This is a genomic window from Aestuariirhabdus haliotis, assembly GCF_023509475.1.
GTDB classification, from domain to species: domain Bacteria; phylum Pseudomonadota; class Gammaproteobacteria; order Pseudomonadales; family Aestuariirhabdaceae; genus Aestuariirhabdus; species Aestuariirhabdus haliotis.
In genome coordinates this window covers 56,513-168,391 of the sequence record NZ_JAKSDZ010000001.1, presented here as the reverse complement: position 1 = coordinate 168,391, position 111,879 = coordinate 56,513, and the positions used below count along the sequence as shown (strand labels likewise).

At 54.6% G+C, this 111,879-nt stretch carries 116 protein-coding genes and 1 tRNA gene (2 of these 117 only partly in view); 68 read left to right on the top strand and 49 right to left on the bottom strand.

Annotated features, from left to right (window positions below; genetic code table 11):
• From MIB40_RS00880 to MIB40_RS00855, 6 genes are all read left to right on the top strand, one after another.
• On the top strand, positions 1-670 hold the 3' portion of the coding sequence (locus MIB40_RS00880; protein ID WP_249689743.1) for an ABC transporter permease subunit. Its footprint begins 230 nt before the window's first position; only the last 670 of its 900 coding nucleotides appear in the window; its start codon lies off the left edge, out of view; it ends in the stop codon at positions 668-670.
• A gap of 59 nt (positions 671-729) precedes the next feature.
• Positions 730-1,494 (top strand): ABC transporter permease subunit, encoded by a 765-nt coding sequence (locus MIB40_RS00875; RefSeq protein WP_264759845.1) that lies wholly within the window; start codon positions 730-732, stop codon positions 1,492-1,494.
• Between the two features lie 166 nt (positions 1,495-1,660).
• On the top strand, positions 1,661-2,392 hold the full coding sequence (locus MIB40_RS00870; RefSeq protein WP_249689742.1) for an RluA family pseudouridine synthase: 732 nt from the start codon (positions 1,661-1,663) through the stop codon (positions 2,390-2,392).
• A 97-nt stretch (positions 2,393-2,489) separates the two neighbouring features.
• The gene (locus MIB40_RS00865; protein ID WP_249689740.1) at positions 2,490-3,005 is read left to right on the top strand and encodes a hypothetical protein; all 516 of its coding nucleotides are present in this window, start codon (positions 2,490-2,492) and stop codon (positions 3,003-3,005) included.
• A gap of 84 nt (positions 3,006-3,089) precedes the next feature.
• Positions 3,090-3,566, top strand: coding sequence for an NYN domain-containing protein (locus tag MIB40_RS00860; RefSeq protein WP_249689738.1), 477 nt, complete (start codon positions 3,090-3,092; stop codon positions 3,564-3,566).
• A gap of 46 nt (positions 3,567-3,612) precedes the next feature.
• Positions 3,613-3,993 carry a DUF7668 domain-containing protein gene (locus tag MIB40_RS00855; protein WP_249689736.1) on the top strand — a complete coding sequence of 127 codons (381 nt, stop codon included), beginning with the start codon at positions 3,613-3,615 and terminating at the stop codon, positions 3,991-3,993.
• Positions 3,994-4,074: 81 nt separating this feature from the next.
• On the opposite strand, the gene MIB40_RS00850 is transcribed toward MIB40_RS00855, so the two are convergent.
• Complete coding sequence (locus MIB40_RS00850; RefSeq protein ID WP_249689734.1) at positions 4,075-5,871, bottom strand: DEAD/DEAH box helicase; 1,797 nt, start codon at positions 5,869-5,871, stop codon at positions 4,075-4,077.
• A 277-nt stretch (positions 5,872-6,148) separates the two neighbouring features.
• Here MIB40_RS00850 and MIB40_RS00845 point away from each other — a divergent pair, with 277 nt between their 5' ends.
• The 5 genes from MIB40_RS00845 to MIB40_RS00825 all read left to right on the top strand — a co-directional run bounded on the left by MIB40_RS00845 (position 6,149) and on the right by MIB40_RS00825 (position 9,754).
• Complete coding sequence (locus MIB40_RS00845) at positions 6,149-6,397, top strand: Kazal-type serine protease inhibitor family protein (RefSeq protein ID WP_249689732.1); 249 nt, start codon at positions 6,149-6,151, stop codon at positions 6,395-6,397.
• 140 nt (positions 6,398-6,537) lie between these two features.
• The gene (locus MIB40_RS00840; RefSeq protein ID WP_249689730.1) at positions 6,538-7,791 is read left to right on the top strand and encodes an acyl-CoA dehydrogenase family protein; all 1,254 of its coding nucleotides are present in this window, start codon (positions 6,538-6,540) and stop codon (positions 7,789-7,791) included.
• 69 nt (positions 7,792-7,860) lie between these two features.
• A complete protein-coding gene (gene mutM / locus MIB40_RS00835) occupies positions 7,861-8,676 on the top strand; it encodes a bifunctional DNA-formamidopyrimidine glycosylase/DNA-(apurinic or apyrimidinic site) lyase (RefSeq protein ID WP_249689728.1) in 816 nt (271 codons plus the stop codon).
• Positions 8,677-8,735: 59 nt separating this feature from the next.
• A complete protein-coding gene (locus MIB40_RS00830; protein ID WP_249689726.1) occupies positions 8,736-9,341 on the top strand; it encodes a 1-acyl-sn-glycerol-3-phosphate acyltransferase in 606 nt (201 codons plus the stop codon).
• Positions 9,342-9,439: 98 nt separating this feature from the next.
• Complete coding sequence (locus MIB40_RS00825) at positions 9,440-9,754, top strand: hypothetical protein (RefSeq protein WP_249689723.1); 315 nt, start codon at positions 9,440-9,442, stop codon at positions 9,752-9,754.
• Positions 9,755-9,863: 109 nt separating this feature from the next.
• On the opposite strand, the gene MIB40_RS00820 is transcribed toward MIB40_RS00825, so the two are convergent.
• From MIB40_RS00820 to MIB40_RS00800, 5 genes are all read right to left on the bottom strand, one after another.
• A complete protein-coding gene (locus MIB40_RS00820) occupies positions 9,864-10,112 on the bottom strand; it encodes a YfhL family 4Fe-4S dicluster ferredoxin (RefSeq protein WP_249689721.1) in 249 nt (82 codons plus the stop codon).
• 49 nt (positions 10,113-10,161) lie between these two features.
• Positions 10,162-10,650, bottom strand: coding sequence for a pantetheine-phosphate adenylyltransferase (coaD, locus tag MIB40_RS00815; RefSeq protein ID WP_249689718.1), 489 nt, complete (start codon positions 10,648-10,650; stop codon positions 10,162-10,164).
• Positions 10,651-10,762: 112 nt separating this feature from the next.
• Positions 10,763-12,367, bottom strand: a complete 1,605-nt coding sequence (locus MIB40_RS00810) for a GMC family oxidoreductase (protein ID WP_249689716.1) — start codon at positions 12,365-12,367, stop codon at positions 10,763-10,765.
• Positions 12,368-12,382: 15 nt separating this feature from the next.
• Positions 12,383-13,003 carry a hypothetical protein gene (locus tag MIB40_RS00805; protein ID WP_249689715.1) on the bottom strand — a complete coding sequence of 207 codons (621 nt, stop codon included), beginning with the start codon at positions 13,001-13,003 and terminating at the stop codon, positions 12,383-12,385.
• Positions 13,004-13,016: 13 nt separating this feature from the next.
• A complete protein-coding gene (locus tag MIB40_RS00800) occupies positions 13,017-14,453 on the bottom strand; it encodes a coniferyl aldehyde dehydrogenase (protein WP_249689713.1) in 1,437 nt (478 codons plus the stop codon).
• A 147-nt stretch (positions 14,454-14,600) separates the two neighbouring features.
• On the opposite strand from MIB40_RS00800, the gene MIB40_RS00795 reads away from it, so the two are divergent.
• Positions 14,601-15,305 carry a TetR/AcrR family transcriptional regulator gene (locus MIB40_RS00795; protein WP_249689710.1) on the top strand — a complete coding sequence of 235 codons (705 nt, stop codon included), beginning with the start codon at positions 14,601-14,603 and terminating at the stop codon, positions 15,303-15,305.
• Here the strand turns inward: MIB40_RS00795 and rsmD are convergent.
• Genes rsmD through MIB40_RS00780 form a run of 3 tightly spaced genes read right to left on the bottom strand, consistent with a single transcriptional unit; the run spans position 15,302 to position 18,771 of the window.
• Positions 15,302-15,904, bottom strand: coding sequence for a 16S rRNA (guanine(966)-N(2))-methyltransferase RsmD (gene rsmD / locus MIB40_RS00790; RefSeq protein WP_249689709.1), 603 nt, complete (start codon positions 15,902-15,904; stop codon positions 15,302-15,304). The genes MIB40_RS00795 and rsmD overlap by 4 nt on opposite strands.
• Entirely contained in the window at positions 15,904-17,388 is a 1,485-nt protein-coding gene (locus MIB40_RS00785; protein WP_249689707.1) for a M16 family metallopeptidase, read from the bottom strand. Before MIB40_RS00785 ends, rsmD begins: the two co-directional genes overlap by 1 nt.
• 15 nt (positions 17,389-17,403) lie before the next feature.
• The gene (locus tag MIB40_RS00780; protein ID WP_249689704.1) at positions 17,404-18,771 is read right to left on the bottom strand and encodes a M16 family metallopeptidase; all 1,368 of its coding nucleotides are present in this window, start codon (positions 18,769-18,771) and stop codon (positions 17,404-17,406) included.
• Positions 18,772-18,952: 181 nt separating this feature from the next.
• Here MIB40_RS00780 and ftsY point away from each other — a divergent pair, with 181 nt between their 5' ends.
• From ftsY to rpoH, 4 genes are all read left to right on the top strand, one after another.
• The gene (gene ftsY / locus MIB40_RS00775; RefSeq protein ID WP_249689702.1) at positions 18,953-20,050 is read left to right on the top strand and encodes a signal recognition particle-docking protein FtsY; all 1,098 of its coding nucleotides are present in this window, start codon (positions 18,953-18,955) and stop codon (positions 20,048-20,050) included.
• A gap of 41 nt (positions 20,051-20,091) precedes the next feature.
• Positions 20,092-20,751 carry a cell division ATP-binding protein FtsE gene (gene ftsE / locus MIB40_RS00770; RefSeq protein WP_249689700.1) on the top strand — a complete coding sequence of 220 codons (660 nt, stop codon included), beginning with the start codon at positions 20,092-20,094 and terminating at the stop codon, positions 20,749-20,751.
• Positions 20,744-21,799, top strand: a complete 1,056-nt coding sequence (ftsX, locus tag MIB40_RS00765; RefSeq protein WP_249689699.1) for a permease-like cell division protein FtsX — start codon at positions 20,744-20,746, stop codon at positions 21,797-21,799. The genes ftsE and ftsX overlap by 8 nt, the downstream gene beginning before the upstream one ends.
• 162 nt (positions 21,800-21,961) lie before the next feature.
• Positions 21,962-22,816, top strand: a complete 855-nt coding sequence (gene rpoH, locus MIB40_RS00760) for an RNA polymerase sigma factor RpoH (RefSeq protein ID WP_249689697.1) — start codon at positions 21,962-21,964, stop codon at positions 22,814-22,816.
• A gap of 73 nt (positions 22,817-22,889) precedes the next feature.
• Here rpoH and fdhF read toward each other — a convergent pair whose 3' ends face one another.
• Complete coding sequence (gene fdhF / locus MIB40_RS00755; protein WP_249689694.1) at positions 22,890-25,625, bottom strand: formate dehydrogenase subunit alpha; 2,736 nt, start codon at positions 25,623-25,625, stop codon at positions 22,890-22,892.
• Entirely contained in the window at positions 25,622-27,322 is a 1,701-nt protein-coding gene (locus tag MIB40_RS00750) for an NAD(P)H-dependent oxidoreductase subunit E (protein ID WP_249689692.1), read from the bottom strand. The genes fdhF and MIB40_RS00750 overlap by 4 nt, the downstream gene beginning before the upstream one ends.
• Positions 27,323-27,457: 135 nt before the next feature.
• Between MIB40_RS00750 and MIB40_RS00745 the strand changes: the two genes are divergently transcribed.
• The 4 genes from MIB40_RS00745 to trmB all read left to right on the top strand — a co-directional run bounded on the left by MIB40_RS00745 (position 27,458) and on the right by trmB (position 29,586).
• Positions 27,458-27,856, top strand: coding sequence for a DUF423 domain-containing protein (locus MIB40_RS00745; protein ID WP_249689690.1), 399 nt, complete (start codon positions 27,458-27,460; stop codon positions 27,854-27,856).
• A complete protein-coding gene (thiS, locus tag MIB40_RS00740) occupies positions 27,841-28,038 on the top strand; it encodes a sulfur carrier protein ThiS (protein ID WP_249689688.1) in 198 nt (65 codons plus the stop codon). Before MIB40_RS00745 ends, thiS begins: the two co-directional genes overlap by 16 nt.
• Before the next feature lie 61 nt (positions 28,039-28,099).
• A complete protein-coding gene (locus MIB40_RS00735; RefSeq protein ID WP_249689685.1) occupies positions 28,100-28,885 on the top strand; it encodes a thiazole synthase in 786 nt (261 codons plus the stop codon).
• Complete coding sequence (gene trmB, locus MIB40_RS00730) at positions 28,885-29,586, top strand: tRNA (guanosine(46)-N7)-methyltransferase TrmB (RefSeq protein ID WP_249689683.1); 702 nt, start codon at positions 28,885-28,887, stop codon at positions 29,584-29,586. The genes MIB40_RS00735 and trmB overlap by 1 nt, the downstream gene beginning before the upstream one ends.
• Before the next feature lie 8 nt (positions 29,587-29,594).
• On the opposite strand, the gene MIB40_RS00725 is transcribed toward trmB, so the two are convergent.
• Positions 29,595-30,503 carry a LysR family transcriptional regulator gene (locus MIB40_RS00725; protein ID WP_249689681.1) on the bottom strand — a complete coding sequence of 303 codons (909 nt, stop codon included), beginning with the start codon at positions 30,501-30,503 and terminating at the stop codon, positions 29,595-29,597.
• A 122-nt stretch (positions 30,504-30,625) separates the two neighbouring features.
• On the opposite strand from MIB40_RS00725, the gene MIB40_RS00720 reads away from it, so the two are divergent.
• From MIB40_RS00720 to MIB40_RS00705, 4 genes are all read left to right on the top strand, one after another.
• Positions 30,626-31,348 carry an SDR family oxidoreductase gene (locus tag MIB40_RS00720; protein ID WP_249689679.1) on the top strand — a complete coding sequence of 241 codons (723 nt, stop codon included), beginning with the start codon at positions 30,626-30,628 and terminating at the stop codon, positions 31,346-31,348.
• Positions 31,349-31,486: 138 nt separating this feature from the next.
• On the top strand, positions 31,487-32,302 hold the full coding sequence (gene modA, locus MIB40_RS00715; protein WP_249689677.1) for a molybdate ABC transporter substrate-binding protein: 816 nt from the start codon (positions 31,487-31,489) through the stop codon (positions 32,300-32,302).
• Positions 32,303-32,315: 13 nt separating this feature from the next.
• The gene (gene modB, locus MIB40_RS00710; RefSeq protein WP_249689675.1) at positions 32,316-32,984 is read left to right on the top strand and encodes a molybdate ABC transporter permease subunit; all 669 of its coding nucleotides are present in this window, start codon (positions 32,316-32,318) and stop codon (positions 32,982-32,984) included.
• Positions 32,971-34,146 carry an ABC transporter ATP-binding protein gene (locus MIB40_RS00705; protein WP_249689673.1) on the top strand — a complete coding sequence of 392 codons (1,176 nt, stop codon included), beginning with the start codon at positions 32,971-32,973 and terminating at the stop codon, positions 34,144-34,146. Before modB ends, MIB40_RS00705 begins: the two co-directional genes overlap by 14 nt.
• Before the next feature lie 23 nt (positions 34,147-34,169).
• Here MIB40_RS00705 and MIB40_RS00700 read toward each other — a convergent pair whose 3' ends face one another.
• Positions 34,170-34,781, bottom strand: a complete 612-nt coding sequence (locus MIB40_RS00700; protein ID WP_249689671.1) for a DNA-3-methyladenine glycosylase family protein — start codon at positions 34,779-34,781, stop codon at positions 34,170-34,172.
• 370 nt (positions 34,782-35,151) lie between these two features.
• Here MIB40_RS00700 and MIB40_RS00695 point away from each other — a divergent pair, with 370 nt between their 5' ends.
• Positions 35,152-36,498: a DUF1329 domain-containing protein gene (locus MIB40_RS00695; protein WP_249689669.1), complete on the top strand. Its 1,347-nt coding sequence runs from the start codon at positions 35,152-35,154 to the stop codon at positions 36,496-36,498.
• A 106-nt stretch (positions 36,499-36,604) separates the two neighbouring features.
• Here the strand turns inward: MIB40_RS00695 and MIB40_RS00690 are convergent, their stop codons facing one another.
• The 10 genes from MIB40_RS00690 to MIB40_RS00645 form a co-directional block, all read right to left on the bottom strand.
• Positions 36,605-36,931, bottom strand: coding sequence for a DUF3392 domain-containing protein (locus MIB40_RS00690; RefSeq protein ID WP_249689667.1), 327 nt, complete (start codon positions 36,929-36,931; stop codon positions 36,605-36,607).
• A 5-nt stretch (positions 36,932-36,936) separates the two neighbouring features.
• A complete protein-coding gene (gene hemW, locus MIB40_RS00685) occupies positions 36,937-38,070 on the bottom strand; it encodes a radical SAM family heme chaperone HemW (protein ID WP_249689665.1) in 1,134 nt (377 codons plus the stop codon).
• A 6-nt stretch (positions 38,071-38,076) separates the two neighbouring features.
• On the bottom strand, positions 38,077-38,682 hold the full coding sequence (gene rdgB / locus MIB40_RS00680) for an RdgB/HAM1 family non-canonical purine NTP pyrophosphatase (protein WP_249689664.1): 606 nt from the start codon (positions 38,680-38,682) through the stop codon (positions 38,077-38,079).
• Between the two features lie 8 nt (positions 38,683-38,690).
• Entirely contained in the window at positions 38,691-39,137 is a 447-nt protein-coding gene (locus tag MIB40_RS00675; protein WP_249689662.1) for a DUF4426 domain-containing protein, read from the bottom strand.
• Between the two features lie 33 nt (positions 39,138-39,170).
• On the bottom strand, positions 39,171-39,761 hold the full coding sequence (gene metW, locus MIB40_RS00670) for a methionine biosynthesis protein MetW (protein ID WP_249689660.1): 591 nt from the start codon (positions 39,759-39,761) through the stop codon (positions 39,171-39,173).
• Entirely contained in the window at positions 39,761-40,909 is a 1,149-nt protein-coding gene (gene metX / locus MIB40_RS00665) for a homoserine O-succinyltransferase MetX (protein ID WP_249689658.1), read from the bottom strand. Before metX ends, metW begins: the two co-directional genes overlap by 1 nt.
• Before the next feature lie 114 nt (positions 40,910-41,023).
• Positions 41,024-42,994 carry a dynamin family protein gene (locus MIB40_RS00660; RefSeq protein ID WP_249689655.1) on the bottom strand — a complete coding sequence of 657 codons (1,971 nt, stop codon included), beginning with the start codon at positions 42,992-42,994 and terminating at the stop codon, positions 41,024-41,026.
• A gap of 213 nt (positions 42,995-43,207) precedes the next feature.
• Complete coding sequence (locus MIB40_RS00655) at positions 43,208-43,771, bottom strand: YggT family protein (RefSeq protein ID WP_249689653.1); 564 nt, start codon at positions 43,769-43,771, stop codon at positions 43,208-43,210.
• Between the two features lie 85 nt (positions 43,772-43,856).
• On the bottom strand, positions 43,857-44,681 hold the full coding sequence (gene proC / locus MIB40_RS00650) for a pyrroline-5-carboxylate reductase (protein ID WP_249689651.1): 825 nt from the start codon (positions 44,679-44,681) through the stop codon (positions 43,857-43,859).
• Between the two features lies 1 nt (position 44,682).
• Positions 44,683-45,387: a YggS family pyridoxal phosphate-dependent enzyme gene (locus MIB40_RS00645; RefSeq protein WP_249689649.1), complete on the bottom strand. Its 705-nt coding sequence runs from the start codon at positions 45,385-45,387 to the stop codon at positions 44,683-44,685.
• Between the two features lie 144 nt (positions 45,388-45,531).
• On the opposite strand from MIB40_RS00645, the gene MIB40_RS00640 reads away from it, so the two are divergent.
• Both MIB40_RS00640 and MIB40_RS00635 read left to right on the top strand, forming a co-directional pair.
• Positions 45,532-46,566, top strand: a complete 1,035-nt coding sequence (locus MIB40_RS00640) for a type IV pilus twitching motility protein PilT (RefSeq protein WP_249689647.1) — start codon at positions 45,532-45,534, stop codon at positions 46,564-46,566.
• A gap of 132 nt (positions 46,567-46,698) precedes the next feature.
• Positions 46,699-47,844, top strand: a complete 1,146-nt coding sequence (locus MIB40_RS00635; protein WP_249689644.1) for a PilT/PilU family type 4a pilus ATPase — start codon at positions 46,699-46,701, stop codon at positions 47,842-47,844.
• 30 nt (positions 47,845-47,874) lie between these two features.
• Here the strand turns inward: MIB40_RS00635 and ruvX are convergent, their stop codons facing one another.
• The 4 genes from ruvX to gshB form a co-directional block, all read right to left on the bottom strand.
• Entirely contained in the window at positions 47,875-48,315 is a 441-nt protein-coding gene (ruvX, locus tag MIB40_RS00630; protein WP_249689642.1) for a Holliday junction resolvase RuvX, read from the bottom strand.
• 1 nt (position 48,316) lies between these two features.
• Positions 48,317-48,889 (bottom strand): YqgE/AlgH family protein, encoded by a 573-nt coding sequence (locus tag MIB40_RS00625; protein WP_249689640.1) that lies wholly within the window; start codon positions 48,887-48,889, stop codon positions 48,317-48,319.
• Between the two features lie 40 nt (positions 48,890-48,929).
• Entirely contained in the window at positions 48,930-49,808 is an 879-nt protein-coding gene (locus tag MIB40_RS00620; protein ID WP_249689638.1) for an energy transducer TonB, read from the bottom strand.
• Positions 49,809-49,896: 88 nt separating this feature from the next.
• Positions 49,897-50,859, bottom strand: a complete 963-nt coding sequence (gene gshB / locus MIB40_RS00615; protein ID WP_249689636.1) for a glutathione synthase — start codon at positions 50,857-50,859, stop codon at positions 49,897-49,899.
• Between the two features lie 308 nt (positions 50,860-51,167).
• Here gshB and pilG point away from each other — a divergent pair, with 308 nt between their 5' ends.
• From pilG to MIB40_RS00575, 8 genes are all read left to right on the top strand, one after another.
• Positions 51,168-51,554 carry a twitching motility response regulator PilG gene (gene pilG / locus MIB40_RS00610; protein WP_249689634.1) on the top strand — a complete coding sequence of 129 codons (387 nt, stop codon included), beginning with the start codon at positions 51,168-51,170 and terminating at the stop codon, positions 51,552-51,554.
• A gap of 67 nt (positions 51,555-51,621) precedes the next feature.
• Positions 51,622-51,984: a twitching motility response regulator PilH gene (gene pilH, locus MIB40_RS00605; RefSeq protein WP_249689632.1), complete on the top strand. Its 363-nt coding sequence runs from the start codon at positions 51,622-51,624 to the stop codon at positions 51,982-51,984.
• 17 nt (positions 51,985-52,001) lie between these two features.
• On the top strand, positions 52,002-52,553 hold the full coding sequence (locus MIB40_RS00600) for a chemotaxis protein CheW (protein WP_249689630.1): 552 nt from the start codon (positions 52,002-52,004) through the stop codon (positions 52,551-52,553).
• Positions 52,554-52,614: 61 nt separating this feature from the next.
• Positions 52,615-54,735, top strand: a complete 2,121-nt coding sequence (locus MIB40_RS00595) for a methyl-accepting chemotaxis protein (protein WP_264758387.1) — start codon at positions 52,615-52,617, stop codon at positions 54,733-54,735.
• 72 nt (positions 54,736-54,807) lie between these two features.
• Positions 54,808-55,638, top strand: coding sequence for a CheR family methyltransferase (locus MIB40_RS00590; protein WP_319941601.1), 831 nt, complete (start codon positions 54,808-54,810; stop codon positions 55,636-55,638).
• Between the two features lie 22 nt (positions 55,639-55,660).
• A complete protein-coding gene (locus MIB40_RS00585) occupies positions 55,661-62,512 on the top strand; it encodes an Hpt domain-containing protein (RefSeq protein ID WP_249689626.1) in 6,852 nt (2,283 codons plus the stop codon).
• Positions 62,493-63,533 (top strand): chemotaxis protein CheB, encoded by a 1,041-nt coding sequence (locus tag MIB40_RS00580; protein ID WP_249689624.1) that lies wholly within the window; start codon positions 62,493-62,495, stop codon positions 63,531-63,533. Before MIB40_RS00585 ends, MIB40_RS00580 begins: the two co-directional genes overlap by 20 nt.
• Positions 63,534-63,556: 23 nt before the next feature.
• Positions 63,557-64,012 (top strand): chemotaxis protein CheW, encoded by a 456-nt coding sequence (locus MIB40_RS00575; RefSeq protein ID WP_249689622.1) that lies wholly within the window; start codon positions 63,557-63,559, stop codon positions 64,010-64,012.
• A gap of 70 nt (positions 64,013-64,082) precedes the next feature.
• Here the strand turns inward: MIB40_RS00575 and MIB40_RS00570 are convergent, their stop codons facing one another.
• The 7 genes from MIB40_RS00570 to MIB40_RS00540 all read right to left on the bottom strand — a co-directional run bounded on the left by MIB40_RS00570 (position 64,083) and on the right by MIB40_RS00540 (position 70,805).
• Positions 64,083-64,841 carry a 16S rRNA (uracil(1498)-N(3))-methyltransferase gene (locus MIB40_RS00570; RefSeq protein WP_249689620.1) on the bottom strand — a complete coding sequence of 253 codons (759 nt, stop codon included), beginning with the start codon at positions 64,839-64,841 and terminating at the stop codon, positions 64,083-64,085.
• 25 nt (positions 64,842-64,866) lie between these two features.
• Positions 64,867-65,538: a cytochrome b/b6 domain-containing protein gene (locus MIB40_RS00565; protein WP_249689619.1), complete on the bottom strand. Its 672-nt coding sequence runs from the start codon at positions 65,536-65,538 to the stop codon at positions 64,867-64,869.
• Between the two features lie 66 nt (positions 65,539-65,604).
• A complete protein-coding gene (locus MIB40_RS00560) occupies positions 65,605-66,051 on the bottom strand; it encodes a c-type cytochrome (RefSeq protein ID WP_249689617.1) in 447 nt (148 codons plus the stop codon).
• 167 nt (positions 66,052-66,218) lie between these two features.
• Complete coding sequence (metF, locus tag MIB40_RS00555; RefSeq protein WP_249689615.1) at positions 66,219-67,082, bottom strand: methylenetetrahydrofolate reductase [NAD(P)H]; 864 nt, start codon at positions 67,080-67,082, stop codon at positions 66,219-66,221.
• 69 nt (positions 67,083-67,151) lie between these two features.
• Positions 67,152-68,525 (bottom strand): adenosylhomocysteinase, encoded by a 1,374-nt coding sequence (ahcY, locus tag MIB40_RS00550; RefSeq protein ID WP_249689612.1) that lies wholly within the window; start codon positions 68,523-68,525, stop codon positions 67,152-67,154.
• Positions 68,526-68,585: 60 nt separating this feature from the next.
• Entirely contained in the window at positions 68,586-69,740 is a 1,155-nt protein-coding gene (gene metK, locus MIB40_RS00545; RefSeq protein WP_249689610.1) for a methionine adenosyltransferase, read from the bottom strand.
• Between the two features lie 15 nt (positions 69,741-69,755).
• Positions 69,756-70,805: an ArsR/SmtB family transcription factor gene (locus MIB40_RS00540; RefSeq protein WP_249689608.1), complete on the bottom strand. Its 1,050-nt coding sequence runs from the start codon at positions 70,803-70,805 to the stop codon at positions 69,756-69,758.
• A 186-nt stretch (positions 70,806-70,991) separates the two neighbouring features.
• Here MIB40_RS00540 and tkt point away from each other — a divergent pair, with 186 nt between their 5' ends.
• The 5 genes from tkt to MIB40_RS00515 all read left to right on the top strand — a co-directional run bounded on the left by tkt (position 70,992) and on the right by MIB40_RS00515 (position 77,291).
• Complete coding sequence (gene tkt / locus MIB40_RS00535) at positions 70,992-72,995, top strand: transketolase (protein ID WP_249689607.1); 2,004 nt, start codon at positions 70,992-70,994, stop codon at positions 72,993-72,995.
• Positions 72,995-74,035, top strand: coding sequence for a type I glyceraldehyde-3-phosphate dehydrogenase (locus tag MIB40_RS00530; protein WP_249689605.1), 1,041 nt, complete (start codon positions 72,995-72,997; stop codon positions 74,033-74,035). The genes tkt and MIB40_RS00530 overlap by 1 nt, the downstream gene beginning before the upstream one ends.
• 25 nt (positions 74,036-74,060) lie before the next feature.
• Positions 74,061-75,224, top strand: a complete 1,164-nt coding sequence (locus MIB40_RS00525) for a phosphoglycerate kinase (protein WP_249689603.1) — start codon at positions 74,061-74,063, stop codon at positions 75,222-75,224.
• A gap of 75 nt (positions 75,225-75,299) precedes the next feature.
• A complete protein-coding gene (gene fba, locus MIB40_RS00520) occupies positions 75,300-76,364 on the top strand; it encodes a class II fructose-bisphosphate aldolase (protein WP_249689600.1) in 1,065 nt (354 codons plus the stop codon).
• 183 nt (positions 76,365-76,547) lie between these two features.
• On the top strand, positions 76,548-77,291 hold the full coding sequence (locus MIB40_RS00515; RefSeq protein WP_249689599.1) for a substrate-binding periplasmic protein: 744 nt from the start codon (positions 76,548-76,550) through the stop codon (positions 77,289-77,291).
• 34 nt (positions 77,292-77,325) lie between these two features.
• Here MIB40_RS00515 and MIB40_RS00510 read toward each other — a convergent pair whose 3' ends face one another.
• From MIB40_RS00510 to zntR, 3 genes are read right to left on the bottom strand one after another with little or no spacing between them, the layout of a single operon-like run.
• Entirely contained in the window at positions 77,326-78,363 is a 1,038-nt protein-coding gene (locus MIB40_RS00510; RefSeq protein WP_249689597.1) for a substrate-binding domain-containing protein, read from the bottom strand.
• Between the two features lie 40 nt (positions 78,364-78,403).
• The gene (locus MIB40_RS00505) at positions 78,404-79,447 is read right to left on the bottom strand and encodes an SO_0444 family Cu/Zn efflux transporter (protein ID WP_249689595.1); all 1,044 of its coding nucleotides are present in this window, start codon (positions 79,445-79,447) and stop codon (positions 78,404-78,406) included.
• Positions 79,444-79,905 carry a Zn(2+)-responsive transcriptional regulator gene (gene zntR, locus MIB40_RS00500; protein WP_249689593.1) on the bottom strand — a complete coding sequence of 154 codons (462 nt, stop codon included), beginning with the start codon at positions 79,903-79,905 and terminating at the stop codon, positions 79,444-79,446. Before zntR ends, MIB40_RS00505 begins: the two co-directional genes overlap by 4 nt.
• 186 nt (positions 79,906-80,091) lie before the next feature.
• Between zntR and MIB40_RS00495 the strand changes: the two genes are divergently transcribed.
• On the top strand, positions 80,092-82,068 hold the full coding sequence (locus MIB40_RS00495) for an alkyl/aryl-sulfatase (protein WP_249689592.1): 1,977 nt from the start codon (positions 80,092-80,094) through the stop codon (positions 82,066-82,068).
• 24 nt (positions 82,069-82,092) lie between these two features.
• Here the strand turns inward: MIB40_RS00495 and MIB40_RS00490 are convergent, their stop codons facing one another.
• Positions 82,093-83,364 (bottom strand): NADH:flavin oxidoreductase/NADH oxidase family protein, encoded by a 1,272-nt coding sequence (locus MIB40_RS00490; RefSeq protein WP_249689590.1) that lies wholly within the window; start codon positions 83,362-83,364, stop codon positions 82,093-82,095.
• A 192-nt stretch (positions 83,365-83,556) separates the two neighbouring features.
• Between MIB40_RS00490 and MIB40_RS00485 the strand changes: the two genes are divergently transcribed.
• Together MIB40_RS00485 and MIB40_RS00480 are read left to right on the top strand one after the other, a co-directional pair.
• Positions 83,557-84,027, top strand: a complete 471-nt coding sequence (locus tag MIB40_RS00485; RefSeq protein WP_406566421.1) for a MaoC family dehydratase — start codon at positions 83,557-83,559, stop codon at positions 84,025-84,027.
• 16 nt (positions 84,028-84,043) lie between these two features.
• Positions 84,044-84,967 (top strand): SDR family NAD(P)-dependent oxidoreductase, encoded by a 924-nt coding sequence (locus MIB40_RS00480; RefSeq protein ID WP_249689589.1) that lies wholly within the window; start codon positions 84,044-84,046, stop codon positions 84,965-84,967.
• A gap of 70 nt (positions 84,968-85,037) precedes the next feature.
• Here the strand turns inward: MIB40_RS00480 and MIB40_RS00475 are convergent, their stop codons facing one another.
• On the bottom strand, positions 85,038-85,328 hold the full coding sequence (locus tag MIB40_RS00475; protein ID WP_249689588.1) for a DUF1244 domain-containing protein: 291 nt from the start codon (positions 85,326-85,328) through the stop codon (positions 85,038-85,040).
• A 136-nt stretch (positions 85,329-85,464) separates the two neighbouring features.
• Between MIB40_RS00475 and MIB40_RS00470 the strand changes: the two genes are divergently transcribed.
• The 4 genes from MIB40_RS00470 (at position 85,465) to MIB40_RS00455 (ending at position 88,403) form a co-directional block, all read left to right on the top strand.
• Positions 85,465-85,908, top strand: a complete 444-nt coding sequence (locus MIB40_RS00470; RefSeq protein WP_249689587.1) for an acyl-CoA thioesterase — start codon at positions 85,465-85,467, stop codon at positions 85,906-85,908.
• A 94-nt stretch (positions 85,909-86,002) separates the two neighbouring features.
• Positions 86,003-86,353 carry a pentapeptide repeat-containing protein gene (locus MIB40_RS00465; protein WP_249689586.1) on the top strand — a complete coding sequence of 117 codons (351 nt, stop codon included), beginning with the start codon at positions 86,003-86,005 and terminating at the stop codon, positions 86,351-86,353.
• Between the two features lie 105 nt (positions 86,354-86,458).
• The gene (locus MIB40_RS00460) at positions 86,459-87,508 is read left to right on the top strand and encodes an alpha/beta hydrolase (RefSeq protein WP_249689584.1); all 1,050 of its coding nucleotides are present in this window, start codon (positions 86,459-86,461) and stop codon (positions 87,506-87,508) included.
• Positions 87,498-88,403 (top strand): chemotaxis protein, encoded by a 906-nt coding sequence (locus tag MIB40_RS00455; RefSeq protein WP_249689583.1) that lies wholly within the window; start codon positions 87,498-87,500, stop codon positions 88,401-88,403. The genes MIB40_RS00460 and MIB40_RS00455 overlap by 11 nt, the downstream gene beginning before the upstream one ends.
• 73 nt (positions 88,404-88,476) lie before the next feature.
• Here the strand turns inward: MIB40_RS00455 and serA are convergent, their stop codons facing one another.
• The gene (gene serA, locus MIB40_RS00450; protein WP_249689582.1) at positions 88,477-89,706 is read right to left on the bottom strand and encodes a phosphoglycerate dehydrogenase; all 1,230 of its coding nucleotides are present in this window, start codon (positions 89,704-89,706) and stop codon (positions 88,477-88,479) included.
• 325 nt (positions 89,707-90,031) lie between these two features.
• On the opposite strand from serA, the gene MIB40_RS00445 reads away from it, so the two are divergent.
• From MIB40_RS00445 to MIB40_RS00425, 5 genes are all read left to right on the top strand, one after another.
• Positions 90,032-90,107, top strand: a tRNA-Thr gene (locus MIB40_RS00445).
• A 140-nt stretch (positions 90,108-90,247) separates the two neighbouring features.
• On the top strand, positions 90,248-90,535 hold the full coding sequence (locus tag MIB40_RS00440; RefSeq protein WP_249689581.1) for a sodium-dependent bicarbonate transport family permease: 288 nt from the start codon (positions 90,248-90,250) through the stop codon (positions 90,533-90,535).
• Entirely contained in the window at positions 90,532-91,014 is a 483-nt protein-coding gene (purE, locus tag MIB40_RS00435) for a 5-(carboxyamino)imidazole ribonucleotide mutase (RefSeq protein WP_249689580.1), read from the top strand. The genes MIB40_RS00440 and purE overlap by 4 nt, the downstream gene beginning before the upstream one ends.
• Positions 91,011-92,141, top strand: coding sequence for a 5-(carboxyamino)imidazole ribonucleotide synthase (locus MIB40_RS00430; protein ID WP_249689579.1), 1,131 nt, complete (start codon positions 91,011-91,013; stop codon positions 92,139-92,141). The genes purE and MIB40_RS00430 overlap by 4 nt, the downstream gene beginning before the upstream one ends.
• Positions 92,142-92,174: 33 nt before the next feature.
• Positions 92,175-92,786 carry a GDSL-type esterase/lipase family protein gene (locus MIB40_RS00425; protein ID WP_249690176.1) on the top strand — a complete coding sequence of 204 codons (612 nt, stop codon included), beginning with the start codon at positions 92,175-92,177 and terminating at the stop codon, positions 92,784-92,786.
• Positions 92,787-92,793: 7 nt separating this feature from the next.
• Here the strand turns inward: MIB40_RS00425 and phrB are convergent, their stop codons facing one another.
• Genes phrB through hemH form a run of 4 tightly spaced genes read right to left on the bottom strand, consistent with a single transcriptional unit; the run spans position 92,794 to position 97,257 of the window.
• Positions 92,794-94,203 (bottom strand): deoxyribodipyrimidine photo-lyase, encoded by a 1,410-nt coding sequence (phrB, locus tag MIB40_RS00420; RefSeq protein WP_249689577.1) that lies wholly within the window; start codon positions 94,201-94,203, stop codon positions 92,794-92,796.
• On the bottom strand, positions 94,200-95,174 hold the full coding sequence (locus MIB40_RS00415; RefSeq protein ID WP_249689576.1) for a YbgA family protein: 975 nt from the start codon (positions 95,172-95,174) through the stop codon (positions 94,200-94,202). Before MIB40_RS00415 ends, phrB begins: the two co-directional genes overlap by 4 nt.
• 20 nt (positions 95,175-95,194) lie before the next feature.
• Positions 95,195-96,199, bottom strand: a complete 1,005-nt coding sequence (locus tag MIB40_RS00410) for an NAD(P)/FAD-dependent oxidoreductase (RefSeq protein WP_249689575.1) — start codon at positions 96,197-96,199, stop codon at positions 95,195-95,197.
• Positions 96,196-97,257, bottom strand: coding sequence for a ferrochelatase (hemH, locus tag MIB40_RS00405; protein ID WP_249689573.1), 1,062 nt, complete (start codon positions 97,255-97,257; stop codon positions 96,196-96,198). Before hemH ends, MIB40_RS00410 begins: the two co-directional genes overlap by 4 nt.
• A 137-nt stretch (positions 97,258-97,394) precedes the next feature.
• Between hemH and MIB40_RS00400 the strand changes: the two genes are divergently transcribed.
• The 7 genes from MIB40_RS00400 (at position 97,395) to MIB40_RS00370 (ending at position 102,848) form a co-directional block, all read left to right on the top strand.
• Complete coding sequence (locus MIB40_RS00400) at positions 97,395-98,402, top strand: GGDEF domain-containing protein (protein ID WP_249689572.1); 1,008 nt, start codon at positions 97,395-97,397, stop codon at positions 98,400-98,402.
• 120 nt (positions 98,403-98,522) lie between these two features.
• The gene (locus tag MIB40_RS00395) at positions 98,523-98,909 is read left to right on the top strand and encodes a nuclear transport factor 2 family protein (RefSeq protein ID WP_249689570.1); all 387 of its coding nucleotides are present in this window, start codon (positions 98,523-98,525) and stop codon (positions 98,907-98,909) included.
• A gap of 122 nt (positions 98,910-99,031) precedes the next feature.
• Positions 99,032-99,409 carry a DUF2237 family protein gene (locus MIB40_RS00390; RefSeq protein ID WP_319941598.1) on the top strand — a complete coding sequence of 126 codons (378 nt, stop codon included), beginning with the start codon at positions 99,032-99,034 and terminating at the stop codon, positions 99,407-99,409.
• A gap of 171 nt (positions 99,410-99,580) precedes the next feature.
• Complete coding sequence (locus tag MIB40_RS00385; RefSeq protein ID WP_249689568.1) at positions 99,581-100,771, top strand: amino acid aminotransferase; 1,191 nt, start codon at positions 99,581-99,583, stop codon at positions 100,769-100,771.
• Positions 100,772-100,952: 181 nt separating this feature from the next.
• Positions 100,953-101,276, top strand: a complete 324-nt coding sequence (locus tag MIB40_RS00380) for a hypothetical protein (protein ID WP_249689566.1) — start codon at positions 100,953-100,955, stop codon at positions 101,274-101,276.
• A 150-nt stretch (positions 101,277-101,426) separates the two neighbouring features.
• The gene (locus MIB40_RS00375; protein ID WP_249689564.1) at positions 101,427-102,575 is read left to right on the top strand and encodes a GNAT family N-acetyltransferase; all 1,149 of its coding nucleotides are present in this window, start codon (positions 101,427-101,429) and stop codon (positions 102,573-102,575) included.
• A gap of 102 nt (positions 102,576-102,677) precedes the next feature.
• Positions 102,678-102,848 (top strand): hypothetical protein, encoded by a 171-nt coding sequence (locus tag MIB40_RS00370; protein ID WP_249689562.1) that lies wholly within the window; start codon positions 102,678-102,680, stop codon positions 102,846-102,848.
• Positions 102,849-102,880: 32 nt separating this feature from the next.
• On the opposite strand, the gene MIB40_RS00365 is transcribed toward MIB40_RS00370, so the two are convergent.
• On the bottom strand, positions 102,881-103,408 hold the full coding sequence (locus MIB40_RS00365) for a BLUF domain-containing protein (RefSeq protein ID WP_249689560.1): 528 nt from the start codon (positions 103,406-103,408) through the stop codon (positions 102,881-102,883).
• A gap of 177 nt (positions 103,409-103,585) precedes the next feature.
• On the opposite strand from MIB40_RS00365, the gene MIB40_RS00360 reads away from it, so the two are divergent.
• Together MIB40_RS00360 and MIB40_RS00355 are read left to right on the top strand one after the other, a co-directional pair.
• The gene (locus MIB40_RS00360) at positions 103,586-104,317 is read left to right on the top strand and encodes a sulfite exporter TauE/SafE family protein (protein ID WP_249689559.1); all 732 of its coding nucleotides are present in this window, start codon (positions 103,586-103,588) and stop codon (positions 104,315-104,317) included.
• A gap of 70 nt (positions 104,318-104,387) precedes the next feature.
• Complete coding sequence (locus MIB40_RS00355; protein ID WP_249689557.1) at positions 104,388-104,858, top strand: GFA family protein; 471 nt, start codon at positions 104,388-104,390, stop codon at positions 104,856-104,858.
• A 20-nt stretch (positions 104,859-104,878) separates the two neighbouring features.
• Here the strand turns inward: MIB40_RS00355 and MIB40_RS00350 are convergent, their stop codons facing one another.
• On the bottom strand, positions 104,879-105,598 hold the full coding sequence (locus MIB40_RS00350) for a YebC/PmpR family DNA-binding transcriptional regulator (RefSeq protein WP_249689555.1): 720 nt from the start codon (positions 105,596-105,598) through the stop codon (positions 104,879-104,881).
• On the opposite strand from MIB40_RS00350, the gene MIB40_RS00345 reads away from it, so the two are divergent.
• Positions 105,598-106,173 carry an immunity 22 family protein gene (locus MIB40_RS00345; protein WP_249689553.1) on the top strand — a complete coding sequence of 192 codons (576 nt, stop codon included), beginning with the start codon at positions 105,598-105,600 and terminating at the stop codon, positions 106,171-106,173. The two genes, MIB40_RS00350 and MIB40_RS00345, sit on opposite strands and share 1 nt — an antisense overlap.
• A 12-nt stretch (positions 106,174-106,185) precedes the next feature.
• The gene (locus tag MIB40_RS00340; RefSeq protein ID WP_319941597.1) at positions 106,186-106,551 is read left to right on the top strand and encodes a YajD family HNH nuclease; all 366 of its coding nucleotides are present in this window, start codon (positions 106,186-106,188) and stop codon (positions 106,549-106,551) included.
• Positions 106,552-106,594: 43 nt separating this feature from the next.
• Here the strand turns inward: MIB40_RS00340 and MIB40_RS00335 are convergent, their stop codons facing one another.
• Entirely contained in the window at positions 106,595-107,110 is a 516-nt protein-coding gene (locus MIB40_RS00335; RefSeq protein ID WP_249689551.1) for a lactoylglutathione lyase family protein, read from the bottom strand.
• Between the two features lie 283 nt (positions 107,111-107,393).
• On the opposite strand from MIB40_RS00335, the gene MIB40_RS00330 reads away from it, so the two are divergent.
• On the top strand, positions 107,394-108,266 hold the full coding sequence (locus MIB40_RS00330) for a LysR family transcriptional regulator (RefSeq protein ID WP_249689549.1): 873 nt from the start codon (positions 107,394-107,396) through the stop codon (positions 108,264-108,266).
• Between the two features lie 122 nt (positions 108,267-108,388).
• Here the strand turns inward: MIB40_RS00330 and MIB40_RS00325 are convergent, their stop codons facing one another.
• Positions 108,389-108,760 (bottom strand): acyl-CoA thioesterase, encoded by a 372-nt coding sequence (locus MIB40_RS00325; protein ID WP_249689547.1) that lies wholly within the window; start codon positions 108,758-108,760, stop codon positions 108,389-108,391.
• A 283-nt stretch (positions 108,761-109,043) separates the two neighbouring features.
• Here MIB40_RS00325 and MIB40_RS00320 point away from each other — a divergent pair, with 283 nt between their 5' ends.
• The 4 genes from MIB40_RS00320 to MIB40_RS00305 all read left to right on the top strand — a co-directional run bounded on the left by MIB40_RS00320 (position 109,044) and on the right by MIB40_RS00305 (position 111,824).
• A complete protein-coding gene (locus tag MIB40_RS00320) occupies positions 109,044-109,889 on the top strand; it encodes a PDDEXK family nuclease (protein WP_249689545.1) in 846 nt (281 codons plus the stop codon).
• 102 nt (positions 109,890-109,991) lie between these two features.
• Positions 109,992-110,363: a hypothetical protein gene (locus MIB40_RS00315; protein WP_249689543.1), complete on the top strand. Its 372-nt coding sequence runs from the start codon at positions 109,992-109,994 to the stop codon at positions 110,361-110,363.
• 164 nt (positions 110,364-110,527) lie between these two features.
• On the top strand, positions 110,528-111,145 hold the full coding sequence (locus tag MIB40_RS00310; RefSeq protein ID WP_249689542.1) for a DNA-J related domain-containing protein: 618 nt from the start codon (positions 110,528-110,530) through the stop codon (positions 111,143-111,145).
• The gene (locus MIB40_RS00305) at positions 111,132-111,824 is read left to right on the top strand and encodes a hypothetical protein (RefSeq protein WP_249689540.1); all 693 of its coding nucleotides are present in this window, start codon (positions 111,132-111,134) and stop codon (positions 111,822-111,824) included. Before MIB40_RS00310 ends, MIB40_RS00305 begins: the two co-directional genes overlap by 14 nt.
• A 15-nt stretch (positions 111,825-111,839) precedes the next feature.
• On the opposite strand, the gene MIB40_RS00300 is transcribed toward MIB40_RS00305, so the two are convergent.
• Positions 111,840-111,879, bottom strand: partial view of a type II toxin-antitoxin system RelB/DinJ family antitoxin gene (locus MIB40_RS00300; protein WP_249689538.1) — the end only. The gene runs 155 nt beyond the window's last position; 40 of the gene's 195 nt are visible here — the last part of the coding sequence; the start codon falls outside the window, past its right edge; the stop codon is at positions 111,840-111,842.

Here is a 111,879-nt window from a genome sequence, read left to right as displayed (position 1 = left end):
TGTCGCTGCCTATTGGGGATCGATCAAGATCGCTTTCTTTTCGACCCTGTTTTGTTTGTTGTTGGGTTATCCCATGGCATACGCCATGGCGCGGGCCGATGACAAAATGAAAACCGTACTGCTACTGCTGGTGCTACTGCCATCATGGACCAGCTTTCTGATTCGTATCTATGCCTGGATAGGTATTCTGAAAAATAACGGGCTGATCAATAATTTGCTGATGTTTGTCGGGGTAATTGATGATCCGATCATCATGCTCAATACCAATTTTGCCGTCTATGTCGGTATTGTTTACGCGTATCTACCCTTTATGGTGCTACCGCTGTACGCCAATTTGGTGAAACTTGATGGCAGTCTGCTAGAGGCGTCTTCAGATTTGGGTGCACCGCCCTGGAAAACCTTTTTAACCATCACGTTACCATTGTCAAAGGCCGGTATTATTGCTGGCTCCATGTTGGTATTTATTCCGGTGGTTGGTGAGTTTGTGATCCCAGAATTGTTGGGCGGACCCGAGACATTAATGATCGGTAAGGTGTTATGGCAAGAGTTCTTTAATAACCGTGACTGGCCGATTGCCGCCGCGCTGGCTATTGTGATGCTGGTGTTATTGAGTGTGCCTATTGCCTGGTTCCATCATTACCAGGCCAAAGAGATGGAGGCAGAATCGTGAAAAAACTTTCTTTCTCCAACTGTGTGTTATGGGGCGGACTGGTATTCCTGTATCTGCCCATGTTGATACTGGTGATCTACTCCTTTAATGAGTCGCGCCTGGTTACCGTATGGGCCGGGTTCAGTACCAAATGGTATGGCGAACTGTTTCGTGATGAGCAATTGATGTCGGCAGTGTGGATGAGTCTGCGTATTGCCTTCACGACTTCTTGCATGGCCGTAATATTGGGTACACTGGCAGCCTTTATTATGGTGAGATTTCGTCGCTTTAGAGGAAAGACTGCGTTTTCGAGCATGATGACCGCACCGCTGGTTATGCCCGATGTGATCACAGGTTTGTCTTTGTTATTGTTGTTTGTGGCCATGGCACAGGTGGTCGGATGGCCCGCCGACCGGGGTTTCCTTACCATCTGGATTGCTCATACCACTTTCTGCATGGCCTATGTCGCAGTGGTGGTTTCCTCGCGATTACGAGAGATGGATATTTCTATCGAGGAAGCGGCCATGGACCTGGGCGCAACGCCGATGAAAACCTTTTTTCTGATCACGATTCCGGTGATTGCTCCGGCCTTGGTAGCCGGATGGCTGCTATCGTTTACGCTGTCTCTGGATGATCTGGTGATCGCCAGTTTCGTCTCCGGTCCGGGCTCCACGACCCTGCCCATGGTGGTATTCTCATCCGTCAGATTGGGGGTGACACCCAAGATCAATGCCTTGGCAACATTGATCATCCTCGCTGTTTCCCTGGCCGCATTTTTTGCCTGGTATATTGCTCACCGCAACGAAAAGCGCCAACGACAAAACGCCAGTAATTACTCTGAATAAAGCAATTCAAAGAATAGATAACGGATCAGTCATAAGCTGTTTATACAACGCCGTTGTTTGTGAATTGTATGGTCAGTGATGAGATAGGCAGTGACAGGTGTTGATGGAATTGAACCTGTTCATCACTGTCGCAGTAGATCCAGAGTACAGTATAGGAAACGCTTTAATGCCCGACACCGGCCTATCACCTCAAGCGGTAACGGATACTTTTTTGGCACCGCCATGTGATGAACCGGTAAAAATCTTGTATCAAGATGATCATATTTTATTGATTAATAAACCCAGTGGCTTGCTCAGCCTGTCGGGTAAAAATCCTCTAAACTGGGATTCGGTGCATCACCGATTGGTATACGGTCAGGAAGGCATAACACCGGCCTTCCCGACAGCAAAAATTCCCCATCGACTGGATTTTGGCACATCAGGCCTTATGGTTGTGGGATTAAGTGCAGGGTCTGCGCAACATCTCAATAGACAGTTTCAAGGGCGAACGATTCGAAAGCGTTATGTGGCCATGCTGGAAGGTTGGGTTGCCGACGAGCGGGGGCAGATCACCGAAGCGATTTCGAAGGACAAAAACCACTTCCCCCGGGTAAAAATTTGCCAGACCACTGGCAAAACAGCCATCAGTGAATACCAGGTATTGCAACGGCTGGATCACCCACGCAGAAGCCTGGTGCAGTTCACTCCCCGGACGGGGCGCACACACCAGTTACGAATTCACAGCCTGGCATTGGGTCACCCTATTTTAGGGTGTGATCTGTATAAAAGCGCTTGTAGTGAGGAAATGTCTGAGCGCTTGTTGTTACACGCAAGCGAACTGTGCTTTGAGCATCCGGGTAGTGGGCAGCCGATCCATGGGCGCTGTCCTGCACCATTTCTTGTGAATCCGAATGATTAAGGGCAGCACAAGTGGCATAACTAGCTATCCTAATATGTTCTAAGGTTTAACAGCTGTTTCTCTTAGAACGATTACTCAAAAGAGTTAGGTATCCCCAATGAAATTGATGTTTAGCTTACTGCTGTTTGCGGTTTCTATTTCGGTCTCGGCGAAAGAGATCAATATCTCTGACACGAATATTTCATTCGTTGCACCGGATGAATTTCAACCATTATCGCAAGAGATGATCGATATTAAATGGCCACAAAAAAATGCGCCTGAGTGGGTTGTAGGCAATAGCACTGCCTCGACAACTATCGCCTATGGTCTGAAAAATAATGATAATTCAGATGCCGACTTATCGGAGCTGATGACCTATTTCAAAACTACCTTTGATCGAATGGTTCCGGGAATTGAGTGGATAAAACGGGATATTATTCAACTGTCGGGTAAACGATGGTTGTATCTTGAGATGACGTCAAATGCTGTGAATGCCGATATTCATAATATTATGCTGTTGACGAGTTATGGCGAAGAAATGTTGATTTTTAACTTTAATTCAACCAAAGACGATTTCCCAAAATATGAAACAAGGTTAAGGGAAAGTATTCAGACGATACAGCTTCCAAACTAGAATCGATCCGATATACAACGTACTGATCTTTAATCATGATTTGCGCAAATTAGCCTGATACATTTTCAGCAAGGATGCCCTGTAATGAACAAAGTAATAATCCTGGTGGATGTGCAAAACATCTATTACACGGCGAGACAAACCTATCAGAAAAATTTTGATTATAATCGTTTCTGGTTGAAAGCTACCGAAGGAAGAGAGGTAGTTAAGGCCATTGCCTACGCCATCGATCGAGGTGACCAGAAGCAACGGGAATTTCAAAATATATTGCGAGCGATTGGCTTCGAGGTAAAGCTTAAGCCCTTTATACAACGCACCGATGGATCGGCAAAGGGTGACTGGGATGTGGGTATCACCATCGACGCGATGGAATATTCACAGGGTGCCGATGTCGTGGTGTTGGCTTCTGGAGATGGTGACTTTGACCTGCTGGTCAACAAGCTTCGCCAGGATAAAGGGAAAAGAGTTGAGGTTTATGGTGTGGCTAAGCTGACCGCCGCCTCATTGATGAATGCCGCCAGCGAATTCATCGCAATTGATCGAGAGCTTCTGTTGAAGTAGGTCGGCTCTCAGGCAAAGAGTAGAACAGTTAGCGTTTGAAAGTCCTATGACAATCATTGAAATAGACAAAGATGAAGTTCAGCAACGCCCTGTCCCGTCAGTTTGGCGTGATATTTTTATCAAGGTTGTGCGTTCTTTTGTGGTGGGTGATTACCAGTTAAACGCTGGAATCAAAACAGTGCTCCCGGTATCGAAGGAAACCGCGGCGCAGATTAGTGATTATATAGAAGACTATGGCGAGCAGTTGATCGAGTTACCGGAGGAAACCTGGAACACATCAGTATGCCTCTGGATGGGAGATCATTGGGATGTTCTGGTTGATCTATGGACCGAAGCCGAGGGGCGCAGTGATTTGGTGTTGAGTGCACAGGTCATGGAATCGGACCAAGGCTATCGGGTTCAAATCTATATGGTGTATGTGCCCTAGGGCATGTCACAGTTTTTCAGTTTTACCCTGACTTTTTCCGAAAAAAAGGGGCCAATGGCCCCTTTCCATTACTCATCTATATCAGGACTTGGGTTTGCGCTCACGCTTTTTCTTGGGCCCTTTAGGACCGCTGGGGCGTTTGCGTGCCGGCTTTTCAGTCGTTTCCTCGTTCTCATTCCCGGCAAAGCGACGAATATTCAGCTTTTGCTGGCACACCCAGGTGCGACGAAGCGCATCGAAGGTTTCTTTGGGCATACCTTCGGGCAGGTCTACGGTGCTGAAATCGTCATGGATTTCGATCTGGCCAATGTATTGGCTATCGATCTCGGCTTCATTGGCGATCGCACCCACCAAATTACCCGGTTTGACGCCATGCTCGTAGCCGACGTCTACCTTGAAGCGCTCCATGACCACTTCGGGGTGATCCTTGAGAGATGAGGGGCGGCTAGAAGCCGGTTTGGCCTTGCGTCGGGGCTCGCGCTTGTCTCTGCGATCGCCTTTTTCATCGCCATCGACCACACGAACGGATGCTTTCGGTTTACGCGGTGCGGGTTCGTTTTCATTCAGCAGAAAGGGTTTGCCCTTCTGCGCGAGGCTGGCCAGTGCGGCAGCAATGGTCAGCGGGTCCAGTTCCTGGTCTTCGCTCAGTTCTCCGACCATGCGGTGGAAGATGTCGATATTGCGGTTCTCGATGGTATCGATTATCTGCTCTTTAAAGCGGCTGATGCGGTGCTGGTTGATATCGACTGCGGAGGGCATATCCATGGGTTCGATGGGCTGGCGTGTCACCCGTTCGATGGTTTTTAGCATGCGACGTTCACGGGGTGCGACAAATAGCAATGCATCACCGGTGCGCCCGGCCCGGCCAGTACGACCGATGCGGTGCACATAGGATTCAACGTCGTAAGGGATATCGAAATTGACCACGTGGCTGATGCGCTCAACGTCCAGTCCGCGAGCCACGACATCGGTAGCGATCAGGATATCGAGTTTGCCTTTCTTAAGACGGTCGACCGTTCGCTCGCGCTGATTTTGCGGAATGTCTCCATTCAGGGCTTCACAGGCATAGCCGCGAGCCGAGAGCTTTTCCGCCAGATCGACGGTGGAGGTCTTGGTCCGCACGAACACCAGTACGGCGTCGAAAGCTTCAACTTCGAGAATTCGGGTCAGTGCGTCGAGCTTGTGCAATCCACTTACTTGCCAGTAGCGCTGGCGAATGGTCTTGGCGGTGGCGGTTTTTTCTTTAATGCTGACCTCTTTCGGGTCACGCAGATGGCGTTGGGCGACGCGCTTGATCTGGCTCGGCATGGTGGCCGAGAACAATGCCGTTTGGCGGCTTTCCGGAGTGTGCTCCAGAATCCATTCGATATCGTCGATAAAACCCATGCGTAGCATTTCATCGGCTTCGTCGAGTACCAGCGATTGCAGACCATCCAGTTTGAGGGTACCGCGACGAATATGGTCCATTACCCGACCCGGAGTGCCGACCACGACCTGCACACCACGCTTGAGGTGCTTGAGCTGTTGGTCATAGGCCTGGCCACCATAGATGGGCAAGACATGAAAATCGGGCAGGAAGCGGGCGTAAGTCTGAAACGCTTCCGCTACCTGAATAGCCAGCTCACGGGTCGGAGCCAATACCAGCAATTGCGGCTGACGTTTCTTAACATCAATGCGGGAAAGCAATGGCAGAGCAAACGCCGCTGTTTTACCCGTACCGGTTTGAGCCTGACCCAGCAGATCTTCACCGTCGAGCAGAATGGGAATACTCTGCGCCTGAATGGGGGAAGGTGTTTCGTACCCCACTTTTTGTACCGCTTGGAGAACGGCAGGGGCGAGCCCGAATGAAGTGAATTCGGTGGCTTGGTCAGCGGACATATTGGGTGTACCAGTCGGGGCGGCAGCGAGATGTTGAGAGCAACAAACGGGGCCGATTGTAAAAAGGGGCGCGATTATAGCGAAAGAAGCGCCAGAAAGCTTCCGCTAACTGTTGTCAGCGGCTGGCACCAGTATAGACCCGGTAAGCATCGACAGGGTGGATTAAGGTCAATGAAAGGGTTAACCGCTGTTTTTATCCAAGATCCTGATGTACTTGCCAATAGCGGGGGCCGAAAAGGGCCGCTATCATAAAGCCATCAGCAGACAGGAGCGGTGTATGAAAAATGGATTAGTCGGATTGGTCATGATGGCGGGTTTGTTGTTGTCGGGTTGCATGAGTCAGGGGGGAGAGCAGGAGGATGCCCTGGCTTGCCCTGAAGATCGTTCGGTGTTCCAGATGTGCACCATGGACTACAACCCGGTGTGTGGCGTGCGTAAGGATGGCTCGACCAAAACCTACAGTAATCCCTGCGGAGCCTGTGGTGATGTCGAGGTGCAAACCTACCAGATGGGGGAGTGTCAGTAGAGAAAACCGTCATACCACGGCTGAACGATGCCTGCATTTATAGACGCTATGAATGCAGGCACATTTTCTTCAATGCGTGCCCAGACGAGATGGGAGTCGTTACACTTCAGGTATAACGACACTTGTCCCGGAGGGGCCCCATGGACTTTCAATTTAATCAGGAAACCGAGCAGCTAAAAGCCCGCTTGCAGGCTTTTATGGACGATCATGTTGTGCCGCGCATCGGCCAGTGGCATGAAGAGGTGGAGCAGCAAGGCATCTATCCGCCCAGCTTTATGGCCGATCTTAAGGCGCTGGCAAAGAGCGAAGGCCTATGGAACCTGTTTCTGCCTGGACTCAAGGATGATGAACCCGGCACTCGCTTGACCAATCTGGAATACGCCCCCTTGGCTGAGGTCATGGGCCGCGTGCACTGGGCCTCGGAAATTTTCAATTGTAATGCTCCCGATACCGGCAATATGGAGCTGCTGCACCTGGTGGCCAACGATGAGCAACGAGAACGCTGGTTAAACCCGCTGCTGGAGGGTGAAATTCGCTCGGCCTTTGCCATGACCGAACCTGACGTGGCTTCCTCCGACGCCACCAATATCCAGACTCTGATCCAACGTGATGGCGATGACTATGTGATCAATGGTCGCAAGTGGTTTATTACCGGCGCGGCTCATCCCGACTGCAAAATTCTGGTGGTGATGGGGCAAACCAACCCCGATGCCGATGTCCACCAACGTCAGAGTATGGTGTTGGTGCCAATAGACACGGCCGGGGTAGAAGTCGAGCGTAATATTCAGGTGATGAACCACCATACGGCGGAAGGTCATTGCGAAATCCTGTTCCGAAACGTACGCGTACCTGTGACCAATCTATTGGGCAGTGAAGGCAGTGGTTTTGCTTTGGCTCAGGCGCGTCTGGGACCGGGGCGAGTTCATCATTGCATGCGTTCGATCGGCATGGCGGAGTTGGCGCTGGAGCTGATGAGTGATCGCGTTCAGGAGCGTAAGACCTTCGGTCGCTATCTGCACGAGCATGGTACCGTCGCCGAATGGATAGCCCTGTCCCGGATGGAAATCGACCAGACCCGCCTGCTGGTGCTCCGAGCCGCCTGGATGATCGACAACGTTGGCCCCAAAGCGGCGCGTAAGGAGATTGGTATGATCAAGGTGGCAGCGGGCCGTATGCTGACTCAGGTCGCTAACCGGGCCATGCAGGCTTTCGGTGCTATGGGCCTGAGCCCTGATACTCCGCTGGCCAATATCTGGTCCGGTGGGCGTATGTTGCAGTTAGCTGATGGCCCCGATGAAGTGCATCTGCGGACCCTGGCCAGAATGGAACTGAAAGATCGCGCGGTTAAGCGGGGGGATTCCGCCCGCTACATGACGCTACCGGACCGTACCTGAAGGCATCAGCAAGCTGGAGCAGCTGGCCCCGGATTTGTTAAGCTGGGGCCAATCTGATGGAAACTCCGCATGCCCGAACTGCCCGAAGTAGAAACCACCCGCCGGGGTATAGCGCCCTATCTTGAAAATACCAGCGTCGCGACCTTTGAGGTGCGTCAGCCGCGACTGCGTTGGCCCATAGATCCGGCCATAAAAAATCGAATAGAAGGTCAACCGGTCGAGCAGGTAACTCGGCGCGGTAAATACTTGCTGCTGCAATTCGCCAACGGTACATTGCTGGTGCATCTAGGCATGTCGGGCAGTTTGCGCGTACTGACCTCCGGTACGGCACCCGGCAAGCACGACCATGTCGATATTGGTCTGGAGAATGGCCATTGCATTCGTTACACCGATCCACGCCGATTTGGCGCCATGGTCTGGAGCGAACATCCGGTACAGGATCATAAATTACTGGCGTCACTGGGGCCGGAGCCCTTGTCCGAAGCGTTTGATGATGGTTACCTGTTTCAGCACAGTCGGGGACGCCGTGGTCCGGTGAAAAGCTTTATTATGGATAGCCATATAGTGGTGGGTGTGGGTAACATTTATGCCAACGAAGCCCTGTTCAAAGCGGGTATCGACCCAAGGCGGGCCGCCGGGCGTATCTCCCGCCAGCGAATGACACGGCTGGTCCAGTGCATTCGAGAAGTGCTCGGCGCGGCCATCGAGCAGGGTGGAACCACATTGAAAGATTTTGTCGGGGGTGACGGAAAGCCGGGTTATTTCAAACAGGAACTGGCGGTTTATGGTCGCGCTGGCATGCCTTGCAGCCGCTGTCAGCGGCCACTTAAAGAGGTTCAGCTGGCGAAGCGTAGTACGGTTTTTTGCAGTCATTGCCAGCGCTAACATAATAAGAGGAGACCCTTGAGGGTCCGATAGGTTTTATCAACATCAGGTAAGAGTCTATGAGTAGTAACTATTACCCTGCTAACCGGCTGGTGGAATCGATCGGCCGTACGGTGCTGCGTCTGTTGGGATGGAACATCGAAGGGCAGCTGCCCCGGTTGAATAAGTACGTCGCGATTGTTGGCTATCACACCTCCAATTGGGATTTTGTGGTTCTGATTGCGGCCAAGATGCTACTGCGTTTACACGCTCGCTGGTATGCCAAGCACACCTTGTTTCGCTGGCCCCAAGGCATTTTGTTTCGCTCCTGGGGCGGTATTCCTATTGTTCGTCACAAGACACGCGGGGTGGTTGAGCAGGCGGTCGACGCCTTTCAGGGCCATGAGCACTTTGTATTGGGGTTGTCGCCCGAAGGCACTCGCAGCCTGACCGATGGCTGGAAGGAGGGCTTTTACCATATCGCACGGGGCGCCGGGGTTCCCATTGTGCCGGTAGCGCTGGACTATCAACGCAAAGCGCTGGTGATTGGCGACCCCAGGCAGCCGATGGCGGATTACTCAGAGCAGGTTACAGAACTGATCGAGTTTTATAATCAGTTTCCGCCCAAATACCCGAAGCTGGCCTGGAAAGGGGGTGGTCCAGCGCCAAATGAGTCACGGAAATAGCCGTTGGTCCGGGGCACGCGTGAATTGCTGGCAATCTTTGTTATAGTTAAAACAGCTGTATACAAAACGCACAGACCGAGTAAACCGAGGGAACCGATATGCGACGCTACAGATCCAGGATTGCCGCTTTACTTTCAACGCTGCTAACGCTGTCTCTGTTAGCCACGCCCGTAAGCGCCAGTGGTGATTTACAGGTAGACTCTGACCGGCACAAGGCTGGTCGAATGGCGACAGAGATTCTGGTACGCCCGGTTTCGCTGGGCATCACCATCCTTGGAACGGCAGCCTTCGTGCTAACGCTACCCTTTTCGGCGTTGGGTGGAAATGTTGGTGAAGCGGCGGATGAGCTGGTGGTCGGGCCTTTCGATGCGACCTTCAGGCGCTGCCTGGGTTGCACGAACGTCGAAAACTAATCCACCTTGGTTGGCTGGCGATCAAGGTAAAGCACAGACAACCGATACGTGAACGAACGATAGAGGGTGGAAAGGTCTCCATCCTCTATTTTTTGTTGCCTTCTAAGCCTTAGGCAGCGGTAATAATATTGTACTTTTCCTGCAGTTCTTCTTCGGTTTCTTCGTTATCAGGGTCCTTTGGAATGCAATCAACCGGGCACACCAGTACACACTGGGGCTCGTCGTAGTGGCCTACGCATTCTGTGCAGAGGTTGGGATCAATCTCATAGATCTCCTCGCCAGGGGAGATGGCACTGTTAGGACATTCGGGCTCACAGACATCGCAGTTGATGCATTCGTCGGTAATCAATAAAGACATTCTGAGTACTCTTCGTTTAGCTTTCGCCTGGGTGGCGACATTGTAAAGGTTAGACGCTGCCCTTGCCGAAGCGTTCCTTCAGGGCGGATTCAACGACCGGATGAACAAACTTCGAAACATCTCCACCCAACGACGCGATTTCGCGCACCAGCGTTGAGGAGATGTAGGAAAACTGTTCAGCCGGGGTCAGAAACAGACTCTCGACAGAGGGCGCCAGGACCCGGTTCATATTCGCGAGTTGGAATTCGTATTCGAAATCGGAGACGGCACGCAGGCCCCGCAAAATAGCGTTGGCATTGCGCTGCATAACAAATTCGGCCAACAGATTATCGAACCCAACGACTTCGACATTGTCGAGATGGTCGGTGACCGCTTCGGCCAGCTGGATGCGATCGTTTAGATCGAACAGGGGCTTTTTCTTTGGGTTGTCTGCTACCGCGATCACCACTTTATCGAATAAACGCGCGGCCCGGTTCACCAGATCGCCATGGCCGTAAGTGATTGGATCGAAGGTACCGGGGTAGATTACGGTGTTCATCGTATCAACATATCCCGTCTGGGGTTGGCCCCATTATCATTCAAGGGAGGAGGATGTTAGCCCAAACCTCGCCCCGGTACAAATGGCCAGGGCTCAGTGGTTGGGCAATCGTTCAGGAGGTCGGCAGGCCACCCAGGCGTTGAGCTAAAGCGGTGGCTTGTTTGCTGGCCAGGGCGTAAATCGAAAGTTGCGGATTGGCGCCAATACTGGTGGGGAACGCCGAGCCATCGATCACGCTGAGGTTTTCCAGTTGATGGTGTTGGCTCTGGGAGTTGATCACCGACGATGAGGCATCCTCGCCCATCATGCAGCCTCCCATCACATGGGCACTACCAATCATCATGCGGTATTCCGTCATCGCCAACTGGTCGATCTGCTCGTGAACCTTGGCCACCGAGTCGACGTAGAAACCGTCCTGATGGCTGGGACGAACCTTTAAGGCGCCGGCCGCGAACTGAACTTCTGCCATGCGATACAGGGAGCGGCGGAAACCATCCCACATATAATCATTGAGCGGATAATCCAGTACTGGAGTACCGTCGTTACGCAGCTGAACGTTGCCGCCCTGACTCAGCGGATGGAAACCATCGCGCATCAAGGCCAATACGACATGCGTGTAGGGCAATTCGGCCATCGACCGGTGCAGCTCTTCCCCGGTTGTTTTAAACAACGCCGAGGTCAGTGCAGGCTGCAACGGCGGCACTTCCAGCTTGTAGGAAAGTCGACCATCGACCCCCTGATCCCACTGGAACTGGTCGGAGTAAACAGACTGGGGAGCACCGTAGAAACCATCGACGGCTTCCGGCATCTGTGCGTAGCTCATGGACACCGGATGCAAAAAAGTCCGCTTGCCCAGCAAACCGCTCGGGTTGGGTGCATTGGAGCGCAGCAGTAGAGCCGGGCCACCAATGGAGCCGGCGGACAAGACAAAATGTCGAGCACGAATTCGAATCTTAACCCCGGTCGGTTTGGCACATTGGTGATCCATGGCAGAACAGACGAGTTCGGAAATCTGGTCCCCTTGCCATTTGAAATACTCGGCGCGGGCCAGATAGATCAATTCAGAGCCACGTTCGAGTGCGGCGGGAATGGTGGTAACCAGCATAGATTGCTTGGCGTTGGTCGGGCAGCCGGTTCCGCAATATCCCAGATTCCAGCAACCGCGAACGTTGCGGGGGATAATGGCACTGCTGTAACCCAGAGCGTCACAGCCTTGTTGAAGCAGTTCGTTGTTCTGGTTCGGGGGCATCGACCAGGGTTCGACGCCCAGACGCTTCTCCATACGTTCGAACCAGGGAGACATAGCGGCGGCATCAAAGCCTGTGATGCCGTGAACATCACCCCAATGCTGCAGAGTTTGATCCGGTGTACGGAAGCTGGAGGTCCAATTCACCACGGTGGTGCCGCCTACTGCCCGGCCTTGCAAAACGGTGATAGCACCGTCTTTGGTCGCCCGGCCGCTGCCTTCCTGATACAGCTCGGCGTAAGCCGTCTGCTCATCCATATTAAAGTCGTTGGAGGAGCGCAGCAGGCCCTCTTCGATAATCAGTACTCGTAATCCGGCACGAGCCAGAATTTCGGCACTGGTACCACCACCGGCGCCGCTGCCGATGATGACTACGTCGGCCTCGAACACCTGGTCCTGCTCAAAGCGGGCTCCACTGTGTACCTTCCATCCGGATGCGATACCCAGGCTGATAGGGTCAGCGATTGGCATGTGGGAACTCCTGGGTCAGAAATTATTGGGTGGCGTGAGCAGTTGGGACTGGTGCGGCGGACCGGGATAGCCAACCGCTTGCCAGGTGTCGGGTACCAGATACCAGGACATCACCATGAGCTGCATCAGCAGGCCGTAACCCATTCTGAACACCTGCACGGAGCTGTTTTTCCAGCGCAACAGGTAACCGCTAACCTGCTCGGCCGAGGCGCTTGACCAGTTATTCCACACCCCGGTTACAGGACCGCGAGTGATTGGGGTATGCACCAGGTCGAGCAATTGCATCAGTTGGCCCTGCATCACCGGGGCGATACGTGACAGGTACTGATCGAGAGAAGTAATCGCCTGCGACAGTTGTTGTGCTCGTTGCCCGGGTTCGGTCGAAAGACTGGCGCCCATAACAACCGGGTAGAGCGCTTCGAAAAACAGCCGGTCATCGGCTCGCAATAGCTGTAGGCCTGAAGCTGTTTCTGGCGGCTTGGAGCAGCCACTCAGGCTGGCCATCATGCTACCACCGGTCAATAAGGCGCCTCCCATTAAACCTGTGCGGAGAAACCCCCGCCGTGTCGGATCAATGGGCGACTTACCTTGACCTGCCTTACTGGCTTGCAAGCCGTCTTCTAGGAAGGAGCTCATCAGGAACCCCGGATTAGCGAATAAACAGCTTATAGATCATGCGGTTGAGTGGTTTGTCATAGGGCGGGAAAATCATGCGCGCGGCATTGAATTTCTGCTTGATAAACACACCCTTGGCCTTGGAAAAAGTCTGGAAACCTTCCTGGCCATGGTAGTGGCCCATGCCGGAGGGTCCTACGCCACCAAAGGGCATATCGTCGACGGCAACATGGAACAGGGTTTCATTGATGCAGGCCCCACCGGAATGGGTATTTTCCATGACAAACTTCTGGCTGCTCTTGTCATAACTGAAGTAGTAAAGCGCCAGAGGACGAGGGCGATCGGCAATATAGGCCATGGCCTGCTCGATGGAATCGTAAGGCACAATGGGCAAGATGGGGCCGAAGATCTCGTCTTGCATCAGGGTCATGTCGTCGCTGCCGTTCTGCACGATCTGTAGCGGCATGCAGCGGCTGGCTTTATCACCATCTTGCGATAATGATGTCACTTTGGCACCTTTCTCGATTGCGTCTTGCAGCCAGGCATTAAGGCGCGAATGTTGGCGCTGATTAATGACGTGGGTGTAATCGGGATTGCCGTTCAGCGTCGGGAACATTTTTTTGAAGGCGGAGCGGTAAGCTTCAATAAAGGCTTCTTCTTTATCGCGCGGTACCAGGACGTAATCGGGGGCAACACAGGTTTGACCCGCGTTAAAGGATTTTCCGAAGCAGATGCGCTCAGCGGCATCCTCGAGAGGCACGTCGGGTCCGACAATGGCAGGCGATTTACCGCCCAATTCCAGGGTGACCGGTGTCAGGTTGTCCGCAGCTGCGCGCATTACGTGCCGGCCGACGCTGGTGGAGCCGGTAAAGAGCAGGTGATCGAAGGCAATTTCGCTGAAGCGGGCGCCCACTTCGGCTTCTCCGTTGATGACCGCGACTTCGTCCTCGGCAAAACTATCGGCCATCAAACGAGCGAACAGGGTAGAGGTGGCTGGTGTGTATTCAGACATTTTGACCATGCTGCGATTACCCGCGGCCAGTGCTGTGGTTAATGGGCCAACGGCCAGAAACAGGGGGTAGTTCCAGGGTACGACAATGCCGACTACCCCTAACGGTTGGTAGATGACCTGGGCCTTGGCGGGTGCCAGGTGGGCACCGACATGACGCTTACTGGGTTTCATCCAGCGTTTAACGTTCTTGATCGCGTAGTTGATGCCCTGAATGCTGGGCATGATCTCGGCGAGCAGGGATTCGTCGGTGGAGCGACCGCCAAAGTCTTCGTTAATAGCGTCGATCAGTGCTTGCTGGTTGTCGAGGATGGCCCGCTTAAGTTTATTCAGATTGGCGATGCGGGTTTGCGCGGAGGGCATGGGGGCGGCGCGAAACGCAGCTTGCTGTTGCTTGAAAAGCGTTTGCATCTGTTCAACCTGCTGTTGCTGTTCGCTGACCTGCTTGAGTTCGGTAGCCATGGGAATCTCCGCGTTTATGTTTGTTATAGTGGGGCTTAATGTCGTGATATCGTGCGCCCGATCATTCCGATTGAGTAAAAATCGGTCTGGTCAATCTAGAGTAATTACTCTAAAGTGTCAAACCTAAACCCAACAGGTGAATTGCCGGTGGCCAAACCCAAGACCCGTGAACGCATATTGCAAGCCAGTCTGGCGCTGTTTAATGAGGTGGGAGAACGAAATGTCTCTACCAACCATATAGCGGCTGAGTTGGGTATGTCGCCGGGAAATCTCTATTACCATTTCCGAAATAAGCAGCAGATCATCTACGAGCTGTATTTGGGATACGAAGCCGAGGTCAAACAAACCCTGCAGTTACCCGAGGGGCGCCCATTGACCCTGGAGGATAAGCGGGGGTATCTGGAGGGGATATTTGATGGCATGTGGCGTTTCCGCTTTTTTCATCGTGACCTGGAACATATGCTCGAGTGCGATGGCCAGTTGCGGGCGAGCTATCGACAATTAGCGCAACATTGCCTGGCCCAGGGTAAGGCAATTTACCAGGGGCTGGTGGATGCCGGTTATCTGCAGGCATCCGAGGAGGAAGTCGAGGCGCTGTCCTATAACAGCTGGATTCTGATGACCTCCTGGGTCAGCTTCTTGCGAACCGTAGTGCAGGATGAGGGGGATACGACTCTCACTTCGGCTATGATTCGTCGCGGAATTTACCAGATCATGGCACTGGAGCGGGTGTTCCTGACGGAGTTTGCCCGAGACCAGATTCGGCCGATGGAACAGGATTTTTTTGCTCCTCTGGATGCCGATGGGACGGCGCTCAGGGAACAAAAAACCGCCGTTAGTGCGGAGCCTTAAGTCCCGCCTCGCTGAAACAATCGATAGCCAACTTGTCCCGCCGTTTTCTCGCGGTATAGCTCCCAGTTGGCGGGCAGATTATCCAATTCCAGCTCCCGCTCGGCTTCCACGTAAATCAGCGCATTGTCCGCCAACCAGCCGTTCTGTTCGAGCAGTTGGCAACAGCGGGCGACCAGGTCTTGGCGGAAGGGGGGGTCGATAAAAATCAGGTCAAAGGGCTGGTCAGATTCGTTATCCAGGTAATTCAGGCTGTCGGTTAGAATCACCTCACCGTTGCGATCACCCAGAGTGGCCAGATTCTCTTGCAGCTGGCGCGTTGCGCCACTGTCACGCTCCAGCATGCGGGCCTGTTCGGCACCCCGGGAGAGGGCCTCCAGAGCCAACGCACCACTGCCGCTAAAGCAATCCAGACAATGACTTCCGGGCAGCCAGGGGCTGAGCCAGTTGAATAGGGTTTCGCGGACCCGATCGGGAGTGGGTCTCAATCCCTCCCGGTCAAAGACCGGGAGTTTTCTGCCACGCCACTGACCAGCAATGATGCGCACCTGAGCAGGGCGCTTGGTGGCCGTGTTCTGGCCTCTCGGAGCCCTTTTCACCATTAGCCTTCAGCCGGTTTGGAAGGCTGGCCAACGGTGATAGTGATCAATCTTTCCTGGTCGACATGCAGGCTAAAAGCGTTGCGTATCTCTTCAGCGGTGATTTTTTCGACGGCACCTAAAAATTGGTCCAGTTCGTCGAGGGGCAGATCGTAAAAGCCGATGGAGCCCAGTTGCCCCACGATACTGCTATTGCTGGCAGTGCTTTGTGGAAAGCTGCCGAGGATATTCTGTTTGGCGGTTTTGAGTTCCAGCTCGGTTGGGCCATCGGCCAGGAATCCCGTCAGGGTGTCATTGACCACCTGTAGTGCTTGGGTCGTTTGGTCCTGACGGGTTTTCAGGCTGATCAGAAAGGGACCCTGTTCGCGCATGGGCGCGAAACGGCTGTAAACGCCGTAGGTGAGCCCGCGCTTCTCTCGTACCTCTTCCATCAGGCGAGACCCAAAACCACCGCCGCCGAGTATTTCGTTGCCCACGTAAAGAGCAACATAATCGGGGTCGCCTTTGGCTACGCCCAGGCCTCCGATCATAATCTGGGTCTGCTGACTGTTATGGTCGATGTGCTTTGTTAATCCTTCGGTCAAGGGGGCTACCGAAGGCAACTGCTTGGCACGCTGACCCTCGGGCAAGCTATTGCTGACCCGTTCGGCAATGCGCTCAGCGCTGCTCCGGTCCAGACTTCCTACCATGGCAATGACCATATTCTGAGCGACATAAAAGCGCTGATAGAAGGCTTGAAGGTCTTCTCTGGAAAGGCTTTTCAGACTCTCGGCTGTGCCCTGGCTGGGAATGGAATAAGGGTGAGAACCGTAGAGGTCATCGAAAAAATTAAGGTTCGCCACTGTGCCGGTCTGTTGCTGTTGGTACTTCAACGAAGCCAGTGCCTGGTTCCTGATGCGGCTTAGGGCATCGTCCGGAAAGCTTGGCTTGCTGACGACTTCAGTGAACAGGTTCAGGGCCGGCTGCAACAGCTCGCTGGAGGTTAAGCTGCGCAATGAAGCGATGCCCATATCCCGGTACGAGCTGGCGCCGAACTCGGCACCGAGGCTCTCGAACCCGCGGGAGATCTGGTTGGAGCTGAGGTTTGCCGTGCCCTCACCGAGCAAGCCACTGGTGATCATGGCGAGCCCGGCCTGGTCGTCGTCACGGGCAGAGCCGGCATCGAAGACCAGGCGCAAATCGAGCATGGGCAGTTCCGGCGCCGCCATAAAATAGACCCGTGCGCCGTTGCTGGTTTGCCAATGCTGAATATCCAGTGGCCGGCGTTTAACCGTCGGGTCTGCCTCGATGGCGGCGAGGGACGCAAAGCGCTCGGCCGCGGGAGGCAAGGATTGCGGATCGGCCGTTTTGGTGCTGTTTGCTGCGTCCATCGATGGGCTGGCAGCATCGCTTTCATCGGATTGATTCAGCAGGATGATGGCCAGCGGTAGAACCAGAATCAGGGCCCAGAGAAAGTAACGGTTCATGCGGTTCGGAGTTTGTGTCATGGGTCGCGTGCTCGCCTACTGGGTGATTGCGTCAGACGCAGGTTTGGGACTGAGGGTGGCTACCGTTAGCCGCTCGCGGGTCAGATAGCGCTGGGCCACTTGCTGGATCTGTTCAGGGGTAATGGCGTTCAGATTGTCCAGCTCATCTTCCAGTACGCGCCAGCTGAGGCCGATGCTCTCAAGCGTGCCAATCTGTTGTGCTTGGCTGGAAATGGAGTCCTGTTCGTAAACCAGCGACGAAATAACCTGAGCCTTGATGCGCGCCAGTTCATCGCTGGTAGGAGGGGTCTGTTGTAATTGTTCGATTTGGTCCCAGAATGCGGCTTCGAGATCCTCGAGGGTGCGGCCCTGCTGAACATTGGGGGTCCCGCTCAGGGTAAACAGGCTATCGCCACGGCCAAAGGCGCTGTAACCGGCACCGGCACCGGAGGCGACTTCGCTTCCGCGCACCAACTGGCTTTCGATACGGGCACTGTAACCCCCATCCAGCACACCCGATAACATGCGAAGCGCATAGGTCTCCCAGGCTTCGTCGGCGGTATTGAGCACGGGCACATTAAAGCCCATCAGCAGGGAAGGTAAACGGGCGTTTTCAAGCTCAAGCTCGATGCGTCGTGCGCCTGGTTTGTTGACTTCAATGAGGGGTTTTACCAGCGGCAGTTCACGGCTCGGTATTGGGCCGAAATAACGTGTTGCCAGCTGCAACACTTCCTCGCCTTTGACATCACCCACCACCACAACGATGGCGTTATTGGGGGCATACCAGGTTTGATACCAGTCGCGCATATCCTGGGCTGTCATGGATTTAAGGTCCTGCGGCCAACCGATCACCGGGTTGCCATAGGGGCTGGCTTGATGAGCGGTAGCCAGGAAACGCTCGTAGGCGATCCCCTGGGGTCGGTCGTCGACCCGCTGGCGGCGTTCTTCCATCACCACCTGCAGCTCCCGGGCAAATTCCTCATCGGAAATGTGCAGGTGCTGCATGCGCTCGGCTTCCAGCTCGAAGCTGAGTGGCAGGCGATCGGCTGCCAGTACCTGGTAATAGGCAGTAGCATCGCGACTGGTAAAAGCGTTTTCGGAGGCCCCGACACTGGCCATAATGCGAGAGAATTCGCCCGTAGCCAGATGCTTGGTGTCCTTGAACATCATATGCTCCAGAACATGGGCCAGGCCGGTTCGGCCGACCGTTTCATAACTGGATCCGACCCGATACCAGACCTGGGAAACCACCACAGGGGCACGATGGTCTTCACGGACAATCAGTTTAAGCCCGTTGGGCAAGACGTATTCATGAGTGTTACTCGTGGCAGCGATTGCCCAACTGCCGGCAAGCAGAAGTGCCAGCAGCGAGGCGGTGCGCCCCAGGAGCCAGAAAATGCGCATGGTGAGGTAGGTCCTGTTATGAACGTTTACGAATATCGAAGTGGCGGAACTAGTGGTAGGATACCTCATAATTTCGATAGCAGGCTATCGAACCCTGAGGGTTTCACGTCGCGCCTGTTAAATAGATAACCACAGCAACAATTGGTTCCATGGTTTGGGGCGCTGACCCCGGGAAAGGTGCATGTCCGAGAAAAAACGCTGGTTTTGGCAACGAGCTGAAGACGCCACAGCAGCCGAAGCAACAGAAACGTCCAATGAAGCCGATACAGAGACCGCTCCAGCCGAGCAAAAAGCGGAAGAACCGGTTAGCTTTACCGCCAGCGAGGCCCCCAAAGCGGAAGAGTCTTCTAAAGAGGGCTTGTTTGGCCGAATGAAACGGGGCCTGAGCAAGACCCGTTCGGGTCTTGTGGATGGTGTTACCACGCTCTTTATCGGTAAAAAAGAGATCGACGACGACCTGCTGGAAGAGCTGGAAACCCAGTTGCTGGTGGCGGATGTCGGTATGGCCGCGACTCGTGAGATCATCGATGGTTTGACCCAGCGCGTGCAGTACAAGGAACTCGATGATGCCGATGCCTTGTTGAATGCCCTGAAACTCGAATTGCGCAAATTGCTTGGCCCGGCGGATGAGCAGCTGTATATCGATAGCGCCAAGGCGCCCTTCGTCATTCTGGTTGTCGGTGTTAACGGTGTGGGCAAAACCACCACCATTGGCAAGTTGGCCAAGCGCCTGCAACTCGAAGGTAAAAAAGTGATGCTGGCGGCGGGTGATACCTTTCGGGCGGCGGCGGTCGAGCAGTTGCAAGTCTGGGGCGAACGCAATGATATTCCCGTAGTTGCCCAGCACACCGGGGCGGACAGTGCGTCGGTTATCTTTGATGCGGTGGAAGCAGCCAAGGCGCGCAACATCGATGTGCTGATTGCCGATACCGCCGGGCGTTTGCACAACAAAGACAACCTGATGGAGGAGCTGAAAAAGGTCAAGCGGGTGATGGGTAAGCTGGATGATAGTGCTCCCCATGAAGTGTTGCTTGTGGTGGATGCCGGCACTGGCCAGAATGCGCTGAATCAGGCCCGTCAATTTGATAATGCGATGAAGTTATCGGGTATGGCGCTGACCAAACTCGATGGTACCGCCAAGGGCGGTATTGTGTTCGCGATGGCCCAGGAGATGAAACTGCCGATTCGTTTTCTCGGAGTGGGTGAGCAGATCGATGATTTGCGACCCTTTGTCGCTGACGAATTTGTCGACGCGCTGTTCGATATGGATCGCCTTTAAAGGCCCAACCGCGTTGATTCAGTCAGGGAGCCAGACGTTCAGTGATACAGTTTGATCAGGTAAGCAAGCGCTACCCAACCGGCCAGGTCGGTCTTGAGGGCGTCAGCTTTTCCCTGGATGCCGGCGAGATGTCCTTTCTCACCGGTCATTCCGGGGCAGGCAAGAGTACCTTGCTGAAGCTCATCATGTTAATGGAACGGGCCACTCAGGGGCAGGTTCGCATCGGTGGGCGTAATTTGCGCTCGATGGGTCGAGGAGAGATTCCTGCTCTGCGCCGGGAAATCGGTGTGGTGTTCCAGAACCACCAGTTACTGTTCGACCGCTCGGTGTTTGAGAATGTCGCCCTGCCGCTGCAAATTGCTGGTTACTCGCAACAAGATATTGGCAAGCGGGTGCGAGCGGCGCTGGATCAAGTGGGTTTGCTGGATAAAGAGAAACTGCCCCCTATTGCTTTGTCTGGCGGTGAACAGCAGCGGGTGGGCATTGCCCGCGCAGTGGTGCACAAGCCGTCACTATTACTGGCCGATGAACCGACCGGAAACCTGGACCCCAAACTGTCGGCGGAAATTATGGCCTTGTTTGAGCGCTTTAATCAGGTCGGCGTCACAGTACTGATCGCCTCCCACGATATGGCCTTGATCGCGCGTATGCGCCAGCGTGTGCTGACCCTCAAAGAGGGTAGGTTGGTGGGCGATGGTTGATACCCAGCGGGGAGCCAGCCGCAGTGCTCGCGGCGCGACGCCCATGTCCAGAACAAAAAAGCCGGACAGTGCCCGTGCCGAGCAGGCACGCCGCAAGCGCCCGGCCGTGCAGAAGAAAAGCCGGCCCCGCAGTAGCGAAAGGCTCGGCGGTGCTCTGCACCATCATCGACAAATGGTGGTGCAGAGCCTTAAGCGCCTGATCGCTTCACCCGCGGCCAGTTTGATGACCTGTCTGGTGATGGCCGTCGCTCTGGTGCTGCCCAGTGTGATGCTGGTGGCGGTTGATAATATCAAGCAACTGAGTGCGGGTTGGGATGGTTCTCCTCAGCTTACCCTTTATCTGCGAGGAACTGCTCGTCCTGCCAGCCTGATGCAGAAGCTGGCGAATGATTCCCGTATTGAATCCCTGGTTTATTTGTCTGCCGATCAGGCCCTGGCTGAGTTTGAACAGTATTCCGGGCTGGCCGATGTCACCGCCCAGCTGGAGCATAATCCGCTGCCGGCAGTACTGGTACTGAGGCCTCACCTGGCTGCACTGCAAGGCGAGCAGGCCCAGGCGTTACTGACTGAGATGCAAGCGCTATCTGAGGTGGAGTTAGCCAGCCTTGATCTGGAGTGGATCGAGCGCCTGCGACAGATTTTGCAGCTCAGCGAACGCAGTAGCTGGTTGCTGGCGTTACTGCTGGCAATCGCGGTGTTGTTGGTCATTGGCAACACGATCCGCCTGGCGATCGAAAATCGGCGCAGTGAGATTGTGGTGATCAAACTGGTCGGCGGCAGCGATGCCTATGTTCGACGCCCCTTCCTCTATACTGGCCTATGGTACGGCGCCGGCGCCGGGATGATGGCGGCTTGTCTGGTGCAAATACTGGTGTGGCTGGTACAAGGGCCGGCGGCGCGTCTGGCCACGCTGTATCAGAGCCAGTTTGAACTCCAGGGCTTAGGTCTGGCTGCTTCCATTGGCCTGATATTGGTCGGTGCTCTGCTGGGGTGGAGCGGTGCCTGGTTGGCCAGCGTACGCCATCTGCGCGAGATCGAGCCACGTTGAGGTTGCCTGTTCAGCCCCTGATGAGTGGCAAGCCGAGTCGCTGAATGTTCCCTGCTTTGCTTATGCAAAATTCGTCTAAACAGGAACTTTTCTCGTTATTCGCACTCATACCGTCTGGATGTTAGAATCCGCGATCGAATTAACCAAGGAGCTTTTTGATTAATGGGCACAGAACTGCAACGAGTCGAAATGTTGGTACCGGGGCGCGACCTTGATGCTTACGTGCGTGCGGCTAGTAGCATTGCCATTCTTACCGCCGAACAGGAGCGGGAGTTGGCAGAGCGTCTGTTTTTTGAAAATGATCTGGAAGCCGCCCGGCAAATGGTTATGGCGCACCTGCGCTTTGTGGTGCACATTGCCCGCAGCTATTCCGGTTATGGTCTTTCCCAGGCTGACCTGATTCAGGAAGGCAATGTTGGCCTGATGAAAGCGGTACGTCGCTTTAACCCTGAAAAAGGGGTACGTCTGGTCTCCTTCGCGGTGCACTGGATTCGCGCCGAAATTCATGAATACATTCTGCGCAACTGGCGTATTGTCAAAATTGCCACCACCAAAGCTCAGCGTAAACTGTTCTTCAATCTGCGCAGCAACAAGAAGCGTCTGGCCTGGTTTACCAACGAAGAGGTCACCAATCTGGCTCGCGATCTCGGTGTTGAAGAAAAGACCGTGCGTGAGATGGAAGGTCGTATGGCGGGCCAGGACACCGCATTCGATAGTCCGGTAGCGGACGATGATGATGCCGCTTACCTGGCTCCGGCGTATTATCTGGAAGACAAGCGTTTCGATCCGGCGACCCAGGTGGAAGATCAGGACTGGAACCGACAATCGATGGACAGCCTGCAGGACGCGATGGCGCAGCTCGATGAGCGCAGTCGGGATATTCTGCAACAACGCTGGTTGTCGGAAGAGAAGTCCACTCTGCACGAACTCGCTGCACAGTATGGCGTGTCAGCAGAGCGTATTCGCCAGTTGGAAAAGAACGCGATGAAGAAACTCAAGGGTTCGATGCTGGCCTGACTCTTTTCTTCTCTGTAGCCAGAGAGATTAAAAACCCTGCCCATTAACGGCGGGGTTTTTTTATGCTTGCCGGTCAGGTCGAAGCCGCTTTCATACGCACGGCGCAGTATTTGAACTCGGGAATCTTGCCGAAGGGATCCAGTTTTGGGTTGGTCAGCAGGTTGGCTGCGCCTTCGGCGAAGCAGAAGGGAATAAACAGGGAATCGGGAGAGACGGCTTCATCGGCACGTAACAGGGCTTCGATGCGGCCGCGACGGCTCTCAACCACAACCCGGTCTCCGGCACTGAGTTTAAGGCTGCGCAGGGTCAGGGGGTTGGCGGTGATGATAGCACCGGGCTCCAGCGCATCCAACACCTGACTGCGGCGGGTCATCGCCCCAGTATGCCAATGTTCCAGCAACCGCCCGGTGGAAAGGATAAGCGGGTACTCAGTATCGCAGGTTTCATCCGGGGACAGCAGGGTTGCGGGGACCAGTTGGGCGCGGCCATTAGGGGTTGGAAAACGCTGGTCAAACAGCACGTCGTTGCCTTCGCCGTTGGGCGTTGGGCAGGGGTAGGTCACCGAGTTTTCTCGTTGTAGCCGATCCCAGTCGATATGGTTCAGGGACGGCATTGCCTGTTGCATCTCCTGATACACCGCTTCCGGTCCCGGGTAATCCCAGCCCAGGCCCAGGCCCTGGGCAATCGACTGAATGATTTCCCAGTCCTGGCGACACTGCCCCGGCATGGGCACGGCGGCTCGGCCGGGCTGTATCTGGCGATTGGTATTGGTCACGGTGCCGCTTTTCTCGGGCCAGGCGGAGGCGGGCAGGATAACGTCGGCGTAAGCGGCGGTTTCGGTGATAAACAGATCCTGTACCACCAGATGATCGAGCTTGGCCAGGGCCTGCCGGCTGTGATTGAGATCCGGGTCAGACATGGCCGGGTTTTCACCCATGATGTACATGCCATGCAGCTGATCGTTATGGATACTGTCGATCATCTCCACCACGGTCTTGCCGGGCTCACTAGCCAATGGGGCTTGCCATAGTGACTCGAACCGGACACGGGCTTTGGTATCATCGACCCGTTGGTAGTCAGGCAGCATCATGGGGATCAGTCCCGCATCGGATGCGCCCTGGACATTATTTTGGCCCCGCAGTGGATGCAGGCCGGTACCGGGTTTGCCAATATGGCCGCAGATCAGGGCCAGGGCAATCAGGCAACGGACGTTGTCAGTGCCGTGGGTGTGTTGGCTGATGCCCATGCCCCAGAAGATCATGGCTTTGGGTGCACGGGCAAATAGCCGGGCGACGGCTCGAATGTGCTCAGGTTCGATGCCGCAATGGGGTGACATGGCTTCGGGAGTGTAATCGGTGATGTGTCGGCTGAGTTCGTCAAAGCCGTCGATACGCTCATCGACAAACTCGGTGTCGTAAAGCGCTTCGCTGATGATCACGTTGAGCATGGCGTTGAGCAAGGCGACATCGGATCCCGGCGTGAGTTGCAGCAGGTGGCTGGCATGATCTCGCAGCCCATGGCCGCGAGAGTCGATAACCACGAGTTGGGTACCGTTACGGGCTGCTTGCTTGAACAGGTTGGCGGCAACCGGGTGATTGGATTCGGGGTTACAGCCGATCACGATGGCGATATCGGCGTTGACCACCTGCATAAAGGAGGCAGTAACCGCCCCGCTGCCGATGCCTTCGAGTAACGCGGCCACCGAGGAGGCGTGACACAACCGGGTGCAATGGTCGACATGGTTGTTGCCAAAGCCGGTCCGTACCAGTTTTTGAAACAGGTAGGCTTCCTCGTTACTGCCCTTGGCGGAACCCAGGCCTGCCAGTGCGTTGTCGCCGTGGCTCTGACGTAATCTGAGCAATCCCTGGCTGGCGCGCTCCAGGGCCTCTTCCCAACTGGCTTCGCGAAAGGTGTGCAAAGGATTGGCGGCATCGAAAGGGACCGATTTGGCAGGGGCGTCGTCACGGCGGATTAACGGTTTGTGCAGTCGATCCGGGTGCTTGATGTAGTCGAAACCGAAGCGTCCCTTGACACAAAGGCGACCCTGATTGGACGGCCCGTCTCGCCCTTCAACCGCGATGATAGACTCATCGGATACCTGGTATTGCAGCTGACAGCCAACGCCGCAGTAGGGGCAGACGCTGTCGGTAGTGCTATCGACGGGCTGCAAGCTGGTCGGATTGGCGGGCAACAGGGCGCCGGTTGGGCAGGCCTGCACGCATTCGCCGCAGGCGACGCAACTGGAGAGCCCCAGGGCGTCATCCAGATCAAAACCGATCGAGGCTTCGATGCCGCGACCGCTGAGACCGATTACTCGATTTACCTGAAGATCCTGGCACGCCTGACGGCACAATTGGCAGTTGATGCAGGCACTGTGATTAACTCGAATGGCGCTGTGACTGCGATCTTCGAACTGCACATCCCCGGCGGGAAATCGACTCTGCTGGACCCCGAGTTGCTCGGTCCAGTAATTCAGTTGCAGGTGCTCTTGGTTGCAGGAGCCGTCTGGCAGGTCACTGATAAACAGCTCGAGCAGGAGCTTACGATTGCGTTGCACACGCTCGGAGCTCGCACTGTTGACCCGCATTCCCGCCTCAACTTGCCGTCGGCAGCTGGGCGCCAATACTCGCTCGCCCTCAATCTCGACCACGCAGGCGCGGCAGTTACCATCCGCTGTAAAGCCGTTTTGCTCGGAACAACACAGGTGAGGGATCGGCTGGTACTGTTGCGCGGCTTGCAGAATGCTTTGGCCGGTCTGTGCCTGTACCGGTTGGCCGTCGAGAAAAAACTCAATGGTTACGCTGTTCATCGGTTTTCCTCCTGCGCTGAAAGCAGCTCTGGGAAATAGCGAATAATACTCAGCGCGGGATTGCAGGCCGCCTGGCCGAGCCCGCAGATGGAGCTATCGGCCATCAGTTCGGCCAGCTCTTCGATCAGGGATTGATTCCAGCCGCGTTCCTGTACCAGTCGCAATAGCCGATCGGTACCCAGCCGGCAGGGGGAGCATTGGCCGCAGCTCTCCTCGCGAAAGAAGTGGGACAGGTTACAGACCAGTGCGCGTAGATCATCCTGATCCGATAACACCAGAACCGCTGCCGAGCCAATAAAACAGCCGTATTCCTGCAGGGTGCCAAAGCCCAGAGGAACATTTGCCAGCCGGGCGGGAAGGATGCCACCCGAGGCACCGCCTGGCAGGTAAGCGACCAACCGGTGACCCTCCATCATGCCACCACAGTATTCCTCGATCAGCTCTTCCAAAGTGATACCGGCAGGGGCCTGTTTGACCCCGGGGCTGTTCACACGACCACTGACGCTGAAGCTTAAGAGTCCTTGTTGACCACGACGGCCCAGGTCACTGAACCATTGCCCACCGTGCTCCAGTATTTCACGTACCCGATACAGGGTTTCAACGTTATTGACCAGGGTGGGGCGATCATACAGTCCCTGTTCGGCAACGAAGGGCGGGCGCTGCCGCGGAAAGCCACGCTTGCCTTCGATGGATTCGATCAGCGCGGACTCTTCGCCGCAGATATAGGCGCCAGCTCCCCGGCGAAGTTCAATGTAGCCCGCCGGCACCAGTCCGGAATGCTCGAGTGCGGCGATCTCTTTGAGCAATATGCTACGTATTGCCGGATACTCGTCCCTCAAATAGAGATAGCATCGTGCCGCGTCGATCACCCAGGCGCCAACCAGCATGCCCTCGAGCAGGCGGTGGGGATCACTTTCCAGGTAATGACGATCCTTGCAGGTGCCGGGTTCTCCTTCGTCGGCATTGACCACCAGATAACGCGGTGCAGGTTGCTGTCGAACCGTTTGCCATTTGCGTGCGGCGGGAAAACCCGCCCCGCCGAGCCCGGACAAACCGGCCAGTTCGAGCTCATCGATGATCTGCTGGGCATCCATCTCGTGGGCCTGGCAACGTTGGAGTAAGCGGTAGCCGCCAGCGTCCCGGTAAGACTGAAACGCCAAGTAATCGGGCCGGGATGGCTGAATGTCCTGATGCTGTATGGCATGGCTGACGGAATCGATGCTGGCGTTTCTAAGGGTGTGATGACCGACCTGTACGGTGGGTGCACTTTCGCAGTGGCCCATACAGGGGCTTCGGCTCAACTGTACTCCAGGGTGGGACTTCTGGTTCAAGGTGCTCCAGATGTCCTCGGCCCCCGCCATGGCACAACTTGGGTTGGTGCACACTCGAACCTTGATGGGCTTTTCCGCAATGCTTTGATCATCCTCGACCAGATCGAAGTGGGCATAGAAACTCGCGACTTCCCACACTTCGGCTTGGCTCATATCCAGCAAGGCGGCCAGGGCGACCAGTTGGGATTTCCGGATGGCACCGTAATGATCCTGAATAAGGTGCAAATATTCGATCAGCAACCCCCGCTCGAAAGGGGGTGTGCCGAGCAGCGCCAGCAGGCTATCGCGAGTCTGCTGCTCGACCTGGCGACCTCGCAATCCCTGGCGCGGCTTTTTATGGGGCGATGCTTGGTGTGATGCTGACATGGCTAGGTTCCCTTAACCCGATGTTCATATCATAGAGGGGGCGCTTGTGAATGCGCAACGACTGGGGTGCTTGCGCAATCTCCGATATAATGTCACCCCCGAATATGCAGGCAACCGAGGGAGTTCGACCACGCAATGCGTGCGATTAATCTGGTAATGAGCTGTGGTGCCTTGGGTGGCCTCACTGCTGTGATGTTGGGGGCCTATGGTGCCCATGGTCTTGATGCGATGTCGCTGTCTTCCCAGCGAGCCTACAACAGTGCGGCGCAGTATCAGTTTTACCACAGTCTGGCATTGGTGCTGACCTCCCTGGCAATGCACTGGCGCAGCTGCAACTGGTTATTATCAGCGGCGTTTGGTTTTGGAGCAGGGTTGTTGCTGTTTTGTGGTTCTATCTACCTCAGACTCTTGCTCGGTATTGAGGTTCCTGGCTGGTTAACCCCGACCGGAGGAATCGCATTTATGCTGGGGTGGGGAACACTGATGGTAGCGGCCTGGATAAATACGAAGGAGAGGGTATGCAGATCCAGCTAAACGGAGAGCATTACAGTTTGCAAGAGGGCAGTAGTATCGCCAGCCTGGTAACAGAACTCGAGATGGGCGGGCGCATTGCGGTTGAGGTGAATCTGGAGATAGTGCCCCGCAGCGAGCACCCGAATGTGGTACTTCAGCCCGGTGACCGGGTAGAGATTGTCAGGGCCATCGGCGGAGGCTGATTTCGCCAGATTGATCACACTGATTTAAAAACCTTTTTATTGCGACAGGACAGAAGACTCCATGCAACACGACAAACCTTTTGAGATTGCTGGCACTACCTATAATTCGCGACTGCTGGTCGGTACTGGCAAATACAAGGACCTGGATGAAACCGCAGCGGCGATCGAAGCCAGTGGTGCCGATATTGTCACCGTCGCTATCCGTCGTACGAATATCGGCCAGAATCCCGATGAACCTAACCTGCTCGACCGTATCTCCCCGGAGCGTTATACCCTGCTGCCCAACACCGCCGGCTGCTATACCGCCGACGATGCGGTACGTACCTGCCGTCTGGCGCGCGAGCTCCTGGATGGCCATGACCTGGTCAAACTGGAGGTGCTCGCGGACCAGAAAACCCTGTTTCCCCATGTCACCGAAACATTGAAAGCCGCTGAAAAGCTGGTGGCCGATGGCTTCAAGGTTATGGTGTATACCAGCGATGACCCCGTGGTGGCACGTCAGTTGGAAGAGATCGGATGCGTGGCGGTGATGCCATTGGCCGGGCTGATTGGTACCGGATTAGGCATCTGCAACCCCTATAATCTGCGTATTATCCTTGAGGAAGCCAAGGTGCCAGTGCTGGTTGACGCCGGTGTCGGTACCGCTTCTGATGCGGCTATTGCAATGGAGCTGGGTTGTGATGCGGTGTTAATGAACACGGCGATTGCCCACGCCGGTGATCCGGTGCTGATGGCATCGGCGATGCGTAAAGCGATCGAGGCCGGGCGCGAGGCCTATTTGGCTGGACGCATGCCCAAGCGCCAATACGCCTCGGCATCGTCCCCTCTGGATGGCACCTTTTTCTAATGAGTGAAGAGCTGAATAACGTTAAATATCCGCGCCGTATTCGCAGTTTTGTGCTGCGTGCGGGGCGCATGACCACCGGCCAGCAAAAAGGCTGGGATGAAGGCTTGCCTCGTTTTGGCCTGACCAGGGAACAGGGTGTCCTCGATCCCCAACAGGTTTTCGGGCGCGATGCTCCTCGAGTATTGGAGATCGGTTTTGGCATGGGGACCTCCCTGCTCGAGATGGCCAGGAAGGATCCGGCCCGGGACTATATCGGTATCGAAGTGCACCGCCCCGGGGTGGGCAGTTTGCTCAATGAGGTTATAAAAGAAGGTGTTAGCAACCTCAGGGTGTATTGCGACGATGCCGTCGAGGTGCTCAAACAGTCCATCCCGGATGCTTCGCTGGCCCGGGTGCAACTGTTTTTTCCCGACCCCTGGCATAAGAAACGCCACCATAAGCGCCGTTTGGTGCAACCTGAATTCGTCCAGCAGATTCGCCAAAAACTGGTGCCTGGCGGTGAATTCCATATGGCGACCGACTGGGAAAACTATGCCGAGCAGATGCTGGAGGTGATGGAAGCCGCCGAAGGTTACCGTAACAGCGTGGGTCAGCGGCAGTATACGCCGCGACCGGAATACAGGCCGCTGACCAAGTTTGAAAAACGCGGCGAGCGACTGGGACACGGTGTTTGGGATTTGGTGTTCGAGCGAATCGATTAACCAGGGCGCTAAACCAGGGTTTGTCGAGCACTCAGATAGCGGGATTCAAAGTGTTCGACCAGCCAGTTCATCAGGATTCTGACCCGTTGCAGTTGGTAACGGGCTGGCGGACAGAGCAGTGACAAAGGGGTCCGCTGACGCCATTGGGGAAGCACCTCAACCAACTTACCTTGCTCGATGGCGGCCTGGACATAGACATCCGCTAACCGGCTCACTCCCAACCCAGCCAAGGCCGCCTTTAGCATCACCCGGCCATTTGGAATACGAAAGCCCCGATTGATATCCAGGTTGAAGGTTTCCTCTTCGGAGAAAAACTGCCATTGGGCAATGCTGCCATAGATCAGAGGTAAGGATTTAAGATCGCCCGGGTGGCGGATAATGCCATGACGTTCAATAAAGCCGGGACTGGCAACATAGCAGGTACTGAGGCTGTAAAGGTGGCGTGCGATAAGCGTCGAGTCGGGTAGCTCTCCCATGCGCATCACCAGGTCGTAAGGGTCGTTCATCAGGTCGACCCGGCGGCTACTAAAGTCGAGTTGAATACGAATCGATGGGTATTGTTGCTGGAAATCAATCAATAAGGGGGCGATTAACTCCTCGCCGATCACCCCGCCAACCGCGTTCATACGAATCTCTCCCTCGAGTGCATCGTTGGCGCCGGTTACCCACTCGCGGGCATCGTCAAGCTGTGCAACCGCTGCTAGACAGCGCTGCCGATAGCCTTCACCGGCATCGGTCAGGCGCAAACTGCGGGTTGTCCGGTGCAGCAGCTGCACCCCGAGGGACTGCTCCAGTTCCGAGACTTGCTGGCTCAGATTGGCTTTCGATAGCCCCGTGACTTCGGCGGCCGCCGTAAAGCTGCCATGGTCAGCTACAGCGAGAAACGAACGAATACCTTTCCAGTGTAGATTGTTCATTTATTCCTTACAGTGAGTTTGTATTTATTATATTTATCAAAACAAACTACGCTCTACAATGGCCGAATCTGGGCTGGTTGATATGACACCGCCGTTAAAACGAATACAGAGGAGATGATGATATGAGCAAGCCACTAGTTGTTATTACCGGGGCGAGTTCCGGCATCGGAGCGGCGACTGCGATCGCACTGAGTAAGGCGGGGCATCCTTTGTTGCTGCTGGCGCGCCGGGTCGACCGGCTGGAAGCCTTGCAGTTGCCTGATACGCTATGCCGTCAGGTTGATGTGTGCGACACGGAGTCAATGAAAGCCGCTATCGCTGAAGCGGAAACGAAATTCGGAGGGGTTGACCTGTTGATTAACAACGCCGGTTGTATGCTATTGGGGCCACTAGATACCCAGGACCCACACGAGTGGCGCCGCATGTACGATACCAATGTGATCGGGTTGCTTAACGGCATCCATGCGGTGTTGCCGGCCATGAAGGCACGCAAGGGCGGTACGATCATTAATATCAGCTCCGTTGCCGGTCGTAAGACCTTCCCCAATCATGCAGCGTATTGCGGCACCAAATTTGCGGTCCATGCACTCAGTGAAAACCTGCGTGAGGAAGTCGCCGACGACAGCGTGCGGGTAATCACTATTGCCCCGGGCGCCGTTGAAACCGAACTGCTGTCCCACACCAGCTCGCAAGAGATTATTGATGGCTACGAACAATGGAAAACCGGTATGGGGGGCGTTATTGCCGCGGAGGATATTGCCGGTGCAATCTTGTATGCCTATCAGCAACCACAGCACCTTTGTGTTCGCGAGATCGTTATTGCGGCAACCCGGCAACAGCCCTAGTTATGTCGTTTTATTAGCAAGATAAAAGAGGGTGAAGGGGACTGTACTCGAAGGGCTCAAGCTATTTCCTTTGCTGCTGTGATATGGTTCCATGCACCGCGGCAAAGGGGCAGTAGGGGTCAGCAGGGAGCAGTATGAATGAGAAGTAAGCCTTCGAAGGTCAAGATACTGAATGGCCGAAGACCCTCGGTTGCTGTCAGGGTTGTGAGCTCCGTCTTGTTAGCGTCTTTGTTAATGCTGAGCACTGCTCTGCGGGCCGAAACCACTCTGGTTGCAGCTGCTTCGAGCCTCAAATTTGCCCTGGATGATTTGATTGAGCAGTACCATGCCCAGGGCGGTTCGTCCGTACAGGTGGTGTTCGGCTCGTCCGGTAATTTTTACCGGCAAATTCGCCAGGGCGCCCCTTACCAGATTTTGCTATCGGCCGACGAATCTTATGTGCGTGAGCTGGAAGCGGCGGAGTTCACCCAGGGCAATAGCTTTGTCTATAATCTGGGCCGACTGGCCTATTTTGCCCCCAAAGGCTCCCCCCTCGACCCCAAGCAAGGTGTGGAAAATCTGCGCCAGGCTGTTGAACGTCAGACTATCGGACGCTTCTCCATCGCCAATCCTGCCCATGCACCCTACGGCCGAGCGGCGCTGGAGGTGTTGCAACAGTTGGGCATAGAAAAAACCATCCAACCGAATCTGGTACTGGGAGAAAATGCTTCCCAGGCGGCCCAGTTTGCGGTGAGTGGCTCAACTGATGGCGGGCTTATTGCCTATTCTTTAGCAATCTCGCCGCAAGTGGCTTCCCGGGGTGATTACGCTCTGGTTCCCTCGAGTTTGCACACAGCTTTGAAGCAGCGGGCGGTACTCACCCGTAATGCTGGTCGGGATGCGCAGCAGTTTTTTGCGTACCTGCAAACGGCAGAAGCACGGACCTTACTGCGCCAATACGGCTTTAGCCAATGAGGAATGGGTAACTATGGATTGGACGGCGTTGGGCCTGTCGCTAAAGCTGGCCACCTGGACGCTGGTATTGCTGATACCCGTCGGATTATTGATTGGCCGCTATCTGGCGATGACCCGGATCAAGGGTAAAGCCTGGCTGGAGGCGGCACTGGCGCTTCCGCTGGTATTACCGCCTACGGTTTTGGGTTATTACCTGTTGGTGTCCATGGGTGGGCAATCCTGGTTGGGAGAGTTCTATCAGTGGCTGTTTGCCAAACCCTTGGCATTCAGTTTTGAAGCGATCTTGCTGGCCTCTCTGTTGGTTAACTTGCCCTTTGCCGTGCAACCGGTGCAGCGTGCGTTCGAGCGTATCGATCCCACCCTTCTCGATGCGGCTGCCTGCTGTGGACTGAGCCGTTGGCGTATGTTTTGGCGCATAGAATTACCGCTGATTTGGCCCGGCTTGGTCACAGCCGCCGTGATGACCTTCGCCCACACATTGGGAGAGTTTGGCGTTGTGCTGATGGTGGGTGGCAGCATTCCCGGGCAGACTCAAACCCTTTCCATTGCGATTTACGACCGGGTCCAGATGTTTGACCCTCAAGGCGCGGGCATCATGTCGGCCACCTTGGTAGGGGTTGCCCTCATTGCCATGGCGATCAGCTTGCTGAGTATGCACAGGAGGCGTGGTGCACGAGGATGATAAAGGCCTGAAGGTCTCGATTCGCCAATTGGCGCCGGTTCCCCTCGAGGCTGAACTGGAATGCCGCCCGGGGGAGATGCTGGCCGTGGTGGGACCATCGGGGAGTGGGAAATCGACTCTGTTGCGGGCTATTGCCGGGTTGGGCAAGCCGGTACAGGGGCAGATCCGTTGCGGTGGTGCCCTGTGGCGAGACTCCGCCGCAGGCGTCCGCCTACCGACCCGTGAACGTGGGGTTGGAGTCGTGTTTCAGCAATATGCGTTGTTTCCCCACCTCAGTGCGTTGGAGAATGTGATGGAAGCTGTGGTGGAGCTGCCCGCACAAGCGCGGCGCGCGCAGGCGATGGCCTGGTTGGAAAGGGTCAATATGTCGGGTTTGGAGCAGCGCTGTCCAAACCGGTTGTCCGGGGGGCAGCAGCAGCGGGTCGCCCTGGCCCGTGCGCTGGCTGGAAACCCTCGCCTGTTGTTGCTAGATGAACCTTTTGCGGCGGTGGACCGAGTCACCCGAGAAAAACTCTACCGCGAACTGGCCGCGTTACGCAGCAGTTTGTCGGTGCCTTCCCTGTTGGTCACCCATGATGTCGAAGAAGCCTTGATGTTGGCTGATCGATTGTGCATTTTTGCCCAGGGCCGGGTGTTGCAGTCAGGTAGTGCGGCGGAGTTGATGGCGCGCCCAGCCGATGCTCAGGTAGCGCGTCTGGTGGGGCATCGAAATATCTTTCGGGCCAGAGTAATCAGGCACGATGTCGAGGCCGGGCATACATTGATCGATTGGCGAGGTTCTCAACTGGTCGCTGATTTACAGCAAGACTTTGCTGTCGGCTGTACCGTTAGTTGGGTGATCCCCCGTTCGCGAGTGCTGATTTACACTCCGCGCACCGATCAGGAACTGCGCGAAAATACCGTGGTGGGTGTGGTCCAGGAGCGGCTCGCTCTGGGTGATATGGTGGCACTGATGACGAGTGTCGGGGATCCGGAGCGGCCACCGATTCATCTGACGCTGCCGGCGCATGTGGTTGAGCGCCGGGGCATAGTACTGGGCCAGCAGCTCTATATGACCCTGGAGGCGGAAGGTATCTGGTTGATGCCCGATACGCGGTACCAAACCGAAAACGTTGTGAAAGCTTCGCGGTCGGAATCAGGCCAGGGCGCCAATATCGCTTGAATGCCCTGGCAGCCACAGGTCAATCACGTAGGTGCTCCGCGGTAGTAATGCCAGAGGAACAAAGCACCGGTGGTTCTCATTGGCGCCCAATGAGTGGTGAGTTCTCGGGCCTGGGCGGGTGTAGGCTTGCCGGGTAACTGCTTCAGCCGCCCCAGAGCGATCAGCAGTGCGAGGTCGTCGGCAGGAAAGATATCGCGGCGTTTAAGGGAAAACATCAGATAGATTTCGGCGCTCCAGCGACCAAAACCACGGAGCGCGGTGATGGCTTTAATGGCGTCAGCATCATCGAGCTGGGCCAGTGCATCGATATCGAACTCGCCGTTGACGATGGCCGCTGCCAGCCCCTGAGCGTATTCGATTTTCCGAAAAGAGAGTCCGGCATCGCGCAAATCCTGGCTGTTCAGTTTTAGTAGCGCCGGTGCCGATAGCTCGGGCATCAGGGCGGTAACCCGGCCCAGAATGGCGCGCGCCGCCTCAGTGGATATTTGTTGACTGACGATGGTAGACAAAAAGGTCTCGAAGCCGGCCGGTCTGTTGCGAGGAGGCGGAGGTCCGACTTGGGCTAACGCATTGGCTAGCTGGGAATCACGAGTCACAAGTAGCGCCAAGTCGGCAGCGATCTGACGCTTATTCATAGTATTCCTGACAGTCGACGATGAATATAATTGGGGTCTGGATTTGAGTGATAACGGCGAAGATCAAGCGACAGCCATGCCTTGTCAACCAAAGTTGTCACAAAATTAAAATAAAACGCAAGCCAAAAGAGACTTGTATCAATGAAAAAGCCCTACAATATCAAAAAAGGGTTTTCCCAACCCCTGCTTGGTGGTATTTTGACCAACCTTTTTTAAGTAACTGTTTCATACGTACCATGGTGCCATCTGGGGATGGCGCTTAGATTCACATTGCAGGATAGCGGTGGGGTCTGACGTAATAATAATCATACCGGCCTGAGCAATCGGAGAGGTTGCTTGCAGGTTGATGTCGGATGCGGAGTGTAGAGTTATGAATCGTTGTATCGCAGCTTTGGGTGCTAGCTTGCTCATGAGTAGTGCCGTGGCAGCAGTGCCAGCCGACCAGGTTCAGCGCCTGGGTGCAGATTTGACCCCCCTTGGAGCCGAAAAAGCGGGAAATGCCGCGGGTACCATTCCACCCTGGGAAGGAGGTCTTACGACCCCTCCAGAGAGTTATGTCGAGGGTAAGCAGCACACAGACCCCTTTGCAGGCGAGGTGCCGTTGTATGAAATTAATGCGGGTAACCTGGACACCTATCGTGAACTGTTGAGCCCTGGACACCAACAGCTGGTGGCCAACTATCCCGATTACAAATTGCGGGTGTTTCCGAGCCATCGTACGGCCGCTGCGCCCGAGTACATCTACGAGCGTACCCGCGAAAATGCTGGCCGTGCCGAACTGATTTCCCGCGGTAATGGTATTAAGGGTGCTGCCGCCGGTGTGCCATTTCCCATCCCAGCGAATGGTCTGGAGGTGATTTGGAACCATATTCTTCGCTACCGGGGTAACGCCATCAAGTTTGCCGCGCACCAGGCAGCCGTTCAGCGTGGTGGTAGTTATACCCTTGTACGCCAGGAAAGGGAGGTGCTGTTTGAATACGGTCAGCCCGATATCACACCGGAAGAACTGAGCAATAAGATTTTCTACTACAAGTATCAGGTGACGTCTCCGGCCAAATTGGCGGGTAATGCCTTGTTGGTACACGAGACACTGGACCAGATATTGTCCTTGCGTAGTGCCTGGCGTTACCTTGCGGGTCAACGTCGAGTGCGTCGTCTGCCGGTATTGGCCTATGATGATTTGAGCCCGGATACCGACGGTATGTTGACCACCGACAGCGTCGACATGTACAACGGAGCGCCCAATCTATATGAGTGGAATCTGATCGGTAAGAAAGAGATGTTGGTTCCCTACAACGCCTACCCACTGCACTCTGATGCTTTGGAATATGAAGATGTATTGGGTGAAAAGTCGATTAACCAGGATCACGGTCGTTACGAGTTACACCGGGTGTGGATCGTCGAAGCCACATTGCGCGACGGTGTGACCCACCGCTACGCGAAGCGCCGTTTCTATGTTGACGAAGATAGCTGGCAGATCCTGATGGCGGATATGTACAATGAAGACCTGGAGCTTCAGTACTTCCACGAAGGTCATCCAATCAACTACTACAATGTACCGTTGGTAGCCTCGACGCTTGAGGTCACTTACAATTTCGACAGCGGTCGTTATTTTGCGGATGGCCTGGATAATCAGGAACGCCCATACGACTTTGATGTGAAGAACCGTAAGCGTGACTTCTCTTCCAGCGCAATGCGCCGTAAGGGTCGTAAATAAGCACTGACCGCTTTGGTTGCTAGAAAAACGCCTGCACCGCGATTGCCGTGCAGGCGTTTTAGTGTGTAGACAGGGAAAAGTCCCTAGCTAAGGATGTACAGTCGAGTCAGTTGTTGCGGTCAGCCAGAAATCCCAGCAGTACGAAGCAGAGTAATAAAACCGGCGACAGGGTTTGGTTATTAAATTGCGCCAGCATTTGAGCCAGCAGGGGGCTGACCAGAATCAGTGTGGCCCCGTAGCCCAGGGCGCATACCAGAATAAAGATACTGGTTCTCAGGATAAAGTTGAGTTGTCTGATATTGCGCTTTATCGCCCGGTTCAGGGTGGCACCATAGATCACCATCAGGGTGGCAAGTATCGCCAGGGAGATTTCCGGTAGATATGACCGGGACCAGTGAGACAGGTTGATAAAAAAGTCGAAAAGTATCTGCATAGCAATCAGGGTAAAAAAAGTTCCAGTAAGTCGTTAAGGAAGAGTCGTCCTCGCTCGCTCGGCTGTAATCGTGTCAGGTTCTCGAATAAGCCTTTGGCCTCCGCTTGTTGTAGCGGCTGATCGATACGACTGATCGGGAGTCCCGTTCGTTCTGTGAAAAGGCTGCGCTCGACTCCATCGCTAAGACGCAAGGCATTCATCATAAACTCCAGCGGCAACTCGGCTGATTCCAGTCGGCGCTGACCCGCGGTGAAATCCTGTTCACGAGCCAGGTATTGGCTGGGCATGCGGGTTTTCCAATTTCTGACGATAGCCCCCTGTGGTGAAGTCAGTTTTCCGTGAGCACCCGCACCGATGCCAATAAAGTCGCCGAAGCGCCAATAATTAAGGTTGTGCCGGCACTGCTGATTAGCCCTGGCATAGGCCGACGTCTCATATTGAAGATAACCGGCATCAAGAAGGTGCTTCAGGCCCTGTTGCTGCATGACCCAAAGGTTATCATCGGCGGGTAGTTGGGGTGGTTTAGAGTAAAACTCGGTATTGGGCTCTATGGTCAGTTGGTACCAGGATATATGGTCCGGCTGCAGGCTGATGGCTTGTTGCAAATCTTGCAGGGCTTGCTCAGGGCTTTGGCCGGGCAGGCCAAACATTAAATCCAGATTAATGCGCCGGAAATCCGCCTGACGTGCCTGAGAGAAGGCCTTTATCGCCTGGTCGGAGCTGTGTATTCGTCCCAATGTCTGGAGTTTGAGGTCATCGAAACTCTGCACGCCGATAGAAAGCCGGTTGATACCGATGGCTCGATAGTCCTGAAAGCGGTGATGCTCGGTGGTGCCCGGATTGGCTTCCAGAGTAATCTCTATATCAGGAGCAAATTCACATTGTTGTTGGAGCCCTTTCAGGAGTATTCCCAGGGCATTAGCGCTGAACAGACTTGGGGTACCACCGCCGATAAAAATGGTTTCGATCGGCCGCCCTTGAATTGCTTCTGCTTCGCTGGAAAAGTCGCGTAAGAGGGCCGACACATAGTCGGTTTCGGGCAGTTCGCCGTTTGCCGCATGAGAGTTGAAATCGCAATATGGGCATTTGCGCACACACCAGGGAATATGCACATAGAGCCCCAGAGGGGGGAGCGTCATGCTTTCCTACTTCAGCTTGAGCCGTTGCATCAGTTCCTTCATCGCCTGACCGCGATGGCTGAGGCGATTCTTCAAGTCGGCGGGGAGTTCGGCACTGGCACAATGTTCACTGGGAACAAAGAACAGGGGATCGTAACCAAAGCCGTTATCGCCACGGGGTTCTTCCAGAATGAAGCCCTCCCAGCTGCCTTGGCAAATCAATGGCGTTGGGTCGTCGGCATGGCGCATATAAACCAGCAAACAGCGAAAGCGTGCACTGCGCTGCTCGCTAGGCGTACCCTGAAGCTTGGCGAGCAGCTTCTGGTTGTTATCGGCATCGGTGGCTTCTTCTCCGGCAAAGCGAGCGGAGTAAATTCCAGGGGCACCCAGCAGCGCATCAACCTCAAGGCCAGAGTCATCGGCGATGGCCGGTAAGCCGGATATCTTGCAGGCGTGACGAGCCTTGATGATGGCGTTTTCGACAAAGCTGAGGCCGGTTTCGGCTACTGAGTCGATGGCAAACTGACTTTGGGGTAGCAGTTTGATGCCCAGTCCGCCCAGGCGATGTTGCAGCTCATTGAGTTTGCCCCGGTTATTACTGGCCAAAACCACTTGCTGGATCTCGGTCGACATCGTTACCGCTACTCCTCGTACAGTTTATGGGTGAACTTGAGCAACAAAACATGGCCGTCAGCGGTTTCTATCTCGATATTGTAATGCAGTACTTCTTCGTTACTGAAGCGGAAGCTGGCAAGGTAGTAGATCGCTGAACCTTCTTCGATCGGCTGAAACGTCAGTGTCTCTTGTTGCTGAATCAGGTTGCTGGTTTTTCCTCTGAGTTTGGCCTTTACGGCGACATCGCCATGATCCGTTTTCTCGTGTACGGCGATGTTGAGGATACCAATATCCTGTCCGCGATTGAGTCCATAACTACTGGCGACACTGGGTTGTAAGAAGGTGCTGTTGAACACGCTATAGTGCACGGTATGGTTATCATAATCCTGGACGCTACCCATATCTGCGGCAGTGCCTGGGAGACAAAAGAGCAGTAAAAATGAGGCGAAAAATGAATGCAGGGTACGTGTCATGGCGAGTTCCTTCCGAGTCGGCCTGTTAATCTGTTAACGGGTAAGGTGGTAGATGGCTATCTCACCAAAAAGGTTGGGTGAGAACTTACTGAGCCAGTGACCCTGATGGGTCTGGTCTACTACCAGGCGATCCAGAATGTGTAAGTTTTTCTGGAAGCACAGGGCTTCAAAATCCTTGAAGGTACAGAAGTGTATGTTAGGCGTATTGTACCAAGTATAGGGCATAAACTTGGACACCGGCATGCGCCCTCGCCAGCCCAGATAACCCCGACAGCGCCAATGGCCAAAGTTGGGGAAGGTAATAATGCATTCGCTGCCGACTCTCAACATCTCATCGAGAATCTGGTCGGGATAATGCACGGCCTGCAGAGCCTGGGTCATGACGACGGTATCAAAGCTCTTGTCGCTGAAATTGTGCAGGCCTTTGTCCAGATCCTGCTCGATGACGTTGACGCCCCGTTCAACACATTGGGCAATATCCTGAGGGTTAATCTCGAGGCCGTAACCCTGAACGCCGCGATCCTTGTTCAGATAGTCGAGGAAAATACCGTCGCCGCAGCCAAGGTCGAGCACTCGGGAATTGGGTTTGATCCAGCGTTGAATGCATTCGAGGTCACTTCGCATCAGTTGCACACCTCGTTTGCTACACGATTCATATAGGCGCTGAAGGCTTCAATATAACGAGGAATCGGCATCAGGAAGGCGTCGTGCCCCTGGGGTGCATCGACCTCCAGATAGCACACCTCCTTACGAGCCTCGAGCAGAGCGTTAACGATTTCGCGGGAACGCTCCGGCGCGAAACGCCAGTCCGTGGTGAAAGAAACCAGCATAAATTTACATTGCGCAGGTTGCAGCGCTGTGGCCAGGTCGTCGTTGCATTCTCGTGCCGGATCAAAATAATCCAGTGCCTTGGTCATTAACAGATAGCTATTGGCGTCGAAGGCTTCGGAAAATGTCTGGCCCTGATAACGCAAGTAGCTTTCAACTTCGAAATCCACTTCGTAGCCGAACTTGAGCTTGCTACTGCGTAATTCACGGCCAAATTTTTGTCGCATTGAATCGTCTGAAAGGTACGTAATGTGGCCGATCATTCGCGCCAATTTAAGCCCGCGCCGCGGAATGGTTTCCTGTTGCTGGTAATGGCCATTATGGAAGGACTCGTCGGTCATAATGGCTTGCCGGGCTACTTCGTTAAAGCCAATGTTCTGGGCGGACAGTCGCGGCGCTGAGGCGATGACCAGTGCGTGGCGGAGACGCTCCGGATAGCTGATGGACCATTGCAGGGCTTGCATGCCTCCAAGGCTGCCACCAACGACGGCGGCCCATTGCTCGATACCAAGCTGGTCAGCCAGCATCGCCTGGCTATTAACCCAATCTTGCACGGTAACCATGGGGAAATCCGGGCCATAAGGTTGGCCGGTTTTCGGGTCGATGCTGGTGGGTCCGCTGGAGCCGTGACAGCCTCCCAGGTTGTTCAGGCTGACGACGAAAAAACGATTGGTGTCTATGGCTTTGCCAGGTCCGATCGCGCTGTCCCACCAACCGGGTTTTTTATCATCCATGCTGTGATAACCCGCGGCGTGATGGTGGCCACTGAGCGCATGGCAGATCAGTACGGCATTGCTGTGATCAGCATTTAAGGTGCCATAGGTTTCATAAACCAGAGTAAAGCTCGTTAATGAGCGTCCACTGAGCAGCTGTAACGTCTGGTTAAAGTCGATGCTTTGGGGTTCCACCAGGCCTACGGAGCCTTCGGGTATGGATTCGGGCATGGAATGACTTAGGTCTTGGGTCCGAAAGAGAGTCAGGCAAGTCTAATGAGAGAGCCTCGGCGGTGCAATAAGGCACCGCCTTAAAATAGGCATGATCCGAGGGTGGAGATTGCCTCAGGCTACCGATTGGCCCTGTAAATTGACGACTTTTTGCGTGCGCAAAAAAGGCGGAGGTTTGCGAAATTCCTTTAATACCGACTCCAGTACTTGCAATTGGCTTTCCTGGGATTCGATCATGGTGTCTAGTTTTTCGACCTGCTGTTGATGGTTTCGCGTTTCCTGAGTCAAGGATTTCAGGCGAATCATCTGCTGCTCGAGTAGTTGTTTTTGCTCCAGCATATTTTGCATCAGTGGCAGCATGACATCGTCGGTCCAATGGTCGATCTGTTTGTGAAGCTTCTTAAACAGCACGTTAACTTCACTAACCAGCGTGGCAAAATACCGGCTCACTACCACACCTTGCTCGGTAAGCATGGTTTTGAGTTGAGAGCGAAAACGGTCTGACTTTCGTTGGATCACCCGCAGCTCTCGAGTGTATTGGGTCACGTTGAGGCAGGGAGCTTCCATAAAGGTGCCAGGATGCTCAGCGCAAAATCGGTTATAGATCGAGTCGACCATTTTATCTGCCAGCAGGCATTCATTCTGGAGGTTGTTCAGGTCCAGATAGAGTTCTCGGAACAGTGATTCGATCGACTGGTTCATGCCCAGCGTGGTCCAGCTTCCACTCATCTCCCGATGAAGCTCATCGATACGATCCTGGTACCGTTGGTGGTTACATTCTTGCTGCAGCATCAGCTGTTGCCGCAACAACAGGCGACGGTTAGCTCGCATACCAATAAGGCGTTTCTGGTGTTGTTCGTATTTCTTGTGAGCTTCATCCTGCAAATCATAAATCACATGGTTGTTTTCGGATTTGTTACTTTGCAGCTGCAGTTGGCGATCCCGAGACTGTTCGAGATGATGGTTGAGGGCGTGACGACTGTTTTGGATAAGGTGCAGCATCTGCTTTACGACCGTATTCTCGACCAGCTGTTCTTTCTTCAGGATCAGGCGTTCGCAGAGTAGGGTTTCCAGCTGTTCAATTTGGCTGCGCTCTAGTAATGCTTCGTCTTTCTTGACCTTGGCGATTAGCGCTTGCTTGGCAGAAAGCGTCATTACATCCTGATTATCGATGCGCAACTGCTTTGCGCTAGCGTCGCGTATCTGTTCGATCGATTGTCGGGTGAATTCGGGGCCTTGCAGATCGTCCCAAAGGATATCGATTTTATTCAGCACTGCGTAGAGCGACCCTTGGGTATCCTCATCGAGCTGGCGTACGTGGCGCTCCCAAACCTGCATGTCGCTGGCGGTTACCCCTGTATCGGCGCTCAACAGGTAGATGATGGCCTGGGAGTTTGGCAGCATGTTCAGGGTTAATTCCGGCTCGCTACCGAGCGCGTTGAGCCCGGGAGTATCGAGAATGCGGATGCCCTGGCTGAGCAGAGGGTGATCGTAATTGATCATGGCATGACGCCAGGCCGGAATAATGACCTGGCTACGATCGTGCTCGCAATGTTCCAGTGCAGCGGCATCGAAACCCAGTTGCCGGGCTTTTTCGACGCTGACCTCTTTGGTGCGGGCGACCTCGGCAAAGGCCTGGCTCATGGCCTGAGGGTCGTTGCTGTCGAAAAAGATAGTAACCCAATGCTCTGGGATGCGTTTAAAGCCTGAGATGCTGGTACTGGCCATGCGGGTTTCAATGGGTAGCAGGCGGATAAAGCAACGATCACTGCCACGCTGATAGAACATCTCGGTGGGACACATGGTGGTGCGTCCCGCCTGGGAGGGCAGCATCCGCTGACCATACTGGGAAAAAAACAGGGCGTTAATTAACTCGGTTTTGCCTCGGGAGAACTCGCCGACAAAAGCCAGGGTGATCTCATCCTGGCGAAGCACCTTGGCAGCCCGTTCCAGCTTGCCCTCGATCTCCGGGTTGCTCAGCTTGTTGCTGCGCATCCAGGAGCGGTAGATCGACAGTTGTTTGATCAGATGGTGCTTCCATTGGATGTAAGCGTCGACCTGTTGGGTCAGTTTGCCATTACTCATAATTCGTATCCTGCGACAGACGCATTTCCTTGGCACCATGGAATCAGGCGTGGGATGCCGGGTCAATTGGATTGGGCGTCAATTGTCCCGGAATGTGACCGGGTGCGTTTACTATTTGCTCAGTGTGGCATAATGAAAATAGTGAAAAGCTATATAAATGCAACTTTTAATTGCCGTTATGTAGATTCCCCTCACTTTCTTTCCGAGCCGTTATTACCCTAATAGTGCCTGAAACACGGCGGGTAGCATTCTTTGTACGGAGATGATGATCAGCACGATGACCATCAAAGAAAGATCGAGACCCCCTATAGGAGGAATGACATTTCTTACCCGGCGACTGAGGGGGTCAGTGATCTGGTTCAGCAGCATCAAGGCAGGATGGTAGCTGCCGGGGGCAACCCAGCTGGCAATTGCGATGATGATCAGACTCCAAAGATACAGATTGAGGGTGGTGTCGATCAGTTCATAAAGGCTTTGGACCAGCGCCAGGGTAATGGGCGGTGTTATTCCTTTCATAGCAAACAGAAGGTACACCAGGCCGATTTGCAGAATGAGCGCCAGCAGCAGGGATGCGATATCGATGCCGCCGACACCGGGGACCACCCGACGCATGGGTACCAATAATGGGTTGGTTGCTTTAACCACAAACTGGGACAGAGGGTTGTAAAAATCTGCCCTGACTATTTGTAGAATAAATCGTATCAACACCACCATGATGTACAGGCCACCAATGGTATTGAGCAGGAAGCCGAGGGTGTCTTGCAAGGCTGCGGACATAATCAGGTATTCTCCGGTTCTCTATTGCGGTGAGATTTGACGGTTGCAGGTATCTATCATTATGGACAGTGGCCTGACTGGCAAGTTATTGATTCAGTTCGGCCGCCATCTCTGCTGCGCGATCTTTGCAGCGGCGCATGGCATTTTCAAAAAGCTGGGGTAGCCCTTCGCGTTCAAAACTGAGAATGGCCTGCTCGGTGGTACCTCCGGGGGACATGACCTGTCGTTTGAGTTCACCGGGGTCCAGTTCACTTTGCTGGGCCATCCGCGCTGCGCCAAGAGCGGTTTGCAGGGTCAGTTGTTTGGCGTCTTCCCGGCTTAGGCCCAGTTGTTCTCCTGCGCTGACCATCGCCTCCATCACCATAAAATAGTAGGCTGGACCGCTGCCAGACACCGCAATGACGGCATCGATCAGGTCTTCATTGTCCACCCAGCTTACGATCCCTATAGCTTTGAAGATGGCGTCTGTAATCTGTCGCTGCTGATCGTTGACAGTACTGTTGGCGAACAGACCGCTGGCTCCGGTGTTAACCAGTGAAGGGGTGTTGGGCATGCAGCGGATAATGGGCAGACCGCCCCCGCTCCAGCGATCCAGCGCCTCGATGGTGATCCCGGCGGCAACCGAGATCAGCAGCGGACGTTTGTTTTGCAGCTCCTCTGCCAGCTCTTCCAGCAGCGCTTGCATGCCCTGGGGTTTGACGCCCAGGATGATAACCTCGGCGTTTCGGATCAGTTCCTGATTATCGGTGCTGGTGACAATGCCATATTTCTGTTCCAGCGATATCAGCTTTTCCGGCGTGCGAGTACTGGCCCAGATACGGTGAGCTTCGTAGCCCTGTTTGATCAGGCCGCCAAAAATGGCCTGACTCATATTTCCAGCGCCAATAAAGGCAAGGTTAGGTTGGTGCATTTCAGGGAGTCCTTTCAATAGGGGCTCGGGTGCCGAACAGGGCGGTCCCGACACGGACAAAGGTTGCGCCTTGGGCAATGGCGGCTTCTAGATCATTGCTCATACCCATCGACAGGGTATCCAGCGGTTGTTCTGGTAATTGTTGTTGAAGGGTTTTCAAGGCATCGGCAACCTGGGCGAAGGGACGTTGCTGGGTAGAGAAATCATCACTACTGGCAGGGATTGTCATTAATCCCCTCAGGGCCAGATTTGGGTAGCGGGCAACTTCGTTAGCCAACTGCGGCAGTTCGTCGAGGCTGACACCGGCTTTGCTGGTTTCGCCACTGATGTTCACTTGCAGGCAAATGTTAAGGGGGGAGCGTTCGCCGCCACGGGCGTCATTTAAACGGTGAGCTATTTTTGCGCGATCGACGCAGTGCACCCAGTCGAAATGTTGCGCTAACAGACCGGTTTTGTTGGACTGGATTGAGCCAATAAAATGCCAGTGAATGCCCTTGTCTTTCAGCTGCTCGATTTTTTCCAGCGCTTCCTGGAGGTAATTCTCACCAAAATGCCGTTGGCCGCATTGCCAGGCCTGTTCGATTAATGACACCGGTTTGGTTTTGCTAACCGCTAGCAGTTCGACTGAATCTGAACGGTTAAAACGCTTCCGGGCGTCTTCGATACGCTGTCGCACTTGGGCAAAATTTGCAGCGATTTGTGGCATAGGTAGACTGGATAACCTGTTAAGGGCTTGACGCAGGGGATACTAAACTATATCCCTTAAAATCAAAATGTTAAGCTGAGCTAATCTCAAGGGCGGCGACCTTTTGTTGCGGCCGACAACCACGGTTAAAGACTGGGGATCTCTATGGATATTACGGAACTGCTGGCGTTCTCTTCCAAGCAGGGGGCATCGGATTTGCACTTGTCGGCCGGTTTGCCGCCAATGATTCGGGTGGATGGCGATGTGCGCCGTATCAACTTGCCGGCGCTGGAGCACAAGCAGGTTCATGCGTTGATTTACGACATCATGAACGACAAGCAGCGTAAAGACTTCGAAGAGTTCTGGGAAACCGATTTCTCCTTCGAGGTGCCTGGTGTGGCTCGTTTCCGGGTCAACGCTTTCAACCAGAATCGGGGTGCTGGCGCGGTCTTTCGTACCATTCCTTCCAAGGTATTGACCATGGAAGATCTGGGTATGGGGCAGGTCTTCAAGGATATTTCCATGGTGCCCAGGGGGCTGGTGCTGGTCACGGGGCCAACAGGTTCGGGCAAGAGTACCACCCTGGCAGCGATGATCGACTACATCAACGACAACAAATACGAGCACGTCCTGACCATTGAGGACCCGATCGAATTTGTGCACGAATCAAAAAAATGCCTGATGAACCAGCGGGAAGTTCACCGCGATACACTGGGTTTTAACGAAGCCCTGCGTTCGGCGTTGCGGGAAGATCCCGATATTATCCTGGTGGGTGAGTTGCGTGACCTCGAGACCATTCGCCTGGCGTTGACCGCGGCGGAAACCGGTCACCTGGTATTCGGCACATTGCACACCACCTCGGCAGCCAAGACCATTGACCGGGTCATCGATGTATTTCCCGCCGAGGAGAAATCAATGGTGCGCTCCATGCTGTCGGAATCGTTGCAGGCGGTTATTTCCCAGACCCTGCTCAAGCGGATTGGTGGGGGTCGGGTAGCGGCACACGAGATTATGATCGGAACCCCGGCGATTCGAAATCTGGTTCGGGAAGACAAGGTGGCGCAGATGTACTCGGCGATTCAGACCGGGGGTTCGTTGGGTATGGTGACCCTGGATCAATGTTTGAAAGACTTGCTCTCAAAGGGCTTGATCAGCCGGGATGCGGCGAAAGAAAAAGCGAAGATTCCAGAGAACTTCTAGTATTAGGTCGACAGCATCGATAAAGCGCCAATTACGTCCCACTGCGGGTGGTTCTTCAAGCGGGCCGGAGAGGGGCGTGGTAGTCTGGGTTAATCACGATACAACACAGCATGGTAAGGAAGGTTCCGACCTATGGACTTTAACAAGCTACTCAAATTAATGGTGGAGAAAGGGGCTTCGGACCTGTTTATCACCGCCGGAGTGGCGCCGAGCATGAAGGTCAATGGCCGCATTGTGCCCGTCACCAAAACGCCAATGAGCCCGGAAGTCACCCGTGAAACGGTGATGGGGGTCATGAACGAGAATCAGCGGCGAGAGTTCGCTGAAACTCACGAATGCCAATTTGCTTTGAGTTCTCGCGGCGTGGGTCGTTTTCGTGTCAGTGCTTTTTATCAGCGCAATCTGGTTGGCATGATTCTGCGGCGCATCGAAACCAATATTCCCAAGATAGATTCCCTCGGTTTGCCGCCGATTATTCGTGATCTGGCCATGACCAAGCGAGGCCTGATTATTTTTGTTGGCGGTACCGGTACCGGTAAGTCGACGTCGCTGGCCTCGATGATCGGGCACCGTAACGCCAATTCGACCGGTCACATCATCAGTATCGAGGACCCGATCGAATTTATTCACCAGCACAATGGCTGCATTATTACCCAACGTGAAGTGGGTATTGATACCGACAGTTTCGAGGTCGCGTTGAAGAATACCCTGCGACAGGCGCCAGACGTCATTATGATTGGTGAGGTGCGTACCCGGGAAACCATGGAGTATGCGGTGGCGTTTGCGGAAACCGGGCACCTGTGTCTGGCAACCCTGCACGCCAACAACGCCAACCAGGCCCTGGACCGGATTATCCACTTCTTCCCGCCCGATCGTCACGCCCAGACCTGGATGGACCTGTCCCTCAATATGAAGGCGATTGTAGCTCAGCAGTTAATCCCAACCCCCGATGGCAAGGGCCGACGTGCGGTTATCGAAGTATTGATCAATACGCCGCTGGCCGCGGATATTATTCGTAAGGGTTCGGTGCATGAACTTAAGCCGTTGATGGTGAAATCCAACGAGCAGGGTATGCAGACTTTCGACCAGGCGCTGTTCCAACTCTACAACCAGGGTGAGATCACCTACGAAGATGCGCTGGCGCATGCCGATTCCGCCAACGACCTGCGTCTGATGATCAAGCTGGGTTCGGAATCCGATGCGGACCACCTGACCGGTATTGCAGGTTCGCTGTCACTGCAGGATACCGAAGAGGATCTGGGCCAGTCTTTCCGCTAGCGGTTTCAATCGTTAGCAGCGCAGTGCTTTTCAGGGCGTCTCGGCGCCCTGAATGCTTTCCAGCCAACTGGACAGAATCAGTTGTGCTGCCAATCCGTCAATCGGGCGCTCGTTGTAATCGCCACGATGCCCCATCTCTCGGGCGAGCTCTTTGGCTTCACGGCTGCTCAGGCGCTCGTCCACTCCGATCCAGGGTTTCTGGAAGCGCCCGTTGAGGCGGTTGCCGAATTTGCGCGCCCGATTAGACATCTCGCTGTCGCTGCCATCCATGTTCAATGGGATGCCGACGATAAAGGCGTCGGGCTGCCATTCGCGTATGATTTTCCCGACTTCGTCCCAATTGGGAACTCCATCACGGGCTTTAATGGGTTCCAGGGGGGAACTGGTTCCGGTTAATGTCTGGCCAACGGCGATACCGATATTGCTTAGCCCATAATCGAACGCCATGACCTGACGGGGTTGGTTCGCCATATCAGGCATGCCCGGTGTCGGGCGAGAGCAATTGCAGGTCGACCCCGATGGAGGCCGCAGCGGCCTGTCGGCGCAGATGTATTGGTGTCTCAAAGAGAATTTCGGGAGAGGCTTCGCAGGTAAGCCAGGCGTTTTCTTTCAGTTCATCTTCCAATTGCCCTGCCCCCCAACCGGCATAGCCCAGAGCGATGATGATTTGTTGGGGTCCGCGATCTTCGGCCAGCGCCTGTAAGATGTCGCGAGAGGTCGTGAGGTTGATTCCCGGGGCGATGTTCAGAGTCGATTCCCAGTTGTCCCTGGAGTCGTGCAAGACGAAACCACGCTCCAGTTGGACCGGCCCTCCAGCGCAGACGATCTCTTGTTGGTGGGCGATGGCTTCATCACTGTCGATGCCGATTTGAGCAAATACTTCGCCCAGGGTCATATCCGTGGGGCGATTGATGACGATACCCATGGCACCGTTCTCATTGTGCTCGCAAATGTAGGTCACAGAGTCCGCAAAATTGGGATCTGCCATGTTGGGCATTGCGATCAGGAATTGATTGCGCAAGCTGGTAGGGGTTTTATCACTCATGTTCTAAGTATTGGGGCGCATGCACACTTAGGCAAGGGCTCTAGTTACTGGAAAGGATGTTACTTTTCTCGAATTTCCAGGTTCGGATGATCTCCAGGATATCGACCTCTTTCAAATCTGGCGTAAAGGGGGCAAAAGGTGCGGCCAGTTTAACGATGCGTATGGCCGCGTCATCCAGAACCCGATGGCCCGAACTGCGCAGGATTTTGACATCTTTTAAACGGCCGTCGGGCATCAGGGCTACCATGACCGTGAGTTGGCCATAGATCTTGCTTCGACGAGCCTCTTCCGGGTAATTGAGGTTGCCGATACGCTCAATTTTGCGCCGCCAGGTTTCTTTATAATAAGCGCCAATATCCTGCATGGTAGAGGCAGCAGTGATCCGGTGTATACGCGGCCGCTTGGCATATTGTTGACGCTTTTGAAGAAACTGGGCTTCCAGGCTGGCAATCTCCGCGCTCAAATCAATTTTTTTGCGGGGCTTTTGAGCCTGTTCGGGAGAGGTTTCGGTTTTTTTCTGGCGTAATTGTGGCGCTTGTTCCGGTGACTTGCTCAGCGTTGCCAGAGGCTTTTTCTGGGCCTTTTCTACTACCTTGGGCTTTGCGGCTTCCTGTGGTGGTGGCGTCACCTTCTTGATCTGGTTGTCTTTGATCGGAGATAGCTGATCGGTGCTGGGCAGTGCCTTTTCGTCCAGGGTTCCGCTGCCTTTCTGGTTGGCTTGCGCGAGGTAGTCGGCCTCTTTCATCTCTTCGGTTGTCTTGAAGTTCGCCAGGGTGATTTCGAGGGTCTTGTTGATCTGGGGGGGATCAAACACATCGAAGCTAATACCCAAGACGACCGCAGCGTGCAACGCTGTGGCAAGGAACAGCATAAAGGCGAGTCGGTCATTGGCGCCGCTAAGGGATTGCATTCTGGCCATAATTAATGTGCTGGCCTTTGCTTGTTGCTGATGATTTTTTCGACAGTGTAATCAGCTGCACAAGTAGCCTGGGGTCTCACGTAATTGATCATCGGCGGTCAGCTGTTTCCAGTAATGAGGCGATCTTATCCATGAGTTTGCCACCGATATCGAGGCCAAATTGATCGTCCAGTTCGCGAATGCAAGTGGGACTGGTGACGTTGATTTCGGTGAGGTAGTCGCCAATGACGTCGATGCCGACAAACCATAAGCCTTTCTCCCGCAATGTCGGGCCAACCCGTCGAGCGATTTCAAGATCGCGTTCGCTTAGCGGCTGGCCTACACCTTGTCCACCGGCGGCAAGATTGCCGCGGGTTTCTCCGCTGGCCGGAATGCGCGCCAGACAATAGGGTAATGGTTCGCCATCGATCAGCAGGATGCGTTTGTCGCCGCTAACAATCTCGGGAATGAAGCGCTGGGCCATAATCTGGTTTTTACCATGATCGGTCAGGGTTTCCAGGATTACGCTAAGGTTGGGGTCGCCTTTTTGGACTCGAAAAATGGAGCTTCCTCCCATGCCATCCAATGGTTTGTAAATGACATCTTCATGAGTGGCCACAAATTCCCGCAGCAGGTCAGGGCGTCTGGCAACCAGGGTGTCCGGGGTGCAATCGGGAAACAATGTTGCGAATAGCTTTTCGTTACAATCACGCAGGCTTTGAGGGCGATTTACGACCAATGATCCGGCCTGTTCGGCTTGTTCGAGCAGGTAGGTGCTGTAGATAAATTCGTTATCAAACGGTGGATCCTTGCGCATCAGGATGACATCGAGTTCTTCGAGAGGGCGGCGAACGGGCTCACCCAGCTCGAACCAGCGCTCGGCATCGGCAAAAACAGTCAGTGGCCGCATGGCACCCTGGGCCTGCCCGTTTTGCTGAAATAGATCTTGCTGTTCCATGTAAAAGAGCTGCCAGCCACGTAGCTGAGCCGCTAGAAGCATGGCCAATGAGCTGTCTTTTTTGTAATGGATTTGATCAATAGGATCCATCACGATGCCCAGCTGTACACTCATGGTGCCGTTCCTGTCGATTAATTAGCCCCGCAGTGTACCCAATCGGCTCGGTAAAGGGGAGTTGTTGATGATTCCATTGCCAGTCGGGTGAGAGGTAGTTGCCAGAAAGGTTATCGTTCTCTCAATCTGTTGATAAAACCCCGAGGAAAAGGCTGTAACTCGCTGTAGTTTTATAGATTGACAGTGGAATGTATGTTAAAACAAACGGCTGGAGCCAGCAGAAGTTGGGCTTCTTGTAACCGGATGCTGTGCGGTATCCAAATGACAGCAATGATTCTATGAAAGAATGATGACGGGGCTAAACGAGAATGGAAGATAATTTCGAGAGCTTGAAAGTGATGGTGATCGATGACAGTAAAACCATCCGCCGCACGGCCGAGACTCTGCTCAAGAAGGTGGGCTGCACCGTAATTACTGCAGTTGATGGGTTTGATGCGCTGGCAAAAATTGCCGATACCAGGCCCAGTATTATCTTCGTGGATATCATGATGCCTCGTCTTGACGGCTACCAGACTTGTGCGTTGATCAAGAACAACAGCGCATTCAAGTCGACCCCGGTAATTATGCTGTCCAGTAAGGACGGCTTGTTCGATAAGGCTAAGGGCCGTATTGTTGGCTCAGATCAATACCTGACAAAGCCTTTTAGCAAGGATGAGCTGCTTGGAGCTATACGTGCGCATGTGCCTGCGGGATAGCATAATGTAACTTGGTAACTGGCCGCACGACGACCGGTTAATGAATATGATGTAGATGGGGGAAAAAATGGCTCGAGTACTAATTGTCGATGACTCGCCAACGGAAACGTTGAAATTGCAGGGCATGCTCGAAAAGAATGGCCACGAAGTGCTGAAGGCTGATAACGGCGCTGATGGCGTCGCGCTTGCCAAAGACCAGAAACCGGATGCCGTTTTGATGGATATCGTGATGCCTGGTCTTAATGGCTTTCAGGCGACACGCCAGTTAAGTAAGGATCCGGGTACTTCCCATATACCGGTGATTATCGTTACTACCAAGGATCAGGAAACCGATAAGGTTTGGGGTCGTCGACAGGGTGCGAAGGATTACCTGACCAAGCCGATCGATGAGGCCGTCTTGATGAAGACGCTGCAAAGCGTTCTTTCCTGATCTGATTTGGTTGCGGCATGGCTAATAAGCAGGATAAGGCCTTGACCCCGTTTGAGCTGCTGCAAGATATGGCGGCTCGAAGTCATCGTCATGCGTTGGGTTTGCCATCTCAGGTGGAGCTCAAAACGTACTGGAGTGGCATCGGTTTTCGTCTGGGCGGGCAACGCTATGTTGCGCCACTGGGAGAGGTAGCAGAAATCCTTACGGTCCCTGGCTATACCCAGCTACCCGGTGTAAAGAGCTGGGTTAAGGGTATTTCCAATGTCCGGGGGCGACTCTTACCCATTATGGATCTGGGGGATTTTCTTGGTAATCCCCTGAGTGCAAGGCGCGCCCAGCGGCGCGTTCTTGTCGTTGATCATGAAGAGATCTTCAGTGGTTTGGTGGTAGACGAGGTGATGGGAATGCAGCACTTCGTCTCAGAAACGTTCAGTGATCAGCTTCCAGACGATATCGCTTCGTCGATCAAGCCTTTCGTCAGTGGTGTATATAGCCGCGAGCACGAATGGCAGGTTTTCAGTTTATTTTCCTTGGCGCAGCATCCCGATTTTATGCGGGTTGCTGTCTAGGTGTTGTAAAGGCCCTTAAAGGGCAGAGCGAAAAAAAGGCCATAGTGGAGGCCCGCAAAAAATGAAGGCTAATATTTCAGGTGTGCAGACTAACCGGCTCTCAGCGATTATGTTCGTTGTACTGGTACTGTCTTTGGTGGGGATGATTGGCAACTTCTGGTACGTAAACCAGCAAGCGACTTACGATAAGGAATTTATCGCCCACGCTGGTGAGATGCGGGTCCTTTCCCAGCAGATCGCAAAGAACTCGTTGGAGTCGGCGGCCGGTAACGAAGAGGCCTTCGGTCTTTTGCAGGCAGCGCGTGATGCGTTTCAGTTCCGTTATGACATGATGCAAAACGGTTCCGAAGCCATGATGGGTGGCGGCGAAGTCGAAGCTGCAGAAGCAGTCGAGGGTGAATCCGCAGAGGCTGGTAGTATGACAGCCTTTACTCATCCGATGCTCGCCGAGATGGAATCTGTTCGAGCCGATGAGAAACTCGCCGAACTGACCCAGACCTGGAATCGTACCAAGAAAGCGGCCGATGCCATCCTGGTTAGTGAGGAAACGGTAATCGCGCTGCACGAAGTGGCCGAATCCCTGGCAGAAACCATTCCCCAGCTGCAGGTTGAATACGATGAAGTGGTTGAAATCCTGCTTGAGGTCGGTGCTCCTGCCGATCAGGTAGCGATTGCCCAGCGTCAGTCATGGCTCGCCGAGCGGATCGTAGGTAGTGTTAACCGGGTTCTGGAAGGTACCGAAGACTCTGTGATGGCGGCTGATAGTTTTGGTCGTGACGCCGGCCTGTTCGGTCGCGTCCTGAACGGTATGATCGAAGGTAACTCGGCGATGCGTATCAGCCAGGTGACCGATGAAGATGTACTGGATCGACTGAGCGAAATCGCTGACCTGTTTGAATTCGTAAGTGGTAGTGTGGATGAGATTCTGGAAACGTCCCCAGAACTGTTTCAGGTGCGTGAAGCTTCTGACCAGATCTTTAACCTGACCCAGACCCTGTTGTTGCAAACCTCTGTACTGGCGGAAATTTTCGAGACCATGGAAGGCGATCGCTTCTGGTCAATTGAAACCGCTATTCTGTTCGGTCTTATAGCAGTAGCGTCGATTGTCTTGATCGGTGTTAGCACCGTGGGTGATACGCGTAAGCGACTGGAAGAAACTGCCGAGGCCAACGAGTCGAACCAGGCCGCTATCATGCGACTGCTGGATGAACTGGCAGATCTTGCGGATGGTGACTTAACGGTATCAGCGACGGTAACCGAGGACTTTACAGGTGCGATTGCTGACTCCATCAACTACTCTATCGAGCAGCTTCGAGCGCTGGTAACCACCATCAACGAAACGGCGGTACAGGTGGCATCTGCAGCCCAGGAAACACAGGCAACAGCCATGCATCTGGCCGAAGCTTCCGAACACCAGGCGCAAGAGATTGCCGGAGCATCGGCGGCGGTAAACGAGATGGCGGTGTCCATCGACCAGGTATCTGCAAACGCCTCTGAGTCCGCATCGGTAGCGGAACGTTCGGTATCCATTGCCAACAAGGGTAACGAGGTTGTGCAGAATACGATCTCGGGCATGGATACTATCCGTGAACAGATCCAGGATACCTCCAAGCGAATCAAGCGATTGGGTGAATCATCCCAGGAGATCGGGGATATCGTATCCTTGATCAACGACATCGCCGACCAAACCAACATTCTGGCATTGAACGCGGCAATCCAGGCCTCTATGGCAGGTGACGCGGGTCGAGGCTTCGCCGTGGTAGCGGACGAGGTACAGCGACTGGCGGAACGTTCTTCTGCGGCAACCAAGCAGATTGAAGCACTGGTTAAAACGATCCAGGCGGATACGAACGAAGCCGTTATCTCGATGGAACACACAACCTCTGAGGTAGTTAAAGGAGCTCACCTGGCACAGGATGCTGGTGTGGCACTGGAAGAGATCGAAAAAGTATCCCAGAGTTTGGCGGAATTGATCCAGAACATCTCTAACGCGGCACGCCAGCAGGCTTCGTCTGCCGGTCACATTTCCAACACCATGAACGTTATCCAGGAGATTACTTCGCAGACCTCGGCCGGTACCACCGCAACCGCGAACTCGATCGGTAACCTGGCAGAAATGGCCTCGGAAATGCACCAGTCCGTAGCAGGCTTTAAGCTGCCGGAGACCGAGTCAATCGGTTAACGCGGCTAGCAGATGACGTTAGCGAGCGGCCGGGACTCAGGCCCACGAGAAATGATGACGAAAGAATGGTCGATGCAGTCACTGCCGGATATGGATCAACACCAGTTCGCGCAGTGGCAAGCCTTGCTTGAGAATCGCACCGGCATGCGTATTACCGAACAGCGCAAAGTCTTTTTACAGACGAGTGTGGGTATGCGTATGCGTGAACTCGGCTTGAGTGATTACCAGAATTACTACGACCAGGTGATCGAACACCCTCCCGGAGGCATGGAGTGGGTGTTGCTGGTGGATCGTCTTACGGTTCAGGAAACCAGCTTTTTCCGTCATCCAGCATCGTTTGAGCTGGTTAGAGATCATCTTTCTCAACAAGCGACCAAAGGCAAAACCATTGAGTTATGGTCGGTTGGTTGTTCAACAGGCGAAGAACCCTATTCGTTGGCTATGTTGGCTCAGGATACTCTGAGCGATACCGGCTGTTATTTTGGTATCACTGCAACGGATATCAGTGTGCCGGCATTGGCTAAGGCGAGGCAGGGGATTTTTTCCGAACGAAAAGTTGAAGCCTTGTCCCGAGAGCGGGCCGCACAATATTTTACCTTGCATGAAAAGGGGCAGTATCAAGTTATTGCCGAGTTACGAGACCGGGTCTGCTTTTCGCAAGTGAACGTTCTCGAATTGGGCAAAACCCCGATGTATGGCATGGATGTAATCTATTGCCAGAATTTGCTGATCTATTTTCGTCGCTGGCGACGTAAGGAGATCCTGAACCGGCTGGCCGAGCGTCTCGCACCGGGTGGCATACTGGTCGTGGGGCTGGGAGAAGTGGTGGACTGGTGTCACCCTGATCTCGAGCCTGTAGAAGATAATGCGACTTTGGCGTTTCGTAAACGAGTCAGTGGATAAGTGAGAGGACTCTGGAGTAACTATGGCTGATCACCACGACTACGTCGCCCTTGACTGGGTCAAAGGCGAGATACAGGAAACCTTGACGCAAGCGCGCCAGGCCCTGGAGTCCTTTGTCGAAAATCCGGAAGACAGTACGCGCATACGTTTTTGTCTCAACTACATCCATCAGGTTCACGGAACCTTGCAAATGGTGGAATTCTACGGTGCTGCATTGCTCGCCGAAGAGATGGAGATGCTCGCCCAGTCCATAATGAATGGGCATGTCAGCAATCCTAATGAGGCTTATCAGGTATTGATGCAGGCGATCCTCCAGTTGCCTGCTTATCTGGAGCGTGTCCAGTCGGGAAGGCGTGATTTACCCGTTATCCTGATGCCATTGCTGAATGACATGCGTGCCGCGCGTGGCGGCAGCCTGTTATCCGAAACGTCGCTATTTAAACCCAATCTCAAGAATCGAAATCCCAAACTGCCGGTAAATGCTCTGGCGCGTTTCAGCGGTGAGAACTTCACAGCGTTTATCAGCAAACTGCGTCAGATGTACCAGTTTGCTTTGGTTGGTTTGTTACGCGACAAAGATGTTACTGAAAACCTCGGTTATATGGCCAAGGTGTTTGGTCGCCTGGAGCACCTGTTACTGAAAACTCCGATCGGCCAATTGTGGTGGGTTTGTGGTGGGGTGATTGATGGTTTGGCCAATGGTGCCATCCCTATGAGCACCAGTATTCGTCATCTGCTACGGCAGGTTGATAGCGAATTCCGCCGGATCATGAAAGGAGGCAGTGAAGCACTCAACGAAGCTGCGTCCGAAGAACTGCTGAAAAACCTGCTTTATTATGTTGCCAAGGCGGATGACGATACCGTTCGGATTCGCCAGATCAAGGACAAATTTGGCCTCGATGATGCCTTACCCGACGACGCTACCGTAGACGAACAGCGTCAACTATTGGCCGGCCCCGACCGAGAGGCAATTGGTTCCGTGGTGGCTGCATTGACGGAAGAGTTGGTTGCGGTCAAAGATGCCCTGGACCTGTTTGTTCGCAGCGGTGATGGCAAGCTGGAAAATCTGGCACCTCAGTTACCGATTCTGAAACAGATATCCGACACTATGGCCGTGATGGGCTTGGGTGCACCGAGAAAAGTGCTGCAGGAACAGCTTGATGTGCTGCAAGAGATTGTCGATGGTGATCGTCAACTCGACGATGCGGTGTTGATGGATGTGGCCGGATCGCTGCTCTTCGTAGAAGCAACGCTCTCTGGCATGGCCGGCGATGGCGCCGGTACCGGTCAAGCTGGCTCGGGTGCTCATATGCCACCTACCGAGCTTAGTGAAGTACACGAAGTGGTTGTGCGTGAAGCACGCAATGGGCTGGAACAGGCCAAAGACTCCATCGTTCAGTTTATCGGTTCCAAGTGGGATCATGGCGAACTCGAAGATGTTCCCCAGATTCTAGACACCGTGCGTGGTGGATTAGCGATGATCCCCCTGCAGCGCGCCTCCCGCCAGTTGGGCATTTGTGCAAACTATATTCGCGAACAGCTAATCGCCAATAAGGATGTTCCTGAGTGGACAGTGCTCGATACCCTGGCCGATGTAATTGCCAGTATCGAATACTATCTGGAACGTTTAGCGGATGATCATGCTGAACAAGCCGAGTTGCTGCTCGACGTTGCTGATGAGAGCCTGCAGGCTCTGGGTTGTGATATTGCACCGCTTGATGATGACCTCAGCGGTGAGGAGTCTGAGTCGTCGGTCGAAGCCGAACCGCAAGTCGCAGCGGAATCGATCACTGAAATGAGTGCTGCTGAAGCGCTAGAAGAAGCCATCGATACGGCGCCCGAAACAACGACAGAATCAGACCCAGCGCCCGAAGCGGCCCCGGCTGTTGCTGAGGTTGAAGACGATGATGACGACCTTATCGACGATGAAGTGCTTGAAATCTTTATCGAGGAAGCCGAAGAAGTTCATGAAACCATAACGGAATTTTTCCCCAAATGGCGGGCCAATCACGAGGATGGCGATGCTCGGACCGAAGTCCGTCGTGCTTTTCACACCCTCAAAGGCAGTGGCCGTATGGTGGGTGCCAGTGTCATTGGCGAGTTGGCCTGGTCCATAGAAAATATGTTGAACCGGGTTATCGACCAAACGATCAACGTTCATGATGCCTTGTTTGATCTGATTGAAAATGTTCGTCAGTTGATTCCGGAGCTTATCAAAGATTTCGAAAACAAGGCTCAGCAAGAAACCGAACAGGTTAGGCTCTACACGAGCGAAGCAGAGGCGTATTCCAAGGGTGAATCCTGGCAGGTCCCTGCAGCTGAGGAAACAGAAACTGCAGCCATCGATACCGCTGATACGGTCAGCGATAGCGAGCCCGAACTGGCCTCTCTGGAACTGGTCGACAACGATGAGGATGCAGGAGAGGCGCTGGATGAAGCTATAGAATTAACTTCAGAGCCGGCAGAAACGGTTGCCGGAATTCCTGAACCCTCGCTTGCCTCTGATGTGCCCGAAGTTCAGCCTGAAGATGATGACTCTGACGCGGCCTTGCTCGAAATTTTCGCCACCGAAGCAGAGACCCATCTGCAGGCGGCCGATGCGTTCGTTGAGCATTTCAGATTAAAGCAGCACCCGATTTCCATCAGTGAAGAGCTGCAACGTGCACTGCATACCTTGAAAGGCAGCGCACATATGGCAGGAATCAAAGCCGTCGCCGAATTGGTAACGCCGCTGGAAAAGCTGATTAAGGAGCTGCGCGGAAACCTGTTAAAAGCTGACGGCGAAGTTGTCGACGCGTTGGAACAAGGTACGTCATTGGTCAGGCAATCACTTACTCGCCTGAGCGTCACCGAACCACTAGAGATCCCGGAATCTGAGCAATATTGCCAAGATTTACACGACTTGCATGAGCGCTATCTAGCGGCCAAACGGGAAGAAGATGAAGCCAGTGGTCGTGATACCCAGGCGCTTATCGTGTTTCTGTCCGATGGCATGAACCTGCTTCTGGACACTGCAGAGTGGCTACCCAAGTGGATGCCGGAGTGTCGTGATGACGCCGAGTATCAGGCCCTGATCAAGGAGTTGGAAACCTTGGCTCGCGGCGCGCTGATGGCCGATTTATCGCCAATATCCGATCTTTGCGAAGCATTGAAAGCGGCCTATGATGGGCTGGTGCATAAACGCATACAGGCAACCCAGGCGGTCACGGAGCTTCTGGATGAAGCCCATTGGGCGCTGATCAATATGCTTGATAGCATGGCCGCTCAGCAAGATGTGGTTGCCAAGCCTGAATTGATAGAACGCCTGGAAAACCTCGTACAGACTTCACCGATTGAGCCGGATGCTGATACCAGCATTATCGATGTGCAAGTTGGCGACGGGTCTCTTGAACTTGAAGAGGTAGAGTTGGTTGGCGAGCCGGCTGAACTTCCAGACGTTGATCTCTCGGATGATCTTTCTGATGAGGTGCTCAATCTTGAAGATCTGGAAGAGGTCCAAGAGATTGAAGAAGTCGAAGTTATCGGCAAACTTCCTGGTGATGGTTTAGAACAGGTCAATGATAGCGTTTGGGAGCTTGATGGTTCCGACGATATCGAAGACATCGAAGAGGTTGAAGAAATTGAACTCGATGCCGACCCGGCAACCGATGTACTGGGTTTGGTCGACATTGATCAAGAGCCGACCGGGGCTGTTGATGAAGAAATAGAGCTCGATAGCATCGAGCCACTGGAGTCCTTGCAGGACCAGTTTGCCGGAAGTACTGACAACGATGATCAGGAAAACGTTGTGGCTGTCGACGCGGAGTTACCGGTAGCCGAAGTAGAGGATTCAGAAGAGCCGAATTCTGGCCCTGTCGCTCAGGTGGTTGAAGAGGAGCTACCAGTCGCCTTTGACGCCGATCCGGAAATGGTGGAGATTTTCCTCGAAGAAGCGACGGAGATCATGGACCGGACCGCCGCTTCCTTACAAAACTGGTTAGAGGACAGCGGTCAAAAAGCAGAACTTGATCAGTTACAACGAGACCTGCATACCCTTAAGGGTGGCGCTCGGATGGCAGGTATCAGTCCCATAGGTGACCTCAGTCATGAACTCGAATTCCTCTATGAAGGTCTGGGCAACGGTCGCTACGAACCCTCTGCCCCGTTAAGTGAATTGATTCAGGCATGCCACGATCGTTTGGCGGATCAGGTGGATGATATTGCCGCCAGCGGTGGCTGCGTACCTGCCAATCAGTTGATTGCAGCGATCAGCCGGTATCGGGCAAACCCGGAAGCGGGCGTGCAGCTGGATAGTCCGAACGAAACACCTGTTGAAAGCGAGCCAGAGACATCAGCCGCCCCTGAACTCACCGAGCAAGCAACCGCTGAGGTTGAACAGCCAGATATTGGCGACAGTGACAACGAGTTACAGGGCTCCTCCGGTGCTGTAGAGTTCGATCGTCTCGATCTGAACGAGATGGATGCGGATATTCTGGAGATTTTCCTGGAAGAGGCCGCGGACCTTCAGGAAGGCATCGAGCAGAGTTGCGAAGCCTGGAGCAAGGCGCCCCAGGATGAAGACGCCGCCGCCGAGTTGATGCGCCATCTGCATACTCTGAAAGGGGGCGCTCGCATGGCCTCCATCAAGCACCTGGGTGATTTTACCCACGATTTTGAAATGCTGGTTACCAAGGCCCAACAAAACCTCGACGCCTTACCGGAAGGGTTGTTGGATGACGTGCTAGGCCGTCAGGATATTGTCTTCAAGCATCTGGAAAACATCCGGGGTCAGGTTCAGGGTGATGAACCTGTTTCGGAGCCAGTGCCAGAGACGGCAACCGAGGAACCGGCTGCGGAACCGACTAAAGCCGAGCCCGCCAGCCCGAAAGCGTCAGATGAAGCTAAGCCTGCTAAGGAAGAAGGGGGGGAAGTTGTTCCCTTCGCTCCTCGTGAAAGTGATAAAAAAGCGGAAGATGCACCGGCTGTGGTGGGTGCCGCCGAGGCACTCAAACAACCTCGCCGTATGCCACAGGAGATGGTTAAAATCTCTGCGGATGTCTTGGAAAGCCTCGTCAACCTGGCGGGCGAAACCAGTATCTCGCGAGGTCGCATCGAGCAGCAGGTCAACGATTTTGGTTACACATTGGATGAGATGGATTCGACCATCAATCGGGTGCGTGAGCAGCTAAGGCGTCTCGATATCGAGACCCAGACCCAGATCATCTCTCGCCATGAGGTCGAAAGCGGGGTACGGGATCTTGAATTTGACCCCCTGGAAATGGACCAGTATTCGGAATTGGCCCAGTTGTCCCGTTCGCTTGTGGAATCCGCAACCGATTTGATGGACATCAAGGATGGCCTTTCCAACAAGGCGCGTGACACGGAAACCCTGCTGCTGCAGCAGGCCCGTATCAATACGGAGCTGCAAGAAGGCTTGATGCATACTCGTATGGTGCCCTTTAGCCGCATGATGCCGCGTTTGCGACGCATTGTTCGCCAGGTATCCGGAGAGCTGGGCAAGCGGGTCGACCTTCAGGTTCTCAACGCCGAAGGGCAGATGGACCGTACGGTTATGGAACGCATGGTTGCCCCACTGGAACACATGTTACGTAACGCGATCGACCACGGTATTGAAGCGGATGCTGACACCCGTAAGCAGGTGGGCAAGTCGGCAACTGGTAATATTCGTATCGCTTTCTCCCGTGAGGGTGGAGATGTGGTATTGCGCTTGAGTGATGATGGCCAAGGGGTCAATCTGGACGCGGTGCGCAAAAAGGCGATTGAACGGGGTTTGATGGATAACGATTCCAGCCTGACCGATCACGAAGTGATGCAGTTTATTCTGCAAGCGGGTTTCTCGACGGCCAAGGAAGTGACTCAGATCTCAGGACGTGGTGTGGGTATGGACGTTGTCCACTCGGAGATCAAACAGCTTGGTGGTAGTGTCATGATTCACTCCACCCCGGGCGAAGGCAGTACCTTTGTGGTCCGATTGCCGTTTACTGTATCAGTCAACCGGGCCCTGATGGTGTATATGGGTGATGACCTGTATGCCATTCCGCTGAATACCATCGAAGGTGTATTGCGGATCAGCCCTTATGAGCTTGAGGCTTACTACAACGATCCCAATCTCGAATTTGACTATGCCGGGCAAGGCTATCAGGTGAAATACCTGGGTGAAGTGATGAAGCAGCGTCCCCAGCCTTCAATGGAAGGCGTCACTACGCCGTTGCCGGTGTTGCTGACACGTGGTGCAGAACACTCCGTTGCCCTGCAGGTTGATTCCTTGGCGGGTAGCCGTGAAATTGTCGTTAAGTCGATGGGTTCCCAGTTTGCGGGTGTGGACGGTGTGTCAGGCGCGACTATTCTCGGAGACGGTCGCGTGGTGATCATTCTCGACCTGGTGGCCATGATTCGTAGTAGCTTTGCCCACCAGGCCTTGCCGATGGGTGTCACCATTGATGTTGAGCCCGAGGCTGCAACGGTGGCAGAAGCGATTGAAGAAGATCGTCAGCCAATGGTTATGGTAGTGGATGACTCGGTGACAGTGAGAAAAGTGACATCTCGACTGCTGGAGCGCCAGGGCTTTGATGTACTGCTCGCCAAAGATGGTATGGATGCGGTTTCCCAGCTTCAGGACAAGAAGCCGGACGTTATGTTGCTGGATATCGAAATGCCACGGATGGATGGTTTTGAAGTAGCAAGTACGGTCAAGAACGATAGCCGTTTACACGATATTCCGATCATTATGATCACCTCACGTACCGGTGAAAAACACCGTGAACGAGCTTTCTCATTGGGCGTCGAGGAATATCTGGGTAAACCGTTCCAGGAGGCCGATCTGCTGGCCACTATCAACAAACTATTGAACGCAGATGAGCAGTCCGAGCACTAGTGAGTCGGGCACATCCATTGGGGTGATTGCCGACACTGCACTGCAACAACATTTAATCGGTTCCCTCCTCAGCGAGGAGGGAATTGAAGTGCCTGTGAATACCTCTCCAAGCCAGTTCACCGGGCGTGTGTTAAGCACTCCGGTTGATTTGTGGTATGTGGATTTAACCCTGGATGAACGCTTCGATGAATTTCTTGATCTGATCCTCGGAGCAGCCGATGTGCCGGTGTTGATCGGTGATGGTCAGGCTCCAGCGCGCAATAGTGACGAATACAAACGCTGGCGTCGTACCTTCCTCAGCAAACTGAACCAACAGCTGGCATTGGCCCGGGCAAGTAATGAAAGCGGTGAGACCTCGTTACCAGCCGGTTTTCCGGAGCTGCCGCCATTACCCTTGCCCGATGTGCTTTCAGACTTTAACAGAGACGGCCCGGTGCCCAGTCGGGTTTGGGTGTTAGGAGCGTCTTTGGGCGGCCCCGGTGTCGTGAAAGAGTTCCTTGATGCCTTGCCCGCGGGATTGCCCGTGGCTTTTGTTTATGCCCAGCATATTGATGCCGGTTTTCAGCAGGTGCTGGCCGATACAGTGGGGCGGCACAGCAGTTTTGATGTGATTAAAGCGAAACAGAATTCCCAACTCAGTTATGGCGAGGTACTACTGATACCCGTTGAGCAGGAAATTCGCTTTAACGCCTCGGGGCGCCTGGAAGCGACCGGTAAGCACTGGTTAGGTCCCTACCAGCCAAACATCGGCCAGGTTATGACCAGCGTGTTAAAACGCTTTGGCAGCTCGAGTGGCGCCATTGTTTTTAGCGGCATGGGCGAAGACGGGGTCGAAGCCAGTCTGGAATATGGCCGTGCCGGGGCGTCGGTCTGGGCTCAGGAATCCAGCAGCTGTGCCAGTAGTACGATGCCCGATGCCATTGGCCAATCCGGGCATTGCAACTACCGGGGCACCCCTAGAGAATTAGCAGCCAAGCTGGTTGAAAAGCTGGCACAAGAGGCGAGTCTGGAGGCCAGTTAGCCTTCAACAGGAGCAAACGAGACATGAGCGAAACAACTGATCAACCCATAGCAGGCCTAATGATCCCTTTGCGAGAAGGCCAGCTGCTGGTGCCCAACGTAACCATTGCTGAACTTGTTGGTTATGTGCCACCAGAAGCCGATGAGGGTGGCCCAGACTGGTTCCTGGGAACTATTATCTGGCGTGATCAGCGTGTGCCTCTGGTCAGCTTCGAAGCCGCCAACGGGCAGACATTTGATACTAAGCGAGCCTCCGAGCGAACCGTTATCGTCAATGGCACCAGTGGCAGCGATAACTTGCCCTTTTACGCCCTGGTGGTAGAAGGCATACCGCATGCCGTGCGTGTGGGTGCTGAGGAAGCGGTTGCACAGGACGGTGATGTAGGCGACTGCGGAGCGGCCATGGTGCATTTCAGTGGGGAGGAAGCCTTGATTCCCGACTTGATCAAACTCGAAGAGATGATCATCCAGGCTCTGTAGTTTAGAGCGTCAGGGCCTTGGTGATTGACAGTTGTCTCTATAGGCCCGGCGACAGATTACCCTGCAACCGTTAAATATCACCCCAAAGATACTGGATTAAGCTGAGCGCTGCGATCGGTGCCGTCTCGGTACGAAGCACTCTGGGACCGAGCGCTGTGGCCTGGAATCCAGCTGCCTGAGCTCGCTCGATCTCGGGCTGGGTCAAGCCGCCTTCAGGACCTATAAGGAGCGAGACCGAGTCGGGTTTGCGGTGAGAATCCAGTGCTTGATCGGTGCGATGGTGCAGCACCAGTTTAAGGTCGGAATCCTGATCGTCGATCCAGTTTTCAATCGCTTGCGGGCTACCTATTCGAGGTACCCGGTTTCGTCCGCATTGCTCACAGGCACTAATGGCAACCTGTTGCCAGTGCGCGACCCGTTTGCTGGCCCGCTCGGCATTGAGTTTAACTTCACAGCGTTCGCTGAACAGGGGTTGAATGTCGGTAACGCCCATTTCCGTGGCTTTCTGGATCGCCCAGTCCATGCGATCACCTCTCGATAGTGTCTGCCCGAGCATGATTTTCAAGTTGCCGTCGGCGGTTGATGCCAGCAGGTTTTCGATCGTTACCCTGACCCGGCGTTTGTCCACGTTGACAACACGGGCCTGGTAGCTGTTTCCCTCGCCATTGAACAGAACCAGAGGATCGCCGGATTTCATGCGCAGGACGCGGGCGACATGATTGGCGGCCTCGTCGTTCAATTGCAGTTCGGACTCAACGCTAAGGGGTTGAGGTAGGTAGATGCGTGGATTTCTCATAGTGGATGGTGCTGCCAGAGTTGCCGCGAGCATAACACGAGCCTGCCAGTGCCGGGAGTCACCAGGTCCAGATATTCACGCCTAGCCAAACGAGCCCGGCGGCTAGTGTCAGTGTCAGTGCCGCCAACCAGAGCGGTGCGATCTGAGCCATTTCGCCATCTGGCACCTGGGAAGGGGACTTTTTACCGTTGATCATCGGGCGGACCAGGTTGTCCCTGGCCAGTAATAGATGACCAAGGACCGCTAGTATGTGCAAACCGACGACGGCTAAAATGATGTAAAAGCCTTGTCGATGCCAGCCGGCTAACCACTCTTGAACTTCCGTACTGACCAGATAGGCGAGGGGGCCTTCAACCAGAATATCGTCACTGGTGAAGAGACCGAAACTGCCCTGGATACCGACCAGGCTCAAAAGCAGGACGACGGATAATGCCCCGGCCGGGTTATGACCCAGATACCGGGGATGTTCACGCTGAAAGCTCCGTTTAAGATAAGCAATGATCTGTTTTGGACCGCGAATAAACTGGGTAAAGCGAGCCGTACTACTGCCCCAGATGCCCCAGAGCAGTCTGAATACAATCAGCGTCAGTAATGAGTAGCCATTCCACATATGCCAGAGCATATTGATGTCGCCCCATTTCCAGGTGACCCAGGCATTGGCGATCAGAATCACCAGCAGCCAGTGGAACAGGCGAGTGGGCAGATCCCAGGTGGGCACATCAGGTGTCATAGCCAGATTCTCAAGTATTAGCGCAAGAGGCGGCGATTAGGCCACCGCGAGTTTGGATCAACAGCGTTATTTTTTCTTCCGGAAATCGTCGTGACAGGCTTTACAGGCCTTGGCCATTTTTTTAAAGGCGCCTAATTCGGCTGAGCGGTCACCGGCCGAATCTCTGAGGGCTTGCGCCGCAGCATAGGCATCTTTACCGCGCTGTTTAAAGGTATCCATATCCTCCCAGATCTCCTTACGAGCACGGGTTTGTCCCTTGTCAGAGCCCGGAGGGAAGGAATTACCCATATGAGAGAAGGCATCCATAATGCCCTGGGCATGGAAACTGACATCGGCCGGGGCTTCAAAACCCAGCGCCAGTATGGATTTGAGCGACGTCATATGCCCGCCAGCAATTTTGTAGATGCCCTGGCGGTGAACGATGTTGGGGTTCGTCTCATCCGCTTGCGTGGTGATGGGGGTGGTCAGGATACTGGCAGCGCAGAAGCTGAGCAGAAGGGAACGAGGTTTCATAGGCGTACACTCCGGTTGTCGTCATAAAAAGGTGTCGGGGAATACGTCCTTTGCATGGCATGTCCCGACCGCAAAAGTATAGTCGGATCGAGCAACAGGGAATGTGACAAAGTCACAGCTTGTCTGGGGTGAGGTTGACCGGCCCTGAAGGAAGCCGGTCAATATGGTTAGCGGCGTTCGCCAAGCTTCAGGTTTTCCCAGATAGCCAGGCTGGGAGCGGCCTGGTTAAGGGTATAAAAGTGCAGACCGGGTGCGCCGCCTTGCAACAGTCGTTCGCACATGCGCGTTACCACCTCTTCTCCGAACCTCTGTATGGAGTCGATATCGTCGCCGTAGGCTTCCAGTTGTTTACGAACCCAGCGAGGAATTTCGGCGCCGCAAGACTCGGAGAATCGGGACAGCTTGGAGTAGTTGGTGATTGGCATGATGCCCGGCATGATGGGGATATTGATACCAAGAGATTCGCAGCGATCGACAAAGTGGAAGTAGCTATCGGCGCTGAAAAAGTACTGGGTAATGGCCGCGTCGGCGCCTGCTTCGACTTTGCGTTTGAAATTGAGTAGATCCTGTTTGAAATTGGCAGCTTGCGGATGCATCTCAGGATAGGCAGCCACTTCGATTTCAAAATGGTCACCACTGTGTTCGCGAATCAGGCTCACGAGTTCGTTGGCGTAGCGCAGCTCGCTGCTGGACAAGCCCATACCGGAAGGCAGGTCGCCTCGCAGCGCAACAATACGGTTAATATTATTCGCCTTGTAGTGATCCAGCAGCTCGATGATTTCCTGCTTGTTGTCGCCCACGCAGGAAAGGTGAGGCGCCGTAGGTACTCCCGTCGCGGTTTGGGTACCGATTACGGCGTCGATGGTACGATCGCGAGTGGACCCCCCGGCACCATAGGTGACCGAAAAGAAATCGGGTTCATAGCGGGCCAGTTGCTGGGCTGTGGCAAGCAGCTTTTCCGCTCCGGCTTCGGTCTTGGTAGGGAAAAACTCAAAGCTGTAGCGCTTACTAAAACGGTTTTGTGTATTCATTCTATGGTCTTTTATACGCGGTTTTGCGGCAGTAGGCAGTAGCCAAGCTACCGCCTCTGACATCAATTTTTAGTATTTGTAATCGTCGTTCTTGTAGGGACCTTCGACATCGACATTGATGTACTCGGCCTGGGTGTCCGTCAGGCGAGTCAAGACACCGCCAAAGCCCTCAACCATATGGCGAGCGACCTCTTCGTCCAGTTTCTTGGGCAGAACCTTAACGTAGATATTGGCGCTGCGCTCGGCTTCAGGCAGGTCGGCAAACTTGGCTTCCCACAGATAGATCTGGGCCAGCACCTGGTCGGCGAACGATCCATCCATAATACGAGAAGGGTGACCTGTGGCGTTGCCCAGATTGACCAGGCGTCCTTCGGACAAAAGAATCAGGTGATCTTTGTTGGTGCGGTCGCGGTAGATTTTGTGGACCTGGGGCTTGACCTCGTCCCACTCCCAGTTGTCTCGCATATAAGCGGTATCGATCTCGTTATCGAAGTGACCGATGTTGCAGACCACCGCACCATTTTTCAGGGCTTGCAGCATGTTCTTATCGCACACATTGGTGTTGCCTGTTGTGGTCACAATAAGGTCGGTTTTGCCCATCAGCTGAGTGTTGATGCACGAAAGTTCGCCGGTATTAACGCCATCAATATAGGGGGACACCACCTCAAAACCATCCATACAGGCCTGCATGGCACAGATCGGGTCAATCTCGGTGACGCACACAATCATGCCTTCCTGACGCAGGGATGCAGCAGACCCTTTACCTACATCGCCATAACCGACGACGAGGGCTTTTTTACCGGACAGCAGGTGATCGGTACCACGCTTGATGGCATCGTTCAGGCTGTGACGGCAGCCGTATTTGTTGTCGTTCTTGCTCTTGGTGATGGAATCGTTGACGTTAATCGCCGGCACCTTGAGTGAACCTTCCTCCAGCATCTCCAGCAAGCGGTGCACGCCGGTGGTGGTTTCCTCGGAGATACCGTGGCAATTGGCCAGCACTTCGGGGTACTTCTCGTGCAGGATCTGGGTCAGGTCACCGCCATCGTCGAGGACCATATTGGCGCCCCAGTCGGCACCGTCTTTCTGTACGGTTTGCTCGATGCACCACCAGAATTCTTCCTCGGTTTCGCCTTTCCAGGCAAACACCGGAATGCCGGCGGCGGCGATCGCGGCGGCGGCGTGATCCTGGGTCGAGAAGATATTGCAGGAGGACCAGCGCACTTCGGCACCCAGTTCGATCAATGTTTCGATCAATACAGCAGTCTGGATGGTCATATGAATGCAGCCCATGATGCGGGCACCTGCCAAAGGTTTGTTGCCTGCGTGGTTGGCCCGCAGAGCCATCAGCGCCGGCATTTCGGTTTCGGCAATATCGATCTCTTTACGACCCCATTCGGCGAGGGACATATCGGCAACTTTGTAATCGGTGAAACTGCTCATGGAATAACTCCTGTGTTGAGCGCAGCGGCCACCAGGGCGACCGGCTGAAAAAAGAGAGTATTAAAGGGCCTTGGCAAGCTCGGCAGCTTTGTCGGTGTTTTCCCAGGTGAAGTTCTCGCCTTCACGACCAAAGTGACCGTAGGCCGCGGTTGGGCGATAGATCGGACGGCGCAGATCGAGCATGTCTATCAGGCCCTGAGGGCGCAGGTCGAAGTGCTCTCGAACCAGGGTGCTGATCGCCTCATCGGTCAGCTTGCCGGTACCAAAGGTGTTGATGGCAATTGAGGTTGGCTCGGCGACGCCGATGGCATAAGAGACCTGAATCTCGCAACGATCGGCCAGGCCTGCGGCGACAATATTTTTGGCCACGTAACGACCGGCATAGGCAGCACTACGGTCAACCTTGGATGGATCCTTGCCAGAAAACGCCCCACCACCGTGACGAGCGGCGCCGCCGTAGGTATCGACGATAATCTTGCGCCCGGTAAGACCACAGTCGCCAACCGGACCACCGATGATGAACTGACCGGTGGGGTTGATGTGGAACTGGGTGTCCTTGTGCAGCCATTCGGCCGGTAATACCGGCTTGATGATCTCTTCCAGCACGGCTTCGCGCAGATCTTCCTGCTTGATATCGGCATCGTGCTGGGTAGACAGGACAACGGCTTCAATGGCAACCGGTTTGCCTGCATCGTAACGCAGGGTGACCTGGCTCTTGGCGTCGGGTCTTAACCAGGGCAATACACCCTTTTTGCGTAGCTGAGCCTGACGCTCAACCAGGCGGTGCGAATAGAAAATGGGGGCTGGCATCAGCACGTCAGTTTCGTTGGTAGCATAACCAAACATCAGGCCCTGATCACCGGCACCGAGATCTTTACTATCCCCTTCGTCGACGCCTATGGCGATGTCGTGGGACTGCTTGCCGATGGCGTTCAGAACCGCACAGGATGCGCCATCGAAACCGACGTCGGAGCTGGTATAGCCGATATCGAGAATGACATCGCGCACGACATCTTCCAGGTCGACATAGGTCGAGGTGCGTACTTCACCTGCCACGACCGCCATGCCGGTTTTGACCAGAGTTTCGACCGCTACACGTGCGTGGGGGTCATCTTTGATGATGGCATCGAGAATGGCATCGGAGATCTGGTCGGCCATTTTATCGGGATGGCCTTCAGAAACCGATTCGGAAGTAAAAAGGGAATATTCGCTCATTGCGTTGTCCTGTATCTAGGCAGTTTGCTGTTGATAAAGCGGTGCGGGTTTGTTGAATCGGCGCACCTGTAGCTGAAAACCGTTGCGCTGCCCCTGATAGAGGCTGTCACCGGCAACCAGCCCGGCGCGCTGCGCCCAACCGGTAAATTCTTCGGGCTCGAAACCGAGCCACAGATCGCCGCAGGCCTCACGCACCCAGTTCTGGTCGTGAGAGCAGAGATCGGTAATTACTAATCGGCCACCGGGTTTAAGCAGTGTAGCCGCATCTTCAATTAACTCTGCCGGGGAGGCCACATGGTGGAGCACCATATTGATCACGATGGCATCGACCCGCAGATTCCCTTTCAAAGCGTCTGCGGTGGTCCCCAGAATAAATTCGATATTGTTTAAGTTCGCCTGCTGGGCAAACGCCTGGGCTTGATCCAGCATCGGCCGGGCATTATCGATGGCATAGATCTGGTGGAAGCGGGGGCTGAGTTCAGCCAGGAAAGCGCCTTCACCAGGGCCGATCTCAATGGCGGTTGCGGCTTCGTTCAGGTCATCTCCCAGCAGCAGGTCGCGAGCACTACCGGCATATTGAGAATAATCGGCAATCAATTCCTGTTGCTGGCGAAACTGCTCCGCGTGGCGGGCAAAGAACTCACGTGAACTTTGTGAACGCAGTAGATGAATCGCCTGTACCTGATCGCGGGTTTGGGGGCTTAGCTCAACGGCATCGAGACTCTTGAATAGAGCCGCTCGCAGTTCATTCCCCAACTGGTCTGGGCTGGTCAGTGCGCGGCGGTAAAAGATCGAGTTGCCTTCGCGCCGGGTATCTACCAGACCAGCGTTGGCCAGCACCTTAAGGTGGTGGCTCATTCCCGATTGCTTGACATCGAAGATCGAGCACAGCTCCAGCACACCAAACGAATTGCTCTGCAATACGCGCAAAATTTGCAGGCGTAATGGGTCCGAGCTCGCTTTGCAAAGCTGGGCGAGGGGAGCAAAGGGGTCGAGTGATGGATCGTTTTTGGTGGGGCAGGCTAGCATGGAGCGAAGAATAGCAGCGGACTTAGAATCGAGCAATATCTATATCAAAATATTTTGATATAGCCTTAAGCCCGATGATTATCAGGACACTAAGCTGATGAAGAGCAGTAAAGCTGCTATTTTTTTGTTCAATTCATTGCTGCCGCCTGCAATAAAGGGGAAAATACCGCCCCAATTTTCCCTATGGTTCTACCTCCCATTCCTTACAGGAGCCTACCCTTTATGTCTTCCCGTCGCCTGCGAGCCAATGCCATCCGTGCTTTAAGCATGGATGCCGTGCAAAAAGCCAAAAGTGGACACCCCGGAGCCCCTATGGGCATGGCCGATATCGCTGAAGTCCTGTGGGGTGATTACCTGCAGCACAATCCGGCGAATCCAGACTGGGCCAACCGAGACCGTTTCGTGCTCTCCAATGGGCATGGCTCCATGCTGATCTACTCGTTGCTCCATCTGACCGGGTATGACCTCAGCATCGACGACCTGAAGAATTTCCGTCAGCTACACTCCAAAACCGCCGGACATCCGGAATATGGTTATGCACCAGGCATTGAGACCACCACCGGCCCTCTGGGTCAGGGTATTGCCAATGGTGTGGGTATGGCGATCGCGGAAAAAGCGCTGGCCGCTCAATTCAACCGTGAAGGCCACAGTATTGTTGACCACAACACCTATGTGTTCCTGGGTGATGGTTGCCTGATGGAAGGCATTTCCCACGAAGTCTGCTCCCTGGCCGGTACCCTTGGTCTGGGCAAACTGATTGCGTTCTACGACGACAACGGCATCTCGATCGATGGTGAAGTCGAGGGCTGGTTTACCGACGATACGCCGAAGCGCTTCGAATCTTATGGTTGGCAGGTCATTCCAGCGGTGGATGGTCATGACGCCGACGCCATTGCAGCAGCGGTTGAACAGGCCAAGGGAAATACCGACCAGCCGACCCTGATCTGCTGCAAAACCGTTATTGGCTTTGGTTCGCCTAACAAGGAAGGTAAAGAGGATTGCCACGGTGCTCCTCTGGGTGACGATGAGATCGCCCTGACCCGCGAACGTCTGGGCTGGCAGCACGGCCCCTTTGAAGTGCCGGCCGATCTTTATGAACAGTGGAATGCTCGTCAAGCCGGTGCGGAGCGTGAAGCGCAGTGGAATGAGGCCTTTGCCGCTTATCAAAGCGCTTATCCCGAGCTGGCCAGTGAATTCCTGCGCCGTAGCAAAGGCGATCTACCCGCCGATTTCTCGGCCAAGGCTCAGTCCTATATTGAGCAGTGCCAGCAAGAAGGCGCCACCATCGCCAGCCGGAAAGCCTCGCAGAATACCCTGAATGCCTTTGGTCCCCTGTTGCCCGAGCTGCTGGGCGGTTCCGCCGACCTGGCCGGTTCCAACCTGACGCTGTGGAGCGGTTGCAAGGGCATCGAGAGCAAGGATGCCAGCGGTAACTACCTGTTTTACGGGGTCCGTGAGTTTGGCATGAGTGCGATCATGAACGGCATCGCGCTGCACGGTGGCTTTGTACCTTATGGCGCTACCTTCCTGATCTTTATGGAATACGCTCGCAATGCGGTACGCATGGCGGCGTTGATGAAACAGCGCAGCATCTTTGTCTTTACCCACGACTCCATTGGTCTCGGCGAAGATGGCCCGACGCACCAGCCCATCGAGCAGCTGACCAGCCTGCGCACCACGCCGAACATGAATACCTGGCGCCCCTGCGACACCGTCGAATCCGCTGTTGCCTGGAAGAGCGCCGTGGAGCGGGCCGATGGTCCTTCCGCGCTGATCTTTTCCCGTCAGAACCTGCCTCACCAGCCTCGTGATGCCGCTCAGCTGGCGAACGTGGAGCGCGGGGGCTATATCCTCAGCGACTGTGAAGGCACACCGGAACTGATTCTGATCGCGACCGGCTCCGAGGTCTCACTGGCGTTAGCCGGTGCCGAACAGCTCCGTGCCAAAGGTGCCAAGGTGCGAGTGGTATCGATGCCCTGTACCGAACGTTTCGATGAACAGGATGCCGAGTACAAACTCTCTGTACTGCCTCTGGAAGTGTCTTCACGGGTTGCGATCGAAGCGGGTCATGCGGACTTCTGGTACAAGTATGTAGGCCTCGATGGTCGAGTGCTGGGCATGACCAGCTTTGGTGAGTCGGCTCCCGCAGCAGATCTGTTCCGTGAATTTGGTTTCACTGCCGACAATCTGGTCAGCCTGTCCGAGGAACTGTTGTCGGTCGACTGATGAGCTATCGAATCGCCATCAATGGTTATGGCCGTATCGGCCAGTGCATTCTCCGTGCACTGTACGAATGCGGCTACCGTGATCGCCTGCAACCTGTGGCCATCAATGAGCTGTCCGATATCGACACGGTGACTTACCTGACCCGCTATGACACCACTCATGGCCGCTTCCCCTTGCCCGTCGAGCAGTCCCAGGGTGGATTACAGATTGGTAGCGATCGTATTCAGGTCTTCAACGAAGAGAACCCGGCGCGGCTGCCCTGGCAGGAACTGGGGGTTGATCTGGTGCTGGAATGCACCGGCACCTGTCCGGATCGGGTTCATGCCCAGCGCCACCTCGACAGCGGTGCCGGGCGCTTGTTGATCTCGCGACCCACCGCAGGCTCAGTCGATGCCACCGTGGTGTACGGGTTCAACGAGAATCTGCTGGGGGCTGAACAACGGGTGGTCTCCAATGCGTCTTGCACCACCAATGGTATTGTTCCTGTGTTGCGGTTGCTGCATGAACAGCTGGGCATTGAACAGGGCATGATTACCACCATCCACTCGGCGATGAATGACCAGCCGGTAATTGATTCCAGGCACCACAGCGATCTGCGTTTGGCGCGTAGCGCCATGCAGTCCATCGTGCCCATCGATACCGGACTGGCGCTGGGCATTGACCGGCTGTTACCCGAGCTTTCTGGCCGTTTTCAGGCACTGCATATGCGGGTGCCCACCAGTAATGTGTCGTTGATGGATGTGACCCTGAACCTGGCCACTGACATTGATGCCTGCGAGTTGAACCGGCTGTTGCAGCAGGCCAGTCGTGGAAGCTTACATGGCCTGTTAGGCTACAGTGATGAACCTCTGGCGTCGGTCGATTTTAACCATGATCGGCATTCGGCCACCATCGATGGCACCCAAACCCGGGTCAGTGGTCAGCGTATGGTCAAGCTGGTGGCCTGGTTTGATAATGAATGGGGTTACAGCAATAGAATGCTCGATGTTGCCGCCCACTGGCTGCACGCGGCCCTGAATAATCCCCCTGTTTCCTCTTAAACCGAGTAATGAAAGGAAGTTTCCGATGTCCGTAATTAAAATGAGCGAGCTGGACCTGGCCGGTAAACGCGTGCTGATCCGAGAAGACCTCAATGTTCCGGTAAAGGATGGCCAGGTCACCTCGGATGCTCGTATTCGAGCGGCGCTGCCGACCATTAAAAAGGCCCTGGCCTCAGGTGCCAGAGTGATGGTGATGTCTCATCTGGGGCGCCCGAATGAAGGCGAACCTGCGCAAGAATTTTCCCTGCAGCCGGTCGCCAATCATCTGGCTAAACTGCTTGGTTGTGCTGTGCGCCTGGAAGCCAATTACCTCGAGGGTGTGGAGGTAGCAGAAGGCGAACTCGTATTGCTGGAAAATGTTCGCTTTAACGCGGGTGAAAAGAAAGACGAAGAAACCCTTTCCCGAGCCTATGCCGGGCTGTGTGATATTTTCGTTATGGACGCTTTTGGTACGGCTCATCGTGCTCAGGCATCGACTCACGGGGTTGCCAAATTTGCCCCGGTTGCCTGTGCGGGTCCCCTGCTGGCGGCCGAATTGGATGCCTTGGGTAAGGCTCTGGATAATCCCCGGCGTCCAGTGGTCGCCATTGTGGGTGGATCCAAGGTATCGACCAAGCTGACCGTGTTAGAGAGCCTGTCGACGGTGGTCGACCAACTGATTGTTGGGGGGGGGATCGCCAACACCTTCCTGGCGGCGACCGGTAAACCAGTGGGTAAATCATTATGCGAGGAAGATTTGATTCCACAGGCCAAGGCATTGCTGGAAAAAGTGGATATTCCCATGCCCGTTGATGTGGTGACCGGTAAGGCCTTTGCCGAAGATGCCGATGCCGAACTCAAGTCCACGGACGCTGTCACTGAGGATGATATGATCTTCGATGTCGGCCCGAAGACCGCCGAACTGTTTGCTAACAGCTTGAAAGATGCGCGCACCATTATCTGGAATGGCCCGGTCGGGGTGTTCGAGTTTGACCAGTTTGGTGAGGGCACCAAAGCGATGTCCTTGGCCATCGCTGGTAGCGAGGCTTTTTCGATTGCGGGCGGCGGCGATACCCTGGCGGCGGTCGATAAATACGGCATCGCTAACAGGGTTTCCTATATCTCCACGGGTGGCGGTGCTTTCCTGGAATTTGTGGAAGGAAAAACCCTTCCCGCAGTGGCTATACTGGAGGAGCGCGCGCGCGGCTAACGCGCCCCTCGACCTCTTTTTTATCGCAGATTCGATCTGTGCTACCGATTACTAACGATAGTTTGAGGAAATATCATGGCTTTAGTAAGCATGCGTCAATTGCTCGATCACGCCGCCGAGTACGGTTACGGTGTCCCAGCGTACAACGTCAACAATCTGGAACAGATGCGCGCCATCATGGAAGCGGCCGATCGCACCGATAGCCCGGTTATTGTTCAGGCCTCTGCCGGTGCCCGCAAATATGCCGGAGCCCCTTTCCTGCGTCACCTGATACTGGCAGCTATTGAGGAGTTTCCCCATATTCCGGTGTGTATGCACCAGGATCACGGCACTTCACCAACCGTTTGTCAGCGTTCTATTCAGCTGGGTTTCTCCTCCGTGATGATGGATGGCTCCCTGATGGACGACGGTAAAACGCCTTCCAGCTATGAATACAACGTGGATGTAACGCGTCGTACCGTCGAGATGGCGCACGCCTGCGGCGTTTCAGTAGAGGGCGAGCTGGGCTGCCTGGGTTCTCTGGAGACCGGACAAGCGGGTGAAGAAGATGGTGTTGGTGCAGAAGGCACCCTGAGCCATGAACAGATGCTGACCGACCCCGATGAAGCCGCCGATTTTGTTAAATCCACCGGCGTCGATGCCCTGGCCATCGCTTGCGGAACCAGCCATGGGGCTTACAAGTTTACCCGTCCACCCACCGGGGATATTCTCGCGATTGATCGTATTAAAGCGATTCATGATCGCATCCCGGGAACCCATCTGGTGATGCACGGTTCCAGTTCGGTGCCTCAGGAGTGGCTTAAGGTGATCAATGAGTTTGGCGGCGAAATTCCGGAAACCTATGGGGTTCCTGTTGAGCAGATTTGTGAAGGCATCAAGCACGGTGTCCGCAAGGTCAATATCGATACGGATTTGCGCCTGGCATCTACCGGTGCCGTGCGACGTTTTCTGGCCAATAATCCGGCCGAATTCGATCCGCGCAAATACCTGAAGGAAACCACCAAAGCGATGACCGAAATTTGTCTCGCGCGTTACGAAGCCTTCGGAACCGCGGGCAACGCTTCCAGGATCAAAGTCGACAGCCTCGATACCATGTTCGATCGTTATCAGAGCGGCGAGCTGGATCCTGAAATCGCCTGAGCGTAGATGATCGGAAGGAGGAAAAGGCGGCTTTAGGTCGCCTTTTTTCGTTGAATGTTCAGTATTTGAACGACCTGCGCAGAATTTTCCCATCTTTCACCAAAGGACGGTTGCTGATCTTCCTGAATAGGGGTAAAAAAGGGGGATCAGATTTGTATTACAAATAATATAGGTGGGGGAAGTATGAAGCGGTTGGTATGGGCTGTCTGGGGACTGCTGTTTATTGGTACATCGGCGGTAGCTGATTATAAGTTATCGCTTCAGACCGAGAACTTTCCTCCCTATAATTTTTCTCTGAATGGCAGTAATTACGCCAAGGATCGTGACATCGATGGCATCTCCGTACGTATCGTACGAGAGGTGTTTAAGCGGGCCAAGGTCAATCACAAAATAACATTGCGTTTCCCCTGGGCTCGTATCTACAAAAAAGCCCTGGAAAGTGAAAAGTACGGTGTCTTCTCCATGGTGCGTAGTGAAGAACGTGAACCCCTGTTTAAGTGGGTGGGCCCTCTGGCTCCCGATGAGTGGGTATTTTTCGCCCGCGAAGGGAGCGGCATTCAGTTATCTTCCCTGGAGGATGCCAAGAACTATGTGGTTGGCGGCTATAAGGGTGACGCGCTGACCGAATATTTGCTGGAGCAGGGACTTGAGATCAAGCAAGCCGCTTCCGATAACCTTAACGCCCGAAAACTGGCGGCGGGTAAAATTGACCTTTGGGCTGCCAACAGTTTCTCCGGCCGCTTCCTGGCCACTCAGGAAAACGTCAAGGGCATCAAGCAGGTGCTGACCTTTGACAAGGTGGATCTGTATCTGGGCTTGAACAAGAGCACCCCGGATGAGGTGGTAGCAAAACTGCAGAGCGCGGTCGATGCCATGCACAAAGATGGCACCATTCAAAAAATCATCAACGACTACCTGGGCCAGTAACTCGACCCAGGCAAGGATCAGCCCCGTTCGGTATCTACCGGGCGGGGCTTTTTTGTTGGGAGAGGGTACAACGGGAAACGGTGTCGGGATGGCAGAGGGTTATCGGGGTGTGTATCACCCGTTTATAGGGTTCCCCCCGGGCGATGCGATAAAGGGTATAGATTGCATGTCGGCCCATTTCGTAAGGGCTTTGGCCAACATTCGCATGGGCACCGCCCTGTTTTAAAATATCCAGTTGCTGGGGCATGGTGTCCCCGGCGACCAGGATCAGTTCACGCTTGGCAATGGCATTCCTGTAAGGCGCAATCCGATTCAGGTAATCCTGGGCACTGGACTGTGGCCAGCTGCCCAGAATGGCCAGCGTGTCGAGTTGATCGGGCTGGTTGCTATGGCTGCGTAAAGCAAATTCGGTCAGTTGCAATGAGCGGGGGATATTATCCCGGCTGAACATGGGACAGCGAGGTGATTCTTGCCAAAACGCGGTATCTAATCGGGCGCTGGGACCCGGGTACCTGTGGCCCTGTAATGAATCGCGCAGGCCATCGATACGTTGCTGCATATTAGGCGACAGGGAATGCCCCGAGATGATGCAGAGGGTCCCCCCCTGAGGCCGCTGCTTAAGGATCTCAGCCCCCATCGCCTGGCCAAGCGCGTAATTGTTGGTACCAATATAGGCCTGGCGCAGATTCGGGTAGCGTAGCAGGTCCTGCGCGGAGAAATCGGAATCGAAGGTGACTATGGGGAGATCCGCCTCGAGTACTTTTTGCATGCTGTGGGTGACGAGAAAGCCAGAACCCGCGACGGCAATGGCAATACCATCGACGTTGTTATCTACCTGCTGCTCTATCAGCCGATTTTGTTGCCGGATATCGAGCCCTTTGGAACCGATAAAGCGGCACACTACGCCTAGTTCTGCCGCCGCCTGCTCGCAGCCTTTCCTGACCTGGTCAAAAAAGGGGTTATCGATGGCTTTGGGTATAACGGCAAAGGTCAGGGGCTCGGCACGAAGGTTAATAGGCAAACATAGAGCCAGAAGCACCAGAGCTTCCAGCAGTAAAAACTGACCGCGCATGTAGCGGAACCTTTCATCCATGAATTTGGTTCAGTATAAGTTAACGCTCAGCCGTGAAGGAACCCTTGAATTGTTGCCACAGGGTGTTGGCAAAGAGCAGGGCCAGCAAGCCGGATGCAATCACATTGAGTGTGGAGGGAAGAAAGGAGCTGTTATGTGCATCCATTGCCTCGGGCAACAACGACTGACTGAGTAGCGCATCGAGAGTCAGGCCGCACAGGACAGCGACGCCTGTCACGCTACCAAGATAAGCGAGTAATGCTCGCGTTCCTAGCTCTTGCCGTACTACAGCAATCGTAGAAATATTGGTGGCAGGACCTGCCAGCATAAATACCAGCACGGTGCCGGGAGAAATACCCGCCAGTAACAGGCCCGCGGCGATAGGGGTAGAGGCGGTAGCGCAGACATACATCGGGATGCCGATCAAAATCATCATAGCCATGGCGGGCAAGCCGCTGCCCCATTGGCTGATGGTCTCGGTGGGTACCCAGGTAGCGATGGCCGCGGCAAACAGCAACCCCAGCAGCATCCAACTGGCAATATCATTGAGGATATCGACAAAGCCGAAGCGCAGCCCGCTAGCTATGCGTTGGCCCATGGTTTCATTCGATGGGGTCGATGGCGTATCGGTTGCGCAATGCCCCTTACTGCAACAGCCTGTGGTGCTTTCTTGTTTTATGACACCGGCACTGACGCCCGCTAGCAGGCCGGCGGTGATGGCACTCAAAATAGCGGCAATGGGCCGAACCACTGCCATTAGTGGTCCCAGCAGGGCGTAGGTGACGGCAATGGAATCAACCCCGGTTTCCGGGGTGGAGATCAAAAAGGAGACGGTGGCGCCCTTGGATGCACCAGCCCTACGTATCCCTAACGCAGCCGGAATAACGCCACAGGAGCAGAGTGGTAAGGGCGCCCCCAACAGAGCAGCCTTGACCACCGAGCCACCGCCTTCCTTGCTCAGGTGGGTTTGCATCCACTGGGTCGGCATCCAGACTTTGAGCAATCCGGCAAACAGTAAACCGAGCAATAACCAGAGTGCAGCATCGGAGAACAACATAACGAAGTTACTGGCAAATTCAATCATGAGTCGGTGTCTCTATTTAGCCGTGTTGAAGGGTTATGATCCCCGGAAGCAGAAGTGGCCTGACCGCTGAGTTCGCGCAGAATTGAACAACCAGCCGCGACCTCCGGACCGCCGCAACATTTATCCGCCAGGGTTTCCAGCGCGCGTTCGATCTGTTGTAACTCATCGATTCGCTGTCGAACCTGGCCCAGTTTGTCTTCGGCGACCTGTTTGACCTCCCGGCAGCTGTGTTGACTGGCATCGACCTGCAACAACAGTAACTCCTCGATCTCCTTTAAGGAGAAGCCCAGTCCCTGAGAGCGGCGAATAAATCGTACCCGTTGCAGGGCCTCTTCGGCGTACAGCCGATAGCCGTTAGCGGCTCGGGTCGGGGGTTCCAGCAACCCCTGGGATTCGTAATATCGCAGGGTGGGCACACTCACCTCGCCCTGCTGCGCCAGTTGTCCAATTTTTAGCATGATGGGATCCATTGCAAGACCATGGAGGCAGTATAAACCCTGAAGTACACATCAGGGTCAAGCTTGATTTAACCCCACTTGTATCGACCCAGTGCTTCTGGTCTGATGCAGTATAGGAATAAGGTTTAGGCTCACTAATTGCCAATAGCCCTTTAGAATCAGAATAAAAATCAGGAGATTCCCAACATGACCTCACGAATGGCTTTCGCTGGCCTGCTTCTTCCGTTGCTCGCTGCTCTTGGCGGCTGCAGTGACGACAGTTTGCCTGAAGTGTCATTGTCAGAAGCCAGCCAGGCGACGATGGCAGCTAACCGCAATCATGTCGAAGGTCTGAATTGGCAGGATACAAGGGATTTTGATCGGATTGGCAAGGGCCTGATTGCCCGACCCGATAGCCTGGTGATAGCGCCAACCCAAACCCCGGCGGATACCTGGAACATGGATCGCTTTGCTTTTATTGAGGGGGATGCACCGGATACCGTTAACCCGAGCCTGTGGCGTCAGGCCAAGCTAAATAATGACTACGGGTTGTACCGGGTTGCCGAAGGAATCTATCAGGTGCGAGGGTATGACCTGGCAGTGATGTCGATTATCGAAAGCGACAGTGGTTATCTGGTGATTGATCCCCTTACCAGCAAGGAGACGGCGCAAGCCGGCATGGAGCTGGTCTACGAGCATCTGGGTAAGAAGCCGGTGCGCAGTGTCATCATTACTCATAGCCATATTGATCATTTCGCCGGTATCAAAGGGGTGGTTAGCCAGCAGCAGGTGGATGAGGGTGAAGTCTCGGTGATTGTCCCGGCCGAATTAATGGAGCATGCGATCGCAGAAAATGTACTGGCCGGTGCGGCTATGACCCGACGAGCCAGTTATATGTTTGGTAGCCTGTTACCCGAAGGGCCGACTGGCTATGTGGGTTCGGGGTTGGGAAAGTCGGTAGCGATGGGAACCTTTACCCTGATTAATCCGACCCGGGAGATTGAGCAGAGTGGTACCCGGCTTACCCTCGATGGTGTGGAGATTGAATTCTTTCTGATGCCCGGTACCGAAGCACCTTCGGAAATGGTGTTTTTCTTCCCGGGTTTCAAGGCGTTAATGATCGCCGAGGAGGTCAATCACACCATGCATAACCTGTACACCCTGCGCGGTGCCAAGGTGAGGGATTCCCTCAACTGGGCTAAGTATCTCGATCAGGTCATTCAAAAATATGCGCCGCACAGCGAGCTGATGTTTGGCAGTCACCATTGGCCCGTCTGGGGTAATCAGGATGTCACCGATCTGTTGGAGAAACAGCGCGACCTGTACAAGTTTATCCACGATCAAACCCTGCATTATGCCAACCGGGGATATACCCCCCGGGAGATAGCAGAGCAACTGGAATTACCGCCCGCATTGGCCCGGGAATGGGCGAATCGGGGCTATTACGGCACCCTCAGTCATAATGTGAAGGCGGTGTATCAGTATTATCTGGGCTGGTTCGATGGCAATCCGGCGAACCTGAACCCCTTGCCGCCGGAGGCTGAGTCGAAGAAATATGTCGACTATATGGGCGGTGCCGAGGCCGTTATGGCAAAGGCCCAAGTTGATATCGAGCAGGGAGAATACCGGTTTGCCGCCACCGTACTCAACAAGCTGGTGTTTGCTGATCCGGATAATCGAGCGGCCAGGGACATGCTGGCCCAGTGCTATGAACAGATGGGGTTTCAGGCAGAGAGTGGTCCCTGGCGCAACTTTTATCTGACCGGTGCCCAGGAATTGCGCGTGGGCGTCATCGAGTTTTCTTCCAGAGGAACCGCTTCAGCCGATATCGTAGCCGCCATGACAGTGGACATGTTCTTCGACTATATGGCCGTTCAGCTCAATGCCGCCGAGGCGGAGGACAGCGACATCACGATCAACTGGAACTTTGTCGATACGGACCAGCAGTACATGATGTGGCTACGTAATGGTGTGCTTAATTACCGTGCCGGAGTTCAGGCCCCTGATGCCGACGCGACCATGAACCTGAGCCGCGATACGTTGAACGGTCTTGCGCAGGGTAATTCTGCGCTTGGCGCACTGGTCAGTGGCGATATCGATATTGATGGTAGCCTGCTGGCGGTCAAGGAGCTGTTTGGACTGCTGCATAAGTTTGACCCGACCTTTGATATTGTCACCCCCTGAACAGTTTGCCCTGGGGGTGCAAGCCTAGCTGGCGGCCCGTTTGCGCCGCTGGTTAAGGCGGAAGTCGTTGAGCGTATGGCGCCAGAATGAGCGCCATACACCCAGTTCGGGCTGAGGGTGATGGCCGCCGCCGAGGCGAATAATTTGCCAATAGTAAAAGCCGACCTGACCAAAAGTATTGATGCCTCGAATCAGTTCGAGAGGACTGTTATTACCCAACCATCCCTTACCGAGTACTAAGTCGTGTTCGTGACAGGGCAATGCGTCCAGCTCTCCGGCGATCAGCTTCCTGGGCAGATCCGGGTCGAGGCAGAAGGGCCGGGCCAGCCCTACCATGTCGACTTCGCCATTGCTCAGTGCCTGCTCCATTACGGCCCGTTGACGAAAGCCCCCGGTGACCATCAGGGGGACCTTGGTAGCACCGCGCATGGCTGTGGCGTACTCGATAAAATAGGCTTCCCGTTTGCGGGTACTCTCGCGGACTTCATTGGGCTCCATACCTAACAGGCTCAGCTGTTCGTAGGTGCCGCCGGAGATCTCCAGTAGATCAATTCCTGCTTCTTCCAGCCAACTGGCGACCTGCAAGGAATCTTCGTGGCTGAAACCGCCGCGCTGGAAATCGGCCGAATTCAGCTTTACGCCGACGGGGAAACTGTCACCGACTGCGTCGCGTACGGCACGCACCGCGCGCAGGGCAAAGCGGGCTCGGTTCTCCAGCGAACCGCCCCATTGGTCATTACGCTTATTGGTCAGGGGCGACAAAAACTGGCTGATCAGATAACCATGGGCGCAGTGCAGTTGCACCCCGGTAAAACCAGCGGTTTTGGCTATTTCGGCGGTGCGGGCAAAGCGTGAGATGGCATCTTCGATCTGAGCTTCGTTCATGGCCTGGGGGCGGGAGAAACTGCCCAGGAGTTTCAACTGCTCGCTGGATGGTGACAGAGGCTGGTTATTGACCAGGCGCGGACATTGACGGCCCGGGTGGCTGATCTGCATCCACAGGTGGTTGCCGCCGACGGTACCGGCCTTGGCCCAGTCGGATAGCTGCTGCAACGCTCGATCATCCTCGATAACAACATTCCCTGCCCGCTCCAGATAGCGACGGTCGATCATGACATTCCCGGTGATATGCAATCCCGCACCACCTTCGGACCAACGTTGATAGAGCCGCAGGTGCTCAGGGGTCGGATTGTCCTCGGCGTCGGCCAGACCCTCGGTCATGGCGCTTTTGCCGATTCGGTTATTGATCTGGGCGCCGCAGGGAAGGCTGAGTGGGCTGCCAAGGGACAGGCTCATAGAAAGATCTCCGTACTCGTTTTTATGATTGTTGTGCCATTGTGGGTAGGTTCGTTGTCGATTGCAAAAAAGAGTCGGCATCGCTTTTGGCTCGTAATATTCACCTCGTTAATAATGCTTGCTCCGGTACCCCTGGCCATTGCAGCATGGCAAGGAGGGTCGCAACTCATAATAATTCCAAGGAGGTCACCCATGTTGAAAACCGTACCGGCAGCCGAGCTGTCCAATTATGTCGGGCAGGAGCTGGGCAGCTCCGACTGGCTATTGATCGACCAGCAGCGCATCAATGATTTTGCCGACACCACGCTGGATAGCCAGTTTATTCATGTCGATCCGGAAAAAGCGGCACAGACCCCTTTTGGTTCTACCATTGCCCATGGGTTCTTATCATTGTCGATGATTCCTCATCTTTCAGAGTCGGTGGGTATCGTGCCGGAGAACATCGTGATGGGGATTAACTATGGTTGTGACAAGCTGCGATTTTTGCAGCCGGTAGCGGTTGATAGTGAAATACGCCTGCATTCCAAACTGCTCGAGGTAACGGAAAAGAACCCCGGGCAGTTTCTCTTTAAAAATGAAATCACCATCGAAATACGTGGCCAGGATAAGCCCGCTCTGGTGGCGGAATGGTTAACCATGATGGTAACGGCAAACGAACAGTAACGCGGAGAGAACATTTATGACGGTGAGATTTGATGGCCAGGTAGCCATAGTAACGGGGGCGGGTAACGGCCTTGGACGTTCACATGCCCTGGCGCTGGCTGAACGCGGCGCGAAAGTGGTGGTCAACGATCTGGGCGGAGCACGGGATGGTAGCGGAAGTTCTTCCGAAGCGGCCCAGGAAGTGGTTGCGTTGATCAAGCAAAAGGGCGGAGAGGCGATTGCCAATGGCGCCAACGTGTCTTCGTTTGAAGAGGTGCAGGCGATGGTAAACCAGGCGATGGATGCCTGGGGACGGGTCGATATCCTGGTCAACAATGCGGGTATATTACGGGATAAGAGTTTTTCCAAAATGGCGCTGGAGGACTTCCAGACAGTGATGGATGTTCACCTTATGGGCTCTGTTAATTGTTGCAAGGCCGTGTGGGAAATAATGCGCCAACAGCAGTATGGCCGCATTATCATGACCGCATCCTCCAGCGGTCTTTATGGGAACTTTGGTCAATCCAACTACGGAGCTGCCAAGATGGCGCTGGTAGGCTTGATGAACACCCTGCATCTGGAAGGTGCCAAGTATGGTATCCATACCAACACCTTGGCGCCGGCTGCTGGCACGCGAATGACCGAAGACCTTATTCCCGACAAACGTGTATTTGACTTGATGACTCCGGAATCAGTGTCGGCCGGTTTGTTGGCGCTGTGCTGTCAACAGGCGCCATCACGGCAGATTCTGTGCGCTGGTGCCGGGGGGTATGCCCGTGCTCGTATCTATGAAACCGATGGTATATTCCTGGCCCCGGACGAGCAGACCCCCGAAAATGTATTGGCTGGCTGGGACCAGCTGTCCGACAATAGCCAACAAAAAGAGCTGCAAGCTGGCGGTGAACAAAGCCTGAAGTTTATCGGTAAAGCAGCGGCGGCCCTGGGTATCAAACTGGGTTAAAACCGAGCGCTCGGGGTGGCGCAGTCTTTTGCTACCCCGGGACCAGCAGTATAGGGGCAGGGACGCTGTTTTAATCCTTGGGACGGTTTACTTCGAACTGCGCTATTTGCTCGGCGCTGGCCTGACCCTGATATTTGGCTTTCCAATCGTTGTAGGGCTCGCCATAGACCCGTTCCCTGGCCTGATCGTAGTCGAGCGCTACGCCTTCATCCGCAGCCGCCGCAACCATCCACTTGGACAGGCAGTTACGACAAAACCCGGCCAGATTCATCAAGTCAATATTTTGCACGTCCTTGCGTTCGTCGAGGTGTTGGATCAGGCGACGCAATACGGCGGCTTCGATTTCGGTTTGTTTATCCATGGTGTCAGATTGCCTTTAGCTTCAGGTGTGTCGAATCCATTGATTATCAGTATTGGTGGTCGGGATGCAAGCCGGGCTTGTTCGGCGAGGCTTATGCTGACAAAGTGATCTCAGAGGTAGCAACAGGTAACCAGTAATGACAAGACCAGCCCCTCCCGGCAGGGATCAGTTTGCGGTTTTCTATGAGTTCGCCAGTCGCTGGCATGATAACGACTGCTATGGTCATTTTAACAATACGGTGTATTACGCCTATTATGACTCCGCGGTGAATCGTTATTTGATAGAACAGGGTGGTCTCGATATTCAGCAGGGTTCGCACATCGGATTGGTGGTGGAGTCGGGGTGTCGTTTTCATACCGAACTGGGTTATCCGGATCGGGTCGAGGTTGGCATTCGGGTCGCCCGACTGGGGAATAGCTCGGTACGCTACGAAGTGGCCCTGTTTAAAGCTGAAGAAACCCAAGCGGCGGCCGATGGCTTTTTTACCCATGTTTTTGTTGACCGACAGCAGCGTCAACCGATGCCGCTGCAGGGTAGGCTACGGCAAGCGTTGTCAGACTTGGTGTTAGCCGCCACATAGGCGACACTAAAAGTAGGCGTAAGCGCTCTTTAATCAGGCAAAAACGGTACTGGCGGCACAATGATGTGCTGCAAACCGATAACGGGAGTGAACCATGGTTAATGAAACCCCACAAATAAAAGACGATCCTCTTTATCAGCTACTTCGGGAAGAGAAGATCGATGAATTTAACCAGCAGCGTAGCCAAGGTGTCAGTGGCGACCTCAGTGGTTCCGACCTCAGGGGGCTGGATCTACGAGGAATGATTGCGGCGGGGCTGGATATGTCCGGTTGTTATTTTCGTAATACGGATATCAGAGGTATTGATTTCACCAGCACTAACCTTAACGGGGCAAGTTTCAAGGGCGCCAAGATTTCGGGCTGTTTCTTTCCTGTCGAGATCCATGTGGATGAGTTGATGTTCTCGATGGAGCACGGCATTCGGGTGCGTTACCAGCGACCTTAAGCCGGTTGCTCGCTGGTTCCAGGCTCGTCATGACCGGGCCTGCCTTCCTTCGAACCTGCCGCTGGGTTAACGTAGCGGCTAATACGAACTGGGAATCCTGACTATATGTCCGCCAATGTTGCACCCGAGATGGATCAATTGCTACAGCAAATGCGCTATGGCCTGCGACCACTCGGGTTGGGCGCGCTGTTACCGCTAACGGAGACCGAGCGGGCCGGACTCGATTTTTACAAAATCCTGATGCCCCCTGAGCTGGGCGAACAATCGGTTGGTTATTTCCAGCAGGGGGGAGAGCGAATAGCCCTGTACCGTTTTCGACCCAGGCAGATCCGAGGTAGCTGCTTCCTGTTGCATGGCTATTACGATCATGTAGGCCTTTATGGTCATATGATTCGATTTCTGTTGCAGCAGGGTCTGGAAGTGGTCGCCATCGACCTTCCCGGGCATGGCTTGTCCGGTGGCGAACGGGCAACCATCGAGGAATTTGCCCATTATGGAGAGTTGCTCTCGGCGCTGCTCGACATGGCTGAACAGGCCTCTTTGCCGAAACCCTGGCTGGGGATGGGGCAGAGTACAGGGGCCGGGGTATTAGCCGATACAGTATTGGGCGTCAGCACCCGGCCGTTGCCTTTTGATCAGCTGATTCTGCTGGCCCCTCTGTTAAGGCCTAGAAATTGGCCCATGGCGCGCTTGCTGTACCGCTTGCTGAAGCCTGTTGTGCGAGAAATACCCCGCAGTTATTCAGCCAACAGCAGCGACGAGGCGTTCCTGGAGTTTGTTCGCCATCAGGATCCACTGCAGCCCAGAACCCTTCCCGTTGCCTGGGTGGGGGCTTTATCCCGCTGGATACCCCGTATGCTCGCAGCCAGGGTATCAACAGCGGCACCCCTGATTGTTCAGGGCCAGCAGGATTTTACCGTCGACTGGCGATTTAATATCAAGACTTATACCGCGCTGTTCCCGGCGGCCCGGGTACATTTTCAGCCGACCGCCGGACATCATTTGGCGAACGAATCCGAATCATTACGACAACACTACCTGCCATGGATTGCCCAGCACCTGATGATTAATGAAGGTGGTGGAGCTGAAGTCGATGGTTATACTAGAGGCAAGGACAGCGCAGTTAAATCAGTGGAGTTATCCAATGCAGAATGAACGCACAGGGTCAGATGGCAGTCGACAGGAGCTCCTGTTATTTCACCTCAAGGGACGCCAGCCTTTCGGCATCAATGTGCTGAAAATCAGAGAGATCATTCCCTATGAACCCCTGAATCAGATGCCCTATTCCCATCCTTCGGTGATGGGTGTTGCCAAGCTACGGGGCGAGCCTTTGGGGGTTATTGATCTCTCTTCGGCGGTCGGTAAAGGCGCCTTGAAGCAAGAAGATAACGAAAGCGCTTCCATTGTTATTACCGAGTTTAACCGCAGCATACAGGGCTTTCTGGTGCGTTCGGTTGACCGAATCGTCAGCTGTGACTGGAAAGATATCCTGCCTCCACCGGCAGCCAGTGGCCGCAGCAGTTACATCACCGGCGTGACGCGGATCGATGAGGAGCTGGTGGAGATCATCGATGTAGAACGGGTGCTCAATGAGGTGACGCCACCGGAGGATATTGCCGGTGGTTATGTCAGCCAACTGGACCCGGAACACCTCAAAGCACTGCAGAAAAAAACCATCCTGGTGGTGGATGATTCAGCCATGGCACGTAAGCAGATATCCCGAACCCTGGACACCATCGGTGTGTCATATTATTTGGCCCGGGATGGCAAAGAAGCTTTGGATAAGCTGCGGGAACTGAGCAGTAAAGAGGGTAAACATATCGATATGATCATCTCCGATATTGAGATGCCAGAGATGGATGGCTATACCCTGACCAAGGAAATCCGCAAAGACGCCGACCTCTCTTCGAGCTATATCCTGTTGCACACTTCCCTGGCGGGAGACATCAGCGCCCAGAATGCAACGCGCAGTGGGGCTAATGCTTCGCTGACCAAATTTGTCACCGATGAGTTAACCGAAGCCGTTATTGAGGGGCTGAGCGTTTCCTAGCGAATTCGATACAATATGGCCACAAAAAAGCCGGCACTAACGCCGGCTATTTTGTGGCTGCTCTTAGGATGGATCAGTAGAGTACGCGGCAACGAATGGTGCCGTCAATCTTTTGCAGTTCTTCCTGAGCGATCTGGCTCTGCTCGGCATCCACATCGATGACAACGTAGCCAACTTTCTCATTGGTTTGCAGGTACTGACTGCAAATGTTGATATTGTGATCGGAGAACACGCTGTTGATCGACGTCATTACGCCCGGCACATTACGGTGAATATGCAGGATCCGGTGCTGGCCCGCGTGAGTGGGCAGGGCCACCTCAGGGAAGTTGACCGAGGACGTTGAGGTGCCGTTATCGCTGTATTTAGCCAGTTTTTCCGCCACTTCGAGACCGATATTGGCCTGGGCTTCCATGGTGCTGCCGCCCACATGAGGGGTCAGAATCACATTGTTAAAGCCTCGTAAAGGCGAGACAAATTCTTCGTCATTGGAGCGGGGTTCAACCGGGAATACATCAATGGCGGCGCCCAGCAGCTTCTGCTGATCCAGACCTGCGGCCAGCGCGTCGATATCCACTACCGTGCCCCGTGAGGCGTTGATCAGGATGCTGCCTTGTTTCATGGCCTCGATCTGTTCGGCGCCGATCATATCCTGGGTGGCGGCAGTTTCAGGAACGTGCAGTGTAATGATATCGCAGGTACCCAGTAACTCTTTCAGGCTATTAATCTGGCGAGCATTACCCAGGGGTAATTTGGTAATAACGTCGTAGAAACAGACTTCCATGCCCAGGCCTTCGGCCAGCACGCTGAGCTGACTACCGATGCTGCCGTAGCCAACGATGCCCAGTTTCTTGCCTCGAATCTCATAGGAGTTCTTGGCACTTTTGCGCCATACCCCTTGATGGGCCAGAGCGCTTTTTTCGGGAACGCCGCGCAATAACAGAATAGCTTGAGCGAGTACCAGCTCGGCGACCGAGCGGGTATTGGAATAGGGCGCGTTGAAGACGGCAATACCGCGCTCGCGGGCCGCGTTCAGGTCTACCTGATTAGTGCCGATGCAGAAACAGCCGACGGCGACCAGTTTTTTCGCCGCATCAAACACCTCTTCGGTTAACTGGGTGCGGGAGCGGATGCCAATAAAGTGCGCATCGGCGATGCGTGCCTTGAGCTCTTCATCGGGCAAAGAGGTCGTGAGGTAATCGATGTTGGTGTAACCGGCTGCCTTGAGATTATCAACGGCGCTCTGGTGCACCCCCTCGAGTAGCAGGAATTTGATCTTGCTTTTTTCTAGAGACGTAGTGGCCATGTGGGCTCGATCCTCGTTCGTTCCGGTTGACCTCGATCGTCAAACCGGAGCGTTGTTACTGCTGAAAATTATGTATTTGTTAGTACTGCTTTTCCCGGCCAAGCGTGCGTTGACAGGTCTTGGAACCCATCGGTTAATGGGCACCCTGTGGCGAGGGGCGCCCATCATACCACAGCAAATCAGAATGTCTTCCGAGCCTTGGTTGAATTTTATTCAGCTTGTCTTGAGGTAATTATCAGTCCTGTCACGGGGATTGCACCATCACCTTGACCGGGCTGCCGAGGCTGGAATTAATCTTGAGCCTTTTGCTAAACTCGTGGCCTGTGCCGGTATAGCTCAGTTGGTAGAGCAACGCATTCGTAATGCGGAGGTCGGAGGTTCGACTCCTCTTACCGGCACCATCTTTTGACATTCCCTCGTGTTGCTTCGCAGTCGCTTGCTGCAAGCGTTTTTGGCCATTGCCTTGGCAGTTCATCGCTCTGACTTGAGCAGATTGGGGGGATATTGGGTTACAGGAGGCCCAGGCAGTCAGCCATTATGGTTGATACCCTGGTTGGGTGGTACACTAGGCGCCGCTTCTAGCGGCACTCGCCTGGCCCCGTTGACCGGTGGCATGATTCTACTGACTACGTCGGGTGGCAGTGCCTTCTACAATGCCGTATTGGCGGCCACGGCAGTAGCCCAACTCTCTGCTTATCAGAGCCTGATGATTACTGTTTCGTTGCCGGCCTTTTTCCTTATCAACGTGCTGGTGGGTCTACCGCTTTACAGCGCACAGAGCCGCCATGTGATGGCACAACCTGATTGCAACGACGGAGCAATAGTATGAATCAACCCCGCGTCAGCATCATTATGGGATCCCAGTCTGACTGGTCCACGATGCAAGCCGCCACCCGCGTCCTTGAACAGCTTGGCGTATCTTTTGAAACTCGGGTTGTATCCGCCCACCGTACTCCTGAGCGTCTGTACGAATTTGCTTCCACCGCTCATGAAAAGGGAGTTCAGGTGATCATTGCCGGTGCGGGTGGTGCGGCCCATCTGGCTGGCATGGCGGCGGCCATGACCCATTTGCCGGTGATCGCAGTGCCGGTCGCCAGTAAGCATTTTCAGGGTATGGACAGTCTGATGTCCATGGTGCAGATGCCGCGGGGCGTTGCGGTAGCCTGTCAGGCAGTGGGCGAAGCGGGGGCATTTAACGCTGGCCTGATGGCGGTCCAGATGCTGGCACTGGCGGATCAGGAACTCTCTACTCGCTTACAGAACTGGCGTGCGAGTCAAACTGACGGCGTACCTAACGAGGTGGAATGATGCACATTGCCATTATTGGTGGCGGGCAGTTAGCCCGCATGATGGCCCTGGCAGGTTGGCCCATGGGAATCACATTCTCGTTTTTGGCCAATAAGGATGAAAATATCGACTGTGTTCATGGTTTGGGTACCGTGGTGCGTCATCAGAGCGACGTTGCAGGCGAGGCTTTGTATCAGGCGCTCGGCCAGCCCGATGTGATCACCGTCGAGCGGGAGCATGTTGATGTCAACCTGCTCGCTACCCTGCGACCTTTTTGCGCGGTCTATCCCGACCCGGATGCGATTGCTGTCTGCCAGCACCGAGGACGGGAAAAAGCGTTTCTGCAATCGTTGGATATTCCTATTGCGCCCTTTCGTCTGGCGGATTCCGCCGATACCTTGTCCGCGGCAGTGGCCGAGTTGGGTTATCCGGTGTTTGTTAAATCCTGCGAAGAGGGCTACGACGGTCAGAACCAGTGGCGCCTGACCGCCTCCGATGAACTGGTTGCCTTGATCGAGCAGATGGAGCACTGGCCATCTTTGGTGGTCGAGGGACAGGTAACCTTCAGCCGCGAAGTCTCCATCATCGCTGTGCGCTCGGCCAATGGTGCCAAGGCCTGTTATCCGCTGGCCGAGAATGCTCACCGCAGTAGTATTTTGGTCAGCTCCCTGGCTCCCGCACCGAACCTTACCGAGGCATTGCAGCAACAGGCGCAGCAACTGGCTGACCGTCTGCTGGATTGCTGGGGTTACGTCGGGGTGTTGGCGATCGAATGCTTCGTTGTGGGCGATCGCTTGCTGGTCAACGAGCTGGCGCCAAGGGTTCACAATAGCGGTCACTGGACGCAGGATGCCGGTGGTGTCTGTTCCCAGTTTGCCAACCACCTGCGAGCCATCTGCGGCAAGGAACCTGGCCCGACTGAGCCACTGCAGCCGGCTGCAATGTTGAACCTGTTGGGGCAATTGCCATCGGTTGAGACGGCCGGCAAAGGCGAGTTGCAACTTCACCTGTACAACAAACTGGTGAAACCGCGCCGCAAGGTGGGGCATATCAACCTTCAGGATTCAGATCCGGAGCGACTGCGTCAGCGCCTGGAGGCGCTTGAAGCCGAGGTGTATCAGGCGACGGGAGGGGCGTTCGCCGGTTAACCTGGCGAGCCCTTGCAGGAGGCGATCTCTTTGATGTTATTCGGGCTGCGTTGTTGGGTTTTGTTGGTGCCGCTGCTGTTGTCGGGCTGTGGCGCCTCAGTGTCCATGGACCCTTTGCCCGAAGGGGCGACCATTCTGGCCTTTGGCGATAGCCTGACGGCTGGCGTGGGTGCGGGTGGCGAAGGGCAAGACTACCCGGCCCATTTGCAACGCTTGAGCGGACGCGAAGTCGTTAATGGCGGTGTTTCCGGCGAGCAAACACCTGAGGGGCGAGAACGCCTGCCAGAACTGCTCGACGAGGTGCAGCCGCAGCTGCTTATATTGTTGGAAGGGGGCAATGATATTCTGCGCAGCCGCCCAGCCTCAGAGATTCATGCCAACCTGGCAGCCATGATTGAACAGGCCCAGCGCCGCAGCATTCCTGTGTTGCTGGTGGGGGTGCCGCAAAAAAGCCTGTTTTCCGACAGTGCACCCCTATACAGCGAATTGGCTGAGCAATACGCCGTACCCTTCGAAGGTGAACTGCTTGCCGATCTGTTGCGTTCCCCCTCGTTAAAAGCCGACCCCATTCATCTTAATGGTGCCGGCTACGAGCGTCTGGCTCAGGGTTTGCTGGATCGTTTGCAAGAAGCTGGAGCCCTGTAGCTCCCATTTAACTGACATTGGACTCGGTTTCATTGAGCTCGCGAAAGCGTTGCAACACCCGCTCGCGGGCACCTCGATAGTCGATAACGGGCGCAGGGTAACCCAGCGCCTCTCGCACCTTTTGTGGCGGGTTATGAATCTGACGGGAATCCAGACTGGCCAGTTCGGGGACCAGTTTGCGAATAAAATGACCCTCAGGATCGAAACGTTCCGACTGACGGGTGGGGTTGAAGATGCGAAACCAGGGCGAGGCGTCGCAACCGGTGGAGGCGGACCATTGCCAGCCGCCGTTGTTGGAGGGGAAGTCTCCATCCAGCAAATGCTGCATAAAAAAGGCCTCACCTTCGCGCCAATCGATCAGAAGTAACTTGCACAGGAAACTGGCGGTCAGCATGCGCAAGCGATTGTGCATCCAGCCGGTACGGGCCAATTGACGCATGCCGGCATCGACCAGGGGGAAACCGGTATGGCCCTGTTGCCAGGCCTGCAAGTGATGCGGATTTACTTCCCATTGCAGGTGACGGGTCTGGGCTTTAAAGGGTTGATTCCGGCTCAGGCGGGGAAAGGCCGCCATCAGGTAACGGTAGAATTCCCGCCAGCCCAGCTCGCGTAACCAGGCATCTTCCTGCCATTCCCAACCCTCTGCCGCGGCGCTTTGCTGAATCATTTGCAGGCAACGTCGAGGGCTTAACAAGCCACTGGCCAGATAGGGTGACAGGGTGCTGGTGCCGGGCATCGACGGAATATCTCGTTGGCTATTGTACGCACGTCGGCCGTTGACCAAAAAATGATGCAGTCGGGCCAGGGCTTCGGCTTCATGGGCGGGCCACAGGTCTGCTCGATAATCGCTACTGCCCGGCAGCTGCAAGGCATCCGGTTCAGGCCGCGGCGCTGCGGCGGCGGTCGGCTCGGGCACTGTGAACCGGTGCAGCTGCTGTACGCATTGCAACCAGGCTCGATACCAGGGCGTGAATACCTTGAAGGGGAGCCCCTGTTTGTTGTTCAGGGGGGAGGGGTAAATCAGGTCGGCAGCCTGCTCATGGCAAACTATCTGGCAGGATTGCAGATACGCTACAACGGCGTTATCCCGTTGTTGTTCGTCCCAGGGTATGTCCCGGTTAAACCAGAGATTGGTGATGTTGCGCTGCTGGCAGAATGCCCCCAGCTGTTCGGGTAGCTGTTGGTAACTGCCTGCTTTGAGCAGCTCGAGTGCGATGCCTTTTTCCGCCAGGCGCCGGGCCAGATCGTTCAGCGCTGCCTGACGAAACCCCAGTTTGGCAGGCGATTCATCGTGCGCTTGCCATTGTTCCGGTGTTACGCAGTAGACAGCGGTTACGGCACCGCCATGTTGGCAGGCGTGGTACAAAGCCGGGTGATCATCCAGGCGCAGGTCATTTCGAAACCAGACCAGATTCATAGTTGATTTCGCAAACCGAGATCCTCGGGGTAAGGCTGCAGATATCGCTGGGTGCGAATGTAATCGCTGCCTTCACGGTCGATGTAATGGCGCAGCAAGGTGAGGGGAGTCACCAGCGGAATTTTACCCTCGCGGTAGCGGTGAATGACCTCAACCATGTTTTGGCGGGCTTCGCCGGCGACGGTTTTTTTCAAATAGCCGAGAATATGCATCAGCACGTTGGTGTGTCCTTTGCGTCGAGCCGGGGAGGCCAGTGCCGCCATTAATTGTTGCAGGTAATCGGGCAGTAACTCATCGAGCGGTTGTTGGTGCGCTTCCGCCAGCAGGCGCCCGAGGGTTTTGTAGGCGGCCTGGCTGTGGGCCATCAGGACATACTTATAGCTGCTGTGGAACTGCAGCAGGTTATGATAGCTGGGGGTCGCGAGGACTTCCTGACGAAAGTTGTGGTGGGCGTAAACCCGCAGGATAAAGTTTTCCCGCAAATGGGCATCATTGAGCCGACCCTCCTCCTCGACGGGAAGTAGCGGGTAGCGGGCGACCAGGGCCTCGGTAAACAGGCCGCGACCCCGGTCGATATGGGGATGGCCGTTGTCCTGATAGATCTTGATGCGTTCCAGGCCGCAACTGGGAGAGTTCTTCATCAGGATATAACCATCCAGCTCTCCGCTGTTGTGGATCTTGTCAGCAAAGCCCGATTGCAGTTGCTCGGTAAGATCTTGCGTCGCGTTGTCGCTGTAAACCAGCCGAGGGTCAGCAGGATCACCGATCAGTCGCATCACGGGTCGCGGGGTGCCGAACCCTGCTGCCATCTCCGGGCAGAAAGGGCTGAAAGTAAAAAACTGACTGAGGCTATCCAGGCATAAGCGGGATTGGCTATGTCCTCCGTTATAGCGCACGTTTTGGCCCAGTAAACAGGAACTGATACCGACGTTGATCGGGGTGTCTGGGACCAGGGAAGTGGATTCGGTCATGGTAACGTCTCTTGTGCCAACTAAAGTTTGCAGCCATCGAGCAGGGCGTTTGTCAGGGCCTGGGCACTGAGCAGGGCCGATTCGATGCCATCGAGCTCAGGATCAGTGGCCAGCCAGTCACCGCACAGCCCAATCTGCTGTTTTCGATCCAGCAGGTAGCGGGACTCTAAGCCGGGAAGTGGGTGTTGGGCTAACAGCCAGCGATGAGTGCTCAGAACTCTGGCGTTGCCCTTGGCTTTAAGGGTAGCGCAGAAGCGTTGCAATAGCTGCTCGCCGGCGCTATCGGGTTGGCTATCAAGTCGCTCCAATGTCCACTCTGGTTGGGCCTGCAAGACCCAGCGTTCATGACTCGAATCTCGTCCCGGTTTTGCGCTGTCGCGTACAGCGCTGGCCAGCACAGGATCCTGGCCGGTATACCGATCAGCGAGTTGTGGATTGGCTTGCTCCAATTCAATAGCACATACCCATTGTGCCTGGGTTGCCTGAGACGATTGCTCGAGCCATTGTTGCCAGTCCTGGGGCCAGTCGTGCAGCGCCAGGGTTTGTCTGGCTGGTGCGGTGATGATCAACCAGTGGGCACGCACAATGGTTTGCCCTGACTTATCTTGTAGCTGCCAGTGATTCTCCTGGCGGTCAAATTGTACAACCTGCTGCCCGGTGATGAGCGTTGCATCCTGGCACAAATGGCGATGCCAGCGGTTCATGGAGGGTACGCCGCAATAGAGTTCGCTGCCCTGATGCTGTAAAGGCTGTTCGAAATTCGCCAGGCTATGGTGCCATTGGGCCAACCAACCGGATTGATGCCAGTGTTGAACTTCCTCGGTCAGAGATGGATGTTGCAGGCGAAAGCCTGCAGCACCAAGATCGACACTGCCTTGCGGGTCTACCGAGCGACGACTGCAGCGACCGCCCACACCACGACTTTTTTCTACGATGACAACCGAGTGGCCCTGTTGCGACAGGGTTTGGGCAACGAAGCATCCCGCCGTACCGGCGCCGATAATCGCGACATCATAGGTGATCATAAGGCCGCCACCTGAGCGGGTGAATGTTCTGTAGAGGTTTGCTCCAGATAAGGACTGACCAGAGTCTGCATCATACTGATGTGTTCGGGGGCATCGTTAAGGCAGGGAATGTAATGAAATTGTTCGCCACCGGCGCCGATAAACAGCTCCCGGTTTTGCATCTCGATCTCTTCCAGAGTTTCCAGGCAGTCGGAGGAAAACCCGGGGCAGAGCAAGGCGACCTGTCGAATGCCGGATTTAGCCAGCGCCTCCAGCGTATGGTCGGTATAGGGTTGCAGCCAGGGCTCTCGACCAAAGCGAGACTGGAAGGTGGTCAGCAGGCAATCTTCGGCAAGTTTCAATTGCTCGCACACCAGACGCGAAGTTTGTTGGCAGAAGCAGTAGTAGGGATCGCCTTTTTTCAGATAGCGCTCGGGAGTGCCGTGATAGGAGAGAATCAGGCGCTCGGGCACACCATGGCGATCGATGTGGGCGCTAATCGTTTGGCAGATCGCCTGAATATAGGCCGGGTGCTGATGGTAGCCCCCGTTAAAGTGCAGGCTGGGGACCCAGCGATATTGGCGGAGCTGGGCACTGACGGCATCGAAAGTGGATCCCGTGGTTGCCGCGCAATACTGGGGGTAGAGGGGCAGTACAATCAGCTCGCGCACATTGGCCTCGGTCAGTTGCTGCATGGCATCGCTGATAGAAGGGTTACCATAGCGCATGCCCAGTGCTACCGGCACTTCTCCTGCGCCATACTGGTTATCGAGCCGTTGTTGCAGTGCGCTGGCCTGGCGGCGGCTGATCTCCATCAGCGGTGAGCCCTGGTCGGTCCAGACTTCCTGATAGAGCTTGGCAGAAGCCCCGGAGCGTATAGGTACGATGATCAGGTTAAGAATCAGCCACCATAGCAAGCGAGGTACTTCCACCACTCGGGGGTCGCTGAGAAATTCCCGAAGATAGCGTTTCAAAGCCGTTCTGTTGGGCGCATCAGGCGTGCCCAGATTCGTTAACAGAACGCCTTTGCGTGGTCCTTTACCCTGATGGTTGTAGTCGCTTTGTCCTTTGAACGGCATGTGTTAATGATTCCTCTCGCCAGCGTATTGATTGGTACGGCTTGCTATACGTTGAGGCAGTGCAAAGGGATCACTCGGACTTGGATCTGAGGGCGGCTGCGGCGGTACGGAGGGTCTGTCTGGGGCTGCTATAGTTAGTGGGCAGTATTGTTCAGCCATTATTGGCCGACCAGGAGAAGGATTTGAAAGAGCCGGCTATTCCCAGCAATGAAGAGCATCGTGTTGCCAAACTCCATGAGCTGGGGGTGCTCGACACCCCTCCTGAACAACGCTTCGATCGCCTGACGCGCATGGCCGAACGTATTTTTAACGTACCCATTGCCCTGGTCAGCCTGATTGACTCCGATCGGCAATGGTTTAAATCGGCGGTTGGCATCGATATCAAGGAATCACCCCGGCAGCTGTCTTTTTGCGGCCATGCGATTCTGGGGGAGGGCTTGTTCCTGGTGCCGGATGCCCGGCTGGATTCGCGCTTTGCCGATAACCCTATGGTGCTGGGTGAGCCTCATGTCCGGTTTTATGCCGGTTGTCCGCTGAAGGCGCTGGACGGCAGCCGGTTGGGCACGCTCTGTGTGATTGATCGTAAGCCTCGCCATTTATCCGAGCAGGAGCAAGAAACCCTGAGGGACCTGGCAGCGATGGTAGAGCGGGAGTTGGTGGCAGTGGAGCTGGCCACCATCGATGAGCTGACCGGGATCTCCAATCGACGCGGTTTTATGCTGCTTGCCCAGCACAGTTTGAACCTCTGTTTGCGACAGCAGGTGCCAGTGACGATGGTTTACCTGGATCTGAACCAGTTCAAACCCATTAACGATCAGTATGGTCATGCCGAAGGCGATCGGGTGTTGCATGATTTTGCCGACTTGTTGCGCCGTAGCTTTCGCGTCACCGACCTTTTTGCTCGCCTCGGAGGGGACGAGTTTGTGGTGCTGCTGATCAATGCCAGCCAGGCGTTGGCAGAGTCGATTATCGTCAAGTTACAGCGAGTGCTGGATGAGTGGAATGACACACAGGAGAAGGGCTACAGGGTGAGCTTTTCTCACGGCATCACAGAATATGACCTGGTGCGGCATGCTGATATCGGTGCATTGATGGAATCGGCCGATACCCAGATGTACAGAAATAAATCCATGGTCGAGCGCTAATGCAGCCCCCTGTTGCAGCGTCGTTTGATCCGCGACAGCCCTAACCATTTCAGGTAGCCTGTGCACTCGCCGAATGGCGACTCGATAAAAACCATAAAAAATACAGGTAGGAGCGGAGTGATGATCGAACAAACCCTGGCGCACTGGCATCAGTTGCTGGACAGTAAAGACCCGGCTGGACTTCAGGCACTGTTGGCCGACGAAGTAGTATTTCATTCACCGGTAGTGCATACCCCCCAGATAGGCAAACCGCTAACCACTATGTATCTGACCGCCGCGATGCAGGTACTGGCAAATCCGAGCTTTCGTTACTTGCGCGAAGTGTCTACCGGACAAGACGCAATTTTGGAGTTCGAAACCGAAATCGGCGGTATTCATATCAATGGAGTGGATATGATTCGCTGTGATGACGAGGGCAAGATCGTCGATTTCAAAGTGATGCTGCGACCGCTGAAAGCTGTCAATATGGTGCACCAGATGATGGGGCAGCTGATGCCGAAAAAATAATCCGGTACCCGATAACATACTCGCAGTGCCGTGCACGGGTAGCTGTTCGAAGCGGCCATTGCTGATGATAACCATTGAATGAATACCAGGGGCAATGTGCGCCCGAGAATAAGGAACCGAAAATGGAAATGGATGAATCCCTGAACGTTTATGGTGAGGCGTTGCTCTCTTGCAGTGACAATCCCAAAACTGGATTCTTTCGCGATGGCTGTTGCAATACCTGTGATCAGGATGGCGGTTCGCACACGGTTTGCGTGGTGGTGACCGATGATTTTCTGGGTTTCTCCAAAGGTCGTGGCAATGACCTGTCGACTCCGGTGCCCGAGTACGGATTCCCGGGATTGAAGGCGGGTGATCGCTGGTGTCTCTGTGCGTCGCGCTGGCTGGAAGCCGAACAGGCGGGTTGCGCGCCACGGGTGCATCTCACGCGAACCCATCAGCGTGCGCTGGAGATCGTCCCCGGTGAGGTATTGCGTCGTTATGCGGTCGATTTGAACTAGCTCAGGGTGCCATTACAGCCAATGTTGTGGTGGTGATCATAAAGCCGATCGGTAAGCCGCTTTTTGGCCAAGAAATGTTAGCGCCAGAGCAGTAAACTCGTTACTATCTGGAGCAACGTTTTCGCCATCAGGGCGACGTTCCAGAGCACCACTTCCTGAACCGGGACCAGCATGTTAGAAACACTCAAACAACTACCAGACGATCCGATTTTGGGGCTGATGGCCGCCTATCGGAGTGACAAAAATCCGCTCAAGATCGACCTCGGCGTGGGCATCTACAAAGATGAGGCCGGTAATACTCCTGTGTTGGAGGCGGTTAAACAAGCGCAACGTTTTCACAACGATAACGAAACCACCAAGGCTTACATTGGCCCCCCCGGCGCACCTGGTTTTGGTCGCCTGATGGAAACCCTGGTGTTGGGCGAAGGCCATTCGGCGCTGGTCAGCGGCCGCACCAATACCCTGCAGACACCGGGTGGTTGTGGTGCTCTGCGAACCGCCGCCGAGTTGATCAAGCGTTGTAATGCCGGTGCTACCGTTTGGGTCAGCAACCCGACCTGGGCAAACCATATTCCGTTAATGGGCGATGCCGGGCTAAAGATTCAGGAATACCCCTATTACGACCGCGCCAGTTCCAGCATTCTGTTTGACGACATGATGGCGGCGCTTGAGCAAGTTGGTCCGCAAGACGTCGTACTGGTTCATGGCTGTTGTCATAACCCCTGTGGCGCCGACCTGAATCTCGAACAGTGGCAACAGCTCGCCGAGTTGGCGAAAGCGCGTGGTTTCCTGCCGCTGGTGGATATCGCCTATCAGGGCCTGGGCGATGGTCTGGATCAGGATGCCACCGGCTTGCGCTTGCTGGCCGATGCCGTTCCCGAGCTGTTGATCACCGCTTCCTGCTCAAAAAACTTCGGTCTCTACCGTGAGCGTACCGGTGCCATCATCGCCATTTCGAAAACCACAGTGGCGCGAGATGTTACTCACAGTCAGTTGTGCAATGTAGTGCGGGGCAATTATTCCATGCCTCCGGCTCATGGCGCGGCCTTGGTCGAAATCATTCTCGAGAGTGATGAGTTGACGGCGCTCTGGAACGATGAGCTGACGGTGATGCGTAACCGTATTAACGAATTACGCCAGCTACTGGTAGAAAAGATCGTTGCCAAGGGTATCGAGCGTGACTTCAGCTTTATCACCCGGCAAAAAGGCATGTTCTCGTTTCTGGGCATTAGCCCGGAGCAGGTAGGGCAATTAAAGGCCAACAACTCCATCTACCTGGTGGACTCCAGCCGAGTAAATATTGCCGGTGTTAACAGCAACAACATCGATTATCTGGTCGATTCGCTGGCTGCTGTACTCTGATTGATTCGGGCCACGCGTCCGATGGCTGACCCCCTGTGAGTGCAGGGGGCGGCCGCCTTCCAGCGCCTTACGATCTGTACAGGCTGAGACCTGTTTCGCGGTTCCTGGCCGCCCCTGTGCTAAGCTCTACGCCCTCAAAAAATGCCATTCGGCGTTTGCTTCAAGGATGTGGAGAATGACCATGAAATGCCCTCAATTCAAATTTGCTTTGGTTGCAACAGCCGTTGCTTTACTGCCGACTTCCGTGATGGCTGACCAAACTTACGTTTGCTCCCAGGCCGGTATGGAGCGCATCATCAGTGTGGTGTACCAAAACCCCGAAAGCCCGGTGCCCTGTGAAGTGGTCTACCAGAAAGGCGACGAAGTGCAGAGCTTGTGGAGTGCCGAGAACGAACAGGGTTATTGTGAGCATAACGCTGAACAGCTGGTTGAGCGTCAGCGTGGTTGGGGTTGGGATTGCGCTATGGCGGGTTCTGGTAACGAGTCTCAGCCTGTTACCCAGTAATTCGTCGCCGACCATCGCAAGCGGCGCCGTCTGCTTGCGATCTTTCCTCGTTTTTCTCGTCGTTGTCTGATTGTTTCCCCGGATCTCTCCTCGATAGATTCACCCGCGTCCTTGCACAGGCTATGATGCCTGCTCAGCAAAGGAGCTGTAATGGTAGACATTCGCTGGTTGACCAGTATCGAACAGATCGCTGTCGAGCAATGGAATCGATTGCTCGATAATGACAATCCCTTTATGCAGCATGGCTTTTTACGGGCCCTGGAGCGCAGCGGTGCGGTGTGCCGGGAGACCGGTTGGCAACCGCGTCATGCCCTGTTTTTTCGGAACCAGCAGCTGGTAGGTCTGTTGCCTGGCTATCGGAAATGGCATAGCTATGGCGAATACGTATTTGATTTCAGCTGGGCTGACGCCTATGACCGGCACGGCCGCCAGTACTTTCCGAAATATCTCAGCGCCATTCCCTTTACTCCGTCCTCTGGTCCCAGACTCTGCGTGGCCAATGGTGAAGATCCGGCTGCCCTGGCCCGACGCCTTTGCCAGGCGTTGGAATTGGAGGGGGATACTGGGGACGAAGCGGTTTCCTCCTGGCACCTGTTGTTTGCCGATGAGCACCAGCACCGAAGCCTGACACCGCCCTTGATGCTGCGGCAAGGGATGCAGTTTCACTGGTTTAATCGTAACTACAGCGATTTCGACAGCTTTTTGGTTGCGCTGCGCTCCCGGCATCGTAAGGCGATTCGCAAGGAGCGACGGGCTGTGCAGGAACAATCGATCGAGCTTGAGCGATTATCCGGTGATCAGATCGATGCTTCCATCTGGAAAATTTTTCACCAGTTTTATCAACTGACTTATCTCAAACGCAGTGGCCACCGGGGGTATTTGCCCCTCGAATTCTTCCAGCAACTTGGCGACAGCTTGCCCGAGCAATTGATGATGGTCGTGGCCCGTCATCAGGGTCGTATCGTGGCGGCGGCGCTTAATTTGCGAGACAGCGAAAAGCTTTATGGGCGTTACTGGGGCTGTTTGCAGGAATTTGATTTTCTGCATTTTGAAACCTGCTATTACCAGGGCATTGAATATTGCATTGAGCAGGGCCTGAAATGTTTTGATGCCGGGGCCCAGGGTCAGCATAAGATCAAACGCGGTTTCGAACCGGTCACGACCTATTCCAGCCACTGGATTCGTGATGAGGATTTTAAGGGCGCGATCGAACACTTCCTGCAACAGGAGCAACGCTATCTGGAGCAGGAAATGGCCGCTGCCCGAACGTTACTTCCCTACACCAAAACCGAGCAGTAACGCGCTTCTGATCCTGAGTGCTTGCGGGCGGCTGACATCATATTGTCATCTCTCTGGAATACCCTATTGGAAACAGGGTTATATCCGTTTGGGAGGTGCAAGATGTTACTTCAATCCCGATTTCTAGAGCCCCGCTATCCCCTTGATAACGCCGACAGCCCGGACTCGTTCAAGTCTTCAAAAGGAGAGGATCCCGAGCGACGTTCATTGTGCCGCCTGCAACCGTTGCAGCCCGGGGAATTCCTCTGTGAGTTGCTGAAGTTGCTGAAGTAGTTCTTCACGGCCAGCAGCTCTTTATTCGCTGTTTAATGGGCTGCCTTGCGCTGACTGCTGTGTGTGGTCAGGTGATTCCACAAGCGCTTCCAGGCTGGCTGATGGGGAAAGGTGTCGCTGCTTTGCTCAGACCCAGGGCGAACATTTAAAAAGTGCACCAGACGATCGATCATCGCGAGGTCGAAAGTAAAAGGGTCGAAGCGCAGGTGGCCGTTGTATTGCAAAAACTGTCGAACGGTTTTGTCCGCGGGAATGTATTTCATCGACCAGCTGTTAAACAGAGGCTGGTCGATCTCTGCACTTGAGAGAATCGTGGCGCTGGTGTGGCGCGGATCTTCCGTGATGCGGCGGTACAGTTGCTGGACTTTCTCCCGAGGACCTTCCAGCACCTGAAAGAAATGCCCGTCGCCGTAATAGAGAACGCCCTGAATCTGTTGCTTGGGGTTATTACGACGGGACTGTACCAGTATTTGTGCGACTTCCAGGTCAATACCATCGCTGTCGTCGTGATTCTCGAAAGCCGCCTTGCTGGCGTATACCAATCGTAAAAGACATGACATGTTATGTGCTCCGCTCGGATCACCCTGTGTGGGCTCATTGGGGTAGGTTACGACGAGCAAGTTAAGGTAGATCACTTTTTATACAATTTTATTTTTGCCAGTTTCCATTGGCTGAAGCTGGTCAGGAATCTGCCTATCTCCGGTGCATCCGAGCTCGCTAACAGATAGGCTAGGGCGATGGAGAATTTCGAAACTCTGATTTTGATTGTGATGACGTTTCTGCTCGCGGGCACGGTCAAGGGTGTTATAGGTCTGGGTTTGCCAACGGTGAGTCTGGCGTTGCTGACCGTGGCCATCGACCTGCCCAGCGCCATGGCATTGCTGGTGGTGCCGTCTTTGCTGACCAACCTCTGGCAGGGGGTGGCGGGTGCACACAATCGTCAAATCCTTCGGCAATTATGGCCCTTCTTCACTATGGCGGTGTTGACCGTAGGCTTGGGAGCCCAGGCGCTGAGCCAGGTAGATCATCGCGTGCTGACTTCCTTGTTGGGGCTGCTGCTGGTGCTTTATGCGCTGATAAACCTGGCCGGTGTGAGCGTTCGTATCGGTCCGCTCAAGCAGCGCTGGCTGGGTCCCCTGCTGGGGATTATCAATGGCGTACTGACCGGCATGACGGGCTCATTCGTCGTACCCGGTGTGTTTTATCTGCAGGCGATTGGTTTATCCCGGGACGCCCTGATTCAGGCCATGGGCTGGCTGTTTTTTCTCTCGACCCTGGCGTTAGCCCTGTCGCTTCAGGTGGGTGGGCGATTCAGTGCGGAACTGGGTATGCAATCGGCCATCGGTTTGTTACCGGCTATTGCGGGTATGCTGTTGGGGCAGCGCATTCGCCGCCGACTGTCACCGGAGCGTTTTCGTCGATTGTTTTTTACGGCACTGCTGCTGCTGGGTGCCTACCTTCTGCTGTAAATCCATCACCATCTGTACAGACTTGTGCCTCGGGTCTATCTTGCTAAAACCCCTTTATGGAGAAACGCCCATGAAGCTTGCCGGATCCTGTCACTGCGGAGCGATCCACTTTACCCTGGACTCTGCCCATCCCTATCCTTTTAACCGCTGCTATTGCTCGATCTGCCGTAAAACCGCTGGCGGTGGAGGCTATGCAATTAACCTGGGGGGCGATGCGGCTTCGATGAGCGTCGAAGGGCGTGAGCATCTATCGGTATATCAGGCCTCTATTGAGGGGCAGACAAGCCCGGCCGAACGTTATTTTTGCCGCCATTGTGGCAGTGCGCTCTGGGTTTATGATGAGCGTTGGCCGAAGCTGATCCATCCCTTTGCTTCGGCGATCGATAGCCCATTGCCGGTACCACCGGAAACCACCCATCTGATGTTATCGAGTCGGGCCAGCTGGGTGCCTGTGGCCGCGGCGAAGGCGGATTTGCAGTTTGACCATTATCCGGAGGAGAGCATTGCCCAGTGGCATCAGCGACTTGGACTCAGCCGCTGAGCTTCAGGTAAAGATGGGAGCTACCCCAGTTCGACGTTGTGATAGACGTTTTGCACGTCATCCAGATCGTTCAGCAGATCGAGGAAACGTTCAAACTGAGGCATATCGTCGGCGTTGATCGGAGCCGGATTTTGCGGCACGAACTGGATCTCATCGACGTCGAAATCGATCTCACCGAAGGCCTCGTTGAGGGCCTGTTTGGCTTTGAACGAATCCGTATGGGGTGCGAAAACGGTGATCACACCGGCTTCGTTTTCGATATCGGTGACATCCACATCGGCCATCATCAAGGCTTCCAGCACGGCGTCTTCATCGTCGTTCTTGAACACCAGAATGGTGCTGTGATCGAACATATGACTGACACTGCCCTGGGTGCCGATCTTGCATTTGGTCTTGGTAAAGCACTGACGCACATCGCCAAAGGTGCGGTTGGGGTTATCGGTCAGACAATCGATAATGACCATGCAGCCTCCGGGACCAAAGCCCTCATAGCGGGCCGTGGCAAAATCTTCTCCACCACCACCTTTGGCTTTCTCAATCGCCTTTTCGATCACATGGCTGGGTACCTGATCCTTCTTGGCTCTGTCGATCATCGAGCGTAAGGCCAGGTTGCCATCGGGGTCGATACCGCCGGCCTTGGCACAGACATAAATTTCACGGCCGTACTTGCTGTAAACCTTGGCTTTGGCGTCCGAGGTTTTGGCCATTGATTCTTTGCGGTTCTGAAAGGCTCTGCCCATTGAGCTGTCTCGTCGAAGTCAGTGAAAAAGCGATTTTACAGGGAACCACGACGTTTAAAAACCGTTATACAATGGCGGCCTCCAATGATGTGGCCGACCCTTACCTAAAACAGGATGCAACGATGAACCCTAAAACCAGCGAAGCGGCCAAAGGCCACGATTTTTCCAAGCGAGGCAAGGTCTCGGTGTGGGCGTCACAATATCCTTACGCCGAGGTTCCCGATGAATATTTTGAGGAGCGCTTTAGTCACAAGGGCAAGCGGGCCAGCAATCAGTGGTCGCGAAATTTCAATCTGAACTACTTTATGCCCGACAACATGGAAACCAACGGCAGCCATGAGGGGCTGGTCAGTATCGAACGAGCCGCCGGAGAATGCTCTTATTCGAACTCTTATATGACGAACCTGTTAAGCAAGGCACGCAAGTTGAAGTTGCAGGAGGTGAGCTGGGTGATTCTGTTATTTGAGCATGAATACAGTGCCCGGCTGTCGGGGGTGAACAAGGATGAAGTGATGACGTTTCTCGGCGCCTTCGACTACGATGATGAGGCCGACAACCTGTTTCAACCCGATTGAGGAGCCTGGCCAGTGTCTGCCAAAGACCCGCAAACCATCGTCGCCGAAGCGCGTAAAGCCCGGGAAGAGCGGGAGCAAGGTTACCGAGCCCGGGCGTTAAAAATGTATCCCTGGGTGTGCGGGCGCTGCGCCCGGGAGTTTAATCGCACCAATCTGAGTCAACTGACTGTGCATCATCGTGATCACAACCACGATAACAACCCTGCGGATGGCAGTAACTGGGAACTGCTGTGCCTCTATTGTCACGACAATGAGCATTCCCGTTATGTTGAGTCAGATTACGGCAGCGCAGAAACAGACTCTTCGGTCGGCGCCGCGACCCATAACCCTTTTGCCGGGCTGGCGGACATGCTCAAAAAAGGCGCCGACAAGCCATAGTCTTGATGACCTGGCCTGTCGAGCCCCGGTCGGTTAGGCCGGATTAATTGTACGCGCCCGATGAGTAGTGCAGCTCATAGCTGTGGCTGTAGATCTCGAGGATGTTGCCGAACGGATCTTCCATATAGATCATGCGGTAGGGCTTTTCCCCCGGATAGTAATAGCGAGGCTTGGCCATACGGCGCTTGCCGCCGGCGGCGACGATCTTGTCGGCCAGGCCTTCAACATCCGGGTCCTGTACGCAGAAATGGAAGATACCGGTTTTCCAGTACTCAAAGTTGTCCGCCGGATTTTCCTGATTCGGAAACTGGAACAGCTCCACGCCGATACGATCCCCGGTGGACATATGGGCAATGCGGAAGGAGCCCCAGCCGGCGCCAAACACATCGGTGCACATTTCGCCGATGGCGCTGTCATCCTCTGTAACATCGGTGGGCGGCATAATCAGATACCAGCCGAGAACTTCGGTATAAAATTTTACCGCGGCTTCGATATCGGGCACAGAAATGCCGATATGGGAAAACGTGCGGGGGTAAGTGGCAGGGGGTTGTGAATCCATGGTCGTGGTCTCCGGTGGGGTAAGAATTGAGCCTAGACTACAAAGCCTGCGAGCTAATCTGAAATTATCATTAATGATTAAAATGATAATTTACTGTTATGCTGTGTTGTGAGCGGGAGCGTTAGCTCACAACGAGTGCTTATGGGCGCAATGGCTGGATTTCATTAACAGGCTTAACGGGATACGGAGCAGATGACCAAATGGATCAGGGCACAGGGCGAATCGGCTATGACCGTTTGCGGTTTATCAGGTAAGCAGTGCGGACCCGGGGCAACGATCGCGGATGATTAATCCGGTTTTCCTGCGCACCTTTATGATGCTGGTAGAGACTCGCCATTTCACACGTACAGCCGAGCAGCTCTATATGACCCAGCCGGGGGTCAGTCAGCACATCAAAAAGCTCGAAGCGCAGCTGGGCAAGCCCCTGCTCGATCGTCATGGTAAGAGCTTTGAACTTACCAGTGCCGGCGAAAGCCTCTACCGTTATGGCCTGCAGCAGGCCGAGGCCGAAAGGGAGCTGAGCGATCGAATAGCCGGTGATGAGCGCTACGAGGGGGAGTGTAAAATAGCCTGCTCGGGTTCCATGGCGATGCAGTTCTATCCCAGACTGCTCGATCTTCAGCAGCGCTATCCCGGGTTAACCGTCAGCCTGGAAGCGGCACCCAACAGCGGCATTATTGATCGGGTCAAGAATAATCGATCGGACCTTGGCATCGTCACCCAGGTGATCTCTGATACCGCTCTTAGCCAACAGTTGCTGGGTGAGGACGAACTCTGTTTGGTATTACCCCGTGATGCCAGGGCCGACTGGAACAGTTTGATGCAGCTGGGGTTTATCAATCACCCGGATGGGCATCACTACGCTAGCCAAGTTTTAGATATGAATTTTCCTCATAATTTTGCAGGAATGAATTCTGTTCCCCAAAGCGGTTATATCAATCAAATCAGCCAGATTCTGTTGCCGGTCTCATTGGCAATGGGTTTCACCGTGGTGCCCCAATCCCTGCTCGACAGCTTTGCCGATGCACAACGTTTGAGCCGTGCCGAGTTGCAACAGCCGGTTCATGAAAAGGTTTACCTGATCCGTAAAAAACATCGCAGGTTGCCCATTCGCTACCAGTTGGTCGAGACGCTGTTACAGCAACAGTGGTTGTAAGTGTCGGGGCAATTAAAAACAGATAAAAAAGAGGCGACCCGAAGGCCGCCTTAGTGCGCGGAGAGCATAATCGTTTTAAGTCTGTTTATGACGCCTTAACGTCAGCAGGTGGTGACAATCGGTTAGGCGGCCTCGGCTTCCGAGTAACCGTGAGGAGTAGGGCGACCGCTTTCGTCGATGCTGACAAAGACGATGCGGTCGACCTGAATAATTTCAGTTTGGCTGGCCTTGTTGCGCACCACGCATTTCACGGTTAATGAGGTAGTACCAACATCGGCGACTTCCAGGCCGAATTCGACCACTTCGCCATTCTCGGCCGAGCTGACGAAATTGATCTCGGAAATATATTTGGTCACCAGACGAGGGCTCTTCATCTGGCAGGCGGCAAAAATAGCGGCTTCTTCATCGATCCAGGCCAGCAAGGTACCGCCGAACAATCGGTGGGCCGGATTTAGGTCGCCGGGTTTGATGACGCGTCGACTGTAATACTTCATGGTGCAATCCCTGTAGAGCTTGATGACTAAAAAAATAGGTTCCAATACTGCAGTGTGCTGCAGCAAAAGCAGATCCTGTTGTAAAGCGCGGTACTGCTGTTAAACGGTACCTTAAGACATAGCAGGGAGCGTGCCAGTATTAATAGCCGTTATTCTTCGTAAATGTCGTGAATGTGCACCAAGCCGGGGCTGTTTTCGAATCTGTGCTCTGCATTGAGGCCAACTCATTCCAATGGCACACTGTCTTCACCGCGAAAACCCAAACACCGGAATACGACTGACCGTGACCGCTTCAAACGATAAACCGCTGTCCACCACCGCCCTGGCCAAATCGGTGGGCAAGGAGCCGCGCGAGCTCTTTATCCTGATGGCCGACAGTGGCTGGATCGAGAAACAGGGAGAGCGTTGGCGGCTGACCTCCAAAGGCAGCTTTGAAGGCGGGCAGTATCGGCAAAGCGATAAATACGGAGAGTATATTGTTTGGCCCAAGGCACTGGTCAATCATCAACTGTTTGGGCGCTTGCCCTCGGCCCCGCTGACTGCCACTCAACTGGGCGGTAAATTGGGCATCGGGGCCAGGCTGTGCAACCTGGTGTTGGCCGAGCTGGGCTGGATCCGGCACGACCGCAAGGGCTGGTCGTTAACCGCCGCCGGTGAAGCCCTGGAAGGCCAGCAAAGAGAGAGTGAACGCACGGGCGTACCTTATGTCAGTTGGCCCGAAACGCTGGTCATGAACCCTGTTTTGCAGCGTCGGGTACAGTGGCTGATGGGGGAAGGTGAAGCCCAGGGCATGGATGGCCAGTGGCTGGCATTGGATGGTCACCGGTTGGGTTCCAAAGAGGAACTGCTGATCGATAATTGGCTGTACCTCAACGGTGTTGTGCACAGTACTGGGCATCCCCTGCCGTTTGATGGCGACAGCCTGGCAGACTTCTACTTGCCGGGAGGTCAGCTGTATATCGAATACTGGGGCTTTGATAAAACCGCCAGTTACCTGAAACGTAAACTGGAACGCCAGACGCTGTATCAACAGCATGAATTGCCGCTGGTCGAGATCACCCCGGAAGATCTCGACCAGCTGGATGAAATACTCCCGCGGGCCTTGCTCCGTTTAGGCCTGGTCGTTTGATTTAAGCGATGAACCCTCATTTAATCGTTGGGTAGAAGCCCATTGGCATAGACTTTGCCTTTCTTGTGGCTGTTATCGATTGATCAGAATGAGGTAGATACAGTGGATAAAAGTTGGTTGCTGACCAGTAAAGCCATTCGTGCGGTGCGGGAATGCGCAAAAATTATCGAGTCAGAGCGAGGAGTTAAGCTTCGGTTGTCCGAGCCGGAATTCCTTCAGCAGTTGGTCGAAAGTGTCAATATGAGCCGTAACGAATGTTTGCACTCGGCCTTTATCGATCTGGTTTCGTTGGCCGATAAAGAGCAGCGTGATGAACTGCTGGCAGGTATTACTTCAGCGCCAGCCCAACCCGAATCCCAACTGGTAGTGCCAGGTCACCCAGAAGAGATTGAATACCTGGGCAAGCGCTATCCACGCCGGCAGGCCGGTAAAGAGTTTCGCGGCCTGTACAGGGGACGTCCCGCCTACGGCTAACGGCTGCACGCAGGCTGAAGTGCTCCGTATTTTAGGGCTGGATTTGTTACCCGAAGAATAATTCCAGAAGACCAAGGCCAATCTGCCAGAGGGCCCAATAGCCACTTCGCATTGCAGAGAGCTTGCTCTACACTGGGACTTGTTCATCCTGCTCGGTATTGTCAGTGTCCTCTAACCCCTCTTCCAGTCATCACGCGCCTCCGGAGTTTGACAACCCCCTGTGCATCGCTGTGCTCGAACAGCTTCGGAGGCATCAGGAAGCCATTTCCGAGCATCAACTGATGCGTGCCCTGGAGCAAGAATTCAGTGACCTGCCAGCAGAAGCAGACAGTAACCTTCTACTATTCCGCAAGCATTTTCTGTTGATGAATGCGCTCTATCAACTGCAACAATCGTTACGACATGAAGCCTATCACCTGCGGATCTCGGCCCTGGAGATTGTGCTGGAGCCAGAACAAGCCGTAACCGGAAAGGCCGAGCTGATAGATAATGCGGCCGAACAAAAAGTGAGAGAGTATTACCTGGATTGGAATAATTTCGAGCAGGCCGATGCCGACTCGGTAGCGGAGCTATTGCGCAGTTTCTGGCGCCGCTACCAGGGGCTGGATCGGCGGCAGGAAGCGCTAAGCTGTTTGCAGCTGGATGCTACCGCAAGCGCAGCGCAGCTGACCAAAGCCTATCGCAAACTGGCGGCACAGCACCATCCCGACCGTGGGGGTGATGCAAAACGTTTTGTCGAAATTCGTGAAGCCTACGAGTTGTTGCGTCATGTACTGCCCTGATCAGGCCCTGGCCTGTTTGCTGGTGGAGGTCACCGAACAGGTGTTGTGGCAGGAAATTCAGCCCTGGCTGCGGGAGAGAGATCATTGCATCCAGCTGCGTTGTCGGGTGGGTAGCGGGCGTGCGACCTACCATAGCCAGCAGGGCGCACGGCACACCATTACCTATGGCCGGAAAATGATCACCAGTAAACGTTGCCCACAGCAGGCGCAACTATGGACCACCGCCAGAGAGATCCAGTCCCGGGGGTATTTTGGCGGACAAGCCGGATTTGCCGAACTGATGGCCCATACTTGCTGCCATGAGTTTGCCCATCTGGTGCAGTCCCTGAATGGCTGGTACCGACGAGGGTCCATTCACAACCGGGGCTTCTACCAGATACTGGATCGTATCCATCGCAGTGGCACGGCGGGACGGGTACTTGAAGCGCTCAGGATAGAAGCGGCCAGGCACTCCGTCAGTTTGACGTTCGACACCCCATCAGGTGCGCCTTCTGATTCACCACGGATAGCGATCCAGCGAGGGCAACGGGTGGGCTTTCGTTATCGTGGCCGACAAGTCAGCGGTATCATCACACGGATTAACCAGAAAACCGTTCGTATCGAACAACACGGTATCGACGGAGTAGAGTACTTCCGCGTACCGCCCTCGCAGCTGGATGTCGAAGACCAGCACGGTTAACGAATAGCGCGAATCCTACTTTTCCTCGGTGTTGTTGACAGGCGTGACCCTAAGC

What these genes read in the sequence shown, in the direction of transcription:
- MIB40_RS00875 (WP_264759845.1), top strand. Translation starts at nt 730, where the DNA reads ATGTTGATACTGGTGATCTACTCCTTTAATGAGTCGCGCCTGGTTACC.
- MIB40_RS00870 (WP_249689742.1), top strand. Translation starts at nt 1,661, where the DNA reads ATGCCCGACACCGGCCTATCACCTCAAGCGGTAACGGATACTTTTTTG.
- MIB40_RS00865 (WP_249689740.1), top strand. Translation starts at nt 2,490, where the DNA reads ATGAAATTGATGTTTAGCTTACTGCTGTTTGCGGTTTCTATTTCGGTC.
- MIB40_RS00860 (WP_249689738.1), top strand. Translation starts at nt 3,090, where the DNA reads ATGAACAAAGTAATAATCCTGGTGGATGTGCAAAACATCTATTACACG.
- MIB40_RS00855 (WP_249689736.1), top strand. Translation starts at nt 3,613, where the DNA reads ATGACAATCATTGAAATAGACAAAGATGAAGTTCAGCAACGCCCTGTC.
- MIB40_RS00850 (WP_249689734.1), bottom strand. Translation starts at nt 5,871, where the DNA reads ATGTCCGCTGACCAAGCCACCGAATTCACTTCATTCGGGCTCGCCCCT.
- MIB40_RS00845 (WP_249689732.1), top strand. Translation starts at nt 6,149, where the DNA reads ATGAAAAATGGATTAGTCGGATTGGTCATGATGGCGGGTTTGTTGTTG.
- MIB40_RS00840 (WP_249689730.1), top strand. Translation starts at nt 6,538, where the DNA reads ATGGACTTTCAATTTAATCAGGAAACCGAGCAGCTAAAAGCCCGCTTG.
- mutM (WP_249689728.1), top strand. Translation starts at nt 7,861, where the DNA reads ATGCCCGAACTGCCCGAAGTAGAAACCACCCGCCGGGGTATAGCGCCC.
- MIB40_RS00830 (WP_249689726.1), top strand. Translation starts at nt 8,736, where the DNA reads ATGAGTAGTAACTATTACCCTGCTAACCGGCTGGTGGAATCGATCGGC.
- MIB40_RS00825 (WP_249689723.1), top strand. Translation starts at nt 9,440, where the DNA reads ATGCGACGCTACAGATCCAGGATTGCCGCTTTACTTTCAACGCTGCTA.
- MIB40_RS00820 (WP_249689721.1), bottom strand. Translation starts at nt 10,112, where the DNA reads ATGTCTTTATTGATTACCGACGAATGCATCAACTGCGATGTCTGTGAG.
- coaD (WP_249689718.1), bottom strand. Translation starts at nt 10,650, where the DNA reads ATGAACACCGTAATCTACCCCGGTACCTTCGATCCAATCACTTACGGC.
- MIB40_RS00810 (WP_249689716.1), bottom strand. Translation starts at nt 12,367, where the DNA reads ATGCCAATCGCTGACCCTATCAGCCTGGGTATCGCATCCGGATGGAAG.
- MIB40_RS00805 (WP_249689715.1), bottom strand. Translation starts at nt 13,003, where the DNA reads ATGAGCTCCTTCCTAGAAGACGGCTTGCAAGCCAGTAAGGCAGGTCAA.
- MIB40_RS00800 (WP_249689713.1), bottom strand. Translation starts at nt 14,453, where the DNA reads ATGGCTACCGAACTCAAGCAGGTCAGCGAACAGCAACAGCAGGTTGAA.
- rsmD (WP_249689709.1), bottom strand. Translation starts at nt 15,904, where the DNA reads ATGGTGAAAAGGGCTCCGAGAGGCCAGAACACGGCCACCAAGCGCCCT.
- MIB40_RS00785 (WP_249689707.1), bottom strand. Translation starts at nt 17,388, where the DNA reads ATGACACAAACTCCGAACCGCATGAACCGTTACTTTCTCTGGGCCCTG.
- MIB40_RS00780 (WP_249689704.1), bottom strand. Translation starts at nt 18,771, where the DNA reads ATGCGCATTTTCTGGCTCCTGGGGCGCACCGCCTCGCTGCTGGCACTT.
- ftsY (WP_249689702.1), top strand. Translation starts at nt 18,953, where the DNA reads ATGTCCGAGAAAAAACGCTGGTTTTGGCAACGAGCTGAAGACGCCACA.
- ftsX (WP_249689699.1), top strand. Translation starts at nt 20,744, where the DNA reads ATGGTTGATACCCAGCGGGGAGCCAGCCGCAGTGCTCGCGGCGCGACG.
- rpoH (WP_249689697.1), top strand. Translation starts at nt 21,962, where the DNA reads ATGGGCACAGAACTGCAACGAGTCGAAATGTTGGTACCGGGGCGCGAC.
- fdhF (WP_249689694.1), bottom strand. Translation starts at nt 25,625, where the DNA reads ATGAACAGCGTAACCATTGAGTTTTTTCTCGACGGCCAACCGGTACAG.
- MIB40_RS00750 (WP_249689692.1), bottom strand. Translation starts at nt 27,322, where the DNA reads ATGTCAGCATCACACCAAGCATCGCCCCATAAAAAGCCGCGCCAGGGA.
- MIB40_RS00745 (WP_249689690.1), top strand. Translation starts at nt 27,458, where the DNA reads ATGCGTGCGATTAATCTGGTAATGAGCTGTGGTGCCTTGGGTGGCCTC.
- thiS (WP_249689688.1), top strand. Translation starts at nt 27,841, where the DNA reads ATGCAGATCCAGCTAAACGGAGAGCATTACAGTTTGCAAGAGGGCAGT.
- MIB40_RS00735 (WP_249689685.1), top strand. Translation starts at nt 28,100, where the DNA reads ATGCAACACGACAAACCTTTTGAGATTGCTGGCACTACCTATAATTCG.
- trmB (WP_249689683.1), top strand. Translation starts at nt 28,885, where the DNA reads ATGAGTGAAGAGCTGAATAACGTTAAATATCCGCGCCGTATTCGCAGT.
- MIB40_RS00725 (WP_249689681.1), bottom strand. Translation starts at nt 30,503, where the DNA reads ATGAACAATCTACACTGGAAAGGTATTCGTTCGTTTCTCGCTGTAGCT.
- MIB40_RS00720 (WP_249689679.1), top strand. Translation starts at nt 30,626, where the DNA reads ATGAGCAAGCCACTAGTTGTTATTACCGGGGCGAGTTCCGGCATCGGA.
- modA (WP_249689677.1), top strand. Translation starts at nt 31,487, where the DNA reads ATGAGAAGTAAGCCTTCGAAGGTCAAGATACTGAATGGCCGAAGACCC.
- modB (WP_249689675.1), top strand. Translation starts at nt 32,316, where the DNA reads ATGGATTGGACGGCGTTGGGCCTGTCGCTAAAGCTGGCCACCTGGACG.
- MIB40_RS00700 (WP_249689671.1), bottom strand. Translation starts at nt 34,781, where the DNA reads ATGAATAAGCGTCAGATCGCTGCCGACTTGGCGCTACTTGTGACTCGT.
- MIB40_RS00695 (WP_249689669.1), top strand. Translation starts at nt 35,152, where the DNA reads ATGAATCGTTGTATCGCAGCTTTGGGTGCTAGCTTGCTCATGAGTAGT.
- MIB40_RS00690 (WP_249689667.1), bottom strand. Translation starts at nt 36,931, where the DNA reads ATGCAGATACTTTTCGACTTTTTTATCAACCTGTCTCACTGGTCCCGG.
- hemW (WP_249689665.1), bottom strand. Translation starts at nt 38,070, where the DNA reads ATGACGCTCCCCCCTCTGGGGCTCTATGTGCATATTCCCTGGTGTGTG.
- rdgB (WP_249689664.1), bottom strand. Translation starts at nt 38,682, where the DNA reads ATGTCGACCGAGATCCAGCAAGTGGTTTTGGCCAGTAATAACCGGGGC.
- MIB40_RS00675 (WP_249689662.1), bottom strand. Translation starts at nt 39,137, where the DNA reads ATGACACGTACCCTGCATTCATTTTTCGCCTCATTTTTACTGCTCTTT.
- metW (WP_249689660.1), bottom strand. Translation starts at nt 39,761, where the DNA reads ATGCGAAGTGACCTCGAATGCATTCAACGCTGGATCAAACCCAATTCC.
- metX (WP_249689658.1), bottom strand. Translation starts at nt 40,909, where the DNA reads ATGCCCGAATCCATACCCGAAGGCTCCGTAGGCCTGGTGGAACCCCAA.
- MIB40_RS00660 (WP_249689655.1), bottom strand. Translation starts at nt 42,994, where the DNA reads ATGAGTAATGGCAAACTGACCCAACAGGTCGACGCTTACATCCAATGG.
- MIB40_RS00655 (WP_249689653.1), bottom strand. Translation starts at nt 43,771, where the DNA reads ATGTCCGCAGCCTTGCAAGACACCCTCGGCTTCCTGCTCAATACCATT.
- proC (WP_249689651.1), bottom strand. Translation starts at nt 44,681, where the DNA reads ATGCACCAACCTAACCTTGCCTTTATTGGCGCTGGAAATATGAGTCAG.
- MIB40_RS00645 (WP_249689649.1), bottom strand. Translation starts at nt 45,387, where the DNA reads ATGCCACAAATCGCTGCAAATTTTGCCCAAGTGCGACAGCGTATCGAA.
- MIB40_RS00640 (WP_249689647.1), top strand. Translation starts at nt 45,532, where the DNA reads ATGGATATTACGGAACTGCTGGCGTTCTCTTCCAAGCAGGGGGCATCG.
- MIB40_RS00635 (WP_249689644.1), top strand. Translation starts at nt 46,699, where the DNA reads ATGGACTTTAACAAGCTACTCAAATTAATGGTGGAGAAAGGGGCTTCG.
- ruvX (WP_249689642.1), bottom strand. Translation starts at nt 48,315, where the DNA reads ATGGCGAACCAACCCCGTCAGGTCATGGCGTTCGATTATGGGCTAAGC.
- MIB40_RS00625 (WP_249689640.1), bottom strand. Translation starts at nt 48,889, where the DNA reads ATGAGTGATAAAACCCCTACCAGCTTGCGCAATCAATTCCTGATCGCA.
- MIB40_RS00620 (WP_249689638.1), bottom strand. Translation starts at nt 49,808, where the DNA reads ATGGCCAGAATGCAATCCCTTAGCGGCGCCAATGACCGACTCGCCTTT.
- gshB (WP_249689636.1), bottom strand. Translation starts at nt 50,859, where the DNA reads ATGAGTGTACAGCTGGGCATCGTGATGGATCCTATTGATCAAATCCAT.
- pilG (WP_249689634.1), top strand. Translation starts at nt 51,168, where the DNA reads ATGGAAGATAATTTCGAGAGCTTGAAAGTGATGGTGATCGATGACAGT.
- pilH (WP_249689632.1), top strand. Translation starts at nt 51,622, where the DNA reads ATGGCTCGAGTACTAATTGTCGATGACTCGCCAACGGAAACGTTGAAA.
- MIB40_RS00600 (WP_249689630.1), top strand. Translation starts at nt 52,002, where the DNA reads ATGGCTAATAAGCAGGATAAGGCCTTGACCCCGTTTGAGCTGCTGCAA.
- MIB40_RS00595 (WP_264758387.1), top strand. Translation starts at nt 52,615, where the DNA reads ATGAAGGCTAATATTTCAGGTGTGCAGACTAACCGGCTCTCAGCGATT.
- MIB40_RS00590 (WP_319941601.1), top strand. Translation starts at nt 54,808, where the DNA reads ATGCAGTCACTGCCGGATATGGATCAACACCAGTTCGCGCAGTGGCAA.
- MIB40_RS00585 (WP_249689626.1), top strand. Translation starts at nt 55,661, where the DNA reads ATGGCTGATCACCACGACTACGTCGCCCTTGACTGGGTCAAAGGCGAG.
- MIB40_RS00580 (WP_249689624.1), top strand. Translation starts at nt 62,493, where the DNA reads ATGAGCAGTCCGAGCACTAGTGAGTCGGGCACATCCATTGGGGTGATT.
- MIB40_RS00575 (WP_249689622.1), top strand. Translation starts at nt 63,557, where the DNA reads ATGAGCGAAACAACTGATCAACCCATAGCAGGCCTAATGATCCCTTTG.
- MIB40_RS00570 (WP_249689620.1), bottom strand. Translation starts at nt 64,841, where the DNA reads ATGCTCGCGGCAACTCTGGCAGCACCATCCACTATGAGAAATCCACGC.
- MIB40_RS00565 (WP_249689619.1), bottom strand. Translation starts at nt 65,538, where the DNA reads ATGACACCTGATGTGCCCACCTGGGATCTGCCCACTCGCCTGTTCCAC.
- MIB40_RS00560 (WP_249689617.1), bottom strand. Translation starts at nt 66,051, where the DNA reads ATGAAACCTCGTTCCCTTCTGCTCAGCTTCTGCGCTGCCAGTATCCTG.
- metF (WP_249689615.1), bottom strand. Translation starts at nt 67,082, where the DNA reads ATGAATACACAAAACCGTTTTAGTAAGCGCTACAGCTTTGAGTTTTTC.
- ahcY (WP_249689612.1), bottom strand. Translation starts at nt 68,525, where the DNA reads ATGAGCAGTTTCACCGATTACAAAGTTGCCGATATGTCCCTCGCCGAA.
- metK (WP_249689610.1), bottom strand. Translation starts at nt 69,740, where the DNA reads ATGAGCGAATATTCCCTTTTTACTTCCGAATCGGTTTCTGAAGGCCAT.
- tkt (WP_249689607.1), top strand. Translation starts at nt 70,992, where the DNA reads ATGTCTTCCCGTCGCCTGCGAGCCAATGCCATCCGTGCTTTAAGCATG.
- MIB40_RS00530 (WP_249689605.1), top strand. Translation starts at nt 72,995, where the DNA reads ATGAGCTATCGAATCGCCATCAATGGTTATGGCCGTATCGGCCAGTGC.
- MIB40_RS00525 (WP_249689603.1), top strand. Translation starts at nt 74,061, where the DNA reads ATGTCCGTAATTAAAATGAGCGAGCTGGACCTGGCCGGTAAACGCGTG.
- fba (WP_249689600.1), top strand. Translation starts at nt 75,300, where the DNA reads ATGGCTTTAGTAAGCATGCGTCAATTGCTCGATCACGCCGCCGAGTAC.
- MIB40_RS00515 (WP_249689599.1), top strand. Translation starts at nt 76,548, where the DNA reads ATGAAGCGGTTGGTATGGGCTGTCTGGGGACTGCTGTTTATTGGTACA.
- MIB40_RS00510 (WP_249689597.1), bottom strand. Translation starts at nt 78,363, where the DNA reads ATGCGCGGTCAGTTTTTACTGCTGGAAGCTCTGGTGCTTCTGGCTCTA.
- MIB40_RS00505 (WP_249689595.1), bottom strand. Translation starts at nt 79,447, where the DNA reads ATGATTGAATTTGCCAGTAACTTCGTTATGTTGTTCTCCGATGCTGCA.
- zntR (WP_249689593.1), bottom strand. Translation starts at nt 79,905, where the DNA reads ATGCTAAAAATTGGACAACTGGCGCAGCAGGGCGAGGTGAGTGTGCCC.
- MIB40_RS00495 (WP_249689592.1), top strand. Translation starts at nt 80,092, where the DNA reads ATGACCTCACGAATGGCTTTCGCTGGCCTGCTTCTTCCGTTGCTCGCT.
- MIB40_RS00490 (WP_249689590.1), bottom strand. Translation starts at nt 83,364, where the DNA reads ATGAGCCTGTCCCTTGGCAGCCCACTCAGCCTTCCCTGCGGCGCCCAG.
- MIB40_RS00485 (WP_406566421.1), top strand. Translation starts at nt 83,557, where the DNA reads ATGTTGAAAACCGTACCGGCAGCCGAGCTGTCCAATTATGTCGGGCAG.
- MIB40_RS00480 (WP_249689589.1), top strand. Translation starts at nt 84,044, where the DNA reads ATGACGGTGAGATTTGATGGCCAGGTAGCCATAGTAACGGGGGCGGGT.
- MIB40_RS00475 (WP_249689588.1), bottom strand. Translation starts at nt 85,328, where the DNA reads ATGGATAAACAAACCGAAATCGAAGCCGCCGTATTGCGTCGCCTGATC.
- MIB40_RS00470 (WP_249689587.1), top strand. Translation starts at nt 85,465, where the DNA reads ATGACAAGACCAGCCCCTCCCGGCAGGGATCAGTTTGCGGTTTTCTAT.
- MIB40_RS00465 (WP_249689586.1), top strand. Translation starts at nt 86,003, where the DNA reads ATGGTTAATGAAACCCCACAAATAAAAGACGATCCTCTTTATCAGCTA.
- MIB40_RS00460 (WP_249689584.1), top strand. Translation starts at nt 86,459, where the DNA reads ATGTCCGCCAATGTTGCACCCGAGATGGATCAATTGCTACAGCAAATG.
- MIB40_RS00455 (WP_249689583.1), top strand. Translation starts at nt 87,498, where the DNA reads ATGCAGAATGAACGCACAGGGTCAGATGGCAGTCGACAGGAGCTCCTG.
- serA (WP_249689582.1), bottom strand. Translation starts at nt 89,706, where the DNA reads ATGGCCACTACGTCTCTAGAAAAAAGCAAGATCAAATTCCTGCTACTC.
- purE (WP_249689580.1), top strand. Translation starts at nt 90,532, where the DNA reads ATGAATCAACCCCGCGTCAGCATCATTATGGGATCCCAGTCTGACTGG.
- MIB40_RS00430 (WP_249689579.1), top strand. Translation starts at nt 91,011, where the DNA reads ATGATGCACATTGCCATTATTGGTGGCGGGCAGTTAGCCCGCATGATG.
- MIB40_RS00425 (WP_249690176.1), top strand. Translation starts at nt 92,175, where the DNA reads ATGTTATTCGGGCTGCGTTGTTGGGTTTTGTTGGTGCCGCTGCTGTTG.
- phrB (WP_249689577.1), bottom strand. Translation starts at nt 94,203, where the DNA reads ATGAATCTGGTCTGGTTTCGAAATGACCTGCGCCTGGATGATCACCCG.
- MIB40_RS00415 (WP_249689576.1), bottom strand. Translation starts at nt 95,174, where the DNA reads ATGACCGAATCCACTTCCCTGGTCCCAGACACCCCGATCAACGTCGGT.
- MIB40_RS00410 (WP_249689575.1), bottom strand. Translation starts at nt 96,199, where the DNA reads ATGATCACCTATGATGTCGCGATTATCGGCGCCGGTACGGCGGGATGC.
- hemH (WP_249689573.1), bottom strand. Translation starts at nt 97,257, where the DNA reads ATGCCGTTCAAAGGACAAAGCGACTACAACCATCAGGGTAAAGGACCA.
- MIB40_RS00395 (WP_249689570.1), top strand. Translation starts at nt 98,523, where the DNA reads ATGATCGAACAAACCCTGGCGCACTGGCATCAGTTGCTGGACAGTAAA.
- MIB40_RS00390 (WP_319941598.1), top strand. Translation starts at nt 99,032, where the DNA reads ATGGAAATGGATGAATCCCTGAACGTTTATGGTGAGGCGTTGCTCTCT.
- MIB40_RS00385 (WP_249689568.1), top strand. Translation starts at nt 99,581, where the DNA reads ATGTTAGAAACACTCAAACAACTACCAGACGATCCGATTTTGGGGCTG.
- MIB40_RS00380 (WP_249689566.1), top strand. Translation starts at nt 100,953, where the DNA reads ATGAAATGCCCTCAATTCAAATTTGCTTTGGTTGCAACAGCCGTTGCT.
- MIB40_RS00375 (WP_249689564.1), top strand. Translation starts at nt 101,427, where the DNA reads ATGGTAGACATTCGCTGGTTGACCAGTATCGAACAGATCGCTGTCGAG.
- MIB40_RS00370 (WP_249689562.1), top strand. Translation starts at nt 102,678, where the DNA reads ATGTTACTTCAATCCCGATTTCTAGAGCCCCGCTATCCCCTTGATAAC.
- MIB40_RS00365 (WP_249689560.1), bottom strand. Translation starts at nt 103,408, where the DNA reads ATGTCATGTCTTTTACGATTGGTATACGCCAGCAAGGCGGCTTTCGAG.
- MIB40_RS00360 (WP_249689559.1), top strand. Translation starts at nt 103,586, where the DNA reads ATGGAGAATTTCGAAACTCTGATTTTGATTGTGATGACGTTTCTGCTC.
- MIB40_RS00355 (WP_249689557.1), top strand. Translation starts at nt 104,388, where the DNA reads ATGAAGCTTGCCGGATCCTGTCACTGCGGAGCGATCCACTTTACCCTG.
- MIB40_RS00350 (WP_249689555.1), bottom strand. Translation starts at nt 105,598, where the DNA reads ATGGGCAGAGCCTTTCAGAACCGCAAAGAATCAATGGCCAAAACCTCG.
- MIB40_RS00335 (WP_249689551.1), bottom strand. Translation starts at nt 107,110, where the DNA reads ATGGATTCACAACCCCCTGCCACTTACCCCCGCACGTTTTCCCATATC.
- MIB40_RS00330 (WP_249689549.1), top strand. Translation starts at nt 107,394, where the DNA reads ATGATTAATCCGGTTTTCCTGCGCACCTTTATGATGCTGGTAGAGACT.
- MIB40_RS00325 (WP_249689547.1), bottom strand. Translation starts at nt 108,760, where the DNA reads ATGAAGTATTACAGTCGACGCGTCATCAAACCCGGCGACCTAAATCCG.
- MIB40_RS00305 (WP_249689540.1), top strand. Translation starts at nt 111,132, where the DNA reads ATGTACTGCCCTGATCAGGCCCTGGCCTGTTTGCTGGTGGAGGTCACC.